Here is a 115,343-nt window from a genome sequence, read left to right as displayed (position 1 = left end):
GGTTTGATCGCCGCAACGCTGAGCGATAAGGTGAGGTGCGCCGGACGTTTGCACGCAGAGGCTGGCGCATGTTGCAGCAAGCCATCCGGCAGAGCGGCCTGCACGCCCGATGGTGCTGTCGAGGTCGAATTCGGGGAGAGAGTCGTTTGCACCGCCGCTTGCGCCGATTTCGCTAAGCGCGGCGTGAAGGGGTCCGACGGACTTGCCGTTTAACCCCGTTAGCCAGACGCCGCCGAGCGATGTCGGGGAAGCGTTTCCCCATTTCAGGGCGTATGTCAGCGCGTGGCGGAGGTCGTGGCTTTCCGATCGCAACGGACGATGCATGGATGCGACGGAAGACATCGAATGCCGGTCCGACATCGCGGGGGACGTCAGGAGAATTGCAACGCCACTTTCCGCCGTGCCATGGGGTGGGTCTTGTTCGACGACCTTACTCAGAGAAACGGACACGAGAAGCACAACGGAGTGATCGAAAGACGGGGAACCGGCTTGCCCGTCGAGCCACGAATCAACCGTCATCAGATCGAGCTTGCCTGCGGCATTCTTAACGGCCACTTCTCTGAAACCACGTTGTTGCCATCGGGCTTGCCAGAGTCCGACGATGTCGGACGTGCCTATGTAGCCCGACACATCCAGCAGGACCTCCAGTCGCGCCTTTTCCGGCACCGCGCGCAGTGACGAGGATAGATCCGACAGTAGCTTGTCATAGAGCCATTCGATAACCAACTTGTGACGCTCGGCTTCGTCAAGGGCAAGATGCGCATCGAGCGGCTGTAGCCATCGAGCAGTCACCGACGTACCTTCGACGTGAGCGGACGGTTTTGCGTCAAGTGTCACAGTTCGGTTGGCGATGCGCTGAACGTCGTTGTCGGCGTCAATCTCGGTCGAACGAAATGCTGCGCCAAGAATTCGTAGCGGTACGCTTTCACGCGAAAATGCATCGCGCGTGAATTTCTTACATGCCTCGTTCCACGCCAACGCGTCCAGACGGCGTCCTTCAGAGACGCTGAATACGCGAGACACGAAAAACATAGCGATCCCCGCGGGATAGATCGCAACGCACAGCCAAAACCACGGGGTCCGCGTCGATTCTCCAGCAGGCCATAACATCAGCACGGCCACAATGCCGACGAGCAAAAGCACCGTGAAGATTCCTATCCAGAGAATGCGTGATGGCGATGCATCGGGAACCTGGACTTCCGGGGGGAGCGTGTCGAAATCCAGCGCCATCGGTTAGCGACGTCCACTATTGGGCAGCGAGGAGATCAACTGGCAACCGCAGTCGCACAGGTCACCGTGCTGAGCAACTTGCACGCCGTCGTCGAAAGCACGGGACGTGGCGGTAGCGATCCGGTTGTCGCCATGTTTAGGGCATGACACGGGGTCGAAAAGTCTCGCAATTGCAGTGCCTAAGAAGAATCGTGTTTGTGAGCCGGCCAAGACGGTTCCGCCGCCGGTGTGCTGGTCGCCCACGCGAATAATGCCTGTCATGTTCACTTTCCTGAGGGGTGACGTTCGACAACGCCTTGAAGGAGGACGCTCGCCATCGAAAGGAGATTAGCGAAGGCTCTTGATAGGCGCGCCGTTTGCATTAGCTCGCCGATTTGCCGGAGGCGCTGCTCTGTTCGCGCTGCGATCTCCACTTCCTTGTCCTCCGCGACGAAGTCGCTCGCGCCAAAGGTGTCGATCTCCCGCGTGCGGAAGTAGAGATTGGATGAGAGCAGATGGTCGTGCCAACTGGTGAGCATCGTGTCGCGTACCAGAAAGTCGAACAGGGCCATGACTTTGGGAGGGAGAGGATCGTTTCCGCTGAGTCCTCGTTTCCATGCCTGCACTAACGGAAATTTTCAAGCTAGTTGTCGCCTCCACGAATAAATTTCAGGCGGCCTTTCTCTCCTGACTACGGCGCTGTGCGGCGACGTCCTGGTGGTCGATGCGATCCGGGTTCAGGTGCACAGCATCGACGCGCTGCCAGTTGCGCGTGCGGCCTTTCCAGCGCAGCGGGTGGCGTTGCCGGGCGGCCTCATAAAGCGCTGCTCGTCGATCCAAAATGGTCTGGTCGAGATTGGCATGGCGCTGCGCCGGCGTCACGAACCGGATCGCGCTGTGACGGTGCTCTTCGTTATACCAGCGCACCAGCGCGCCCACCCAGGTGCGTGCGGCGAGCAGGGTGTCAAATGCCCTCAGCGGGTAAGTCGGCCGGTACTTTAGGGTCTTGAACAACGATTCAGAATAAGGGTTGTCGTTGCTCACGCCCGGGCGGCTGAGCGAGTGCATGACGCCCAGCGTCTGGAGGGTGGCGAGCATCGTCGCACCTTTCATCGGGCCGCCGTTATCCGAATGCAGAATCACCTGGTCGGGTGGTATCGCTTCGCGCGCACACAGGTCCTTGAGCACTTCACTGGCCAGTGCGCTGCTTTCCTGCGCATAGACCTGCCAACCAACGATCTTTCGGCTGAACACGTCCAGAAACAGGTACAGATAAAAATACTGCCCGCGAACCGTGCTCGGCAGATAGGTGATGTCCCAGCTGTACAACTGGTTCGGCGCACGCGCGCACACCGCACGGGGCTTGCTATGGGCCTGGGCCGGCCGTTCGCTGCGCCGGTGGGCGAGTTGCTTCTCGGCCTTCAGGACCCGGTAGAAAGTCGATTCCGAGGCAATATAGCGTTGCTGATCTGCCAAGCGCGGCACGATCTGGCTGGGCGGCAGATGACCCAATTCGGCCGAGTTCGCCACCGCCAGAAGCTCGGCGCGCTCCTCGGCGCTAAGCTTATGGCGCGGCTCGTGGTGTCGTAATGTGCGCCGGTCCACTGCGTCAGGTTCGCCGCGCTGCCAGCGCTGAACGGTGCGGGCACTGAGCCCCAGAATGACGCACGCGCGTGCTTGGCGAGCCCCGGCCCGAGTCGCCTCGGTGATCAGACCAATCAATACTTTGCGCTGCTCAGACGACGTCATTCGGCCTCGTCCCCGAGCAGCGCACGGTACTTTTTTTGCAGCACCAGTAGCGCCGCAGCCTCAGCCAGCGCCTTCTCCTTGCGCTTCAACTCGCGCTGCAGTTCAACATTGGCCTGCTTCAGAACCCGCACCTCTTGGGCGCTTTCGCGCCGGCTATCACCGTTTCTGCCCGCGGCACAGAACTGCGCTCGCCACTGCGCGAGATGATGCGCAAACAAGCCGCGCTCCCGGCACCAGCCATGCAAGGCTTCGTCGACCAGACCATGGCTCTCCTGCAAGGCCATTAGCCGTTCCTCCAGCGACCAATCTTCCGGTCGTTTTGCGTGTGCAGAGCCCGAGCTCCGATTCGCGGCAGCGGCGCCTCTCATCCATTTCCTCAATGTCAGTACGTTCACGTTCAATTCGTCGGCCACCGCGCCAACCGTGCGGCTCCCACGCCGCAGGACCTTCGACAGCGCTTGCTCCTTGAACTCGACAGAATACGTTTGTTTCACTTTCAACTTACACCTCTGACGCTACTTAATAAGGAAGTTCAGAGGCGACAACTAGTATGACGCCGGGGGCTAACGTCTGCTGCTCCGGTGAGAGCATGAATGACCTGATTGTGCGGTGGCGAAACGCGACGTTCAGATCCCCTGCGAGCTCGCCGCGTTGCTCCATTTTCTTTAACCGGGTTTCAGCGGCTTGAAGGCCCACTAGCTCATCGTCACGGTCGATCATCGTTTTCGCTTCTTGCTCGATACGGTCCCAAACGCACTGCGTTGGGCGATTTTTCTCGAGAGCGATGTCGCGTGTTGCTTCCAACAATTGGATCTTCGCGCTCTCCCATCGCGCGAGCGCTTTACCGAGCGTTGCGCCGTCCGGCGCGGGTGACTGTCGCCTAAGGGCGTGGTAGGCGGCTTCCGCGTCCTGACGCTCCTGAAGGAGCCCAGGTTGATTCGCCATAAGCGTTTCGAGTTGATTGGGCAGAGGCGGGTGAGAAGGCTGCGCGCGGTAACGCACCGCCATCCACCGCAGGAAGACTTGCATGTGCTCGGAGAAATTCAATCGCGATACCCGGGGGACAATCTCGCGATAAGCTTCCATCAGTTCGCTCATGCGGTACGTCGACTGGCCGTCGGTGATGGTGTTGGCGAGGGTGAACTTCCCGAAGGTCCGCTGTTTGTAGATACGCAAATCCTCCATCGTGTCGAGCGTCGCTCCGGCCGCTATGGCCTCGTTGAGCATGTCTCGAAGCACTACACGTTGCATCTCTGTCCGGGCGCCAAGTGTGCCCGGTGGTGCACCACCGGTAATGTCCTCGCTCGTGCCGGGGTAGAGATACTGAACTCCCCTGGTCTTCTCAAGACTGTCGAGGCGCTGGTAAAAGCGCAGCTCATGCGCAGCGGCAAAATGCACACATCGCGCGACCGTCCCAGGAACGGAAAGTTGTGCGTCGCTGTAGTCCTGCTTGACCATGTTCAGCACCGGCACGAAGTTCAGCAACTCGTTCTGTTGAACCAGCGAAGACACAGCGTCGAGCAGACCGAGAAACTTGATCCGGATTTCGATAGCCGGCCGATTGGGATTCTGCGTGTCGACAAAGGCGAGCTTAGTCGGACTCGAATGCCGATACCTTTTTGTCAGTTCGTTGGCAAGCGCTCGTGCCAGTACGCCACCGCGGTCGGCACCGAAGATGGAGACCTGTATCCGTTGGATTTTGGACATCGCCAACTTTGTGTCTTCGACGGCTTTCTCAAACTGACTCATAGCAGAAGCTAGTCGGTCGTTAACGCCGGTGCCAAGAAGCATGGCTACTGCGCGGTTATCTCTGAGCCAGGGTATCGAGTCAAAGGCGACGTCGCCAAACAGATGCTTGGCGACGTCATAACCCGATTTGACCGGATTTTTCTTGAGATCGTAGAGGATTGCTCGGCCCGCAGCTTTTCCGCGTCGCAATGCGCGATCCCCTTCACCTTCCACAATACGCAAGACCCTGCGTACGTTTTTCGGCACTGCCTTAATGTCGCTCAACAGATCGTTGTAGGCGTGGACGACCGGACGATATGAGAACTCCTTGAGCCCGTTTTTGAATCCATCGGTCAGGGTGCTCTTCGGGTCAATGAAAAGGCGGTCGGTGCCCGTTGTCTTCTTGACGATGTGTGTTGCTTTTGCGCCCGCCGCGCTCGCGCCTGCCAGGGCGACTTTGGTCAGGGCGGATGTCACCAGACCTCTGCTGGCGTCCTCATTCAATGCTGTGCCGAGGCCCGAATAGTAGAATCGATACCAGAATTGGTTTGGAGTCTTCTCCCTGCGCCTGTCAGCATTTTCCCGATGGGCTTCCCACAAGCGACAGATGTTCGAATAGCGAGACGTCGAAGGATCGTCCTGATCGCGATGACGGCCAAACCCGTCGAAGAAGAACCCGATGTGAATGACGGCGCCGCACGGGATGCAGGCATCCTTGGGGAAGGCGCCTAGTTGCTCCCCTAACGCAGTTAATACATCAAGCGGTGTCTGGTCTTCGGGATGGAGATGAGTCGTCCTCTCAGTCATGCTTCGCGCCTTCCTTCGCGTGGTCAAAATGACCGCTCTTAATTTCAGTGATCACGGACGCTGGGAGCTTTTGCATAGCGATGCCAAAAGCCCCGGGTTGATCCTTGAATCGCCCCGGCTTTCGAGGAGGCCGGTTGGTTTAAGTTAACGCAGGCGCTTCAGCAGTATTTCTGAGTTGCCTGTAGTAGTTTGCCTCAGCCTCGGCTGGCGGGATATAGCCCAGCGGTTCCATCAGCCGATGATGGTTGTACCAGGCTACCCATTCCAGGGTGGCGAGCTCGACGGATTCCTTCGTTTTCCAAGGCGCTCGCCGGTGAATCAGTTCCGTTTTGTATAGACCGTTGATCGTTTCCGCCAGGGCGTTGTCATAGCTGTCGCCGCGGCTGCCGACCGATGGCTCAATGCCCGCTTGGGCAAGTCGCTCGGTGTACCGAATGGAAACATATTGCGATCCCCTGACGCCCTTCTAAAGGTCAAGAGGTAAATTGGGTCTGCGCGATCTGGCGGTAACGTTGCCGGATGGCGTAGAAGACCTCTCGTGCGATATAGCGCTTGAGGCATCGAATCGCTTCAAGCTTTGAGTGGCCCTCGCTGACGCGTTTGGCGACATAGGCTTTTGTGCGATCGTCGGTTCGCAATCGACCGATGGCGATAATGTGCAGGGCGCTGTTGGCCGCGCGATCTCCACCGCGATTCAGTCGATGTCGTGTCACCTTGCCAGAAGACGCCGGGACGGGACTCACTCCACAGAGGGCGGCGAAGCTGGCCTCTGACTGAAGCCGGTCGCTGTTGTCGCCAGCGGTCAGTAGCAGTTGCGAAGCGGACTCATAGCCAATTGAATACCGGGAGACCAGATCGGGGGCGAGTTCATCGACCAGAGCCGCGATCATGACATCGAGGTCGGCGATCTCGTCGTGCAACTCGAGATACCGACGCCCCAGTGATTTTAATGCAATCCGGTTGGCAGAGATCAGGCTCCGATAGTCAGACAGATCGGGACGCCACGCGGCCAATGTTCGAATAAGCTGCATCCGTGTCATCTTGCGCAGCGATTCGCGTAACTCGTCAGGCGCGCTGATGATGGTACTGTGAATTAGTTGCAATGCAACGCGCCTCGCGGAGATGGCGGTCTTCCGGCAGACTTTCAGAACGCGCAGCGATTCAATCATGCCGTCGCGTGTCTTGGGCGTGACTGTACGCACACCAGCAAAGGCAGCATGCGCCGCGTTGCAAGCGTCCAGCGTGTCGTCCTTGCCGCGTTTGCGCCGGTCGCTCCTGTCGGGTGCCGTGACCTCAAGCACCGTTACGTGGGCCAGTTGAAGGTAGCGAAGCAAGCCCGCTCCGTAGGAGCCGGTGCATTCGACGCCAACCCGGGCAAGCTCTCCGAATGAGCGCATCCAGAGCAGCATCTGTTTGTAGCCATGCCGCGTGGTAGGGAAGCATTCACTGCCGAGCAGACGATCGTGTTCGTCAACGACAGCTGCAACATGCACGTCCTTATGGGTATCCACGCCGCCCACAACGTTGCGATATCCAGAAATAGCCGGTTCTTCTTTCATGAGCCTTGCTCCGGTTGCCGATGAGATTGAGGCGATTTCACCGGCATCGAGTACCTGGACAAGACAGTAAAGCGACAGAGCGTCAGGCCCTTCTTGAGTCACACGTATCGACGAGGCGAAACCTCGCCGCTCGGCGGTTCCGGACGATCGACAGGTCAGGGGAAAGACACTACGTCGATCGGAATGTGGGTCAGGTCGCCCGGAACGCTTTACGGCACCAAAAGTCGCCGGACAGCCCTCATTGAAAGCCGCGAGAAGCCCGGAAACATCTGATACCCGTATTCTTACTGTCGGAGTGATGGATCAGCGTCCCGTCGTCGCCCGGTTGGCGGGCATACAGCGCTTGTTCAAGCGCATCGAGTACGAAGTCGGTGCGCATGGTACGACTCACCCGCCAGCCAACGATGCGTCGTGCAAACACGTCGATGACGAACGCCACGTACAGCCAGCCCTGCCACGTCGAAACGTAGGTGAAATCGGAAACCCAGAGCTGATTCGGCCGGTCGGCTTTGAATTGGCGATTGACCCGGTCCAGCGGGCGAGGTGCCGAGACATCGGGAATCGTTGTGCGAACCCGTTTGCCGCGCACCGCGCCTTGCAATCCCAGCCGCTGCATCAGTCGCTCGACCGTGCAGCGGGCCACCCGAATTTGCTCCCGGTTCATCTGCCTCCAGACCTTGTCTGCGCCGTAGACCCGCATGTTGGCGTGCCAGACACGCTGGATTTCCGGGCACAGCACGTCGTCACGCTTGACTCGGGCGCAGCGCTTGGATGGATCGCGAAGCTGGGCAGCATGGCGCCAGTAACCCGACGGGGCAATCCGCAAAACCTTGCAGATCGACTCGACCCCGAAGGTGTCGCGATGCTGATCGATGAAGGCTTTCAGGACTTGATACGGCGGTCGAGCTCCGCCTGGGCGAAAAACGCGCTGGCCAGTTTGAGAATCTCGTTGGTCTTGCGCAATTCCTTGTTCTCGCGCTCCAGCGCCTTCAGGCGATCACGCTCGCTCGCGCTCAGGCCGGCACGTTCGCCGTTATCGATCTCGTCGCGCTTGACCCAATCGTTCAGCGTTTGCGGCGTGCAGCCGATCATCGGCGCAATCGACTCGACCGCCGCCCACAGCGACGGATGCTCGCTACGCTGCTCGCGCACCAGGCGCACTGCGCGCTCCCGGACTTCCGGGGAAAACTTGCTCGATCTCTTGTTCATGGCTCCATTCTCTCAAGAGTTGGAGCCTTGTATCTTCGTCTTCGTGATGGTTAGCTACCGTCACATGAGGTGAAGTGAGCATGTTTGGAGCCTGAAGGCTTGGACCTTGCTGTGGAGATAATGCCCTTCGCCTCGCCCTCACCAGCACAGACACTGAACGGTAGCCAAGGGCGTGGACCCTGTATGTACAAGGCAAGTGGGTGAGTTGGTATTGATTCCTCGATTAAGGATCAAATTGATGTTCTACCTCGGTATTGATGTTGCCAAAGCCAAGCTGGATTGCTGCCTGCTGGACATGACAAACGGCAAGCATAGTACGAAGGTTGTTGCCAATAGCCGCGCCGGCCTAACCGATCTGTTGGGCTGGTTGGGCAAGAGACACACCGAGCCGAGCCACGTACATGTCGCGCTCGAAGGTACCGGCGTCTATCACGAGATGGCCGCGTGTGGCCTGCACGATGCCGGGCTCTCCGTGTCTGTCGTTAATCCTGCGCAGGTGCGTGCTTTTGCGACGGGAATGGGCGTGCGCACGAAGAACGACATGGTAGACAGCCACGTGTTAGCGCGCTTTGCGATGCACGCACAGCCAATGCGCTGGAGTCCTCCAGCGCCCGAGGCTCGCATACTTCAAGCACTGATGGCGCGCCGTGAAGCGCTTGCACAAGATCTTCAGCGTGAGCGCAACCGGCATGAGAAAGCGGAAATCACGGCTCCAACGGCGCTAGTCCTGCATTCGATTCTCGAGACGATCGAGTTTTTGGAGCGCCATTTAGCCAGCCTGCAACGCGAGATCGATGATCACATTGCTGCCCATCCGGGCCTTAAAGCAAACTTGATGCTGCTGCAAAGTATCCCGGCAGTTGGCCCTCAGGTAGGCCGCACGCTGCTTGCCATCATGCACGCGCGCCACTTCGATTCTGCAGAACAACTTGCGGCGTATCTCGGCCTGGTGCCGGTGCAGAGGCAGTCGGGATCGTCGATCCAGGGCCCTTCACGTTTATCGAAGGCCGGGCCGCCCAAGGTACGGGCAACTCTCTACATGGCGGCCGTCGTCGCTAAACGCTATAACCCCCACATCAAGGCATTGTGTGAACGCTTGGCAGCGCGTGGCAAATCCACCATGTCTATACTCGGCGCTGCAATGCGTAAGCTTGTGCATCTGTGTTTCGGCGTTCTGAAGACACGACAGCCTTATCGGGCGAACTACGTCGCAATCGCTTGACGGGCAAGACGGTATCTCCACAAAATCCGGGGCGGTTCATGTCGTTGTCGCGAAACGCTTCGATCGGACGTGCCTCGGACACAGGTTGAAGGTTGATCTTGCTGCACAGTGAAGCGTAGACACTGTTCTGGGTGGCTTGCGACGCGTCATGTGCGTCCAGCACGATGGCCTTCGCAGACCCTTGTTGCGATTCTTTCGACTTCATGTCGGGTTCCGTCAGTGTTCGTGGGATGACAAGGGCGACCTGATCTCGCCTGAGTCATACAAATTCAGGCGTGTCCTTCGGGATGCGTCGCGGCCGTCGCGATCTGGGCAAGTTCGGCACGCAACTTGTCGGACAGGCGTTTGTCCTTGAGTACTTTCTCAAGCTCACGACGGAATCCGGTGTTGTCGAGCAGGTTCGATTTGAGATCGCGCAGCAGATTGCGTGTCGCGAGCAACGCCTGCAGTTCAGGGATCTGACGCGCGACCTGCTCGGGTTCAAAGTCCTTCATCGAACGAAAGGAGAGGTTCACCGGTAGGTCCGAACCGTCACCGGCGAGCGTATTGGTTGCGGCGAATTTCAGATCCGGCGCGTAGTCGGCGAGCACGGCGTCGAAGTTATTTTTCTCGATGCTGACTTTGGCGCGCTCGGCGAGAGGCGCTTGCTCGCGACCGGCGCTGAAGTCGCCAGCCACCAGCAGCTTGAGCGGCAGCTCGACCTTCTTTTGCGCCCCGCCCGTATGAAGATCCAAGGTAATGCTGACTCTGGACTTCGGAATTTCACGTTGAAAGCTGTCCATTAAAACCCCTATCAGATAACACAGTCCGGGTTGTCGCCATGATCGAAGCGACGCGAATGCCGGAAAGCGTGGGTTTTTAGCACGGCGCTTTTTGTGAAGTCAAAAGCCACTTCCGATAGAGGGAAAATTCTAAATGCTGATTTTTGGGATTTGTCTCGTTGAATGATGTGGTGATCGAATTGTTTATTGTTGATGTTAATTATTAATAAGTGTGAATGAAAACAATGATCTGAGAAAAGTTTTATCGGAATTTTCCCAAATCGTCCGTATAGCGGATTTGCGAGGATATAGGTTCGGGAAAAACCTTTTTTTGAAATATTTTTGCGGTCGTTGTGCCTCTGAATTTTTCTTTCGGCATCGCCATTTCCATCGCTAGAATTCACGACCTTTGAATTCCCGGATGGAGCGACACTCGAATGCGGATCGATAAGCCACTGTGGCAGGAAGGGCTGATCCTCTCACCGCAGCACTTCCAGCAGCAGGACCGCTGGGCGGCCTTCTCGCTCCAGCAAATGGCATCCGGGGTCGTGGCAGCGCCTTGGGGAACGCTGGAGGTCGCAGTCGACGAGCAGGCACTGGACGCAGGGCGCCTGAAGCTCAGCCGTCTCAAACTTCGGTTTGCGGATGGCACGCCGATCGACACTACGCTGGCAGACGCACTTCCCCCCGCACGCGATCTCACTCAGGGCCTTTCGTCCGAGGCTCAGTCGCTCACCGTGCTTGCCGCGCTGGCACTGCCCGACGCCAATGGCGCCAATTGCCGGATGGATGAGACCGCCAGTGCCCGACCGCGCAGAACGTTTCGTGAGTACGTGAAGACGGTCGACATGAACGGCACCGAGGCGACGGAAATTGCGACGGAACGGCATGCGGTGCGTCTGCTGTTCGATTTCGAGCCGCACGCCGACGACACCGTATGCGTCGTCGCGCGACTCAAGCGGACCCCTCAAGGGCGCTTTCGCGCAGATCCCGAATTCGTACCGCCTTGTCTGGCGTTGTCGGGACACCCGCGTCACGTGGAACGCGCGGTTCGCATCGCCGATATCCTGCATGCCAAAAGCCTCGCGCTAGGTGCACGCCGCAGCGAGCGCGTCGACCACGTCACCGAGTACGGCGTGGCAGATGTACAGCTCTTCTGGCTGCTGCACTGCATCCATCAAGCCTGGCCGCAACTGCGACATTTCGCTGCCTATCCGAATCGTCCGACCGAATCGCTATATGGCGTGCTCGCGCAACTCATGTGCACGCTGACGACGTTCTCTACACAAACGAATCTCACCGACATCCCCGAGTACGACCACGAACGTGCCGATGAAGTGTTTGCGTCGCTTGAGACGTCGATCAGGAACTTGCTCGACGCCATTATTCCGTCGCGTGTCGTACCCATCGGGCTCGTTCGCAAGTCGGCGAACACGTGGACAGGGCAGATTCTCGACGACCGCCTTATCGACGAAGCGGTGGATTGGTATGTGTCCGTGAGCGCGCCAGTACCGGCTACGGCTTTGGTGGAGCAGTTTCCTCGCCTGTGCAAGATCGGCGCGCCGGACGACGTCGAACGCATCGTCAACTCGGCGCTCTCGGGCATTCCTGTGATGCCTGTGCAACGCGTGCCAGCCGCGATTCCCGTGCGTCTGGGTAACCAATACTTCGCCCTCGACGGTGCCAGTCCTGCACTCGCGCGCATGCTCGCCGCGCGTGCGTGCCAGATTTACTTACCGGCGTCGCTCACTGAGGCGTCGGTCGAACTTTATGCGGTGCTTCGCTCATGAACGCAGTGCTCAAAGAGTCTCGCGATCCGGTCGCCGGTGGCCGCGCGAAGTCGAACGCCGGTATCGACGATGCGGCGTCGGTGTCGTTGCGCGCGCTGCTGTGCGATACCGCGTTGCTTGTCACCACGATATCGGCGGGTGGCGTCGTGACGAATGCAGCGGTGTTGCGCGAGCGATGTGAGGCGTTGCTGGATTCGCTCGACGCAAAACTCGCGACGCACGGCGTCGAAGGGCAACATTACGACGACGTGCGAGTCGCCCAGTGCGCCTTGCTCGACGAGACGGTGCTGCATCACCTCAAAGCGCATGATCGCGAGGCGTGGGAGCTGGCGCCGCTTCAGGTCACCCGCTTCGGCATCCATGATGCAGGAGAGCGCGTCTTCGAGCGGCTGGACGTCTATATGCAGGCCGACGGCACGAGTGCTGGTGTTCTCGAGTTCTATCAGGCATTGCTTCGACTGGGATTCGTTGGGCGCTACGCGTTGCTTGGAGACGCGCGCCGCCGCGACCTGATTAAGTCACTCGACGCCCGCATCGAAGCGCTCGGCCCGACGGTCGAACCGTCGTTCGTCGTCCAGCAATCCGCACGTCGCTTTTCCGACATATGGCATCGCATCTCCCCATGGACGATTGCCGGACTGACCTGCGTCGTTGCTGTTCTCGTATGGGGGGCGTGGGATCGGGCACTGACGCTGGAGCTTCAACGTATCGAGGCGATGAGCGGGATGACGCCACCCGCGTCCGGGACCTCGGTTTCCACTCCCGCCGTTAAGGTGTCGCATCAGTGACGGGTCTTCGCTACGCGCGCCGACGGGTGAATCTACGCGGTGCGACGCTCGCGTTCGCCGCAGTGTTGACATTGGCCGTGCTATGGCTTGTGAGTCCGTTCGAGACGGGGGTGTCGTGGCTGCTCACGACGGTGATCGTCGCGGTGGCCGTCGCGATCTTCGTCGTGACGGGGCGATGGGGCGCTGTCCGGCACGAGGCAGACGACGGCGACCTGAGTGCGCTTCGAGAAGCCCTCGGGAGGATGGCGTCGTATGACAGCGAGAAGCTGCCGCTGGTGCTGGTCGTCGGCGATGGACTGCCTGCGCTCTTCGACCGCTACGACGAGAGACGACTTCTGAATGTGGCGCACGGTGCCATCTGGGTGCGGGTAGACCGAACGGGAGATCTTGCTGTGCTGGCCCTCGTGGTGCAGCGGTGTCGAGGCGGGGTGTTACCCGATGCGGTTCTGGTCAGTGTGGCGCCGTCGATGGCCGAGGACGTTGAGGACTTCAGAGCGCGGCTGGGCGCGCTTCGGCAGTCGGTGGCGGACACATCGCGCGTGATGGGTCTGCGCTTGCCCGTATACGTCGCCATATACCAGCGCCTCACGCGTGGCGAAGCGAGTCCTGTGCCGGATTGGTTCGGTGTTGTCTCGGACGGTGGTCCCATTCGGGACGAGCACTTCTCTTCGGTGATGCGCGCTGCCATGCAGCAGGGGAGGGCGGGTGCGGATGCGCACAGTCCAGAACGGGCGGCCACGCTGAGCGCGCTGATGCCATGGTCACGCCGGTTCATTGACGACGCATTCACGACCGTTAGCCTGCCGAGTGCGCCGGTCGTTGTCACGGGTCTCGCCTGGGTCGACGCTGGACCGGCGGGCGACGCACACGGGCTGTGGGAGCGTGAGGTTGCCCATCGCACGGGCGTGCATCCTGCGAGCGCGACGGCGTTGCCGCAGCCATGGCCGTTTGGGCATCCGTTGATCGGTGGTCTGCGTCGCCGTCGCGGCGTGTCTTCGCTCGTGCGAGCGTTGGTGCATGGGGGGGCGTCGATGGCGTGCGCCTGCGCGCTGGCTTTCTGGGCCGCGGGTCATAACAATGCGGCGCTGCTTGCGCAAGTGGAGCGTCATCTGGCCGCATATGCTGCGGTGGCGCCCGAGAGCGACGCGGCCAAACGAGATGCACTTCAGCGCGTGATCGACGATAGAAACACGCTGGAGCGCCATTTGCGTTTGGGCGTGCCGCTTGAACTCTCGTTCGGCTTGCACCGTGGCGCACTGCTGTTGCCGACGTTGAATCGGGCGATTGCCTCGTACGTTCCGCCTCCGCCCCTTCCGTCCATCGTCTCGCTCGACAGCATGGCGCTCTTCGAAACAGGCAAGGCCACCCTCAAACCGGGTTCGACGCGCGTGATGGTCGAGGCTGTGGAGATGATCAAGTCGCATGCCGGCAAGCGCGTGTTGATCGCAGGCTACACGGACGACGTCGGCAGCCCCGCCTTCAACCTGAAACTCTCGACAGCGCGTGCCGAGGCGGTGCGCGACTGGCTCGTCGAAGCGTCGGGTCTGCCGCGCACGCAGTTCGCAATTCAGGGGTATGGGGAGACTCGCCCGATTGCCGGGAACGACGATGCCGAAGGACGCGCCAAAAACCGCCGCGTGGAAATCACGCTCGTGCCCGACACGGGTTTTCCGTCACCGACCTGAATGGTATGTCCCCGAAGCCGACACTTCGGGATTTCTCGCCCGCTGCCATTAGCGGGCCATTGGTGTAATAGCAATTTAGGAGCAATGCATGGCAATTCCCGGCTATATGTTTCTGTCTGACGACGCGGGTAAGAAGATCGACGGCTCGGTGACCGTCAAGGGCCGCGAGGGTAGCGTAGAGCTCGTGGCTTACGACCACGAAGTCTATATTCCGACGGACGGAAACACGGGCAAGCTGACCGGTACGCGCGTGCACCGGTCGTATCGTCTGACCAAGGCCAAGGACCGCTCCACGCCGGAGCTCTACAAGGCACTGACCTCGGGCAAGACGCTTCAGACCGTGACGATCCGCGAGTACGAGATCGACGGCGCGGGTAAGGAAGAGGAGTATTTCACGACCGTGATGGAGAACGTGAAGGTCGTGAGCATCAAGGCCAAGATGCTCGACATCAAGGACCCCGCATTCGAGAAGCACAATCACCTGGAAGAGGTGGAGCTGCGCTACGAAACCATTCAGTGGAAGTTTGCCAACGGCAACATCCAGCACATGGATTCGTGGAACGAACGCGGCGGCAAGGCCGCCTGACGCACGGCGATTCTCTACCGCAATCGGCACCGGACGCCCGGAAGCGGCCGGTGCCGATTGTCATTCCCGACACCGTCCCCCGGACTGCCTGCTTGCCCGTCATGACCTCTCGCGACACCACTCTCCTTCTGCAACATCTCAATTCCCACTGCGCGGTAGCCCTCGAAGCCGCAGCGAGCCTGTGCGGATCCCGGCTGTCCGACGAGATCACGGTCGAACACTGGATGCTCAAGCTGCTGGAGGCCGGGGATGGTGATATTCCTGCGATCCTGCGTCACTACGGTATCGACGCCAACGCTGTCTGGGATGCCCTGATGTCCGTTATCGACCGGCAGCCCCGTCATCTGCGCGGCAAGCCCGCGCTGTCGCTCCAACTCGCCACGGTCCTCTCGGATGCGTGGGGGCATGCCTGTCAGGACGGTATCCGTCAGCCCGTTCGCTCGGCCAATCTCTTGCAGGCCATCGTGGATGCACCTCACGTTATGCGAACTCGCGACGCATGGCCGCTGCTGAGTCTGAGCAGCGCGCAGATCGGGAGATTGCTTCCCAGACTCGGCGCGCAGTCGTGCGAGACGGAAGACCTACCGGAAGTTTGGCGAGACGTAGCGGCATCGTCGCCAGGCGACGCACCGGCTCGCGAGGGATCGGGAACGTCGATGTCGGGTGCGAGTCCGGAGACTGCAGCGAAGACGCACGCCGAATCGAAGCATCCCACCGCTGCGCGGGTCAACGGCGGACCCGCACAGCAAGACGCACTGGCGCGTTACGCGATCGACCTCACGGACAAGGCACGTCGCGGCGATATCGACCCGGTCTTCGGACGTGACCGCGAGGTCCAGCAAATGGTCGACGTGCTGGCACGCCGACGAAAAAACAACCCGATCCTGGTGGGCGAGCCGGGCGTGGGCAAGACGGCGCTGGTCGAGGGGCTGGCGTTGCGCGTGGTGAGCGGCGACGTGCCGGCAGCCGTGCGCGATGTGCGGGTGCTGACGCTCGACCTCGGCCTGTTGCAAGCAGGTGCGGGGGTGAAGGGCGAATTCGAACAGCGGCTTAAGACCGTCATCCAAGAGGTACAGGCATCGAGCGTTCCGGTGCTGTTGTTCATCGACGAAGCACATACGCTCATCGGCGCGGGTAATGCGGCAGGCGGTGCAGACGCTGCCAATCTCCTCAAGCCCGCGCTGGCGCGCGGAGAGTTGCGCACGATTGCGGCAACCACGTGGGCCGAGTACAAGGAGTACTTCGAACGTGACGCCGCACTTGAGCGGCGCTTTCAACTGATCAAGGTCGATGAACCGGACGATGCCGCTGCATGTTTGATGTTGCGCGGTCTTCAGAAGCGCTATGCATCGTTCCATCGCGTGCACATTCGGGACGAGGCGCTGGTGGCGGCCGTGAAGCTCTCGCGGCGTTATATTCCGGGGCGACAGTTACCGGACAAGGCCGTCGATCTCATCGACACGGCTTGCGCGCGCGTTCGCATGGGACTGGACGCCGCGCCGGTCGAACTGCAGAGAGCCGACGCGGCCATCGTTGCACTGGAGAATGAGCGTGAGACGCTCGATGGTGACGCGCGGCAAGGGATCCCCGGGACGGCGGCGCGACTTGAGGAAATCGCGTCCGAAGTGATGACCGCACGCGCGCATGCCGTTTCGCTACGAACACGCTATGAACATGAGCGAGCACTCGCGACGACCGTGCTGACGCTTCGGCAGGCAGCGGGTGAAACGTGCGACGGCCCGGCGATGTCGCGCGCATGGGCGGCATTGAGCGACGCGCAAGGTTCCGTCCCGCTTGTGAGTGCCGAAGTCGACGCCGGGGCGGTCGCACGTGTCGTGTCGGAGTGGACTGGCGTGCCCGTAGGCAATCTGGTGTCCGATGAGCTGCGCAGCCTGCTTTCATTGGAAACGAAACTGACCTCTCGCGTAGTCGGGCAGGACGACGCGGTGCGCGCATTGACGCGGCGTCTTCGAATGGCGAAGGCGGGGCTGGCGTCCGATCATGCGCCACTGGGCGTATTCCTGCTGGCAGGACCGTCGGGCGTGGGCAAGACCGAGACCGCACTCGCGCTGGCCGACGCGCTCTTTGGTGGCGCGGCGGCGCTGACGACCATCAATATGTCGGAATATCAGGAAGCCCATAGTGTTTCTCAGTTAAAAGGCGCTCCGCCGGGTTACGTGGGGTATGGCCGTGGCGGCGTGCTCACGGAAGCCGTACGGCAACGTCCTTACGGCATTGTGTTGCTCGACGAAGTGGAAAAGGCGCACCGCGACGTTCTCGACATGTTCTATCAGGTGTTTGATCGAGGCGCCATGCGCGACGGGGAAGGGAGGGAGATCGACTTCCGCAATTGCGTGATCTTGATGACGTCCAACCTTGCCAGCGACGAGATCGACGTGCTGACGCAAGAGAACCCGGAGATGTCGCAAGCGGCATTGCTCGATACCGTTCGTCCAGCACTAGTCGCGCATTTTCAACCTGCGCTGTTTGCACGATTCGAGACCTTGTTGTACCGGCCCCTCGGCACCGATGCGTTGCGTTCCATCGTGGCCATGAAGCTGGCTCGCGTCGCGGACCGGCTTGCTGTGCGACATAACGTATCGCTCACGGTCGACGATGCATTGGTCACGATGCTGGCAGACGGATGCCTGAGCCGAGCATCGGGTGCCCGCGGCATCGACGCGTTCATCGATCAGCAGATATTGCCTGCCATTTCGGACGAGTTGCTTGCCTGTCTTGCATCGGACAATTTGCCGGAAGGCGTCGCGCTCTCGGTGACTACCGACGGTCAGCTCGATATCGACTTTCTGAGAAATTGCGGCGGTCACAATGCGCCAGTGGCGCAGTCCGAGGTGAGCGAATGACGGCTGGCCCGTCCCTTTATGACGTCCTGCTAGGCCATATCGACGGAGAATCCATCCATCTGCACGACGATAGGACGCTCGAGATCCTGAGCGTTCAGCGCAACGTGCAGCGCATTCTGAACACTCGCGCAGGCGCGCTCAAGCATCTGCCCGACTACGGACTGCCGGACCTGAGCATGATTTATCGCGCCTTACCCGCATCCGCGAGCGAGCTTCAGGCGCAGTTGGAAAAGACGCTGCTGGTTTATGAGCCGCGCATCGGCAGGGTCGAAGTCGCACCCGTGACCGATGCCGACCCCGGAATACTCATGAGTTTCGAGATGACGGTTCATCTCAGAAAGGCGGGGCTGGTGCGTTTCGGCACCTACTTTGAGCCACGCGGCGTTCGACTGGTGAAGCGGCCCGATGGCCTATGAGGTCTTGGGCACCGGGGGGCGCCCCTCACCCCTGCGCCATCACCTGCTGCGCAATCGCCGTCGTAATCCCAGCGTTATCGTGTCGCGTCCGCTCAAGCAGTCCGATACTTCGTTGTTCCGTTACCCCGGGTAAAGGAATCACGCGCAACGCATCTTCATGCGCCCATGATGCGCTTCTCAGCATCGGCACTACTGCCACACCGACCCGTTGCCGCACCAGCGCCACGATCCCTTCGATGGACGACAACTCCAGAAAGTCGCTGACCTTCACGTGCTGACGTCGCACCGCACGATCGATCAACGCCCCTGTGCGCTGCGTCCGATCAAACCGCAGAAACCGTTCGGTCTCCAGCAGCTTCGCCACCGACGAAGACTTCAACGCCGACGATGCCAGCAGCACCAACGGCTCCCGATACAACGGCGTCCACCGCACCCCTGCCGGACGTCGCCCCGATGGCTCCACCAGCACCGCGCAATCGATCTCCCCGGCGTCGAGCTTCGCGGTCAACTCAATCGACCGTGCCGTCTGAATCAATATCTCCAGATGCGGCTGCGCGTGCTTGATCTGCGACACCGCCCGCGCCAACGCACTCACCGCTGACTCCACCGCGCCAATCGTCACCGGCCCGGCGGTCGATTCGATGCCAGCGGCCAGCGTGCGCATCGTCTGATACTGCGCGAGCAGTTGTTCCGCGTGAGGCAGCAGAAGGCGTCCCATCGCATTGAGGGCGACGGAGCGTCCCACGCGGTCGAACAGCGGATGGTCGAACTCCTCCTCCAGCGCGCGCATTTGCATGCTCACCGCCGATTGGGTCATGGCGAGGTGTTCGGCTGCCGAAGCAAACGAACCGTATCTCGCGACCGCTGCAAACGTCCGCATAAATCGCAGATTGCTCATGTCTGACTCGCACTAAACCTATGAATTGTCGGAAGAAAACCTCGGGATGAACCGATGAAAACGACCGCCGATTCATCAAAAAACTTGCGATGACGAATCACAAATTCTAGCTTTTATTGGTTTTTTGGCACAAGCAGAATGGGGCGAAGCGAGTGCGGTCGGCTTGCCACGAACACACTTCATAGAAGAGGAGTATCCCCATGGAAGTTTCGGTCGGGCGCGACAGCGCCACGAATACCGCTAATACCGCGCCAACCGAGCGATCGGGCAAGCGTATCGACGTCAAGGTCATTGCGGTGTCCACCGTCGGGAATGCGCTCGAATGGTTCGACTTCACCGTCTTTACCTTCTTCGCCGCGAACATCGCGCGCCAGTTCTTCCCCAGCGATAACCCCACCGCCGCACTGCTCGCGGCATGGACGACCTTCGGCGTTGGCTTCCTCACACGTCCGCTCGGTGGCATCGTGCTCGGCGCTTACGCCGATAAGCACGGACGAAAAGCAGCACTACTTCTGACGATCACCGTCATGGCGCTGGGCGTCGCCGTCATCGCCTTCGCGCCGACGTACGCACAAATCGGCATGGCCGCACCAGTGCTCATGCTCATCGGCCGCTTCCTTCAAGGCTTCTCCGCAGGCGGCGAAGTGGGCAGCGCAACGGCATTCCTCGTCGAGCACGCACCGGTCGAGCGCCGTGGCGTGTACGGCAGCTTCCAGATGATCGCGCAGGCCTGCAGCATGCTGCTCGGTGCCATCGTCTCCGTCGGCATCACGCAAACCCTCACGCCGGAACAGATCGACGCGTTCGGCTGGCGCATTCCATTCGTCATCGGTCTGCTGAACGTGCCGGTCGGTCTCTACGTGCGCTCGCGGCTGGACGAGTCGCCGGTCTTCAAGGACGCTCGCAAGCAAGACGTCGAAAAGCGCTCGCCGTTCATCGAATCGGTCACGCAGCATTGGCGGCAGGTGCTGGCGGGCTTCGGCCTCACGGTGTACGGCACCATCGGCACGTACATCTTCTACTACTACATGCCGAGCTACGCGACGAAGTCGCTGGGCATCCCGTTCAAGAGCAGCGTGATCGCGTCGTTGTGCGCAGCCGTCGCCTACATCGTGGGGACGTTCGCCTCGGGGCGCATCTCCGACGCCATCGGCCGCAAAAAGCCGATGACCGCCTCTGCACTCATCAGCCTGATCATCGCGTATCCGCTGTTCCTCGCCGTCAGCCACGTGCCGACGCTCCCGATGCTGATCTTCGTGCAGTGCTGCCTGATGCTCTCGCTCGGGCTGTTCCAGGGATCGTATTGCGCCTTCGTGTGCGAACTGTTCCCGTCGCGCGTGCGTGCCACGTCGATGGCCATCGGCTACAACTTCGCGGTGATGATCTTCGGCGGCTTCGCCGGTGCCATCGCAACGCTGCTCATCGGCTGGACGGGCGACAAGCTTGCCGTCGTCTACTACGGCCTGTTCGGCGCAGCCGTCGGCCTCGTCACGATCCTGATGCTCAAGGACCGCTCGCGGCAACCCCTGCTCTAAGACACCAACGATCACGGTGCCCGGCGCGGCCATTTCGATGGCGCGCTGGCGCACCACCGCACTGCCTCCCCAAATCCCCAAACCTGCCCCTGTCCATTGCGCGCGACCCGTCGACATCGTCGGCGAGCGTCGCGCCTTTCGGGGCACCATCAAGAGACCCATCTCATGTCCATCATTCCGGAAATCGCCGAGCGATCGGCCGAACTGCAAGCTATCCGACGTGACATCCACGCCCACCCCGAACTCCGCTATGAAGAGGCGCGCACGTCGGATATCGTAGCGAAGCTGCTCGAATCGTGGGGGATCGAAGTCACGCGCGGGCTAGGCAAGACGGGCGTCGTCGGCGTGCTGCGCAACGGGACGGGCAAGAAGGTCATCGGCCTGCGCGCGGACATGGACGCGCTGCCGATTCAGGAACTCAACACGTTCGAGCATGCGTCGCAATACGCGGGCAAGATGCACGCCTGCGGTCACGACGGCCACACCGCCATGCTGCTCGGTGCCGCGCAACACCTGGCCGCACATCGCAATTTCGACGGCACCATCGTCTTCATCTTCCAACCGGCGGAAGAGGGTGGCGGCGGCGCGAAGGCGATGCTCGAGGACGGCCTGTTCGAGAAGTTTCCGGTCGATGCGGTGTTCGCTCTGCACAACTGGCCCGGACTCGCGGCGGGCAGCTTCGGCGCGCGTGTAGGCGCGACGCAGGCGTCGAGCAATGAATTCCGCATCGTCGTCAAAGGCACGGGCGCACACGCCGCCATGCCGCACGACGGCATCGATCCCGTCCTCACAGCCATGCAGATCGGCACCGGCCTGCAAAGCATCATGACGCGCAACAAGCGTCCCATCGACGCCGCCGTCCTCTCCATCACGCAGATGCAGGCAGGCGAGGCCATCAACGTCATTCCAAACACCGCGACGCTCGCAGGCACGGTGCGCACCTTCTCGCTCGAAGTGCTCGATCTGGTCGAGACGCGCATGCGCGAGTTCTGCGAATCGACGGCTGCCGCGTACGGTTGCACGGTCGAGTTCTGGTTTATCCGCAATTACCCGCCGACGGTCAACACCGCTGCCGAGACGCAGTTTGCGCTGGGTGTCATGAAGGAGATCGTGGGGCGCGATCACGTTGTCGATCCCATTGATCCGACCATGGGGGCCGAAGACTTCTCGTTCTTCCTGCTGGAGCGTCCGGGTTGCTACGCCTACATCGGCAACGGCACCGGCGACCATCGTGCGCATGGTCACGGTCTCGGTCCGTGCATGCTGCACAACACGAGCTACGATTTCAACGACGATGTCCTCACACTCGGCTCGACCTATTGGGTGCGCCTGACCGAAGCTTTCCTGGCGGAGTGAGACGCGATGACCACGAGCCCGTTTTCCGGCAGCTATCGTCAGGCACGCGAGCGCTTCGCGGCAGCGGCCCGGCAGGCCGGTGTGGAGGTGACGAGCCACGTCATTCCCGACATCGTCGGTCTTGAGGGGGAGACGCTCGCGACGGACGTCGTGCGTCTCGGCTTACCCGAGGCGCGACGCCTGCTCATCCTCACCTCCGGCACGCACGGCGTAGAGGGATTCTGCGGCAGCGCGGCGCAGATCGCCCTGCTGGGCGACGAAGGACTGAAGGCGCGCCTCGCGGCGGCAGATGTCGCCATTCTCGTCGTGCACGCGATCAATCCGTATGGCTTCTCGTGGCTGTCTCGCACCAACGAGGATAACGTCGATCTGAATCGCAACAGCATCGACTTCACGCAGGCGCTGCCCGTCAACGCCGCTTACGCCGATTTGCACGATTTGCTCGTGCCGCCCGAGTGGCCGCCGTCGGACGATAACGTGCGAGCGATTGCTGACTACATCGCGACGCACGGCGAAGCGGCGTATCAGCGCGCGCTCACGATCGGACAGTACGCGTTCGCGGACGGACTGTTCTACGGGGGACGCGAACCCGTGTGGAGCACGCGGCTGATGCGCACGCTGATCGAAACGCATGGCCAGCGTTGCGACGCCATCGGATGGATCGACTTCCACACCGGCCTCGGTCCGCCGGGACATGGCGAGAAGATCTGCGTAGGTGGTCTCGACGCAGCGGAGTTGGCACGTGCCCGCGCGTGGTGGGGTGCCGACCTGGCAAGCCCCATCGACGGCATGACCGTGGCGTCGAACGTCGGTGGTCCGCTGCTCGACACGCTGCGCAACACGGCGAAGCACGCACAGGCGACCGCTATCGCCATCGAATACGGCACAGTGCCGCTCATCGACATGCTGCACATGCTGCGGGCGGATTCGTGGTTGCGGCGGCACCCTGAAGCGACGCAGGCACAAGCGTCGGCCATTCGCGCGTCGGTGCAAGCGGCGTTCTGCTTCGACGACGGCGTATGGCAGGGCCAAATTCTCGGACAGGCCCGCGTGGCCATCTTGCAGGCGGTGACGGGGTTGAGTCGTCAGGGCGCTACCGGTTAGGGCAAAATCGGGCGACAATAGCCCGCCCCAACCTAGCAAACGCTCATGGCACCTCACGTGAAGAAGTCTTTCGTCGGTCGGATTCGCGATCAGCTCGATCAGCTCTCGCCGTCGGAGCGGCGTCTGGCCGAATTCGCACTCGATCTGCCAGGCGATCTGGCGGGGTATTCGGCATCCGAGTTGGCCACACTGGCTCAGGTGTCGAATGCCACCGTCACGCGCTTCGTGCGGCGTCTGGGCTATGAGTCGTTCGACGACGCACGCAAACACGTCCGTTCCGAACAACGCGCGGGTTCCCCGCTCGCGATGGCCGCAAGCACGCATGCGACCGAAGCGGTAGCCGACGTCGTCGTCGGTGCGCATCGTCAGCAAAGCCTCGCCAACATCGACGCGACGTATCGCCGTCTCTCGTCCAACGAAATCGAACAGATCGCCGCTGCCATCCTGTCGGCGCGCAAAGTCTGGGTCGTGGGCTTTCGCTCCAGCCTGCCGCTCGCGATGTATTTCCGCTGGCAGTTGCTGCAAACCGTCCCCACCGCGCAAGTCATTCCCGGCGCAGGCGAGACACTTGGCGAACATCTCGCAGGCATCGGTGCAGACGACATCGTGGTCGTCTTCGCGCTGCGCCGTCGAGTGCGCCAGATGCCGACGGTCGTCGCGCAACTTGCGAAAGCTTGCCCGAATCTCGTCTACATCACCGAGCGCAATGCCGCCACGAAGACACCCGCAAAGTGGTCGTTGCAGTGCGATGTGCAGGGCCCTGGCGTACTCGATAACCACACGGCGGTGATGGGTCTGTGCCACCTGATCGTCACGCAGGTGATGACGCTTGCGGGCAATCCGGGACGCCGTCATCTCGGTCTCGTGGAAGCGTTCCACGACGCACTCGACGAATTCTGACCGGCGCCCTCTCGCGTCCTGGATGCATTTGAGGCATCTGAGGCATCTGAGGCATTTGGACGCATTTCGGCGCAGCGGTTAAGCGCGCCGCTCCCATCCGGCCCTCTACCGCCCGCCGTCCTCCGATGGCCCGCGGCCTCCCACCTGTCCATCATTGGCATCTTCCGCCAAGGCCATCGCTCGCCCGCGTCGTCCGGTAAAACCCTGATATGAAAAATAATTTTCAAAAACAAATAATTTGAAAAAATATTAACCGAACAGGTTCATCAGAGGGCGAGGCAATTCGGTCGCATAGGCGCCAATCGCGGCGCAGGGAGTATTACGATGGGCGCAGAAGTGGTCGTATCGTCGTCGGAACCCAGGTTGCAGCAGCTCGAACGGGCGCTCGACGACATTGGCGTGACGCCGTCACACAAGAAGATCCTCGCACTGATTCTGTTCGGGGTTCTGTTCGATGTCTTCGAACAGAACGCCGTCGGCCTCGTCGGGCCGTTGCTGCGCGAATACTGGGGCATCTCCGCAGCCCAGATCGGCTTTCTCAACACGTTGACGTTCGGTGCCGCCGCCATCGGACGCCTCGGTTCGGGCTACATCGCCGACCGCTTCGGGCGTCGCACGATGCTGAGCATCAATCTGATGCTGTTCACGCTCGGCGCGCTGATCTGCGCACTGGCGACGAACTACACGATGCTCGCCGCCGGACGCTTCATCGTCGGCTTCGGCCTCGGCGGCGAGATCTCGATTGCCGTGACCATGCTCGCGGAATTCTGCTCGTCGCGTTTCCGTGGCGTGGCCGTGGGTGCGATCAACGTCGCAGGCGGCGGACTGGGCAACATGCTCGCACCGGCGTTCGGGCTGGCGGTCTTCGCCTTCTTCCCCGGCCCCGATAGCTGGCGCTGGTTGTTCGGCTGCCTCGTCCTCCCGGCCTTCTTTGTGCTGCTCTATCGCCGCTTTATCCCGGAGACGCCGCGCTTTCTGCTCTCCAAAGGCCGCGTGGAAGAGGCCAACCGGGTGCTCAACATTCTCGCCTCCGGCAAGCTGGGCAAGTCCGCCGGTGGCGACACGAAGCGCTACCTGAGCGAAGCGTCGAACGGCGCGCACCGTGCGGAAAAGGTGCGTCTGAGCGAAGTGTTCGTCGGACCGCTGGCGCGTCGCACGGTGGCCGTCGGTATCGCCGTGTGCATGACGTACGGCGCGCAGATTTCGGTGCTCACGCTGATGCCGACGATTCTGATGGCGCAGGGCTACACGCTGAGCAAGAGCTTCGTGTTCACCATCGTGATGCAGTCGGGCAGTCTTCTTGGCGCGATCACGGCGTCGTACTTCGGCTTCCGTTTCCCGCGCAAACGCGTGCTGACGCTCGGTGCTATCGCCGCGTGCGTGATCGGTCTGTGCTTCGGGTTCTTGTCGAAGTCGCAGCCCCTGATTCTCGCGTTCGGCGCCGCTTTCCAGTTCTGCGTGCTGCTGCTCGATACCTCCATCTGGATCTACGCGCCGGAGCTCTATCCCACGCGAGTGCGCGCCTTCGGCACGGCGTTCATTCTGGCACTGGGCACGCTGGCCGGTGCCGCGATGCCACTCGTGGCAGGCCGCGTGTTCGATCAGTACGGCATCGGTGGCATGTTCGGGATGATGGCCGCGATGTACGCCGTGTTCGCTATCGCACTGACCTTTGCGCCGGAGACGTTCGGCAAGCCCATCGACGGCCCGGACGCGCCGGACGACAGCGACCCGAAAGCGGCCGCCCGTGCGTCCGCTTCTGCATCTTCCGCAGCCGCTTCGCATGCTTCCTGAATACCTGATTCGCCGAGATTGCCATGACTCACATCCTGCTCATTAATCCCAACACGTCGACGGCGACGACGCAAATGATGGTCGATATCGCCCGCTCGTATTTCGCCAGCGTGATGAAGTCGCCGCCGACGGTCGTGGGGCGACGGTGACGCGCGGTGCGCCGATGATTGTCGACGAGCAGGACCTCGCGGTGGCCGCCGACGCCGTGAACGATCCGCAAATCGTTGCACTCGCGGCGCAGGCGGACGGCGTGATCGTCGGCGCGTTCGGCGATCCGGGCATCGAGGCACTGCGCGCGCGTCTGGATGTGCCGGTGGTCGGGATCGGCTCGGCATCGGTGCGTGAGGCGGGCGAGGGCGGACGTCGTTTCGGCATCGCCACCACGACACCGCAACTGGCCGACTCGATTGCGTCGAACGTCCGCAAGCTGGGCCTTGGTGCGGGCTTCACGGGCGCGCGTTTCACCACTGGCGATCCACTTGCGCTTGGGGATGTGCCGTCGCAACTGGAAAGCAGTCTTGCCGGTGCCGTCGACGCGTGCATTCGGCTCGACGGGGCGCAAGCCGTCGTGATCGGTGGCGGGCCGCTGGGCGAGGCGGCGCAGGCGCTCGGCGAGCGCTTCTCGCTGCCGGTGATCGGTCCGGTACCGGCGGCATGCCGCGCGCTGCTTCAGGCAATGCGTCTGGACGAAGCCGCGTGATTAAGCCGTCCCTAGTCGTCGTTCGTCCCAACGTCGACGGTCGATACAAAACAAAGCAGGAGCCGATATGAACCAACAGCCAACGTCGCAAACGAGCGACGGCACAAACGCGTTCGCCAATCCGCACGACCGGATGCTCGATCCCATCTACCGCAAGATCATGTGGCGGATCATTCCGTTCATCTTCGTGCTGTGGATGCTTGCGTGGATCGATCGGGTGAATGTGGGCTTCGCGAAGTTGCAGATGCAGCAGGATCTCGGTTTCAGCGAGACGGTGTACGGCATCGGCGCGGGTATCTTCTTCCTTGGGTACTTCTTCCTGGAAATTCCGAGCAACTGGTTGCTGTTGCGCATCGGCGCGCGACGCACGCTCGCGCGCATCACGTTGGGCTGGGGAACGATCTGCGCGCTGATGATGTTCACACACTCGCCCGCGTACTTCTATGTCATGCGGTTTCTGCTCGGCGCGTTTGAAGCGGGGTTCCAGCCGGGCGTGCTGCTGTATCTGACGTTCTGGTTCCCGGCGCACCGACGCGCGAAGGCGTTTGCATGGTTTATTTCGGCGTCGGCGGTGTCGTCGGTCGTGGGTGCGCCGCTCGCGGGCGCCATCCTGAACGGCATGCATGGCGTGAACGGCTGGGCGGGGTGGCAATGGCTGTTCCTGCTCGAAGGTGTGCCGACGGTCCTCGCGGGCGTGCTGGCCGTGTGGTTCCTCGTCGATAAGCCTGAACAGGCCAGCTGGTTGTCGGCACATGAGAAGCGTCTGCTGCAAGCCGATCTGGACCACGACCGCAAGGGCGCGGGACAGCGCGAGCATAGCTTCATGCTCGCCGTGCGCAGCCCGAAGCTGTGGCTGCTCACGGGCATCTACTTCGGCATCGTGGCGGCCAACGCGACGCTCTCGTTCTTCGCGCCGACCATCGTGCGCGCGTTGGGGCCGACGAATCCGTTGCACATCGGATTGCTCGTCGGTGTGATGTACGTCTTCGGCGCGATCTTCCAGATCGCCATCGGCTACAGCGCGGACACGCGGCGCGAAGCGCGCATGCATTGTGCTATTCCCGTCTTTATCGGCGCGTGTGGACTGGCGGGCGTCGGCGTGTTTGCGGGAAGCAACGGCGTGGCGGCGTTCCTGTGTCTGGTGATCGCCGTGTCCGGCACGATGGGCGCGATCCCGGTGTTCTGGCAGTTGCCGAATGCCTATCTCGCGGGCGGCGCAGCAGCGATGGGCGTGGCGTTCATCAACTCGGTGGCAAACCTTGCCGGGTTCGGCTCCCCGTACCTGTTGGGCATGGTGAAGGACGCGACGGGCAGCTTCAATGGCGGTCTCTGGATCGTCGCGGCACTCGAAGCGTTTGTCGCCATCCTGATCTGGTGGCGGATGAAACGGCGTGAGCGGGTACCGGGGGTGCATGCCGTCGCCTGATCCGACGCGTAGAACGGCGAAGGGCTACGTGAACTCACGTAGCCCTATTCGTCCGACCTGACCGGATGAACAACTGACGCTTAAAACGCTCGCAAGAAAATCGCTTCGATTTCCGCTTGCTCAGCGCGACGCGGGTTGGTGAACCCGCAGGCGTCCTGCATCGCGTTGGCCGCGAGCGTCGGGACGTCTTCCTTCTTCGCCCCGAGTTCGGCCAGCCCGGACGGAATGCCGATGTCCTTCGACAACCGGCGAATCGCGGCGATGGCGACCCTGGCACCTTCTTCGTCGCTCAACCCTTCCACCTTCTCGCCCATCGCCTGCGCGATGTCTCTCAGACGCGCCGCGCTGGTGCTCGCGTTGAATTCTTCCACGTGCGGCAGCAGCACCGCGTTGCACACACCGTGCGGCAGATCGTAGAACCCGCCCAACTGGTGCGCCATCGCGTGCACGTAACCCAGCGACGCGTTGTTGAACGCCATGCCCGCCAAGAACTGTGCATACGCCATGTTCTCGCGCGCCGTCATGTCGTCGCCGTGCGACACCGCACGACGCAGGTTCTGCGAGATCAGCGTGACAGCCTTGAGCGCGCATGCGTCGGTGATCGGCGTGGCAGCGGTCGACACGTAAGCTTCGGTCGCGTGTGTGAGCGCGTCCATGCCGGTCGCGGCCGTCAACCCCTTGGGCATCGCCGCCATCAGGGCCGGGTCGTTGACGGACAACAGCGGTGTGACGTTGCGATCGACGATGGCCATCTTCACATGACGCTTTTCGTCCGTGATGATGCAAAAGCGCGTCATCTCGCTCGCGGTGCCCGCCGTCGTGTTGATCGCGACGAGCGGCAATTGCGGCTTCTTCGACTGATCGACGCCTTCGTATTCGGAGATGTGACCGCCGTTGGTCGCGCACAGCGCAATCCCTTTCGCGCAGTCGTGCGGCGAGCCGCCACCCAGCGAAATTACGAAGTCGCACTGGTTCTGTTTGAGGATTGCCAGGCCCGCTTCAACGTTGCTCACCGTGGGGTTCGGCTTCGCACCGTCGAAGACGACCGATTGAATGTCCTGCTGCGTCAGCAGCTTCGCCACCTTCTCGGCCACGCCCGCCTTCGCCAGACCGGCATCGGTCACGATCAGGGCGCGGCGGAAATGGTATTGGCGCAGGGCGGCAATCGCTTCGTCGAGGCTGCCCACGCCCATCATGTTGACGGCGGGAATGAAGAAAGTCGTGCTCATCGTCATGCTCCTTATCTGTTCTGTGAGGGGCACACGCCGCGCGCAGATGGCGCCGCGGCGGTGTCCAGAATCATCTTTTGCATGCATCAAAGACAGCATCGCACTCGCTGCGCGACGCGTCTTTGATCCAATGCAAGGTCACATACGACTAGAGGGATTACTCAGAAGAAGCCGAGCGGATTGACGTCGTAACTCACCAGCAGATTCTTCGTCTGCTGGTAGTGGCCGAGCATCATCTTGTGCGTCTCGCGGCCGATGCCAGACTTCTTGTATCCACCGAATGCCGCGTGAGCCGGGTAGAGGTGATAGCAGTTCGTCCACACACGCCCCGCCTGAATGCCACGGCCCATGCGATAGGCACGATTGATGTCGCGCGTCCATACGCCAGCGCCCAGACCGAACTCCGTGTCGTTGGCGATGGCGAGGGCGTCGGCTTCGTTCTTGAAGGTCGTGACACCGACCACGGGCCCGAAGATTTCCTCCTGGAACACGCGCATGCGGTTCTCGCCCTTGAGCAGCGTAGGCTGGATGTAGAAGCCCGACGCCAGCGGACCGTCGAGCATCTCGATGCCGCCGCCCGTCAGCACTTGTGCGCCTTCCTTGCGCGCCAGATCGAGGTAGGTGAGGATCTTGTCGAACTGCTGTTGCGACGCCTGCGCACCCACGGCCGTCTCGGTATCGAGCGGATCGCCCCGCTTGATGCGCTCGACCCGCTTCATGACGACTTCCATGAAGGGCTCGTAAATCGACTCCTGGACGAGTGCCCGCGACGGACATGTGCAGACCTCACCCTGATTCAGGAAGCCCAGCACGAGGCCTTCTGCGGCCTTCTCGATGAACTCCGGCTCGCCGTGCATGATGTCGTCGAAGAAGATGTTCGGCGATTTGCCGCCTAGCTCGACCGTGCTCGGGATCAGGTTGGCAGCGGCGCGCGTCAGGATGTGATTGCCGACGGGCGTCGAGCCCGTAAAGGCGATCTTGGCGATGCGCCTGCTCGTCGCCAGCGCTTCACCGGCTTCGCGGCCGTAGCCCTGCACGACGTTGAGGACGCCGGGCGGCAACAGATCGCCGACCAACTCGGCGAACAACGTGATCGTGAGCGGCGTTTGTTCGGCGGGCTTGAGCACCACGCAGTTGCCTGCCGCGAGCGCGGGAGCAAGCTTCCACGCGGCCATCAGCAACGGGAAATTCCACGGGATGATCTGCCCGACCACACCGAGCGGCTCGTGAAAGTGATACGCGGCGGTGTGCTCGTCGATCTCGGCGGCGGTGCCTTCCTGCGCGCGAATGCAACCGGCGAAGTAGCGGAAGTGATCGACGGCCAGCGGCAAATCGGCGGCGAGCGTCTCGCGCACGGGTTTGCCGTTGTCCCACGTCTCCGCCACGGCGAAGCGCTCCAGTTGCGATTCCAGCCGGTCGGCGATCTGCAACAGAATGCGCGAGCGGGCCTGTACGGACGTCTTGCCCCAACTGGCCGCCGCCGCATGCGCAGCGTTGAGCGCCAGCTCGATGTCGGCGCCGTTCGAGCGGGGGAATTCGCCGATGACCGCGCCGGTGACCGGCGACGTGTTGGTGAAGTACTGGCCTTCGACCGGCGGCACGAATTTACCGCCGATGAAGTTCTCGTAACGCGGTTGCAGGGACAGCAGGGCACCGGGCGTGCCGGGCGGGGCGTATTTCATGTTGTGTCTCCGGATATCGTTGTAGCGCGAACGTTGGCTGCGCAGGACGCTACTAAGCAAGTCGCGGGCCAGACGTCCCAATTCGCACAACGGCGCGCCCTGGCGGCCTGCCGGACGGCGCGGTGTGTACCGATTTTGTGACACCTGTGTCCTGCCGTGTGGCACACGGTGTGTCAGGACTGTGACACTGCGTGTCGTCAGCGTCAGAACCTGCGTCAATCGCCTTGCGCTTGCCGATTGACACAGCGCATTGCAATCGCTTCGCGCATGGGAGATGCTTCGGGAACGATACGAGATCATCAGATCATCCGGCACGGGGGAGACGACCAATGCCAGCCAGTACGGAAGCCGCACATGCACGCCGTGTGCTGAACGTCGCGCAGGGCCATTTGCCATCGGGCTCGGTGGCGACCGACCCGAACATCGCCAGTTCGTGGCGGCGCTGTCTCGACACGCACGCGCTCGATCCGGGCGCGCGCATGGCGCCGCGCGTGCTCGAATCCTCGCAATTGCGCGAGCGTCGCAACGCAATGGAGCGCCTGCGCAATGTGTCCATGCCGGTGCTGGAACGTCTGCAACGTCAGTTGATGAACCCGCGTCAGGCCGTGTTGCTCACGGCCCCGGATGGCGTAATCGTCGATTCGCGTCTGCATGACGGCACCCGCGACGACTTCCATCGCGCCGGGCTATGGCCGGGCGCGGACTGGAGCGAATCGTGCGAGGGGACCAACGGTATCGGGACGTGCGCCGTCGAACGCGCGCCCGTCATCATCTGTCAGCAAGACCACTTTCGCGCACTGCATACGCCGCTCACCTGCACGGCGAGTCCGGTGTTCGCGCCGCAGGGCGATTTGCTGGCGGTGATCGATGTGTCGTCCACCAGTACGGATCTCACGCGTCAGAGTCAGTTTCATACGCTGGCGCTGGTCAACCTGTCGGCTAAGGTCGTCGAGAGCGAGTATTTCTTTCAGCACTATCGCGACGAATGGCTGCTGCAATGGCAGGAGCAGGCCGACCATCTTGGCGGGTTCGCACAGGCGTTGCTCGCGTTCGACGATGCCGGGCGAGTGCTCGCCGCCAATCAAAGCGCACTGAATTGTCTTGGGGTGACGCGCGACGCGCTGGTGGGCACTCGCGTCGACCGATGGTTCGTGCAGACGCTCGATACCTTGCTCGCGCAGGCGCATCCGTCGCCGAGTACGTGCTGGCCGTTGCACGCCAACACCGGTGCGAACGCGGGCGAGTCGCTGCTGGCGATGCTGCGCGCGCCCGCGCGCGCACTCCGGCGTGCGCCCGGTGTGTCGCGCACTGTGCCGGAAGTGGTCACGGAACCGTTCTCCGATCGCACGCTGGCGCGCGCGTTTGCACGCGCATGCCGCGTCTTCGCGCACGACGTGCCCGTGCTGATTCGGGGTGAAACGGGAAGCGGCAAAGAAGTGTTCGCGCGCGCGGTGCACGCAGCGAGTGCGCGCTCGGGCGGGCCGTTCGTCGCACTCAATTGCGCGGCAATTCCCGAGTCGTTGATCGAAAGCGAATTGTTCGGCTATGTGGGCGGCAGCTTCACCGGTGCGCGCAAAGAGGGGATGGCGGGCAAGCTGTGGCAGGCGAACGGCGGCACGTTGTTTCTCGACGAGATCGGCGACATGCCGTTCGCGATGCAAACGCGCTTGCTGCGGGTGCTGGAGGACCGGATGGTGTCGCCGCTGGGTGGTGGCGAGCCGGTGCCGCTGGGCATTCGCGTGCTGAGCGCCACGCATCGCGATCTCTCCGAACGTATCGGCGAACGGCTGTTTCGCGAGGATCTGTTCTATCGTCTGAGTGGGCTCGAAGTCACCGTGCCGCCGTTGCGCGAGCGCGAGGACAAGGTCGAGGTGATTCAGCGGCTGTTCGCACAGGCGGAGTCGTCGGGCCGTTGTCCTGCCGTGCATGTGACGCCCGCTGCGCTCGACCGGTTGTGTCATCACGCGTGGCCGGGGAATGTGCGTCAGCTACGCAGCGTCATCCGCACGCTGGTGGCGCTCAGCGAGAACGGCGTCGTCACCGTCGACGATCTGCCGGGCGAACTGCGCGAAGCGGACATCGCGATGGCGGACGCCTCACCGTCTGCGTCATCGTCCAATTCACCGGCCGACGGATTGTCCGAGGCACCTTTGGAAGCAGCGGAGCGTCAGGCGCTGCGAGCGGCGCTCGACGCCTGTCAGGGGCAGGTGAGCGCCGCAGCGCGACGGCTCGGCGTGAGCCGCAACACGCTGTATCGCAAGCTCAGGCGCTTCGGGTTGCTGCGCGGGTGACGTCGCGCAGTCCGGCGTCGACGTCAACGTCCGCCCGTGCGAGCATCACTTCATCGGAATCTGCGTTGCACGATCCACCGGCACGGCGGTGACGCTGTTTTGCGGCGAGCCGTCGATGAGTTTGTCGGAGTAGGTGAGATAGACGAGCGTATTGCGCGTCTTGTCGACCATGCGCACGATGCGCAGCTTTTTGAACAGGGGCGAGAGCCCTTCGGAGAAGACTTCTTCTTCCTTGGGCAGCGGGCCGGTGAAGGAGATCGGACCGACCGGACGGCACGCAATCGATGCTTCGGCCTTGTCTTCGGCGAGCCCGACCATGCCTTTGAGGCCGCCGGTCTTGGCGCGCGAGACATAGCACGTCACGCCCTTTACCTTGGGATCGTCATACGCGTCGACAACGATCTTGTGATCCGGCCCGAGGAACTTGAACGCGGTGCTGACATCGCCGATCTTCTCGGCCTGGGCCCAACTCGCGGCGAGCATCGGCGCGAGCGCGACTACTTTCTTCATGAGCGTGTGTCCCGTCAAAACTGCGGAAGCGGCGACGATCGCCAGCCATGCGCGTTGCGGATTTTACTCGCCTCGCGTGACTGGCCGCCATCGCCGCTTCAGCCCTTACGGGAACCGCTCGTTAGCCGTCGTCGCGGGCCATCACATCGGACGGCTGCGACGGGGATGGCGTCTTACCACTTATCGTCCTGCGCAGGCGCTGCCTGAGCGCCAGCCGATGGCGTGGATTTCTTCTTCGTCGTCGAACCGGCCGAGGCTTTGCCCCGTCTGCAGATCCTTGAACTCGGTGCCCATCGCCACGACCGCGTAACGGCCGCCTTCGCGCAGCGCCTGACCGCCCTGGCTGACGACGACGTTGGTGCCGTCGCGGGCATCGCGTTGCTCAACGGCAACTAACGGACGCGAGAATCGCGGAATACTGGATGACTAACGATTTTCCGTCAATCAAATGCATCGTTATCCTATCTAAAGTAATAGGTATTTCGTCGGGCGTTTTGTATGGGGTATGTAGGTGGATCGTCGGGGGCCGTTACGCAGAGGAGTTGCGGGTTTTTCCCAAATGCGCTATAGTCACGCCTCTTCGCGCGGGGGTATAGCTCAGCTGGGAGAGCGCTTGCATGGCATGCAAGAGGTCAGCGGTTCGATCCCGCTTACCTCCACCACACGAATGACGATTTTTGTCCCCTTCGTCTAGAGGCCTAGGACATCACCCTTTCACGGTGAGTACAGGGGTTCGAATCCCCTAGGGGACGCCATCCAGCGGCAACGGTGTGACATTGACACATCGAAGTCGACCGGCGTCAGATTCGCACGGCGTCGGTAATGCAAAACAGAAAGCCGGGTGTCTTCACGACATCCGGCTTTTTTGCGTACCCTTCTTTTTGCGCACATTTTGGAGTCTCTCTCATGAGCAAACCCGCCCTGACGCTCAAGTTCAAGTGCACCAAGTGCGCCAAACCCGTCACGCTGTACTTGCAGAAGACGACCGCTTGCTCGCATATCACGCCCTACCAGGGCTGGTGCAAGTGCGGCCAGTTGATGCGCCACGCCACGGGCGACAAGGACGCTGTCGCCTCGTTCGTCGACTCGATGGATCCGCTCTGGTCGCATCACCACCATCACCATCATTGAGCGTTGGCGGGCTAACGGGCGGCGTTCGTCGCTGAGCGTCCGCCGATCCACGCCAGACGCCGGCGAAGGAAGGTCTGCGCCGGTGCTTCGAACACGCGGAACACCGTGCGCGCGAGCGAGAACACCACGATCAGATACGCCACCAGGAACCACGGGTTCAGGGCGAGCGTCGCGCTCGACATGCCCAGGCGTTGCAGAACGATCACCGTCGCCAGTTGCAGGGGAAAGTGGATGAGGTAGCTGGCATAGGTCGTATTGCCCAGATTGGCGATGGGCTGCGCCAGCCGCTCGGGAATCCACGGCTCGATCGCGTGCAGCAAAACGATGGAGACCGGTGCGATCACCGTCGCCGCCAGATACTTCGTGCCGCCGAAGACCGCGCAGAACGCGATCAGCGCCACATAGGCCAGACAGCACAGCACGACCGTCCCACCACGGTGTTGCTCGATCACGTCGCGCAACCGCTCGTAGATCAGATGCACCGCGCCGCCAATGAAGAAATAGAAAGCGCAGAAGACGATGTTCGATGCGCTGCCCTTGACCTGCAGATGGATCAGCCATCCGCCCGCAGCCGCCGACGCGCACATCAGCAGCAACGTCCACACCAGCCCGATGCGACAGAAGCGCGCGAGCAGGAAGAACGCCACGTAGATCACGATTTCCGTCGAGACACTCCACACCGGGCCGTTGAAGGGGTCGGTGTACGGCGTGAGCCATCCGGACGCGAAGATTACGTTGACGAAGAAGTCGTACGGCGTGTTGTACGGATAAATGAAGAATGCGGCGTTCTCGCGCACGTAATACGCCTGCAATAGCGCCACGGCGATGAGCATGGCGATATGCAGCGGATACAGCCGCGAGAAGCGATTCAGGAAGAACAGGCCGCCGGAGACCTTGCGCGCGACGATCTTCGACAAATAGCGATTGAAGAAGATGAAGCCGGAGATCGCCCAGAAGACGTTGACGCCGAGCCATCCGAAATCGTAGAACGGATGCAGCAGCGCGTAGAGCGGCTGGGCGCTGCGCGCGAGGTCGATGGACGCCGTTTCCGGGCGGAAGAAGAAATGCTGGTAATGCCAGATCAGTACCGCGAACGCGCTGAAAAAACGCAGCATCTCGATGCCGACCATCCGGCCTTTGGTGCTGCTCGCTGCCGCGTTCGCTGCAACGTCGACGCCATTACCCGTCTTGCGACTGCCCATCAAACTACCCCGGTCACTTGATACCCGTTCCGTTGCCCAGCAGCTTCCGGACCATTTTCAGTCCTTTGCGCACTACGGCGGAGTATAGCTCGGCGCCCTTGAGCACCGGATCGACGTGACGGTCGTACGGCTGAATCGTGATGGGGAAATACGGCGAGAGCTTCGCCACCACCTGATCGAGCGGGATCTTCGTGTTGCTTTGAACCACGGCGAACAGGCCGTCGCTCTCGGGCGCGAAGTAGTGGGCGGCGTCCCACTCCTGCATCTTGTCGGCGAACCACACACTCTCGTCGGCGTGCAGGGTGCGCTGGGGCGGCACGGCCTGCGTGTGGTACCTGTCGAGCAGCCCGGCACGTTCGGCGTTGAGCCAGTACAGCGTGTATTCCGTCCAGTCGATGGCGTAGTTCGCGAGCAGCACGCGCTTCCAATCGGTGCCGTTCACGGCTTCGAGCCGCTCCTGCAACGACACGCACAGCGAGCGCGAGAGCGTCGCGGGCGTCCACCATACACCTTCGCGATCCAGATGCGGATCGACGTCGAGCAGCTTGGCCGACGCTTCCCAGTAGTACGGCTCGACGCTGCGCCCCTTGAGGTGCGTAATCGCGCGCCCGTCGACGATCAGCGAGTCGTAGTCGAAGCTGTGCGTGGCGAAGCAGTCCGGATCGAAGATCAGAAAGTACTCCGTCTCGATCCACTCCGGCGCATTGATCTTGATGATCTGCTGACGGTGCCAGTTGCGAATCTGGTGACGCTGCGAGAACTCGTTGAACGCGCCCATGTACAGCGATTCGTCGATCACTTCGATGGGGAAGTCGGACCATGCTTTCGCGTAGCCGCGCACTTCCTCCACTTCGTCGTGCGGCACGATGATGACGAAACGATGGAACAGCGACGGCGTCGTGAAGTGGCGCAGCGACGAGAACAGGATGTCGCACCGGCCGATGTTGTCGGCGTAGTGTCGTCCTCGTGTCTTGATCGGCAGAATCGCGCTGATTTGTTGCATGTTGGGCTGAACCGACGACTAGAAGAACCGGTAGATGAAGCTCGGAATATAACCGCGACGATGCGTGAGCGCCACGCCGATCAACCGTCCGCCGGCATCTTCGACCTGCGCCTTGAGCCCGGCGATGACCGGCTTGCGCGTGGCTTCGGCGCGCACGACCAGCACGGTAGCGTCGGCCAGCGGTGCGTTTTCGATGCCGGTGAACGACTGGCTCGACGGCGGTGCATGCACCACGATGTAGTCGTGCGACTCACGCAGCGCGTCGAACAGACGCGTGACCAGTTGCCACGACGACGGCACCGCGCCACTGTGAGGCTGTGCCACGACAATATTGTGACCATCGACACGGGTGAACGTGAGATCGGACAGCGCGCCCGATTCGTCTGTGCCGGTCGGCTTGACCGCTTCGACGCTGGCCGTGCCGCTGCCGCCATTCGACGGCCACGCCAGCAGGCCTTGCGCGTTCGGCTTGCCATACATCGGCGCATCCGGCGTGGAGGCAATGTCGAGAATCAGGATCGGCTTGCCGGAGCGATGTTCGAGCTCGCTGGTCAAGCCCTGAATGACGGACGAAAGACCGTCGTTCTTGCCGGTGGACAGGGCCATGACGACCTTGGCGACGCCGTCCGTACTGCTATTGATCGCAGCAATCATGCGGCCGTAAGCCAGATGTGCTGGCCGCGCGTAAGCCGGTTCGACGTTTGCACCGGTACTGGCTGCCGCACCTGCGGCGGCGCCGCGACGATCCCCACCGAGCAACACCGGCGCGTTCACCACCGGCAACAGCAGGGCGCGCTCGACTTGTTCGGGGCTGAGGAACGTCTCGCGCAGACTCGACAGGATCAGCACCGTCAGCGCGGAGATCAGCAAGCCTGCGGCAATCGAGGCGGCGATGAGCAGACTGGCCGAAACACTGCGTTGCGACGGCGGGAACGGCGCCTGAATCACGCGCACGTTGGTGCCGTTGATCTGGCTGACCTGGCCTTGCTGCACGCGCGCGAGTTCGACCTGACGCGAGCGCTCCTTGAAGCTGTCCGCGAGAATGTCGCGGCGCGCCTGCAACTGGCTCAACTGGCTCGACACGTCGCTCATGCCTTGGAGTTTGTCGCGCGTTTCCTTGATCTGGGCTTCGAGCGCGGCCTGTTGTGCGACGCCCCCGGCAATGCTGGCGTTCAGCACGGCCAGACGTTCCTGCACGACGTCGAAGTAGTTGTTATGCCCCATGCGCGTCGCCGTCATCATTTCCTGACGCTGCTTCGCGATGTTCGCGCGCATATCGGCGATCTGCTTGTCGAGCTGCACGACGAACGGCGACGTCGCCATGTAGCGCGACGCGAAGTCCGCACGCTTGTTCTCGAGCTCACTCAGCGAGCCCTGCAGAATGTTGATCGCGCGGCTGGTTTCGGAATCGTCCGTGTAGATCGGAATCGTGTTGCGGACATCCTTCGTCGACGATTGCAGCGACTTCAGTTCGCTGCGGTCCTGCGCGAGCTTCGCATCGGTTTCGAGCTTGCGCTGCACCAGTTGCGATTCGAGCTGCACGGCGCGCGACGTCTGATCGTCGATCTTGACGATGCCGTGTTTCTTTTGGAATGCGAGCAGATCGGCATCGGCCTTGTCGAGTTGCTTGCCTACGTCGTCACGCTGGCTGACCAGCAGATTGACGCGGCCTTGCGTGAAGATCGACGCGCGCTGACGGAAGTACTTGTCGAGCAGGCGCGCCAGCGCATCGGCGGCGGCCTTCGGGTCCGTATCCGAATACGTCAGCGAGATCGTGTTGGCGAGATCGTTCTGCTCGATGTGCAGACGCTTCTCGAAGTTCTGCAATTCGCGATCGATCTCGCTGGCCGTTGCACCCGGTCCGAGCTTCGAGAGAATGACGTCGCGATGCAATTCCGGACTCGACAGGATCTGCGCTTCCACGCCATTGAGCTGTCCCGGCGGCGGTTGCAGCGAGACGCCGCCGTTCGGATTGTTGGTCTGGTCGTAATACCCCGCATTGAGCACGAGCAGCGTGGCTTGTGCGCGATACGGAATCGGCACGAAGAGCGCAACGAGCACACCGAGCGCCACGATGGCGAGGAACACCGTCGTGGCGATTTTGCGGTAGTAGAAAAGTGTGTTGAGGTAGTCCCGGATCGTCACGTCGACGACCGCGGCGTGCCGGTCAGGCCTTGTTCTAGTCGTAATTGCCATAGAGATGCAAGAAGCGGAAAGGTTGCCCGGCCATAGTTGATGGTTTCAAGGCGCATATCTTACGCAAGAAAGTCCCCGTAAAGTCCCCCTAAAACCGCCATTATCCTAAATCGGACGCTGATTTATCGTGCTTGGCGAGACGGCAGAAGTGCACTAGAGTACGGTCCAAACCGTGAAACCACCTCGGCCTCGTGCCATCTGTCCCATGAATATGCTCCGCCCGGCCTGCGTACTGGCGCTGATGACGCTGACGGCCTGCTCCCACACCTGGGTCGACACCAAATACCAACAACCCGAACGCTTCGCGACGTGGGTCGATGCCACGCCGAGTCCGTACAAGTTGTTGCCCGGCGACGACATTTCCGTCGTGCTGCCCTTCAACATCGAACTCAACTACAAGGGCCGTGTGGCGCCCGATGGCACCGTCGCCATGCCATTCGCAGGCAATCTGCCTGCGGCGGGCCAGACGCTCGCGCAGTTCGGCGATACGGTCAACCGAGCGCTTGCGAACAACCACATGACGGCCAACGCGATGGCGATGGTCGCCGTCACGCAAACCGCTGCGCACGTGTTCGTCGGCGGTGAAGTCGGCAAGCCGGGCGAACTCGCACTCACGCCGGGCATGAGCGTGATGCAGGCGATCATCACCGCGCAAGGCCTGCTCGATACCGCACGTACCGGCGAAGTCGTGCTGATTCGCCGCAGCCCGGACGGCCGTCCGATGTTGCGCACCGTCGACATCAAGACGCTCACGCAGCAGGGCGATCCGGCGCAGGACATTGTTCTGCAATCGAACGACACCATCTTTGTGCCGAAGTCGTCCATCGCCGAAGTGGATCTGTGGGTCGACCAGTACATCAACAAGGCACTGCCGTTCAACAAGAACGTCAACTACGACATCAACGGCGCTCGCAGCTTCTGATCGCCCGACGTCAGCCGTCGCGCGATGTTCGCGACGGCTGACGTTCCCGAGTTCGCAGTGCAAACCCGTCAAGTCTACTTACCGATTCCAACCGCTTCGTGATAGCCGCGCAGCCCTCTCTCGAAATGAAGCCCGCCACCTCCGGTGCAGTGTCCGACACGACCCGCACGATCGACATGGTCGATGACGTGCCGGAAGTCTTCTCGGGTGGCTTGCCGCGCACGTTCGTCGTCGGCATTCTCGTGGTGCTGCTCCCGCTGTTCGGTCAGACGTTCCACTACATCACGGCGCTGTATCCGCTGTGGGCGCTCTCCAAAGCCTTCCCGATTCTGACGCTGCCGCTCGTGCTGCGACTCGGCAGTCAGCCGCGTTTTCCGTTCACTCGGCAGGTGTTGCTGAGCTTCGCGTGGCTCGTGATGGTGCCGAGCTTTGCGGCGGTGATCTACTTCCACGAAAGTTTTTTCACCAGCGTGACGGCGCAAGTGAAGTTGTTGCCGATTCTGTATTTCTTTTCCTTTCTCGCGCTGCTGCTCATGCTCAAGCCCACGCTGCATGAGTTGGGACGCAGTTTCGTGATTCTCGGTGCGGTCATCGTCGGCGCATTGATTCTCATGTGGCTGCTGGTGCCCGCGGACTGGTACAAGGAAACCTACGTTTTCGGACAAGCGCCGTTCTTCACGAACGACAGTCGCGGGCATCGTATCCGGATGTCGATGTACTTCCCGTTCATTCTGTTGTTTTTCTGCTATCGCCGCGCATTCTTCGAGCGCAACGTCGGCTACCTGATCAGCGTGTTGATCGGTCTGGCGGTGGCGCTGCTGATCGTGAAATCGCGTGCGCTCGCCATTGGCATCATGGGCGTGCTCGTCCACAACACGTTTGTGTGGGCACGCCCGCGTGCGCGCATCGGGTTGATGCTCGTGGCCCCGATTGTGCTGGTGGGCGTGTTTTCGATGGGGTATCTCGCGACCATCTTCAGCGCCAACGCGGAAACCGGCTTCGATACGCGTCGAATCTCGGCGACGCTGGCCACCCGCTTTCTCGGTAACGATTCGCTGCGCTGGCTCTTCGGCGTGGGCACGATCAGTCCGGCGAGCGGCGATACGCTGACGACTTATTTCCACCACTTCTTCTTCCTGGCCGACATTACGTGGCTCGGGATCGTGTTCGAGTACGGCCTGATCGGCGCGTTCGTCATTCTGTGTTTCCAGTTGCGCGGACTGTTCTTCTATCGGCGCTTGCGTGCGGAAGTCGAGGACGATTTCCTCGGCGCGCTGTACGACTATCTGGTCTTCGTACTGCTGGTGTCCTTCTTCTATCCACCAACGCTCGCCCCGGGCGAGACCGCCGTGATTCTGGCGATCTTCGTCTACGTGTGGCGTGTGGGTGGCTTCGACCGTCGTGCCGTCCCCCGGAGTCTCCATGCGCGTGTTGCCGCGCCGTAGTGCGTCTTCCCAGCCTTCGCCGTTTCGCCGCGTCATGCCCCGTCTGATTCAGCTCGCGGCCGCGGGCGTGATGCTGTCGTGCGCCGCGTGCACCCAGGCGACGCCCGGTGGCCCGCTTTCGGCGGAGATCGCCGTGGACGCGGCGGCGAACCGCCATCCGATCAACCCGCTGATCTACGGCATCAACTTCGGTACGACGGCGATGTTGCAGGATCTGCGCGCGCCGCTGAACCGCTCGGGCGGCAACAGTGCGTCGGCGTACAACTGGCGGCTCGACGCGCGTAACGCCGGTCGCGATTGGTACTACGAGAGCCTGCCCGTCAATCCGGCGGACATCAACGATCAGTTCGGCGACCGCTTCGTGGCGCTCACGCAGGCTGCCGGTGCGCAGCCGATCATCACGATCTCGATGCTTGGCCGCGTGGCTACGCTCTCGCGCTCGCGCGACCGGCTGGCCAGTTTCTCCATCGCCAAGTACGGCCCGCAGCAGAACCACGACGTGGACGGCATGACCGACGCGGGCAACGGCATTCTGCGCGATGGCACGCTCGTCAGGAACGATCCGGACGACGCTACCGTGCCCGACGATCCCGCGAGCCAGCAGGCCCGTGTGACAGCACTGGTGCAGCAGTTCGGCCCGGCGCGCGCGGGCGGTGTGAAGTACTACGCGATGGATAACGAGCCGAGTCTGTGGCAGTTGATCCACAACAACTCGCATCCGACGGGCGCGCACGCCAGCGAGATCGCCGCCAAGGTGATCGCGTATTCGCGCGCGGTGAAGACGGCGGACCCGAGCGCCAAGGTGCTCGCGCCGGAAGAGTGGGGCTGGAACGGCTACCTGTACAGCGGCTTCGATCAGCAGCATTCGGTCACGCATGGCTACGCGCAAGCGCCGGACCGCCTCAACGAGACGGGCGGCATGCCGTACATTCCGTGGCTGCTCACGCAATGGAAGAAAGCTGGTCGTCCGGTCGACATCTTCAGTCTGCACTTTTATCCGCAGAGCAAAGAGTACGAGGAACCGGCGAACGGCACCTCGACCGAGATTGCGCTCATGCGCAACCGCTCCACGCGCAATCTGTGGGATCCGAATTACAAGGATCCGACATGGATCAACAGCGTGGTCGCGCTGATTCCGATGATGCGTCAGTGGGTGGACACGTATTACCACCCCGGCACACCCATCGCGCTGACTGAGTACAACTGGGGCGCGGACACGCGCATGAACGGGGCGACGGCGCAGGCCGACATCCTCGGTATCTTCGGACGTGAGAAGCTGGACATGGCGACGCGCTGGGGCACGCTCGATCCGTCGATGCCGGTCTACAAGGCCATCAAGCTGTATCGCAATTACGACGGCCACGGCGGCGAATTCGGCTCGACCAGCGTATCGGCCACCGTCCCCGATCCCGATACGGTGTCGGCTTTTGCGGCAGTGCGTCCGAAGGACGGCGCGCTGACCGTCGTCGTCATCAACAAGCAACTCGACCGTGCCGCGCAGGCCAACGTCTCGCTCGCCAATTTCGCTGCTTCGGGCACCGGCGAAGTCTGGCAACTGGCGGATAACAAGCTGACGCGCCAGCCGGACATCACCTATTCCGGCAGCGCGTTGCGCGCCGATCTGCCGCCGCAGAGCATTCTGCTGTTCGTGCTTCGCAAGGCGGTGAACTGAGATGTCGGACGCGCCGAACACGTCCGCGCGGTCCGCGAAATCCGGGGCTTCGATGCTGCGCGGCAGTGTGATCAGCCTCGGCGTGCGACTGCTGGATTTGCCGAGCCGCTACGGCTTTCACCTGCTGATTGCGGCGGCGCTGGGCGTTGTCGAGACGGGTAACTTCTACATCGTCTTCAGTACGATGGTCGCGCTCGCGGGTTTCGGGCGTCTCGGGATGGATCAGGCGCTCACGCGTCAACTGGCGATGGACATCGCATCGGGGGAGTCCACCGCCGTGCGCCCGACGATCCGTCGCGCGCTTATGCACGTGTTCATCGCATCGGCGGCCGTCTCGGTGCTGCTCGCTGGCGGGGCGGCGCTCTTTGCCAACGATATCCTGAAGAAGCCGGAGCTTGTCGCGCCGCTCATGCTGGGCGCGTTGTCGTTCATCCCGCAGAACATGGGCGCGGCGCTGGCCGGTGCGCTCGCGGGATTGCAGCGCGTGGGCTTCAGTCAGATGATCTACTCGTGGCTGTGGCCGGCGGTGTTCTGTGTGGCGGCGATTCCGCTGGTGGCGACGGGCAAGCTGACGGTCGTCAACACGCTGATCCTCACGGCCGCAAGCTTTGCGGTGGCGGCGTTGGTGGGCGCGGTGCTGCTTCGCCGCTTCCTGCGCGACGTGCCTGCGGGTGAGCCGCATGGCGCGATTCCCGGTTTGCTCAAGCCGGGTCTGTCACTGTTCTCTCTCGAACTCACCAAACTGCTGATCACGTCGGCGCCGGCCATCGTGCTGGGGATTGTCGCGTCGTCGCGCGAGACGGGTTTGTTCGCGCTGGCGTGGCGTCTGGCGCTGGTCGTCAACATCCTGATCAGCGGCGTGACGGGCATGGCCGCGCCGCGATTCGCCAGCCTTTACGCGCGTCAGGATTTGCCGGGGCTGGAGCGCAGTGCGGCGCAGGCCATCGGGCTGGTATTGTGTCTCGCGCTGCCGGTCACGCTCGGCATGCTGGTCATTCCGCAGTTCCTGCTGGGGCTGTTCGGTCACGGGTTCGACGTTGGCGCGAGCGCTTTGCGCGTGCTCGCGCTCGGACAGATGGCTGCCGCGTGCTTCACCGCGATGCCCGAATTGCTCGGCATGACGGCGCACACGCGTGCGCTGATGCGCATCAACGGGGTGTCGGTCGTGGTGCTGCTCGTGGGGCTGGCGGCGCTCACGCCGATGGGCGGCAGTGTGGGCGCGTCGGTTGCGGCGTCGCTCGCGATTGCCGTGAACGGTGCCGCCGCCGCATGGGCCGCACGTCGGTTGCTCGGCGTGTCGCCGTTCGCGACGCTCTGGCGGTGGGCGGCGGGACGACTGTCGCGTCCTTAAGTCGTCGGTGGGTCACTGGGGCAGCGGTGGAGCGCGGCATTGAGGGCGCACATCGCCGCGCGCCCGTTGCGTTGAAGCGACCGTCTTACCGGTCGCGTGCGGCTTCCGCCCGAACCGCGTCGCGCCAGGGCGTCCAGGACAGATCGAATGTCTTTTCCGCGCGGCTGCCGTCCAGCACAATGTCCTGCTGCCACAGACGCGCGAGCGACGGTGGCAACGGCGCAGGCAATCCCCTCACACCGATCTTTCGTCCCGCGATCTCGGCGATCTTGAGCGCCAGGGCGACGAGCTTCGTTTCGATCTTCAGCCGACGTCCGCCGATGCGCTTCACAGGCGTTGCCCCCAGCGCCATCGCATAAGCGGTGAAGTACTCGTTCCAGCGCGGCGAGTCGCTCATGGCGAGGTTGTAGGCGTGCCCCCCAGAGGCCGGGTTGCGCAGTGCGTTCAGCGCAACCTTTACGACATCGTCCACATGCACGAGGTTGCTGTGCCCATCCCCTGCGGCACCCAGGTCGCCCAGCCGTCCGGCACGCAGCAGTTCGGCAATGCGTGTGGACCATTGCGGGCTGCCGCCGCCATACACACATCCCGGACGCAGCAACGTCACCGTCGACAGACCCGCCAGCGCCTGCTCGGCTTCCACCTTGGCGATGCCGTAGGGACTGGCGCCTGCGAGTGCAGTGGACTCGTCGACGTGTCCCTCGGCGACGCCGTACACCGCCATCGAGCTGAAGTAGACGACAGGCAGCGGCGTGCCGCGTGCGTCCAGTGCCTGCCGCAACGCGCGGGCGTTCGCCACGATCGTTTCCGGCGACCCGGCAACGCAGTTCACCAGACCGTCGACGTCGGCAAGGGCTTCGCCCAGCGAGGCGGCAGACAACGCGTCGACCACGCGCATGCCCGCGCCCGGACGGCGCGACGCGGCGACAGGCGCCGCCCAGTCGCTGGCGGCGAGTGCGTCCACGATGTGACGGCCGATGAACCCGGTCGCGCCGGTGACAAGAATGCGAGCTTTCATAGGGCGGACGGGATCAGAGAGCGGTGGAAGACGTCGAGGTGACGGGAACGGGCAGGGTGCTCAGATTCGCCTGCCGCTGCAAATGGTCTGCAAGGCGCAGCGCGAGCGCCACGATGCTCAGCGTCGGGTTGGCCTGACCCGACGTCGGGAAGACCGCTGCGCCCGCGATAAACACGTTATCGGCCTCGTGCAAACGGCCGTTGGCATCGACCACGCTCGAGCGCGGATCGTCGCCCATGCGGGCGGTGCCGATGTGATGGCCGCCGTAAGCGCCGTAGCGCGTCATCTCGGCTTCGACTTCGGCGGGATCGTAGGCGAAGCTGCCGACACCAGTGCGTTCGATCTCCTGCGCGAGCGCGGCCAGCGAGCGCGTCACGGTTTCAACGTCCTGCCGTGTGTAGCGCCAGTCGATGTGAATGCGCCGCATGCCCAGTGCATCCCGCTCGTCGCCGAGCGTGACGCGGCTGTCCTCGCAGGGTGCTTGCTCGGCGTGGAAGTCGAGACTGAAGCGAAGGTTGGCCGGGCGCACGATCACCGACGGAAACTTGCGTGTGGCGAGCGTGCGATGCGTCAGCCAGTGCGTGAGGAAGCGCACGGTGTTGGGCGCATCCATGATGACGTTGCGCGCGTGGGCCAGCCAGTTGCCGACGCCGCCCGGCGCGTCCCCGTACAGACGCTTCGCATACTCGTACGGCACGATGGGCCGTGCGAGATAGAGCGCCGACAGAATGCCGTTGCCGTGGCCCGCGTCCGGAATGCGCGGGTGATGCAGGCGGGCGATGAAGTTGCCCGCGTGAAGGTCGTGCTGCGCCTGTGGGCGCAATGCGAGACGTCGACGGCAATAAATGCCTTCGTCGGAGACGTCGTAGCCGTGCCACACGGAACTGGCCCCCGACAGATCGAGCGTGCCGATGGTCCCGGCGATGTGGCTCATGTAGTAACGGCCGACGACGTCGTGCGCGTTCCCCAATCCGTTGCCGCTAACACCGGGACTGTTCAGTAGCAGACGCGGCACCTCCAGCCCGCCCGTCGCCAGCACATACGCGCGGGCCGCCACCGTGAAAGCCTTTGCGTCGAGCGTTTTCACCTGCGCGGGGCCGACGAGGCGCGTTGCGCCATGCGTCTGAGGCAGATGACAGAGATTGGCGTGCTGCACGACACGCACGCGACCTTTGGCGAGACGGTTGCGGTAACGCGCGCCGAAGTCTGTCGGACAACTAAACCTCTCCAGCGTGTTCGTCGAGAAGACGTCGCTCTCGAAGTTGCCGATCATCGGGCGCGAGGGAGGGTCGGCGCGCGCAAAGGCCTGCTCGGCGGTATAAGCGAACTCGCCCGCTTCGCATAACGCGTTGGCTTGTCCGTACCACGGCATCAGCGCGTCGAGCCCGATGGGCCAGCCGCTGTGCGGCATGTAGTCGCGCGCTTCGAAGTCGATGGCATCGAGCGGCATGCAGCGTCCGCCCCACAGCGTGGTCGAGCCGCCGAAGCGGCGCACGCGATAGCTGTCGGCGGGCGGATGCAGGCGCGCGTGCGCGACAGTGCCCGTGTACAGCTGCTGCACGGCGGGCTCGGCGGCGTCACCGCCACTCTCGAGCAGGATCACGTCGAGGCCGCTGGCTTCGAGCGCCAATGCGAGCGTGATGCCAGCCGCGCCTGCGCCTGCGATGCACAAGTCGGCTTGCAGTTCGGTACCGGCAGGAATGTCGTTGGCGTCGAGGATCATCGTGTGTTCAAAATACGCGACGTGTTGTGAAAAGTGTCACTGACGTGCGCGAAGTGCGCTGCTACTATCGTGCCTGCTCTCGAATGCGTGCGGACGTCGCACGTCAAAAAAAGCAGGCATACCAGGGGTACGAAACGTCATGAGCCGCGACACCGATCTGCAAGCTGCACCGGCATCTTCCGTACGCGAAGTCTTCGAGCCTAACGTCGCACTGTTCGGTCTGAACATTGCCGCCGTACCGTTCGAGACCGCCGTCGAGGTGCTCACGCAAACCGCCGTGCTTCGCGATGGTCGCTCGCGCATCGTCGTCACCCCGAACGTCGACCACATCGTGCGGCTCGATACGCAGCCGGAATTCAAACGCGAATATCGCACCGCCGACTTTCTCTTTGCCGACGGCATGCCCATCATCTGGGCGAGCCGCCTGTTCGGCAAACCGCTGCCAGGTCGCGTGACCGGTGCAGACCTGCTGCCCGCGCTGTGCGACAACGCACGTGCGTCGGGCCGTAAAGCGGTCTTCGTCGGTGGACGCCCCGGACAGGAAGCCCAACTGACGGAAGGCTTGTCGCGACGTTTTCCCGGACTCGACTTCACGCTGCTGATTCCGTCGATGACGTTCGATCCGACCGGTGCCGAAGGCCAGGACGTCGCACAACGCGTTCGTGCCCTCGCGCCCGATCTCATCTTCGTCTGCCTCGGTATGCCGAAGCAGGAACGCTGGGCGATGGCGTACGCCGACACCATGCCCGGGGGGCTGATGCTCTGTGTCGGCGCCGCCATCGAATTCGCTGCTGGCATACAAAAGCGTGCGCCGAAATGGATGCAGCGCACCGGTTCGGAATGGATGTATCGCATCTTGCAAAACCCCGGCCGTATGTGGCGTCGCTATCTCGTCGACGACCGCCGATTCATCGGCATCTGCTGGCGTCAATGGCGCGAACTCGGACGCGAGTGAGCTTGAATCGGGCCACACGCCCGTTCGACTCAGACCGCCTCAGACAGCCTCAGACAGCATTACGTCCCGTCACCATGACGGGAATCGTCTTGAGCAAAATCTTGATGTCGAGCCACAACGACCAGTGCGTGATGTAGTAACGGTCGTATTCCACGCGCCGCTGCATCTTGTCCGGTGTGTCCGTTTCTCCGCGCAGACCATTTATCTGCGCCCATCCCGTGATCCCCGGTTTGACACTGTGACGCAGCATGTAGCCGGGAATCACGCGCCGGTACATTTCGTTGTGTTCTTCCGCGTGCGGACGCGGCCCCACGAGACTCATCGAACCCGCGAGCACGTCGAAGAGCTGCGGCAATTCATCGAGCGACGTACGACGCAGATGCTTGCCGATCGCGGTAATGCGACTGTCGCCTGCATGCGCCTGGCGTAATCCGCCTGTGGCTGCGGCTGCGGCATCTTCAGGCTGCAACACACGCATCGAACGGAACTTGTGAATGACGATCGGCTCGCCACGTTCGCCGTAGCGACGCTGACGGAAGAGGATCGGGCCGGGTGAGTCGAGTCGTACCGCGATGGCGACGGCGACCATCACCGGGCTGAGCAGCAACAGGATCAGCGATGCGCCGACCAGATCGATGCCGCGTTTGATCATGCGCAGCAGCCCCTGCACAGTGACGTCGTGCAGCGCCAGCAGCGGCACGCCTGCGATGTCGGTGCTCGACATCGGCAGATCGCCGGGGAAGCTGAACTCCGGCAGCAGGTAGATGGCCGCCGTCGAATCGTATAGACGGTTGACGATCTCGCTGGTGAGTTCCTTGTTGTCCTGCTGGCCGATGGCGATAAAGACGATCTCGTACTCGTTGGCCTGAATGCGCGCGGTGGCGTCGGCGTAGCGGCCGAGGTAGGGCGGTAGGACTTCGCCTGCGTCCGGCGTGACCGGGGTGTCGTTGTAGTAGCCCGCGACCTGAATGCCCAGGATCGGCGAGCGTTGCAGACGCAGATTCAGCTTGCGTGCTTCGGCCCCGAGGCCGAAGAACGCTGCGCGGCGCTGATTGCCGGGTGCATTGTTGATGCTGTGCGCCATGCCGCGCAGCACGGCGAGACCGATCATTTGCAACGGCAGCGCGAGCAGCACCCACTGCGCGACCATCATGCGCACGTCTTCGGTGCTCTCGTACGTGAGGAACAGCAACACGATGGCGGTGACCAGGACGCGGCACCAGCGCATGGCGCCGCGTCCGAGCATCCAGCCGAGATTGCGGGCGCTGGCGAGTAGATGAAAGCGGGCGAAGACGATGAACGCCGCTGCGCCCAACGTGCACACGAGCGTGAGTCCGTAAGGGGTATAGGGGTCGTGTCCGTTCAGTCGCAGGACGGTGAAAAAAGCGCCTGCATTGAGCACTGCGCTGAAGCCGCCGACCATCGCCATGAAGAGCCGATGGTGGTAAGTCGTCTGAGTCGACATGACGAAATTCGAAGTTGCGGTAACTGACGGACTCGACAAAGTTCCGGAACGGCGGGGGCCCTCCGATGGTCGCACCGATTGCGCGCGTATCTTAGCAGGTCATATTCGCTTTGCGTGTGACGTGCGAAGACCATGAAATGACGCGCGCTAACCGTGAATTATGGGAGGCCGCCGTCCCCCGGGCGTCCCCCGTTGCCATAAATGTCTGGCCTGAAAACAACAACGCCCGCCGGGCGCAAACCCGGCGGGCGTTGTGGCTTGCTGCGAATGCCGCTCAGTACGGGTACACCGTATCGTTCGACACTGCGGCGCGCTGGCCTTGCTGCACGCGCAGCGGCGGCGTTTGCGTGACGGTGGCGACGCGACCGTCGTCCAGACGCACGGTGATGCGATACAGCACGTTCGGCTCGCCCATGCTGTTCTCGATGCGGTTGCCCGCGATGCCGCCGATGGCTGCGCCGGCAGTGGTCGTGGCGGTACGTCCGCGTCCGCCGCCCATCGTGTTGCCGAGCAGGCCGCCGGCTGCGGCGCCCAGGACCGTGCCGAGAATGTTCGGGCTGTTGTTAGGACCGTTCAGTTGCTCGATGGACTGCACCGTGCCGTAAAGCGCACCCTGTTGTTGCGGAGGCTGCTGGTATCCCTGTTGGTACCCCTGCTGATAGCCCTGCTGGTAGCCCTGTTGCTGATAGCCATATTGCGGGCCCGGAGCCACGCAACCGGCGAGCATGACGGCGGCCAGTGCCGCGCTGATTCCCGTAAGTGCTTTGATCTTCATTTTTCGTCCTCGTGAGCGTGAGGTATTGATGCTTGGTAGGGGCATGTGACCGCCCATTAGTGCCCATTAGTGCCCATTAGTGCCCGGTAGTGCGCATCTGTTCCGACCACGATGCGGAATGTAGGGTTCCGCAGACCTTTTTGCTGTAAGAAAAGGTAAGCGACTGTAAAGACTGTGCATCCGCCGCGAAAGCGGGGGTGGCGGACGCGTTTGCCACCGACTCGTGACCCGTGCGCGACGATTCGAAGTGTTCCTCGATCATATTCCCATCCGGCGAGACGTGGTGTCATGCTCTGCGAACGCTTAACTCGTGAGCGGGAAGCACTCGAAATTTGGGGTGCTTGCGAGTATTTTTGGCGCTAAATGAGCGAATTTTGATGTGCGACGCAGGAATCGTCTAAGCATATAACGAGAAAACACTTGGGTCGCCTCGGTACCAAGCGGTAGCATCGCGACCTTTGGTGTTCCGCCTTCTCTGGTCCAGTCTCATGTCAGTCGACGTTTCCCTGTCTTCCGCCGCGCCTGCGCAGGCGGGTTCTGCGGTGTCTTCCGCCGCGCGTGCCGGTGCCCCGGCGGTTATTCGCTCCGCAGCCGATGTCGCACAGCTCGTCAACGAGGGCGGCGCGCGCGTCTCCAATGCACGCTGGATCGTGGCCATTGCCCTCGGCGGTGTCTTCCTCGACGCCTACGATCTCGGCGCGCTCGCCTTCGGGTTGAAGGACGTGGCCCGCGAATTTCAACTGACGCCTGCGGGCACGGGCATGGTGGCGTCGGCCATTACGTTCGGGGCCATCGTCGGCGCGTTCCTCGGCGGCTACTTCACCGACCGGATCGGCCGTTACCGTGTGTTCATGGCCGACATGCTGTGCTTCGTCATCGCCGCCATCGCCTGTGCGCTGGCGCCGAACGAGTACGTGCTCGCCGGTGCGCGCTTCGTGATGGGGCTGGGCGTCGGCATCGACTTGCCCGTCGCCATGGCGTTCCTGGCCGAGTTCTCGAAACTCAAGGGGCGGGGCAACAAGGCGGCGCGGGTGGCGATGTGGTGTCCCACCTGGTATGCGGCGATTTGCGGATCGTATTTGCTGGTGCTGCTGTGCTACTCCTTGTTGCCCGCGTCGCATAGCGCACTGCTGTGGCGGATCATCCTCGGCTTCGGTGCGATTCCTGCGCTGGCCATCATTGCCGTGCGTAGCCGGTACATGAGCGAATCGCCGGTGTGGGCCGCCAATCAGGGTGACCTCGAAGGCGCGGCGAAGATTCTCAAGCGTTCTTACGGCATCGATGCCGTCGTGGCGAAGGACGCGGCGCGTGTCGCGCCGAAGCGCCCGGCCGCGTGGAGCAACTACGGCAAGCTGCTCAAAGGCGTATACCTGCGCCGTACGACGCTCGCGACCATCATCGCGGTAGCTTCGTCGTTCGCGTATAACGCAGTGGCGTTCGGGCTGCCGGTGATCATCGCCAGCTTCCTCGCGCAGTCGATGCTCACCACGATTCTGATGTCGCTCGCGCTGAATTTGTTGTTCGCGTTCACGGGCGGTCTGCTGGGCGTGCGTCTGGTGCCGAAGGTCGGTGCGTGGAAGCTGACGGTCGTGGGCTATGCGTTCCAGTTGACGGCGCTCGTGGGTCTGGCCCTCGTCGGCAAGCCGGGCAGCGCCGGTGAAGTAGCATGGGCGCTCGGTTTCCTCGCGCTGTTCCTGCTGGGGCAGGGCTTCGGCCCGGGGGCGCATTCGATGACGTTCGCGTCGCTGAGCTACCCGACGTCGCTGCGTGGCGTGGGTGTGGGCTTCAACCAGACGTTGATGCGCGCCAGCTCGACCGTCTCGCTGTTCCTGTTCCCGGTGCTGGCGGCCGCACTTGCCACCAAGGTGTTCTGGGTAATCGCCATTGCCCCGGCGATCGGTTTGCTGGCGTTGCTGGCGATTCGCTGGGAGCCGTCGAACTACGACGTCGACGCAGAAGACTTCTGAGCGCGGTCGGTTTAGCGCGACGAACGGAACGCCACGCTAGCGCAGGCTAGCGTGGCGTTTTTCTTTGTCGTCGACAAAAAAGCGGCGCTTCGTGTGAAGCGCCGTGCCCCTGATTACGCTGTCGGCGTTAATTCTGAAGCGTGCCTGAATCTTGTCCGAAGCGCGGGAGCGGGCGCATGCGGCCTGTGCCTCAACTTGGACGCGATGGCGAGGTGCCGACCAGAGCCGCGCTACCGCCCATGATGTAGTTCTCCAACTGATCGATGGTGAACTGCTGTTCGGTAATGATGGCTTTGACCAGGTCGCCAATGGACAGCAGGCCGACCAACTTGCCGTCTTTCATGACAGGCAGGTGACGGATGCGATGCTGCGTCATGAGCGTCATGCACTCTTCGTTGGTCTGTTCGGGGCTGACGTAGCGTACCGCGGCGGTCATCACGTCGCGCACCGGCGTGTTGACGGAGGTTCGTCCCATCAGCGCGACTTTGCGGGCGTAGTCGCGCTCGGTGAAGATGCCGACGATGGTGCGGTCGTCCTCGCTGACCAGTACCGCGCCGATGCGGGCTTCGGCCATCAGGGTCAGGGCATCGAGGACCGAATCGGACGGCCGCACTTTATATACGGTGTCGACCGATTTGGATTTCAGGATCTGAGCGACTGTTTTCATGGTCATTCTCCTGCGGGCTGCGGGTACTTACAGCATAGTAGAGTGCGCGCTGCGCGTCACATCCGCGTTGACCCCGAGGGAAATCCGGCCGCTGGCGAGCCTGATTGGTGCATTGCGCCACGATTAGGCGACAAAAGCGTTCAAATGGGCCCGTGTGGGCCATTTTTTCCACACGGGCGACGGAGAAAGGCGTATCCTTGCGGGATCGGCGAAAATTCGCCGATCATCGCCTGACGATCGCGTAATGCTTTATCGGCGCCGCTGACAGCCATGTCCTGCGAGCCGGATCACGCGCTGTGCCGATGACGCAGACCGAACCGGTCTTCGCCCTCCCGACACGCACTGCTCGTCTTTGTGGCACTGCCGCAATGTGCCTTGTTCCTTCGAACCACCGCCGCTTTCGGTGCACCGTTTGCCTTCATGGCCGGTCGACCGGGTAGGCTCCTTTTGGCGTTCGATGTGCACCCCCGCTAGTTTTCAGGGTGCGGGGACGGTATTGGCGAACGAACTTACAGTAACACCGGTGCTGCGCCCCTCGCGAGCGGCACCCTCAAGAGGACACGATATTGGCCAAGGAAGAACTGATCGAATTCAGCGGACACGTTTCGGATGTGCTGCCGGATAATCGCTTTCGCGTCACGCTCGAAAACGGCGTGGAAGTGGTGGCATATGCGAGCGGCCGCATGCAGAAGAACCGCATCCGTATTCTCGCGGGTGACCGCGTGACGCTGGAAATGTCGCCCTATGACCTGAGCAAGGGCCGCATCAACTACCGTCACAAGAATTAAGTCAGCGACGACGTCTGGCTTTTGCGCGCCAGTCTCTGCCCATCGCGGGCATAGCCATGGCGCGCATAGAAGCGATGTGCGGCGACCCGATGGTCGCTGCTCGTCACTTCGAATTTCTCGCATCCACGCTTGTCGAACCACGCGTGAGCGGCCGCCATCAGCGCGTGCCCGACGCCCGAGCCTCTCGCACTCTCCTCCACCACCAGCGCCGTAATGCGCCCCAGACGCCCCGCCAGATGGAACATGGTGAGCGCGTGTAATCCGATACATCCCACAATCTGTGCGTTTTCGTCCACGGCGACGAAGGCTGCGTCATCGCCCCCGGCATTCGATAGCGCGATATTGCGACGGACGATATCGAGCGGCGTCTCGTAGCCCAGCTGCGCGAGCAGCGCGACGATGTGGGGTGCGCCTTCGTCGATAGCGCGACGTGTGCTGGGCGTAGGCGTAGGTGCTGGCATCGGGACCGGAGGCAAGGGTGGAACGGACCAGCACTTGCGTGCCGATCTTGGATTAAAGCTGTTCGAACCGGTCGAAACGACGGCCGGTGTACTCCACTTCGCTTTCGAATTCCATGACGCGCGCGCCGGGCGGTCCGCGCCGCATCCATTCGAGCATCTTGTCGACCTGATCGGGCGTGCCTTGCACGACGGCGAGAATGTCACCCTCGGGCAGCGCCTGCACCCATCCGCGAACGCCGATCAGATGCCCTTCGCGCACGGCCGCATGGCGGTATCCCACGCCTTGAATCTTGCCGCGCAGACGCACAGCCACGGTTTCCAGCGAAGCGCTGCCGGACGAAAGAGATTTCATCGCATCAAATCCCGTTAAACCTTGCCCGGCACGAGCCGGATGCGCGTGATTTCCGACGGCGCGCCGAAACGCTTCGGCGGCCCCCAGTAGCCCGTTCCCCGGCTCACATAGATGGCTAGGCGGCCGAGACGATGCAGCCCATGCACGAACGGCTGTTGCAGCGGCACGAAGTACATCCACGGCCAGAATTGTCCGCCGTGCGTATGTCCGGAGAGTTGCAGATCGAAACCGGCGTCCTGAGCGGCGGGGGCGCTGCGCGGTTGATGCGCAAGCAGCACGCGCGGCACGCCTTCGGGCGCGCCCGCGATGGCCGCCTGCGGATCGCTGCGTTTTCCCGGATCGAACTGATGGGCGGTGAAGTCCGTCACGCCGGCGACCGTCAGCGACGCCCCTTCGTGCTCGAGCACCACATGCTCGTTTTCGAGGACGGTCAGACCGATGCGTCGCAATTCCGCGACCCACGCCGGTGCGCCTGAGTAGTACTCGTGGTTGCCCGTGCAGACGTAGGTGCCGTGGCGCGAGGTCAGCTGGCCGAGCGGCGCGATATGGTCGCGTAGCGCGGGCACGCCGCCGTCCACCAGATCGCCGGTGATCGCGACGAGATCCGGCTTGAGCGCGTTCGACGCCTCGACGATCGCTTCGATATAACGGCGTCGAATCGTCGAACTCACGTGAATGTCGCTCAATTGGACGATGGTGAAGCCCTTGAGCTCGGACGGCAGGTTGGCGATCGGAACGTCGACGTCGACCACGCGGGCGAGGCGTCGTGCGTTGTAGAAGCCGAGCACCGTCGACGCTGCCGTCAATATCAGCACGATGACCGCCGAGCGGGTGACGAGCTGCGCGTCGAGTACCGAGAAAGCCATCGCGACACCCAGTACCACATCACGCAGCAGCGTCAGCACGAAGAGCGACGAGAAGATGCCGATGGCCGTCATCCCGGTCCACGTCAGCAGGGTGGCGAGCGGTTCTTTCTGGATGGCGCGGCTCATCAGGCCGAGCGGAATCAGCACGGTCGAGACGGCGAGCCACAAGCCGCCCAGCACCTTCCAGCCTATGGCCACGGGCAGCGGAGTCAGCAGACGCCAGCCGATGTAGGCGTGCAACAACGCGATGATGGCGAGCATCAACCAGCGCGGGCGTGCGGGGAGTGTGCGTTTCGGTGACTTGCCGTGCGTGTGACTCGCGCCGGGTGGCGCGTCTGACGTCTGGGAAGCCTGTGAGGATTGAGACATAGCGTGGTCGGATCGAAATTCGGGGGCGGACCTGGGCGTTATGCGGGCGCAGCGTCCGATTGCAAGAGGCGGGCGCGAAATCTCGGCCATTGGCTTGAAACTTGAATCGCGACGAATCGCAACGAATTGCGTCTGCCAGCCGGTATTCGTGCAAGCCCGCCAGTCTTCACGAATTACGCTTCAGGCGCCGGATACTTCTGCGCGTTCATGACGAGTTTGTCGGTCACCGCGCGGTTCAGGTCGACGCCGAGCACCGTCGACAGCCGCACCAGGTACATCGCGATATCCGCCAGTTCCTGCTCGACATGACGCGCCTCATCGGACTGCATGATGGCATTGGCCTGCGCCTCGGTCTGCCATTGGAAGATCTCTACGAGCTCAGCCACTTCGACCGACAACGCCATCGCGAGGTTCTTGGGCGTATGGAACCGATGCCAGTCGCGGGCAGCGGCGAACGCGTGCAATTCGGCTTCCAGCCCGGCCGTATCGATAAGACGAGCAACGGCAGGCGTAGCGGGCGCGGCGTTCGCGTCGGTCTTACCTGACGCGCGGAGATCCTTGGGAGCAGTGGACATGGGATTCGGAACTCGGAAGTGGGTTATGGTAGCGCGTTGGCGCCAGACGCGCCGCGTAGCGTTTTTTTTTGTTCCGTTTCTCCGTTTCTCCGATTCTCGATTTCTCCCTTCCGAGTCGATCCCCCCGTCCCTTGGCCGCATCAACACCTGTCACATCCTCGTCTTCGGCAGAAGCCGTGCCCACCGTCGCTTCGGAAGACGCACAGAGCGCGAAGCCGCCGCGCGTCACGCTCCTGCCCTCGGGCTGGCAATTCGACGCGCCGCCGGACACACCGATTCTGCTCGCCGCGCAGGCCGCTGGCATCAAGCTGCCGAGCCTGTGTCGCAACGGCACGTGTCGTGCGTGTCTGTGCGAAGCGCGAAGCGGCTTGGCGGGCGATGCGCTGGGCACGAATGCACCGGTGACCTATCGGATCGAGTGGCCCGGTCTGTCGCGCGACGAGAGGATGCAGGGCTGGCTGCTGCCGTGCTGCGCGTACGCGTGCGCCGACCTCGTGATCGACGCGCCCGATGCTGTGCGTGCCGCGCTTTGATAAACTTGCCGCTATCTGGCGCTCGCCTGTGAGCCGTCATAACCGTTTCAGGATCAGGAAAGCCGAATGGCACAGTACGTATTCAGCATGAACCGCGTGGGCAAGATCGTGCCGCCCAAGCGTCACATCCTCAAGGACATCTCCCTGTCGTTCTTCCCGGGCGCCAAGATCGGCGTGCTGGGCCTGAACGGTTCGGGCAAATCGACGCTGCTCAAGATCATGGCCGGCGTCGACAAGGAGATCGAGGGTGAAGCGATCCCGATGGCCAACCTGAACATCGGTTATCTGCCGCAGGAGCCGCAACTCGACCCCGAGCAGACCGTGCGCGAAGCCGTCGAAGGCGGCATGGGCGAGATCATGGAAGCCCGCACGAAGCTCGACGAAATCTACGCCGCGTACGCCGAGCCGGACGCCGACTTCGACGCGCTGGCCGCCGAGCAGGCCAAGTACGAAGCGATCCTCGCCGCGAGCGACGGCAACAACATCGAGCAGACGCTGGAAGTCGCCGCGGATGCGCTGCGTTTGCCGGCATGGGACGCCAAGATCGGCGTGCTCTCCGGCGGTGAGAAGCGTCGCGTGGCGCTGGCGCGTCTGCTGCTCTCGAAGCCGGACATGCTCCTGCTCGACGAACCGACCAACCACCTGGACGCCGAATCCGTCGACTGGCTCGAACAGTTCCTCACGCGTTTCCCGGGCACGGTCGTCGCCGTCACCCACGATCGCTACTTCCTCGACAACGCGGCCGAGTGGATTCTCGAACTCGACCGGGGGCACGGCATTCCCTGGAAGGGCAACTACAGCTCGTGGCTCGATCAGAAAGAGCAACGCCTGAAGCAGGAAGAGTCGAGCGAATCGGCGCGTCAGAAGGCGCTCAAGAAGGAGCTGGAGTGGGTGCGTCAGAACCCGAAGGGCCGTCAGGCGAAGTCGAAGGGGCGTCTTGCCCGTTTCGACGAGCTGAACAGCCAGGAATACCAGAAGCGCAACGAAACCCAGGAAATCTTCATACCGGTGGGTGAGCGTCTGGGTAACGAAGTCGTCGAGTTCAAGAACGTGTCGAAGGCTTTCGGCGACCGTCTGCTGATCGACGATCTGAGCTTCCAGGTGCCGCCGGGCGCCATCGTCGGCATCATCGGCCCGAACGGCGCCGGTAAGTCGACTTTCTTCAAGATGCTCACCGGGCGCGAGCAGCCGGATAGCGGCGAGATCAAGGTCGGTCCGACGGTCAAGATGGCTTACGTCGACCAGAGCCGCGATGCGCTGGACGGCACGAAGACCGTGTTCGAAGAGATTTCGGGCGGTGCCGACGTGCTGACGGTGGGCAAGTACGAAACGCCGTCGCGCGCCTACATCGGCCGCTTCAACTTCAAGGGCTCGGACCAGCAGAAGCAGGTCGGTTCGCTCTCCGGCGGTGAGCGCGGCCGTCTGCACATGGCCAAGACGCTGATCTCCGGCGGCAATGTGCTGCTGCTCGATGAACCGTCGAACGATCTGGACGTCGAAACGCTGCGTGCACTCGAGGACGCGCTGCTCGAGTTCGCCGGTTGTGTGATGGTCATCTCGCACGATCGCTGGTTCCTTGACCGTATCGCCACGCATATTCTGGCCTTCGAAGGCGACTCGCATGTCGAGTTCTTCCCCGGCAACTATCAGGAGTACGAGGCCGACAAGAAGAAGCGCCTCGGCGAGGAGGCAGCAAAACCGAAGCGAATCCGCTACAAGCCGATCGCGCGGTAATGCAGGAAAAGGCGCCGCAAGGCGCCTTTTCTGTTTGTGCGGCGGCCGGACCCGCCCATCGATGCGGGGATGTCCGCCATCAGCCAGTGTTCGACGAGCCATGTTCACGCGTCACATCGTGCCGCGTTGCATGGTCCGCCATTTTGACGAATCGGGAGTGTGCAAATGAGCCAGTCGGTGAATCAGTTGAATGGGAAAGTCGCGGTGGTGACGGGGGCTGCCAGCGGCATCGGGAAAGAGATTGCGCTGACGCTGGCGCGTGCCGGTGCGGCCGTCGCGATTGCGGATCTGAATCAGCAGGGCGCAGACGCCGTCGCCGAAGAAATCAAGGCCGCCGGTGGCCAGGCCATCGGAGTGGCGATGGACGTCACCAACGAAGAGGCGGTGAATAGCGGCATCGACAAGGTCGCGCAGACGTTCGGGTCCGTCGACATCCTGATCTCGAACGCGGGCATTCAGATCGTCAATCCGATCGAGAACTACGCGTTTTCCGATTGGAAGAAGATGCAGGCGATTCACGTCGACGGCGCGTTTCTGACGACCAAGGCGGCGCTCAAGCACATGTACAAGGACGACCGCGGTGGCATTGTCATTTACATGGGTTCCGTGCACTCGCATGAGGCGTCGCCGCTGAAGTCGGCGTACGTGGCGGCCAAGCACGCGTTGCTCGGCCTCGCCCGCGTGCTGGCCAAGGAGGGCGCGCAGCATAACGTGCGCTCGCATGTCATCTGCCCGGGCTTCGTGCGCACGCCGCTCGTCGACAAGCAGATTCCGGAGCAGGCCAAGGAGCTGGGCATTTCGGAAGACGAAGTCATCAAGAAGGTGATGCTCGGCGGCACCGTCGACGGTGTGTTCACCACGGTCGACGACGTCGCCCAGACGGCACTGTTCCTCGCGACATTCCCGAGCGCGGCGTTCACCGGGCAGTCGTTCGTCGTGAGCCACGGCTGGTTCATGCAGTAAGCGCACGTGGCGCTTCGCCGTCCCGGTGGGCAGTCCCGCTGGGACGATGTTTGCGCTTCATCGCTTCGATGCTTCGCTTCACGCGACTCGCCTCGCATCAACATCACGCAGTACGCTTCAGGAGAACGGTCATGACGGCCAATCCGCCCAAAGTCCCCAAACGCGCCATCGATCTGCCGCCGTACGAGACGGTGGCGCTCGTCTTGCAGGGGGGCGGTGCGCTTGGGGCCTATCAGGCGGGCGTGTACGCCGGTCTGTACGAGTCGGGTATCGAACCGAACTGGATCGCTGGCATCTCCATCGGCGCACTGAACACGGCGATCATCGCGGGCAATGCGCCGGAGCGCCGCGTCGAACAACTCGAAGCGTTCTGGCGGACGATTTGCGAGCCCGCGGTCTTCCCGCCGCTCCCCGCACCGTTCGAAGCCGCCATCCTCAACGGCCCGGAGTCCGGACGCATCGCCTACAGCGCCTGGCAGGCGTGGCGCGCGATGGCGGAGGGGCAGAAGGGTTTTTTCACGCCGCGTTGGCCCCAGCCGCTGCCCACGGCCATGGGCGACCCGGCGCATGCGAGTTACTACGACACGTCTGCGTTGCGCGCAACGCTGGAGCGGTTCGCCGATTTCGACCGGATCAATGCGCGCGAGATTCGCGTGTCGGTCGGTGCGGTGAACGTGCATACCGGCAACTTCGTGTATTTCGACAATACGCGCGAGACGTTGCGTGCGGAGCACTTCATGGCGTCGGGTGCGTTGCCGCCGGGATTCCCGGCCGTAGAGATCGATGGGCAGTATTTCTGGGACGGTGGCCTCGTGTCGAACACACCGCTCTCGGAGGTATTGGGTACGTCGCCACGCCGTGACACGCTCGCGTTTCAGGTCGATCTGTGGAGTGCGCGGGGGCCGTTGCCGGACAATCTGAACGACGCGGCGGGACGGCAGAAGGATATCCAGTTCTCGAGCCGTACCCGTCTGGTGACGGACAACTTGCAGCGTGCCCAACACTATCGACGCGTATTGCGCGAGGTGCTGGATCGCGTGCCTGCGGATGTCCGTGCACGGGATCCGTGGTGTCATGCTGCGCAAGAGATTGCGTGCAGCAAGCGTTACAACGTCGTGCAGCTGATTTACCGCAACAAGGAATACGAGGGGCACTACAAGGACTATCAGTTCGGGCTGTCCACGATGCTCGACCACTGGGCCAGCGGCCTCGACGACGTTCGCCGTACGTTGGCGCATCCCGACTGGCTAGCGATGCCGGATGATGCCCGAGGCTTCGTCACGCACGATATTCATCGTCATGAAGTGATCTGAGGCGATGCAAACCACCCCTGCGGCGTGCCCCCCGACACGCCGCAGGGCCCTGCACCGGCGCTCGCGAATCCGCCGGTTTTGCTTCAGTACTGCATCCCGCGCTTGCCGCTTCCTCACCCTTGAACCACCTTGTCGCCCCTATTCATTGCCCCAACGCCGTCTCAAGCCGCATCTTGAGCGGCTGAAGGTCGAGTAGCATCGCCGTGCGGGCGGTGCCATCCGCTGCGGGGAGTTCCACCGCTTCGCGCATGTCGTTGCGCATCTCGTGGGTCGCGCGTCCGAGCAGCATGGCCGGGACCGGAAGCTTGTCCGCTTCGTCCAGCGTGACGATGTTCTCGATGGCGTCCACCAGCAGCCCGAACTTGTCCCTGCCGTGTTCGATGACCAGAATCTTGCGCACCTGTGCGTCGTCCTGTATCGGCATGCCGTAAAGCGCACGCAAATCGACGATGGTCACCAGTTCGCGACGTAAATTGAGCATGCCGCGCACGAACGACGGTGCACCCGGTGCAGGTATTACATCCGGCGAATCGTGAATGATCTCGCGTAACTGGTCGAGGCGCACCGCGAGCATGTGCTGCAATCGGAACGACACGTAAGCGTGACGCGTCCCGCGCGATGACTTCGCGCCGCGCCCCACCGCCTCGCCCGCTTTCGCCCGTTGTGCCGGATCCGTTTCGCGATACAACTCGCGATGCCCGCGCGTAAGTTTGAGCACCTGCGAATGTGTGAAAAGTTCGTCGGCATTGAGCAGTACGATGTCGTTCGACGTGACGCTCGCGCCCCCCGTACTTCCCGCTTCCACCGGCTCGCGCGGGATGCATCCTGCGAAGAGCTGCGCGTGCGATGCGCTGAACGACGGCATCGCCAGCAACTCGTCCGCGTAATAGGTGACGATGCTGTCTACCGCATCGACCAGCAAGCCGAAGTGCACGTCTTCCTGCTTCACGATCAGAATGCGCCGCGGGTCGGACGCCGTTCCCGCGATCTCCGGCTCGGGACGACTCGCGTGCAACCCCAGAAAATGCGCGAAATCGATGACGGGCACGACCGTGCCGCGCAGGTTCAGCATGCCGACGCAGAAGACGCTTGCCAGCGCCGAGTTTTGCAGATCGGGGATGCGGATGATCTCGCGGATCGCGCTCATCGGCAGCGCCAGACGCGAGTGTTCTACGGTAAACGACACGCATTGCAGCCGTTGCCGCTGCTGGCGGCGCTGCGGCGCGCTGAGCGCCTGACGCGCCAACAATTGCGGCATGTTCTCGATGTGGACGAGTGCCCCGGGCGCGAGGATCTGCAAAATGCGGTCGCCGCCATCGAGTTTGATGGCGCCGGACACCACCTGCGGCGCAGCGTGCGAAGGATCGTATTCGAAGCCCGTGCGTTGCGACGCCCGGACTCGCAGAATCTCGCTCGTACTATCGAACAGCAACCCGACGCGAATGCCTTCGACATCGACGATGGCGATCTTCTGCGTCACCGGCGTAGCGTTGCCGGACCCGGCACCCGCCACGGTCGCGGCGTCAGCGATCGCCAGCAACGGCTTCAGATCCACGATGGGAATGAGCGTGCCTCGCAGGTTGAACAACCCCAGCAGAAAGGCAGGCGAGAGGGGCACCGGCGTAATGCGCTCGGGGAAATTCACGACCTCCTGCAACGCCGCAATCGGCAATGCGAATTCGACCTCTCCCAAATGAAACGAGCCGAACACCTCGATATCGTCGGGCGCGGCGTTGCGCGCCTTCGTTGGCGTCGCCGACGTCGTCAGCGTTGCGTCGACAGACGTTGACGATTGCGACGCCACGTCCATCTGCACGTCGTCAATTGACGCTTCCGGCAACGCATGCGCCTCTGGTGACGGCGAGTGCACCGCGTCGCGCACGCGAGTCGTCACGCCCGGGAGCGAACCGTAGCCGCATCCGTAACCCTTAAGACCTTGATACCCCTGATAAGGCGAAACCGTCGGCGGCAGGACGGTCGTGCCAGCGACGGCGTCGCGCTGGAGAAACGCAAATCCCGGTGTCCGTGCATTCATGATTCACGTCCCACGAGTCTGAGAGCGGGGCGACGCGGCATGGCGGCACCCCCGTTCGAGCCAATGGTGCGCACGTGAAACGCGTGACGCGCGCAATCGATCAACAGTTGCCGTCCGACTTCGCCACCGACTTCGACGTGGATGATCGGTATGCCCGTCTCGGCGATCAGCGCCTGTGCCATCTTGGCGTTAGCTTCGCCGATCAGGCCATGCCTGGCCGGTGGCTGGTGAGGCATCATGTTGCCGCCACCCGCGATCACCGCTTCGATCTCGCCGCGGCGCGCCCCGTCCGCCTTCATTAGCGCGAGCAGCGACGGCACCGCCTGCGTGACGTACTTCGCACCGATGGCCAGCGTCGGATTCGGCGCTTCCGGAAGCAGACAGTGTGCGAGGCCATAGAGCCCGCGCGAGCGCCACATCAGTCCGATGCCGACGCACGAACCGAGGGTAGCCCGCAGCACGTCTTCACCGCGCCCGATGCGCACCTCGCCCATCAACACCTGAATGTCATGCGACAGCCCCATTCGACGCCCCCTGGTTGCGGTAAATGAGCGGTTGCTCAAATTGATAGCCGGTGGACAGTCGCGAGAGCGACTCCGATTCGCCGACGATCAGCACGCCCTCGGGGGTCAGCGTGCGACGTACGTTCTCCAACACCCGTTCCTGGTCGCCCGTCTCGAAGTAGATCAGCACATTGCGCAGCATGACGAGGTCGAACGCCTCGCGACGCGCCAGGCGTTGGTAAAGGTTGTGCTCGCCAAATGTGATGTGCGCACGCAACTCGGGGGCGACCGTGAACCCGCCTGCGCTCGGACGGAAGTACTTCGCGAGCATGGCCGGACGCTGTTGCTTCAGCCCGTCGATGCTGCGACCGCCGTAATTGCCAGCCATGGCGAGGGCCAGCACCTGACTCGAAATGTCGGTCGCGTGGATCTGGTACTGAAAACCCGTATGACGCGCCCGAAATTCCTCGCAGATCATGGCGGCGGAATACGACTCCTCGCCGGAGGACGCGGCGGCCGACCACATGTGGAAGGTGCGTCCCGGATTGGCGGCGTGCCAGCGCGGCAGGTAATGCTGAGCGAAGTAATCCCACACGCGCGGGGTGCGGAAGAAGGTGGTTTCGTTCGTCGTGACGAGATTCACGAAGTTGCGAATCTCGTCCGGGGTGTTTTCCAGCAGCGCCAGATAGTCGCGGTAGCAGCGCAGCGAGAGCGTGCGCAGGCGCGGGCGCAAGCGGCCCTGCAACATCGTCCACTTCTTCTCGTTCATCGAGATGCCGGTATGCCGGTGAACAGCACGCAGGAGTGCTTGCTGGGTGACGGCGTCGGCTTCGGCTTCGATTTCCATATCGGGCCCTCTTGGCGGAAGTGGGTCCCGGTGCGGCCAGTCGACCGGCCGTCACCGGAAAAATACCGGCGAGCGTGTTCGCGAGGTGTGAAGCATGTGGGCTCGCCGGGTAAGACCTACACCTTGAACCTCGATACGGTGCGATCCAGTTCCTCTGCGCCCTGATTGAGACCGGTCGTCGCCTGGGCGATGGTTTCGCACGCGCCCGCCGATTTCTCCGTCTCTTCCGCCACGTGCTGAATCGCGAGACTCACTTCGCGCGCGGCGACGAGCTGTTCTTCGGCGGCACACGAAATTTCGGAGATGGCCTGCGTGGTGCGCGACACACCGCTCACGATCTTCTCGAACGCTTCACCCGCCTGACGCGACACGTCGCTGCCCTGCGACACGCGCTTGGTCGACTCGTTGATGAGCTTTGAGATTTCCTTGGTGGCCTGCGACGAGCGCTCGGCGAGCTTGCGGACTTCGTCTGCCACGACCGAGAAGCCGAGGCCGTGTTCGCCCGCGCGCGCCGCTTCGATCGCGGCATTGAAGGCGAGCAGGTTCGTCTGCCCGGCAATCTCGCCGATCACTTTCACGATCTCGCTGATGTCTTCCGACGACTTGTTGATCAGTTCCATCGCTTCGATGGAACGGGCAATGGCGCGTGAGCCGGTTTCGGCTTCCTGCTGCGTCGACTTGGCGAGTTGGTCGGCACCCTTGGTGTTGTCGGCAATCGAGTTGATCGACGCCGTCAGTTCCTCGATGGATGCATTCATCTCTTCGACCGTCGCGCCCAGCGCCTGCGCACCGGTGGCCACCGTATTCGCGCGGTCTGCGATGTCGCGCGATGCACCGGAAAACTCGCCTGCCGAGTTGACGACCTTGCCGATCACGCCACGCAGGTCGTCCATCATGTGGCGAATGCCGTCGGCCAACTGATCGATGGGATCGGTGCCGTTCACCGCAATGGCGCCGGTCAGGTCGCCCGCAGCCGCGCGGTTGACGGTGTCGAGCAGCAGCGCGACTTTGCGCTGATCGTCTTCCGCCCGCCGCTTCACGCTCGCTTCGAGTTCGACCTGCTGGGTGATGTCGGTGGCGAACTTCACGACCTTGTAGGGGCGGCCATTCGCGTCGAGGATCGGGTTGTACGTCGCCTGAATCCAGATTTCGCGCCCGCCACGCCCGAGACGCTTGTAGCGCCCCGCACCGAATTCGCCGCGATTGAGCTTGGCCCAGAAGTCGCGATACTCGTTGCCGGCGACGTAATCGGCCTCACAGAACATGCGGTGATGTTTGCCGCGAACGTCGTCGAGCGAGTAGCCCAGCGTTTTCAGGAAGTTGTCGTTGGCCGTGATGACCGTGCCGTCGAGATTGAACTCGATGACGGCCTGCGCGATGTCCATTGCGCGAACCTTGCCTTCGTATTCGGCCTGACGCGTGCGGTCGGCTGTGACATCGGTGGCGAACTTGATCACCTTGTACGGCACGCCGTTCGGGTCGAAGACCGGGTTGTACGACGCGCGGATCCACACTTCGCGTCCGCCTTTGCCCAGACGCTTGTACTCGCCGGAATCGAAGTCACCGCGACCGAGCTTTGCCCAGAATTCGCGATATGCGTTCGAGGCGGTGTACTCCGGCTCGCAGAACATGCGGTGATGCTGGCCCTGAATCTCATCGAGACGGTAGCCGAGGGTGTGCAGGAAGTTCTCGTTGGCGTGAAGAACGCGCCCCTGCAAATCAAACTCGATGACGGCCTGCACGCGGTTGAGCGCGGCGGTGACGGCCTGTAGTTCCTGTTGTTCCATTTGGAATTCAGGCGTGGCGATTTCCATGACTTTCCCCCTGATACGCTTGCCCCGGCGCGTGTCGTGCGGCCGTCACGAAAGGGATGCTGCGTTCCCCCAATTGAATACGCAGTCCTCTATAGACGCGATTACGACAGCGAAGGAGTCAACTTTAGATCGGTGCGTACCCGCATGTGGTCTATGCCGATATCGATGAGAATCGCTTCGAAAGCCGCGTCCATTAAGGCTTTAAAGATAAAGGAAACAAAAAGGAAGTCGACGCTGTTATAGCGTCGATACATTTCAAACGCACAAATGAAATAAGTAGAGCTAAGTGCCCGCACATGCGCGGTGCAGGAAAATGTCGCGATCGTATGTCGGAGATTGGGCTCCGCAAAGATCGGAAAGATCTGAAAAAAAGCCTCCTCCCATATCTGCAACGGGAGGAGGGTTTGAGTCAAAGCCGCACTCTTCGGGGCAATTGAAAGGGCGACGCTTATCACTATGCAAGCGTCGTGCCAGACAACGGGGCCTCGTGAAACCCGCGTCGTTGCTGGGTTTTCGGAAAGTCACGACATCGATGGCGGTTCGATGTTACGGCCACACGCAGCGTGCGTTACGTAACAAAGTGCGACACTTTCCCGGTTTGGCAACCTTCGCTTACACGGCTTACAGACGCGTGATGGGCTTCCTACAGGGGCGGCGATATAAAGAAAGCGAACGGATTCGCGTTCTTATCTGTGGAGCCAGATCATGAAGTTAGTCGTCGCTGCATTGCTTGCTATCACGCTTGCCGGATGCGTTGTTGTTCCGGAACGGCCCTATTACGGAGGGGGTTATTACGGGCACCGTTGCTGCTATCGCTATTGAAATATAGAAGGCTGACGTTTTTCGTGCGGCATCGAAAGTGCGTTGTCCGATGAGTTACGAAACCATTTGTCGTTTTAATGCGAGGTCGTAAATCACTCGAATGCCGATTCATGCCTGAATGCGCGATGGCGCATGAAGTGTCGATAAGTCGTCGAGGCTTCATGCGCGCATTACATGAGTCGATACAATCCGTTCGCAGCGACCGCAGCGACGTCCGTCACCATGACGTTTTCAACGATGGGCGTGCTGAAAAATTAAAGCCCCGCAGGTCGGCCGAGCTGCGGGGCTTTTCTTCGACATTGTTTCGCCATGAAGGCGGGAAATCCTAGCGATGGCGATGATCGCGACGGTCGCGATGGTCCCATCCACGACGATCCCAGTCGCGATCGTGGTGCCAGTGGCGCGGCGGCGGGCCTCGCCAGTAGCGCGGGGGCGGGCCATAAACAACGGGAGGCGGGGCCACCATCATCGGTGCCGGTGCGGCGTAGACCGGGGGCGGCGCGTAGACCGGCCCCGGGGCAATGATGGCCGGGCCGGGGATGCCGATGTTGACCGACACGTCGGTGCGCGCGAAGGCGCTGCCCGACACGACGACTGCCGTGAGTCCCACGAGGCTGGCGGTGGCCATCCAGAAACGACGTTGCATCTGTTCTCCTTATTAAGCGCTGCGCTGTGTGTGCCGGCGCGCGATCCGTAGTCGAAATTCTACGGACGAGGGGCCGCCGCCGGTGCTACGGCGGCACTACAGATGTAACAAGGCGTAAGGGTGACGAGGTGACGAGGTGACGAGGTGATGAAGGCGAGCAGGCCTATCGGCGTTCGTGATCTCGCGGCGCGAGAAAGCTTGCCGGACGCCGACCGCGTCGTTCGGAGGTCGCGAAGTAGGACGGACGACGCAAATCGCGTGTGTCGTTCGGCGAACGCCAGTACGGTGTACGGGGCGTGCCGAGCAGATCGCCGGGACGGTGCGGGGAGAGCGGGGGTACGGAAGCGGGCCAGGCGACGTTGCGCCAACGTGCGCCAGCAGGCACGACGAGAACCAGCATGACGAATACGAGCGTCACAACGGCGTAGACGACAACAGGCGAGAGGGCGGTCTCCATGACAAACTCCGGTCGCGTACATCTCACACCACTGGGGGGATGCGTGGCGGGCGCGGTTTCCGGGGCAGGCGCATTGATGCGACAGTCCCTGGAAAGACGCAACCATGCGGTCCGGCACGCAAAGTGTGGCGTTTTCACTATAGTCCATGCGGGTCCGGCTGACACTCGGTTGATGCCACGCAGGTTGCAGGACTACACTACAGGCGCAGTTTCCCGAATGCCATCACGACTTTGCCGTCCGGGGGATCGAGATGAACCAGGCGATGCTGGATCCCACTTCTGCCGCCGACGCCACGGCCCACGGGCGGGCTGCGCCCGCTGCACCGGCGCTCGCGCCGGTGGCCATCGATCACGTCGCGTATCCAAGCTACGACGCGACGCTCACGCACCGATTCTACGTCGATGTGATGGGTTTCACACTCGCAGGGGCGCAGACCGGCATGAGCCGGTTGTGGGGCAAGCCCTATCTGCTCGTCAGCTACCAGATCGAACCCGGCCAGGCACTGGCGTTTTTTAATTGCGACGGCCTCGCGCCGGAACCGCACCCCGACACACCCGCCACTCAGATTCATCACGTCGCGCTGCGCGTGCGTGATCTTGAAGCGCTGGAGCGCTGGAAGGCGCGTCTGACGGCTCACGAGGTGCCTTTTGCCGCCGAGCGTCATGGAGACGGAGAACATCTCTATCTGCTCGATCCGAACGAGATCATGCTGGAACTATGCATGCAGACGCCGGAGTCCGCCGCCGGACAATCGCAGGGCGCGCTCGACACACTGCAACGCTGGGTCGATGGCGTGAGATAAACGAGCGGGAGGGGGGCCGTGTGCGCCAGAGTCGGCGCGCGCGGCGCTCAGCCTTCGACGTCCTTGCCCAGACCGTCCCAGCTTGAGGCGACGGGCGGTGCAATCCCGAACAGATCGATCACGCGGGCGACGGTGTCGTCGACCATCGCGTCGAGCGATGCCGGGCGGTTGTAGAACGCAGGCAGCGGCGGGTACACGATGCCGCCCATTTCGGTGACGGCCGTCATGTTGCGCAGATGCGCGAGGTTGAAGGGCGTCTCACGCACCATCAATACCAGACGGCGGCGCTCCTTCAGGGTGACGTCGGCGGCACGGGCGATCAGATTGTCGGATAGCCCGTGGGCGACGCTTGCGAGCGTCTTCATCGAGCAGGGCGCGACGACCATGCCAGCCGTGGCAAACGAACCGCTGGCGATGTTCGCGCCGATCTCCCGCACGCTGTGGTACTGATCGGCGAGCGCCTGCACGTCCGAGCGGTCCAGCCCGAGTTCGTGGCGCAGCGTAAGCCAGCCAGCACTCGAGACCATCAGATGCGTTTCGACGCCGCCCATTGCGCGTAGGCGTTCGAGCAGGCGCACGCCGTACACCGCGCCCGTCGCGCCGGTAATGGCAACGATCAGACGCGAAGGTGCGGACGTTCGGGCGGCACCCGTCGATAAGGTCGATAGGGTCATCGACTTATCGGTCGGAGAGATCCGGCGCTCAGGTGACTCAGACGACTTAGGCCAGTTCGGCGATGATCTGCTTGAGTTCGCCGCTGTTGTACATCTCCATCATGATGTCCGAGCCGCCGATGAATTCGCCCTTGATGTAGAGCTGCGGGATCGTCGGCCAGTTGGCGAATTCCTTCACGCCCTCGCGGATTTCGTTGTCTTCCAGCACGTTGACCGTGAACAGGTCGTTGACTTCGCATGCCTTCAGAATCTGGACGGCACGGCCGGAAAAACCGCACTGCGGGAATTGCGCGTTGCCCTTCATGAAAAGGACGACGGGGTGCTCGGAGACGATTTGCTGGATACGTTGCTGGGTAGTCATGTTCGGAAGCCCGTGGGGATGCCGGAAAGTCGGCGTATCCGGCATTTTAGCGGTTTTCTGCGCCGCCCGTCGGCGTCCGCTCAGGGGCGGCGTCCACCGGTCGTGCGCTCGATGCCCGAGAGGTCGCGCTCGGAGGCCACGTCCGTGAAACCCGCCGCCGTGCAAAGCGAGCGGACATCCGCGGCCTGATGGTAGCCGTGCTCGCACAGCAGCCAGCGATCGGGCAGCAGACGCTGCGGCGCGCCCGCTACGATGACGCGCAGGGCGGCGAGACCGTCGGCGTGGTCGGTCAGGGCGTCGACCGGCTCGAAGCGCAGGTCACCCTGCGAGAGGTGTTCGTCGCCCGACACGATGTAGGGCGGATTGGAGACGATGAGGTCGAAGGGGGGCTCGTCAGCGGGCAGTGCGTCATACCAATCGCTCGCCAGGAACCGGACGCGGCCGTCCAGCCCGAGTTGACGGGCGTTTTCACGGGCGACGTCGAGGGCGTCGGCGGATCGGTCGAGCGCCGTGACGCGCGCGTCGGGGCGGCTATGGGCGATGGCCAGCGCAATCGCCCCGCTGCCGGTGCCAAGATCGAGCACGCGCGGCGTCTGACGTCCTTCGATGCGCGCCAGCGCCAGCTCCACGAGCAGTTCCGTTTCAGGCCGGGGGATGAGGACCGAGGGGCTGACGTTGAGCACCAGTCCGAAGAATTCCCGCGTACCGGTGAGATAGGCGATGGGTTCGCCCGCCACGCGACGCGCATGCAAGGTCCGGTAGACGGCGACCGTCTCGGGCGCGAGCGGCTCGCGGTCGCGGGTAATCAGTTGCGTACGGCTCCAGCCGAGCACGTGCGAGAGCAGAATGCGCGACTCCAGGGGCGGCAGGCCCGGCTCGCGCAACAGCGTCGCGACGGTGGCCACCCCGACGGGCGCTGCGCTGCCGTCCTGCGCGTTCTGCCCATCCGGCGTCATCAGGCCGCCTCGCCCAGCGACGCCAGCAATTCCGCCTGATGCTCGGTCACCAGTGCGTTAATCATCTCGTCGAGATCGCCGTCCATGATGTATTCGAGCTTGTAGAGCGTGAGGTTGATGCGGTGATCCGTCATCCGCCCCTGCGGGAAGTTGTACGTGCGAATGCGCTCGGAGCGGTCGCCCGAGCCGATCAGGCTCTTGCGGGTGGCGGCTTCCTTGGCCTGCTGCGCACGCAGTTGCGCATCTTTGATGCGCGCGGCGAGCACCTTGAGCGCCTTGTCCTTGTTGCGGTGTTGCGAGCGGTCGTCCTGACACTCCACGACGATGCCCGTGGGCAAGTGCGTGATGCGCACGGCCGAATCCGTCTTGTTGACGTGCTGACCGCCCGCGCCTGACGCCCGGAACGTATCGATGCGAATGTCGGCCGGATTGATTTCGACGTCGGCGACATCGTCCGCTTCCGGCATCACGGCCACGGTGCAGGCGGACGTGTGAATGCGACCCTGCGTTTCGGTGGCGGGCACACGCTGCACGCGATGGCCACCCGACTCGAACTTCAGACGCGAGTACGCGCCCTGACCCACGAGCCGGACAATGACTTCCTTGTACCCGCCCAGATCCGATTCGCTCGCCGACATGATTTCGACCTGCCAGCGTTGACGCTCCGCATAGCGCGAGTACATGCGCAGCAGATCGCCCGCGAACAGCGCCGACTCGTCGCCGCCGGTGCCCGCACGGATTTCGAGATAGATGTTGCGGTCGTCGTTGGGATCGCGCGGCAGCAACATGCGTTGCAGCGTGCCTTCCAGATCTTCCATGCGGGCGCGGGCGTTCGCGGCTTCGTCTTCGGCGAACTCGCGCATCTCCGGATCCGACGCCATTTCCTGTGCGGCGGCGACATCCCCCAGCGCCTGGCGATATTGCTGATATTGCGCGACGACAGGCGCGAGCTCGGCATGTTCGCGCGTGAGCTTGCGGTAGTTGTCCAGGTCGCGGGTAACGTCGCCCTGGCTCAATAGGCCATCAAGCTCTACCAGACGTTGCGTCAATTGGTCGAGCTTGGCTTGCATGCTCGCTTTCATCTATTTGTCGGCGGATCCCGAGGTGCGAAACAGTTCGGGAATGAGGTGGATGATTTGCTCGCGCGAATCGCCGCGCGCCGTATTGAGCGCGTGCGTCGGGCCGTGCAGGAATTTCTTGGTGAGGGACTGGGACAGGGCTTCGAGCACGGCGGCAGGGTCGTCGCCACGCGCGAGCATGCGCTGGGCACGCTCGAGTTCGGCCACACGCATGGCCTCGGCAGTGCCGTGGATATCGCGAATGACCGGCACGACGCTGCGCGCGTCGAGCCATTGCATGAAGTTCTGCACGCGCGTCTCGATGATCGCTTCGGCTTGCGCAACGGCTGCCTGACGCAGCGCGTTGCCTTCGCGCACGACCGCGCCGAGATCGTCGACGGTGTACAGGAAAACGTCGGTCAGACGACCGACTTCCGGTTCGATGTCGCGCGGCACGGCCAGATCGACCATGAACATCGGCTTGTGCTTACGTGCCTTGATGGCCCGCTCGACAGCGCCCAGCCCGATCAGCGGCAACGTACTCGCCGTGCAGGACACGACGATGTCGAACTCGTGCAGACGTTGCGGCAACTCCGACAGACGGATCGCCGTGCCGCCCAGACGCTCGGCGAGCTTCTCGCCGCGTTCGGCCGTCCGGTTGGCGATGTACAGGGCTTTCGGATTTTGCGCGGCGAAGTGTGTCGCGCACAGATCGATCATCTCGCCCGCGCCGATGAACAGCACCTTCTGCGTGCTGATGCTCTCGAAAATACGCTGTGCAAGACGCACCGCCGCAGCGGCCATCGACACCGAATGCGCACCGATCTCGGTCTGGCCACGGACTTCCTTGGCTACCGCGAACGTGCGCTGGAAAAGCTGGTTCAGATACGTGCCCAGCGCACCCGCCTCGGCGGCGGTGCGCACGGCGTCCTTCAACTGCCCGAGAATCTGCGTTTCACCCAGCACCATCGAGTCCAGACCGCTGGCCACGCGAAAGGCGTGACGCACGGCGTCGGACTGGGGCAGGGCGTACAAATGGGGGGCGAGGTCGCTGGCGGGAATGTTGTGGAACTGGGACAGCCAGTGCACCGCGCGCTCACGCGCCGCGGCATCGTCCGTCACGCAATAGATCTCGGTGCGGTTGCACGTCGAGAGGATGGCGGCCTCGGGCGCGCTCAACTTGCCGCTGCCGGTCCACAGACTCTTGAGGCCCGCCAGCGCCGGCTCGATCCGCTCGAACGGAAACGCCACCCGTTCGCGCAGCGAGACGGGCGCCGTATGGTGGTTCAGGCCGAGAGCGAGCAGTTGCATGGTGTGGGGGATCCAATAGCTCCTGATTATAGCGCGTCGACGCGATGCCCGTTTCATTGGCCCGGCGTGCCCGCGCATTGGGGCAGCGTGCCGCATCATCGCGCAGCCGTCGGGTTTTGACAAATAGTCATCCCTTATACCCGGCATAGCGAAGGCCTGCCGCAGGAGGGTGGTCGGGCGGAATTCGCTTGATATATCAGATGTCGCAAGCCGTCGGCGGGCGGGCGACGTCCGGTTCACATATTGGGTGTGGGTCTTCGGAAATCGGGTCTATACTGCGTTCGGGTTCCCATCCTTGGAGATTCGTCATGGGCATCATCGGCACTATCGTGGTCGGTCTGGTCGTCGGTCTCATTGCACGCGCCCTGCATCCCGGGCGGGACAGCATGGGCATCATCATGACGATCATCCTCGGCATCGCGGGCGCACTGCTCGCCAAGTATGTCGGTCAGTTTCTCCACCTGTATTCGGAAGGCCAGTCCGCAGGCTGGATCGCTTCGATCATCGGCGCCATCGTGCTGCTGGCGATCTATGGTGTGATCAAGCGCAATCGCGGCACGGCCTGAACGGCATCCGCCCGATGCGCCCGACGCGCCATCGGGCGGAAATTCTCACCTGGCGATAATTCGGGGTGCTTCGCGCTGCGACCCCGGTGCCCCCTGCGACCCCTGCGACGATAGGCCGCAAGTTCACGTCGGATTTCGGGACGGCGCGTGTCGCTCCACGGCAACGAGTCGAAACGTGCCGACGTGAGGGGGAAATGGCGAGCGGCAGCGTTCGCGATTCGCTTCCCGGATCGTCGCCCGGCACCTTCCAAAACCGGAATCCGATCAGGGTCTTGTCTTCGCGCACCGTGTGAATCCGCGGCCAGCATAGGTTGTGCGTCGAGCGCTTGTCCGCGCCGATGCGCGTCGCACGTGTTTTGTCGCATTCGGCTATGCTTGTGGCCATCGCCAGGCCCAAGTCGTCTTGACTACGCGTGCGGCACGACCGCCACGTTCGATCCCCGTCTTCCGCCATCTGGCAGCGGCTGCTGCACCTGACACGGTGTTGCGCCTTTCTCGCAAGTTGTTACGCCGTATCCCCCACTTCATAAAAACACATGTCTGCGACACGCAATTCCGTGCGGCCATTGATTGTGGCATCCGTCATGGCGGCGACCTCTATGGTTGCCATCGAAGCCACGATCATCTCGACGGCTATGCCGCAAATCGTGGCCCAACTCGGTGGCCTGAATCTCTATAGCTGGGTTTTCTCCGCCTTCCTTCTCGCACAGACGGCCATGACCGTGGTGTTCGGCAAACTCGCCGACATTTACGGACGCAAACCGGTCATTCTCGTAGGCATCGCCGTGTTTCTCGTCGCCTCGCTGGGCGGCGGTTTCGCCTGGTCGATGCCTGCGATGATCGCGTTCCGCCTGTTGCAAGGCGTGGGCGCGGCGTGCATTCAGCCGGTCAGTCTGGTGATCATTGCCGATTACTACCCGATCAGCGAGCGCGGCAAGGTGCAGGGCTATCTGGCGAGCGTGTGGGCCATCTCTGCCGTGCTCGGCCCGATGCTGGGCGGTCTGATCATTCGCGATATGTCCTGGTCATGGATCTTCTGGCTCAACATTCCGATCGGTTTGCTGGCTGCGGCAGGTTTCATCGCGTATCTGCATGAAGAGGCACCGCGTCAGCGTCCGAGCATCGATTACATGGGCGCGGTGTTCTTCACGATTGCCGTCGCGGGCCTGATGATCGCGTTGACGGACGCCAATGCCTTCACCGACACACACGTCTGGGGGGGTGTGCTGGTTTGCGTCCTGGCGTCGCTGCTGTTCGTCTGGCAGGAGCGTCGCGCGAAGGATCCGATGATCTCGTTTGCACTGTGGAGTCGTCGTCCAATTGCAGCGGCAAATGCGGCGACGCTGCTTTCGGGCATGGTGTTGATGGGCCTGACGACCTTCCTGCCGATGTACGCGCAGGGCGTCTTGCGTCAGACGCCGGTCGTCGCCGGTATGGCGCTGACGATGATCATGGTCGGCTGGCCGATCGGCTCGACGATTGCCGCCAAGACGTTCACGCGCTTCGGCCTGCGTCGCGTGCTGGTCGGCGGCAGCCTGCTCATGCCGGTCGGCGGCCTTGTCTTCGCATTGCTCGGCCCGAGCAGCTCGCCCGTGCTCGCCGGTGTCGGCTCGCTGATCATGGGCTTCTCGATGGGCACGGGCAGCGTGAGCGCGCTGGTGCTGATTCAGGAACTGGTCGGTCCCTCGGAGCGTGGTAGCGCCACGGCGTCGAACATCTTCTCGCGTAACCTCGGCAGCACGTTGGGCGCGACGCTCTTCGGCGCTGTGCTCAACTTCGGCCTGACGCATTCGAGCGGGCTGGCACCGGTGACGTCGGACCAACTGCGTCACGTGCTGGAAGATCGCGGGGTGTCGTCGCTGGCTGATCAGGCGATTCGCGCGGTGCTGCAACACTCGCTGCACCTGACGTTCCTGTCGATCCTCGCGATCTCGATTGGCGTGATGCTGCTGTTCATGCTGGTGCCGACGAACGCCGTCGACAGCACGCGCGGCACGAAGCGCGACAAGCCGGAGTTCGTGCCCGGCGGTCATTGAGTCGAGCGGCTGAACCCCGTAACGACAGTTCTCGAGACAGCCGGCGGGGCGTACCCACCGGCTGTTTCATTTTCGGCAATACGGCTGGCTTACCTCATCAACGAGACGTCTCCGGCACGAGGTGCAGGCGCGACTCCGTCGCCGCTTCTACGGCCTCGCGGGAGTACGGCAGCTTGAAGTACTCGCCGTCGAGCCACTTCTGCGCCAGATCGCGATAGTGCGGGCTGTCGGGGTTGCCCGATTCACCCGGCAAGTTCATTGCACGCGTGTTGTCCCAGTTCCCTACGTCGACCGCGATCCGGAACGACGGTCCGTTCGTCTGACGGAAATCGCTCACGCGGTACGTCGACTGGTTGGGCGTGAACGGACTACCCCCCTTGGGCAACGGACCGACGTTGAGTTTGGCGCGCATGTCGGCGTCCACGGCGTCGGCGAGTGGATGGGCGTTCAGGTTTGTCTGGAGCTTGCCCCACCGCCAGGCGCCCGGATCGACCCCTTGCAGTTTGACCATCTCGTCCCATGCATCGCCAAGGCTCGCGAGCAGCACGGCATCGCGTTTGGCCGCAGCGTTCTCGCCGAAGCGGGCAGCCGGTTGTTCGAGCGCGTCGAGCATCGATGCCGGGTCGGGCGCATCGAACGTGTCGGCGGCTGCCTTCGGCAGTACCGCGTTCTTGTACGCGCGACCCAGATGACGGCTGAACCAGACCTCTTCCAGTGCGGCCTGCGCCGAGTCGGCACCCATGTGCGCGTCCCATCCCTTCAGGAGCTTAAGGGCCGAAGCCGTGCGCGGTTCGTTGCTCGACAGCGGTGCGAGCAGCGCCATCAGACGCCGCGCCGGGATCGACACGATGTCGTTCTGCAACTGCTCCGAATCTTCGAGCGAGACCTTATCCTTTGCCTTCAGCACTTCGTCGATGCGCGCATGTCGCGAGCCGTTCGTCCACTCGAAGCCGAGCTTGCGCTGCGCGTAGGGATAGCCCGCAGGCATGTTCATTTCGTTGGACGTTGTGAAGTAGCCGCTTGCCGGGTTGTACGCGGACGGCAACTGATCGCGGCGCCAGAAGCCAGCCCACTCATAGCGTCCGTCGCCGGGCACGGGCATGAGGCCGTCCCAGTTCGGGCGAATCGGCGCCATGCCGCTCGGCACCCAGCCGATGTTGCCCGAGGTATCTGCATAGACCTGATTGACGGTCGGTGCGCCCCAAGTGTCGAGCGCTGTCTGGAACTGAGCATAGGTTTTCGCGCGCATATAGCGCATGGCGTCGAAGTACGGCGACATGCCCGGTTCCAGCCATGCAGTACGCACGGCATAAGCGCGGTGCTTCGCGGCATCCACATAAATCACCGGGCCGTGCTTCGTGAACTTGAGGTCGGTCTGGACCGGCGCGCCGTCGCGGACTTCTATCGTCTCGTGCACGGTGCGCATCGGCACCCACTTGCCCTGGTAACGATACTGATCTGGGTTGGCCGGATTGAGTTCGTAGACGTACAGATCTTCCTGATCGATGTTGAAAATCGTGAGGCCGAAGGCGATGGTGCCGTTGTGACCGATGGCGACGCCGGGAATCGCAGGCTCACCCGCGCCGATCAGGTTGAGTGTGGGCGTGCTGACCTGCACGATGTAGCGCAGACTCGGCGCAGCATAGGCGCGGTGCGGATCGTTGGCCATGATGGCGCGTCCCGTGGCCGACTTCTGCGGCGAGACCACCCAGTTGTTGCTGCCTTCCGCCGATTCGGTGGAGACGTCGTAAGGACCGTTCTCGGCGAGTTGGACGATGTCCGCGTTGGCGTGTTGCAGTGAATCCCTGGTGATCTTCACGCCCTGCGTGGCGAGGTCGAAGACCTTGAGCAGATCATCCGGCAGGCAGGGATCGAGGCCGTCGGGCACCTGCGTCTTCCACGCGGGTTGCAGGCCGACGCGCACGCTGTCCGCATCGAGCGATGCGCGACACACGACCTTGGCGCGCGCCACTTCGCTCTTGAGGTTGCGCGTGAGGCCGTGGCTGCGAATGCGCACGATGTCCTCGGCCGACCATTTGGCCGGCCAGTAGCCGACCTTTCGGAATTCGTACGGTATCTGATCGGGGTTCCGCGCGAGCCAGTCGATGTAGGCGTTCACCCCGGCAGCGAACGCTTGCGCCGCCGGTTTCGCGTCGGGTCCGTAGCGACGCCACTCCGTCGCCATATCGCCCCGGTAGACGAAACGTCTCGCCGCGTCGTCCTGCGCCACGTAGGCGCGGCCGAACACTTCGGACAGTTGGCCGAGCCCACGGCGTCGCCAGAGGTCGATCTGGAACAGACGATCGCGCGCGGCATTGAAGCCTTGCACGAAGAAGCCGTCGCGCTCGTTGGCAGCGAAGATGTGCGGCACGCCGTTGCGATCGATCAGAATGTCGGCGGGTTGCGACAGTCCGGTAACGGTCAGCGTTTGCGAGGAAGGTGAGGCGGATGATGCCGTAGCATCGGCAGCATGCAGGGACGCGCTCCACGTCGTGACGGCAAAGGCCAGCGCACCGGCGGCGTGAATGGCATTGGGGCGTTGCATTGTCTTCCTCCTGTGATGGGACGGCTTCTTGTTGTTGCGACATCGACTGCGTAATACCTCGCAATCCTAGACGTCTCGTTCAGGCACGCAACCCAAATTCGGAAGAAATGGCATAAATTCTTAATCGTCCAACCCTGACGGGCGCCTGCGCCGATGTTGCAGTGCAAGCTTTTCGCAACCCGATGCGCGTGTGCCGGTATTGTCAGGCGAACCGATTTCGTCGTCTTCCTCAGCGAGTCAGTCCCGATGCCGGATTTGCGTCAGACATCTTCCGACAGGCAAGCGCCCACCACGCGCGCCCGGCGCTGGCGTGCGTCGCCCCTCATACGCACGCTGCTCGTGCCGCTGATGCGTTTCGGTGTCTCGGGGATGATTTCGACGGCGGTGCACGTGTTCGTGGCGATCACGCTTATCGAAGCGTTCGGCGTAGGTTCGGTGCCCGCGAACGCCGTGGCATTTTGCGTGGCGACGCCGTGCTCCTATCTGCTCAATACGTTATGGAGCTTTTCGGCACGCGTGCATCGCACGAGTCTCGCGCGTTTTCTTCCGGTGTCGCTCTTCGGCCTGCTGCTTACGACATGCGTCGCACGAACGGTCGAGCACCTTGGCGGGAACCACTGGATCGGAATCGCGGCCGTGGTGCTGACTGTGCCACCGACGACTTTCCTGCTTCACCGGTACTGGACGTATCGAGGCGCGTGATCTTGCCGGAGATGTGGCGCACGCCCGTGCGCGCAGGCAAGTGACTGACCTTGACGCTGGATTGATAGCGTCGGCGCACGAGATAGAGCGGTCGTCCCTTCGATTCGTAGTAGATACGTCCCACGTATTCGCCGATGACGCCGATGCCGACCAGCTGAATGCCGCCGAGAAACAAGATGCCGACGAGCAACGACGCGTAGCCCGGCACGTCGATGCCGTGCAACAACGTGCGAATCACGATATAGCTGCCGTACGCGAGCGACATCAGCGCCAGCGAAACGCCGATGTACGTCCAGCATCGCAACGGCACCGTGCTGAAGCTGGTAATGCCTTCGAGCGCGAAATTCCACAGCCGCCATCCGGAGAACTTCGACTCGCCAGCGGCGCGAGGTTCGCGCACGTACTCCACGATTTCCGTGTGAAAACCGACCCACGCGAACAGCCCTTTCATGAAGCGGCGGCGCTCGGGCAGTCGCTTGATGGCAGTCACGACGCGCCGGTCCATCAACCGGAAATCGCCCACGTTCTCCGGCAACTTCACTTCCGACAACCGGTTATGAACGCGGTAATACAACCCCGCCGCCACGCGTTTGGCGACGGTGTCGCTAGCGCGATTGGTCCGCTTGGCGAGGACGACCTCCGCACCGTCGCGCCAGCGTTCGATCATCACCGGGATGAGGGCGGGCGGGTCCTGAAGGTCGGCGTCGATGGGGATGACGGCATCGCCTTGTGCTTCGTCTATGCCTGCGCTCAAGGCCGCTTCCTTACCGAAGTTGCGCGTGAAGTCGATGATGCGGATGCGTGCGTCGGCGCGTCGCAAGGCAAGCAGGCAACTGAGTGTGTCGTCGGTGCTGCCGTCGTTTACGCACACGATCTCGAAGCGCGCGTCGGGGACGCTGTCGAGGGCAGCGGAGACGGCCCGGTAGAACTTGTCGAGCGCAGGGGCTTCGTTGTGGCACGGCACGACGAGCGAGATGAGTGGCGTGCCTGATGAGGCTGCGGTGGCTGATGTGCCCGATGGCCCGCGATGCGCGGTCGGCGAATGGGAGATGTCGTTACGGGGAGCGGCTGCGCGGGGCATGGCGATTACCTCGTGAACGCTGGTGTCGTGTCCGTGCGGAGCGCGCGGGCGGTGGCGGGATGGTCGTCTCCCGACGTTTTCGCGTCGTCGGCCTGATGAACCTCAGGCACATGGGCGAGGCGACGGCGGCGTCGCCACAGCATCGCGAGGGTGCCGAGCGTGATGAACGGCAGGAACTGGAAGCCGATCTGCAACGAGCCGAGCAGGCCGAGCGCGGGCGTGATCCACAACAGCACGAGCCACTCGCGCTCGCCACGCAGCCAGCCGCGCGCAATGCCGTCGCGCACGTACCATGCGATGACAAGCGCGAGCAGCGTGAGGTCGTAGTCGTAGAGGTAAGGACTGACGAGCGTCGTTGCGCACACGAGCGTTGCCGCGCGCAGGGCAAAGACGCCCGGACGCCGCCAGAAGTCGATCAGCACCGCGACCGCGCACAACGCCATGACGCCGTGCACGATAGTCGCCACTTCGACGGACGCGCCGAGCATCCGTGCCGTGATGAAGAACGTCGGCACGCGCGCGATCTGCGCCGTTCCGTTGACGATGCTCTGCCGCGCGAACGCCGAGGCGTGCAGGAAGGTCGTGTAGACATCGATGCCGAAGACCGCCGCAGCCAGCACCGTCGTGCCGATCACCGTCGCAATGCATGCGCCGAGCGCGCGCCACTCGCGGGCGCAGAGGAACGCCAGCGGGAAGAGCAGGGCGACATGCGGCTTGACGAAGAGCAGGCCCGCGAACACACCGGCCCACACCGGGCGTTTGCGCATCATGACCAGCGCGACGCCTGCGAGTGCGGTGGTGTAAAGCGCGATCTGTCCGGCGATGATCACCAGCAGCACGCCGGGGAAGCCGAGAACGGGCAAGCGCGCGCCCGGCCACGGGGCGGTGCGTCGCAATGCGGCGTAGTAGAGCCCGAGGCCGACGCAGGCGTACAACGTGTAAGCGTAGGTGAACGGCAGCAGCGCAATGGGCGCGAGAAACACCATCACGACCGGCGGGTAGAGCCACGGCAGGACGCCGCCGATCTTGTCCGCCCAGGGTTGCTCGGCAATCTGCACCTGCGTCATCAGATCGACGTTGTAGGCATCGAGCGCATGCCCTTGCAACACGAAGTGCGACGCGCCCCAGAACGGCAGGAAGTCGAGCCCGATGGGGCTGATGGTCGGGGTCGCGCTCCATGCATAGCGGTATCCCCAGATGCCGAGCACGGCGAGCGCGAGCACGATGGCCGCCACGCTGTAAAGACGAATGCGCGCCGGGTCTTCCGACCAGTGGCGGCGCGTGCGTGGGGCGCTGCGTGTGACGTTAGCGACGGCGGACGGCTTCGATGTCATGCAAGGTCCTCCCCCTGGCTGCATGAAACGGCGTTGCTCTGTTGCGCTTGTACTCGTTTTACTTCTTCATGACGGCGATGTCGTTCGGTGACGTGGCGCGCACATTGTTTTGAACTTCAAGCGATATCGGCGCGCCAGCAGGAACGATTCCATATTAGACGAGCCGTTCTCCGAAAGAATCAATGCGCACTAACCGCAATAGCGACGACGGCCGCCTTATTCAGCGTACGTCCGATGGTATCTCGGCGGGGATGTCAAAAACTGGCGTTTGAAATATAGCTTCGGAACGTTTGGCGTGCCGAATGCCTTCGGCTCATCAGGGTGCCGCGCGATGCAGCAATCCGGCGATCTGCCACCACAGTGCGGTGAGCGGCACAACGGTGAGCAGCGCGACGGCGGCGCTCGCCAGGCAATAGCGCGTGGCATCTCGAATGCCGACGCCCGCCAGCGCCATCGCCAACACAAGGGGCGGCGCTTGATACGGCAGCGCGATGGTTGAAATGCCGACGGTCTGTGCGAGCAACACGGCCTTCACGCTCAACGGTGCACCCAGCGCGAGCGCCGGGACGAGGGGGGTGTAGAGCGCCGGTGCTGCGTTCGAGGTGACAAGAAAGGTCAGCGCAATCGATAGCGCAACCAGTATCAGAAAGGCGGGCATCGTCGACATCTGCGCCAGATCGAGTCGCGCCAACGCCGGTCGCAAGGCGCTGGCCAGCCCGGCATGATCGACCGCGGCCGTCAGTCCGATGATCGCCGCGACGAACCATAGCGGGGCGAGTTTGACCTGTTCCAGAAAAGCGTCCGGATTCACCAGTCGCAGCGGTCCAAGGCACAGCAGCGCCACGCCAAGGCCCACCCAGCCCGCAGCGATGTGATGCCACGGTTCGGTGAGCCACAGCGTGAGCATCAACGCGAGTGCGCCGAGCAGACGCTTTTCGTCGGGGCGCATCGCGGTGTTCATCGCGGTTGAAGCGTCCGCGCGCTCGCCACCGCGCATTGTCAGACGGTCCGGGAAGAGGCGTCTCGCGACGATCACGAGTACGACGCCTCGCACGATGGCCAGCGTAGGCACCAACGCCACGGCGTATTCGCCATAGCCGAGACGTAGACCGAGCACGGTTTCGGCCGTGCCCGCCATGACGAGGTTGGGCAGGTTGGCCGGAAGGATCGCCGTCGACAACTCGCAACTGGCGAGCGCGGTGGCGAGCATCAGACCGGTGCGTCCCGGGCGGCCTTGCACGAGGCCGACGCGGTCGCAAAAGCTCAGCACGATGGGGGTGAGAATGGCGATGCGCCCGAGCGTCGAGGGCATGCCGATACCGAGCGCGAACGCGATGGCGGCGAACCCCATGAGCGCGAGACCGTACGCATGACCGCAGTGATCGGCAAGCCGGGAGGCGACCCGTTCGCCAAGCCCCGTGACGCTCAGCGCCATGCCGATGACCGCACCGCTGAAGACCAGCCAGAACGCGCTCGACGTGAAACCCGAGAAGACGACCGTCGCGCCGAGCGAGGTGCATGTGGCCAGCAGGAACATCAACAGAAGCGAGACGAGGAAGTCCGGCAACCAGCCCGTCGCCCAGTAGCTCAGACAGAGCAGAACCACGACGGCTACGGCGAGTGTGTCGCCACGCAGCCCGGCGATGTACAGCGCGAACCCGGCGGACGCACTGATCGACGCCAGCAGTCCATGTCGCCAGAGATGGCTGGGGTGGAGGGCATCCGATGCCGAGGCTGCGGCCTTCGAGGGGCCGGTGGGCGGTGCTATCGGGGGCGCGAGGTCGGGCGGGTCGGGTGTTGGGGAGGGCGTGGCAGAAGTCATGGGCGTTACCTGTCGTCAGATAATATATAATTCGTCTTAATTATATATAGTTAACCGAGGGAGCCAATTAATGCGCCAGGAAGCGGGCACGGGAACGGCGGTCGAGCGGACTTACGAGGCGTTGCGGGAACAGATCGGACGCGGCGAGTTGAAGCCAGGCGAGGCGTTGCGTCAGGACCATCTCGCGGCGGCGCTCGGGGTGAGCCACGTGCCGGTGCGCGAGGCGCTGACGATGCTCGCGTCGGACGGGCTGGCCACAAGCCGGACGAATCGCGGCACGACCGTGTCGGCGCTCACGGAAGACGACGCACTTGAATTGGCCGACTTTCGTGCGTTGTTGGAAGGACGTCTGATGGCGCTGGCAATGCCGAATCTGTCGCGCGCGGATCTGGCGCGGGCGCGGGCTGCGCTGGACGCCTTGGAGGCCGCCACCGAACTGACGGACATCGTCACGCGTAACGCGGCCTTCCACGGCATGCTGTACGCGAAAGCGGAGCGTCCGTACTTCCAACGAGCGGTGGCGACGGCACGACTCAATCTCGGTCGCTATCTGTTCCTGACGTGGCAGAAGCAGGACAACGCGACGCGCTCGCACGACGAGCACCGCGAGTTGCTGCGTCTGTGCGAGGCGGGCGACGATGCCGGCGCCGTCGCGCTGGTGCAGGCCCACAACCGCGCGACGGGAGAACAGATCGCGCGCATCATCCGCGAAGGGTGGGATGGATGACGGGTCGCCAGCTTGTCGTTGCGCCGGCAACGCCGAGCGACTTCCGATAATTCTGCGACCATGCGGTGAGGCTTCTCGCAGAAACAGGCCTACATTCAAGGAGCTATAGGACGGCTATGAAGATGCCGAGCAAACCCATCTGACGCTATTGGTTCCTGTCATCCCATACTCCCTCTCGCTAAAGTGTCCCGGCATTGAGATGGGACCATAAAAGGACTATATTCGGTCCTAACTGGGAAAATGGACATATGGACATGCGTTACTCCACACAGGTAAAGCCGATTAGTTACTTGAAAGCCAATGCCGCCGAGGTATTGGCGACGATCGCGGAGCAACGCACCCCGCTGGTGATCACGCAAAACGGTGAGGCCAAGGCTGTGTTGCAAGACGTGGCTTCGTACGAGGAAACGCAGGAGGCTTTGGCTCTGCTGAAATTGCTGGCCCTCGGCAAACAGGATGTGGCGGCGGGCAAAGTCAAACCGGTCGCGGATGTCGTCGCTCGTCTTCGCAAGAAGCGAAAAGCTGGGGAGTGACGAAAATCGTGGTCAAGTACGAAGTGTTGTTGACCGACGGTGCCGAAGGTGATCTTGAAGGGATTTACGACTACATCGCAGAATTCGATTGTCAGCAAAACGTCGACTACGTTTTGGATCAGTTGATGGAGGCTGTGTCAGGCCTGGAGCGATGGCCTGAGCGCGGTAATTACCCCAGAGAACTCAGTTCGCTAGGCATCCGGGAGTACCGACAGGTGGCGTTCAAGCCGTATCGCGTTATCTACCGGGTCCTTGGGAAGCAGGTCATCATCGACCTGATTGCCGATGGCAGGCGCGATATGCAAACCGTTCTTGAAACGCGGCTTTTAACGCGTTAGCGGCTACCCATTCCAACGCCCAAAACAAAACACCCCAGCACATCGGCTGGGGTGTTTGTCGTTTGGCAGACGCTGGCGTCAGACGTTGAACAGGAAGTTCATCACGTCGCCGTCGTGCACGACGTATTCCTTGCCTTCGGCGCGCATCTTGCCCGCTTCCTTCGCGCCTTGTTCGCCCTTGTACTGGATGTAGTCGTCGAAGGCGATGGTCTGTGCGCGGATGAAGCCGCGCTCGAAGTCGGTGTGGATCACGCCGGCCGCTTGCGGCGCGGCGTCGCCCACGTGGATCGTCCAGGCGCGCACTTCCTTCACACCTGCCGTGAAGTACGTTTGCAAGCCCAGCAGCTTGAAGCCCGCGCGAATCACGCGGTCGAGGCCCGGCTCGTCCATGCCCATGTCGGCCAGGAACTCGGCCTTGTCGGCATCGTCCATGTCCCCGATTTCCGCTTCGATGGCAGCGCACACCGCCACGACCGGCGCGTTCTCGGCTTCGGCGTACTTGCGCACCGCTTCCAGATGCGGGTTGTTCTCGAAGCCGTCGTCCTTCACGTTCGCGACGTACATCGTCGGCTTGGCCGTGATCAGGCAGAACGGCTTGATGAGCGCCAGTTCGTCGTCGGAGAGCTTGAGCGAGCGCACCGGACGTGCTTCGTTCAGCACCGGCACGATCTTTTCCAGCACGGCCACCAGCTTTGCCGCTTCCTTGTCATTGCCCGATTTGGCTGCCTTCGTATAGCGTTGCAGCGCCTTCTCGACGGTGCCCAGATCGGCCAGCGCCAGTTCGGTGTTAATGACTTCGATGTCCGAAATCGGATTCACCTTGCCTGCGACGTGAATGACGTTTTCGTCTTCGAAGCAGCGCACGACGTGCGTGATGGCGTCCGTTTCGCGGATGTTGGCGAGGAACTGGTTGCCCAGACCTTCACCCTTCGAGGCACCGGCCACCAGACCGGCGATGTCCACGAATTCGACCGTCGCCGGCATGATGCGCTCGGGCTTCACGATCTCGGCGAGCTTGCCCAGACGCGGGTCCGGCACTTCCACCACGCCGACGTTCGGCTCGATGGTGCAGAACGGGTAGTTTTCGGCCGCAATGCCCGCTTTGGTCAGCGCGTTGAAAAGGGTCGACTTGCCGACGTTGGGCAAACCGACGATGCCGCATTTGAGGCTCATGCTAAATCCTGTCTGGCTTGGTAAGTGCGCGCCGTCGAATGCACTGGGGATGGTGGCCAACTAGCCAATGCGGCCAGCGATTGCGTCGCGGAAAGTCCGCTATTGTACCCGTTCTGCCGCCAAAAGCGCCTGAACAGGACGCTTGCCGCAGCAGAAGCCTTCGCACCTGACGTCGACGTCGCGCCAGCCGGCCCGGTTCAGCTCAGTTGCTTGGCCGAAAACGTGTCGCACTTGCGCATGTCGCCCGTTTGCAGCCCTGACGCAGCCAGTACACCCGCTGAGCGCTCGTGCCGTGGGTGAACGACTCGGGCACCACGCGTCCCTGCGATTGCTGTTGCAGACGGTCGTCGCCAATGGCGGCCGCCGCTTTCAGGCCTTGCTCGACGTCGCCCGGCTCAAGCAACTGGTCGTTCGCCCTGGCCGCATTGGCCGCCCAGACGCCCGCGAAGCAGTCCGCCTGCAATTCCAGCCGCACCGACAGCGCATTGGCTTGCGCCTCGCTGACTCGGCGGCGCGTCTCGTCGAACTTCTGGGAGATGCCGAGCAGATTCTGGATGTGATGGCCGACTTCGTGCGCGATGACGTACGCCTGCGCGAAATCGCCGCCAGCGCCGAAACGTTGCCGCAGTTCGTCGTAGAACTGCAAGTCGATGTACACCTTGCTGTCGCCCGGGCAGTAGAACGGGCCCATCGCGGTCTGGCCGGTGCCGCACGCCGTAGGCGTCGCGCCCGAGAACAGCACCAGCTTCGGCGGCACGTACTGACGGTTAATCTGCTGCGGGAAGACCGTCGTCCAGGTGCGCTCGATGTTGCCGAGCACCTTGCGGGTGAAAACGGCCTTCGGGTCGTTGATCTGCGCCTGCGTGGGCGCGGATTGGGGCTGAGACTGCGTCTGCCCCTGAATCATCTGCGAACCCTGAATGATGACGCGCGGGTCGATCCCGAAGAAGTATGAGGCGGCGAGCGCAACCACGATCGTGCCGATGCCGATGGTGGTACGTCCACCGAATCCGCCACCTCGGCGGTCTTCGACGTTCTGGCTTTCTTGTTCGTTGTCGAGGCGCATCGGAAGCTCCCTATGTAATCTCGTTACCGCTATGCGCGGAAGTATAGCGCCCGCCAACGGAGTGCGACGCTGTGTCCCAGCGGCGTGGGCGAGGCAGGACGTCACGCCTGCGGCGGGCGTGCGACAATACGCCATCTCAATTTCGGAACCAGCCGTCTTGCGCGATTCAGGCGCTGGCGCTGCATTTGCCGCATGTCTCAAACGCATTCCTCCAGCCAGACGCACGATGTCGTCGTCGTCGGTGGCGGTCTGGTCGGAAAGGCCGCCGCCTTGCTTCTTTCGCAGGCGCGCCTGTCCGTCGCGCTGCTCGCGCAACCCGCAGCCCCCGCCCCGACGGGCGGTGACATGTGGGATGCCCGCATCTATTCGCTGTCGTCCAGTTCGCAAGCGCTCTTCGAGCGCATGCGCGTTTGGCAGGCCGTCGATCCGGCACGCGTCAATCCCGTCTATGACATGGAAGTGTTCGGCGACGAGCGCGGCAGTCTGCATTTCTCCGCCTATCAGGCTGCGGTGCCGCAACTCGCCTGGATTGCCGAGTCGTCGAATCTGGAGCGCGCGCTGGACGCGGCCCTGCGTTTCTCCCCGCAAGTGCAATGGCTGGACGCTCGCGCCGAATCGCTCGAAGTCGACGCGGCCGCCGCATCGGTGCGCCTGTCGGACGGCAAGACGCTGCGGGCCTCGCTGGTGGTCGGTGCCGATGGCGCGCACTCGTGGGTGCGCAGCACGGAAGGCCTCGACGGCACGGTGCATCCCTACGAGCAACTGGGCGTCGTGTGCAACTTCCGCGCGGAACGTCCGCATCGCGATACCGCATTCCAGTGGTTCCATGACGGCGAAATCGTCGCGTTGCTGCCGCTGCCCGATCAGCGCGTCTCGCTGGTCTGGTCCGCTGCCGACGATCATGCGAAGCATCTGCTTGCGCTTGATCCCAAAGAACTCGCACAGCGCGTCGGAACGTTCTCGAACGGTGAACTTGGTCAGTTGACGCCTGTCTCAGCGCGCGCTCAGGGTTTTCCGCTTGTACTGGCGCAAGCCAGGCGTCTGATCGCGCAGCGCGTGGCACTGATCGGCGACGCGGCGCATGTGGTGCATCCGCTCGCAGGACAGGGCATGAACCTCGGTTTGCGCGACGTGGCGTCGCTCGGCGATGCGCTCGCCGGGCGCGAATCGTTCCGCGACTGTGGCGACGCTGCGGTGCTACGTCGTTACGAGCGCGCTCGCAAGGAAGACATCGGCAGCATGGCGTTCACGACGGACGGCTTGCATAAGCTGTTCTCGACGAGCAGCCCGCTCGCGAAGTTCGTTCGCAACGCGGGCCTCGACGGCGTGAACATGCTGCCTTTCGTCAAGAAATTCCTGATCGGCCGCGCCCTGGGCTGACCCCTACGGCGCAAGCGCCGGCAACCCTGCTACAGGCAAGGTCAGCCGGTCGCGCCTCCCGCTCGTCACATTTCTGGAGATTTTCGATGTTGCAACGTTATCGCGCCGCGGCGTCCGCCGGATGGGTTCTCGCCGCAGTCTGCGCAGCCACCTTCACGACGTCTGCCGTCGCGCAAAACAAGCCCGACGCAACCCTCGACCGCGTGAAGGCCGCCGTGCAGAAGACGCTCGGCGCCGATGCGCCAGTCAAAGCAGTGGCGCGCACGCCGATTCCCGGCCTCTTCGAAGTATCGGTCGGCGGCGAGATCCTTTATGCGGACGAGAAGGCACAGTACGTGATTCTCGGCGGCAATCTGGTCGACACGAAAACGCGTCAGAACCTGACCGAAGCGCGTCAATCGGAACTCAACAAGGTCGACTTCGCCAAGCTGCCGTTCGATCGCGCGTTCAAGTACGTGAAGGGCAACGGTAGCCGCAAGATCGCGGTCTTCTCCGATCCGAACTGCCCGTACTGCAAGCGCTTCGAAGAAACGCTCAAGAGCTCGAAGATCGACAACATCACCGTCTATACCTTCCTGTACCCGGTGCTCGGCCCGGATTCGGATGCCAAGTCGAAGGCCATCTGGTGCGCGCCCGATCAGCTCAAGGCATGGCACGACTGGATGCTCGACAAGAAGGCCCCGCCGACCCCGACGGCCAAGTGCGACGACAAGCCCGTCAAGGACAACTTCGCGCTGGGTCATCAGCTCAACATCACCGGAACGCCGACGATTATCCTGTCCGATGGACGTCGTCTGCCGGGTGCCGTGCCCGCCGAAGAACTGGAAAAGGCGCTCGCGACGGTCAAGTAAGTTACCGTCCGCTCGCCCCCTCCGAGAACAAGAAGCCGCCCTCTCATGAAAGCCACGTCTGCACCCATCGCCGTTCGGTACGCGATCGTTCCGAAGTCGCCCGCCGCCCATTTGTTCGAAGTGACCGTCACGGTCTCGAATCCTGCGCCCGAAGGCCAGCGTTTCACGCTGCCGGCGTGGATTCCGGGCAGCTACATGGTGCGCGAGTTCGCCCGCAACATCGTGACCATCGGCGCGACGTGCCGGGGTCGCAAGATCGCGCTCGACAAGCTCGACAAGCACACGTGGCAGGCCGCGCCGTGCAAGGGCACGCTGATCGTGACGTATGACGTGTACGCGTGGGATCTGTCGGTGCGCGCCGCGCATCTGGACGACACGCACGGCTTCTTCAACGGCACCAGCGTGTTCCTGCGCGTGCAGGGGCAGGAACACGCCCCGTGCGAGATCGACGTGCTGCGTCCGCGCGGCGCTGCGTTCAAGGCGTGGCGCGTCGCTACTGCGCTGGAACCTGCGCAAGGCACGGCGGCGCTCGATTTCGGGCGCTATCTGGCTGTCGATTACGACGAACTCATCGATTCGCCGGTCGAGATGGGGACGTTCGTGCACGGCACGTTCAAGGCCTGTGGTGTGACGCACGAAGTCGCCATCACCGGGCCGGTGCCGAATCTTGATCTGGATCGTCTGCTGCGCGACATGAAGAAGATCTGCGAGGCGCAGATCCGTTTGTTCGAGCCGGGGGCCAGTTCGCGCTCGCGCGTGCCGATGTCGCGCTACGTCTTCCTGCTCATGACGGTCGGCGACGGCTACGGCGGTCTGGAGCATCGCGCATCGACCGCACTGCTTGCGAGCCGTAACGACCTGCCGGTGCAGGGACAGGCGCGCATGAGCGACGCCTATCGCGGCTTCCTCGGACTGGTGAGCCACGAGTACTTCCACACGTGGAACGTCAAGCGCATCAAGCCTGCGGCGTTCGCGCCGTATACGCTGGATCAGGAGAATTACACGCGCCTGCTGTGGCTGTTCGAGGGCTTCACGTCGTATTACGACGATCTGATGCTCGTGCGCAGCGGCGTGATTGCGCCGAAGGACTATTACGAACTCGTGGCGAAGACGGTAGCGAACGTGCTGCGCGGCAGCGGCCGTCTTAAGCAGACCGTCGCCGAGAGTTCGTTCGACGCGTGGACGAAGTACTACCGTCAGGACGAGAACGCGCCGAACGCCATCGTCAGCTATTACACGAAGGGCTCGCTCGTGGCGCTCGCGCTGGATCTGACGATTCGTGCGCAGACGCGCGGCCAGAAGTCGCTCGACGATGTGATGCGCGCGCTGTGGCAGCGCTACGGTCGCGACTTCTATCGCGGCGCGCCCGAAGGGATTGCGGAAGACGCCGTTCAGCCATTCTTCGAAGCGGTTTCGGGGCTCGACCTGTCGGCGTTTTTCGCGACGGCGATCAATGGCACGCGCGACTTGCCGCTGGCGACGCTGCTCGAGCGTGTCGGTCTGACGCTCGAACCGGTGACGCCGGAGAACGGTCGTCCGGCCATGGGCGTGAAGACCGCCAAGCGCGGCGATGAAGTCACGCTGGCACAGGTGCTCGACGGCGGTGCGGCACAAGCCGCCGGTCTGTCGGCGGGCGACTCGCTGGTCGCCATCGACGGCTTGCGTGTGACCTCGGGCAATCTCGACAAGCTGCTCGAGCGCTATCGTCCGGGCGACCGGGTGACGCTGCACGCCTTCCGCCGCGACGAGCTGCGTGAGACGTCGCTCACGCTCGATGCGCCTGAGGTGTCGCAGTACCGCATTACCGAAACACGCGATCGCGCCGCTGCGCAGCGACGCGAGAAGTGGCTGACGGCCTGAGCGGCCGTCGGTTCGCACTTCACCGTTCCTTCCTTGCGATCATCCCGCGCTCGTTCTGAGCGCGGGATTTCAACGCAGCACTCAGTGCTGCATCAGCTTTGCAACGGCCCCGGCACCGACGGGTCGCGATTCTCCTCCGGACACGTCCGCGCCACCGCGAGCATGTGCTCGATGAACGCTTGCGTCTTGCGCGGCAGGAAGCGGCGTGACGGCGTGACCAGATGGACGGAGCTCTCGGGCAACGACCATTCGGGCAGTACCTTCACGAGGCGTCCGGACTTAAGGGCGTCTTCGGCCAGAATGTCCGTGAGCGCGGCAATGCCGCTGCCTGCGAGCGCCATCTCCTTGACCATCCCCATGCTGTTGGCCTGAATCGCCCCGTGCATGGTGATGTCGACGCGTTGGCGGCCCTTGTGCAGCGTGTCGGAATTGAACAGACGCCGTGCCCCTTGCAGGATGATGAAGCGATGGCCGTCCAGTTCGTCCGGGCTACCCGGCAGCCCCGTTGCGCTGAGATAAAGCGGGCTCGCGTAAAGGCTGCGGGTGAGTTTAAGGAGCGGACGCGCGACCAGGGTGGAGTCGGAAAGCTGACCGGCGCGAATGGCGACGTCGACACGTTCGGCGATCAGATCGACGTGGCGCGAACTCAGGTCCACGTCGACGGTGATTTCGGGAAAGGCCGCGCAGAAGGTCGCGAGCGGCACGGCGAGCCATTGCGTGGCGAAGTCGGCCGGCGCGGTGATGCGCAAACGTCCGCGGGGTTTGCTCGACATTTGCGACGCAAAGTCCCGCGTCTCTTCCACTTCTTCGAGGATCGGCAGGCATCGCTCGTAATATGCCTCGCCGACTTCCGTCAGTTCGAGTCGGCGCGTGGTCTTGTGGAGCAGCTTCGTGCCGAGGCGCGTTTCGAGTCGCGACAGACGCCGACTCACGGTCGCCTTGGGCAGATCGAGCCGCTCGCCGGCCCGCGTGATGCTGCCCGAGCGCACGACCTCCGCGAAGATCAGCATGTCATTCAGATCGTCAATCATCGCGCGCGCTCCCTGTGACGCGGTCATTCGGTATGAGGTCGCGCCATGATGCAGCGAAATCGGCGGTGCTGCCCTCCGATCCTGCGGCGCTTCGTCATTGTTCCAAAATGGGAACAAACAATTCGATTTTAGCGGCTTGTTTCATTTTTGGGGGTAACTAGAATTCATCCCAAGCCGACGCGCAATTCAAGGCGACCCCAGAACGGGCACCTGGCGCGAACGGATTGACGAACTTTCGGGAACACCCCCGGCTCTGGAGCCAGTGACATGACCACCATTCTGCAAATCAATTCCGCCGCCCGCTCGCAAGGCGCCAACTCGACCACGCTCGCTAACGAAGCCGTGGCCCAACTCGTCGCCAAGAATCCCGGCGCGAAGGTCGTTGTGCGTGACCTGCTGGCCGATGGCGTGCCGCACCTCGACGAAGCCGTGATCGGCGCATTCTTCACGCCGGAAGAGCAGCGTTCGGACGAACAAAAGGCCATCATCGCTCGCAGCGACGCGCTGATCGCCGAGATCCAGTCCGCCGACACCATCGTTTTCGGCGTGCCGCTGTACAACTTCCAGGTGCCGACGCAGCTCAAGGCGTACTTCGACTGGATCGCCCGTGCCCGCGTGACCTTCCGTTATCGTGAAGACGGCACCGTGGAAGGCCTGATTCAGGGCAAGAAGGTGATCGTGGCGTTCGCACGCGGCGGCAACTACAAGGACACGCCGGCCGACAGCCAGACCCCGTACATCAAGACGATTCTCGGCTTCCTCGGCATGACGGACGTGACGTTCATCTACGCCGAAGGCCTCGCCCGTGGTCCGGAATCGGCGGCTGCTGCATTCGCCGGTGCTCGCGAAGCCATCGCTGCGCTGTAATCGCCGAATCGCCGTTGCCTCTCCCGCACGCGCAGGTTCCCCCATGGCCCATCCGACGCCCCAGCATCCGCGTCTGACCAAACGTCCGGCCGCCCATGCCGGTGCGAACGCCATCCCGCGCGTGCTTCCCGTCTCCCGTCCCGGCCGATGTGCGGCTGCGGCGGGGGCGGGTGTTTTCGATCAGGTCGAGCACACGGACCCGTTCCTGTCGGTCGACCTCTTCCGTCGTCATGGCGCGTGTATTCCGCCGCATCCGCATGCCGGATGTGTGGTGGCGACGTATCTCTTTCCCGAATCGACGACTTCGCTGCGCAGCCGTCACGCCCACGGTGGCGACGACACGCTGCATCCCGGCGATCTGCTCTGGCTGGAAACGAATTGCGGCACGGTGCATGAAGACGTGCCGGACAACGCATGCGCCTCGGTGCGCGGCGTGCGCATGGTCGTCAGTCGTGCGGGACAGCATCCGCACGGCGCACCGGTACAGACGGTCGTGCGCGCCGGGTCGATGCCGCGCTGGCGCGAGGGTGACGTCGAACTGACATTGGTCTGCGGACGCTGGGCTGAGCATGCGGTGGCGCGCAACGAAGGCGGTTGCACGACATTGCTGCAACTCGACTGGCATGCCGACGCGGTTCGGACCCTCGACATTCCGTGCGACGGCCGCCGTTGGATCGCGTTGATCGCACAGGGTGATGCGGCGCTCGCCGGACACCCGTTGCGCGCCGAAGGCAGCGTTCAGGCATTGTTGTTGCCGCCCGGCACGTGGCAACTGGCGGGACGCAGCGGCGCACGACTGATGCTTGTCGGCGGCGAACCGCTGGACGCCCCAGTGGTCTATCGCGGCAACTTCGCCGCACGCGACGAAGCCGATCTGGTCGCCCTCACGCGCCGCTATCAGCAAGGATCGATGGGCGTGCTCACGCCTGCATGTAACGAGGCGGAGTAGTTACTGCGTTACGTTGGCCTTCAGAAGCGCCTGTCGAATCCGCTGGACTTTGATGGCGTAGTTGGCGATCCCGATCATCGACGATTCGTCGTCGTTACTTTCGCTGTCTCCCCCGAAATGCAGGCCGACGACCTTGCCATCCGATAGGCGTATGACGGGCGAACCGGAGTTGCCTTCCCACGTCGACGCGTCATAGGCGAACTGTGATTCGTCCAGCATCGGTCCGGGAATGACGTAGCCCGGTGCAAATCGCTCGACGGAGAACGGTACGGACTGATCGGGAAGCCCGAAGACGGCCTTGATCTGTTCACTATTCAGGCTCGTGCAGAGCTTGCCGCCGGAGGCCGTGCCGCACATCAAAGGAGGTGCGGGATACCCTATCACCGCGACACGATCCTGTTCTCCCAGATCGTAAGTGTCCGCCAGTGGGGCAGGCGGTGGTAGCGCATTGTCTTCGGTGCGAAGAATTGCGAAGTCGGCGTATTTGTCGTCCAGATTGCCGACATCTTCGATTGCGACGATGCGCACATTGCGCGGGGTCGTACGAGAGAGGCACTTCGAGTATTCCCACGGGAATGACACTCTGAGCACCAGCTTATCCTTCTTCATGTGCCATTTACCAGCACCGTCGATATATGCGTATTCCTGAATGACGTGGCGATTCGTCATGACATGCGATTTTCCGACAACGAAAACGGTCGCTCCCGGCTGACCAACGACCGCCTGTTCGTTCTTGTACGTGAAGATGACGCCGACGCTGCGCGCTACTGCAGCGATCGGGCTCGATACCTGATCGATCGCGTTCTTCCACGCATCCGGATCTTTGAACTGACCATTGAGAATCGGGGCGCCGGAACAAATGCCATATGTCGGGCGCATGGTCTTCAGGATGGTTTCCAGGCCTGTGACGATCTTGTCGGGCGACGTCGGCGGTTTGCCGTCGATCAGCTGATTGGCAGAGGCGATGTTTTCGCGCGTCTGCACAATGATATACAGGCGAGATTTGGCTTCAGCGGACTTCTTGCCGAAGAGCGAAGCTTGTTCTTGCTTCAACAATCGATCCTGCCGATTCAGTATCTTCTTGATACCCGATGCGCGGGCTTCATCGAGCACTTGCGACTTGGCCTCAGGTGAAATGTTGGCAACGGGAGATTGAGCGAGCGCGTGCGGGCCGATCCCAAGCATTAGCACGCAAGCGGCGATCAGGTGGGTAAGTCGGCTCATTGCTTCCACGCTTGCGGAACGGCGCGCACGGCAGCATCTGCGGCGGCATATTGGGTCTTGGCCTTCTCGAAGTCCGCTTTCAGTTCGTTGAAAAGCGCGACGAGATCTGAAATCGGGACGTGCTTATCGTCGACCAGCGTGACGAGCTGAGCCTCCGCATCGATGAGCTTTTGGCGCACGATGACCGGCGACGGGCTGGCGCTGAGCGCGTCGTATTCGGCGAGTTGTTCGTTCGCCAGCAAGCCCAGTTCACGAATGCGAATGTCGTCGGCGGCGGCCGAGATGCCGTCGGGCGTGACGAATATTTTGCGGAAGGTGGCCAACGGGCGTTGCAGCGCGACCATCTGGCGATTGGTCCACGCGTTCTCAAGAGACTTCGCGCGAAAGTCGTTGTTCATCACCTTGTCGAATTCCTTGTGGTAGGCGTGAACATAATCCGCGAAGCGCTCCTTGGCGGCCATGTCGTTGTAAGCCGTCATTCCCGTCTCAACAAGCGCGATGATGGCCTTGTAGGCTTCGACGGCCAGCGGAATGGCGACAAACGGCGTCTCCTGGTCGCCGTCTGTCGTCTTACGGCCTTTCCAGGTGCCGAGTTTCACCGCAAGGTCCTCCGCGCACTTTCGCACCGCGTCTTCCGGTGCGACCGTGTCGGGCAGACTGGCAACCTCAATCGGTTGGCGCGCCTCTTGGAAGCGCTTCCATTGGCCACCGATCGAAGCATCGCCGGGGGCTAGCACCGTCTTGAGACCGGTCGAATACGTAGCCGAAAACCTCATAGCTGCGCGTTCCCGAACGAAGTCATCGGCCCCGGCGCAAACGAAGCGGGCGAACCCGAGTTCATTTTTCGTATTGATGTCCGCGTTCGGTGCGGTTCGGAATGTCCGGACGTAGTACTCGACGGCCTCCGCACGCCGTGCGCGCGGACGTGCCTGACGCTCCGTCTCGAGCGCGCTCGCGGACGCCTTCACTGCGCCATCGAATCCATCGGCAGCGCTTTGCAAGGTTTCTGTTTTTCGGAACTGAATCGCCGAACATCCCGCGAGTGCGGCGATGGCGACAACGATGACGAACGACCGCGCGGCATTGGCACACGCGGTGACAGCGACACCCCGATTTGCCATCTCGAACCCCCGTACGAATAGGCAAACTGCGTTATGAAGAACGTCTTCTGATGGTTTTCACGCGTTGCGGGGACGCTCGAATGGCGTCCCGTCTGCGGCGCGGCGTCATCATGTCACGCAGATCGGGGGCACACAATGAAACGGGCGGTGTGAGTCGGGTGTTTGAAATCAGGATTCGCTGTAACAACGAATCGAGGTGGCGTCAGCCCGATCAGCAACCTGAGCGGACTGACAACGACGCGCTTACTGATGGAAGTTCAGCGTCAGCATGGCGGTACGGCCCGGTGCCCACGTGGCGTAGATCGGGTACGCGCTGGCGTAGTACTTCTTGTCGAAGATGTTCTGCACGTTCAGTTGCAGATCGACCGAGCGCGACACACGGTACGTGGCGACCGCGTCGAAGCGGGCGTAACCCGGCGTCCACTTGCGAACGGTGGACGACACCGATGCGTAGGTCAGGCTCGAGAGCGTCATGCCTGCGCCCAGCGTGAGCTTCGGCATCACCTCGTAGTCGGTCCAAAGCGTCAGGTTGTGCTTGGGCACCATCACCATTGGCAGACCGTTCGAGCCCGGCGCAGCGGCAGGACCGGCGTCGGTCGTGATCGCGTTCAGGTACGAGTAGCCGCCGAACACGCGCCAGTGGTTCGTCAGATTGCCCGCCCAGCCGAGTTCTGCACCGCGCACGCGCTGACTACCGGCGTTGATCGTGCCGCCCAGACCGTCGGAGACGCGAGCGTTCGTCTTGTCCGTCTGGAACAGCGCGGCGGTCAGCGACAGGCGCTGGTCGATCACGTCCCACTTCGCGCCGACTTCGATGTTGCGGCTGCGCTCGGGCGAGAGGTTGTTGTTGGTCGCCGTGATCTGATCGGTACCGCCGCCCAGACCGCTGTTCGCGCCCGGCGGGTTGGCCGACGTGCCGTATGACGCATACAGGCTCAACGACGGCAATACCTTGTAGACCACACCCAACTGGAAGCTGAACAGATTCGAGGTGTTGTTAAGGTCCGGTGCGCCCGCTTGCACGGCGCTCACGTCGAAGCGGTCGAAGCGCGCACCGGCATTGAGCAGCCAGCGCTCCGAGAGCTTCACGCTGTCGAACAGATAGGCCGATGCGGTGTTCGTGCGCGTGTTGGTGGCAGCGCCCGGGAAACCCTTGTCGCCATTGAGCGTGAGACTACCGGTCCACGGATTGTCCGGGTTCCAGTTGCCGATGGTCGTGCAGTTGTAGGCGACCGAGCACGGACCGCCCGAGCGGATGTTGTTGCCCGCGCTGTCCGCGACGAGATAGCCCTCGTAACGGCTTTGCTCGTTGCTGAACTCCAGACCCGTCGTGAGCGTGTGCTCGAAGCCGAACAGCGTGGCCTTGCCGGTCAGTTCCGTCTGATTGGCGATGCTGTTGGTGGCGTACTTACCGCTCTTGGCTTGCAGCGAGATGATGTTCGACGTGGCCGACTGGAACTGCGGGTTCGTGGCGACGTAATCGAGCGTCGAGCGCCCGACCATCGTGGTGTTCTTGAACTTCCATGTGTCGTTGATGCGATGTTCGACCTTGATTTCGCCTGTGTCCGTCTGACCACGACGGTAATCGCGATTGTTCAGACCATAGAACTGATTGCGCTGGAAGCCGCCGTCCGGCGTGCCGCCCGCCGAGCGGAACGGCGCGCTGAAGTCCGGCATGTCGTACGAATTCAGGTGGTAGTAGCTGATCGTGACGGTCGTTGGGCTGTTCAGGCCGAACGCTACCGACGGTGCGATACCCCAGCGCTTGCTGTAGATGTTGTTGCGACCGGCCTGATCGGCGTCGTGACCCATCACGTTCAGGCGCACGGCGGTCTGGTCGTTCACCTGACGGTTCACGTCCATCGTCAGACGCTTGTAGCTGTTGGTCCCGAGACCGAAGCTCGCGTTGGTGAAGTCTTCCAGTCGCGGTGTCTTCGTGGTGATATCGATGCTGCCACCCACGGCGCCACGTCCGGCGTAGACCGAGTCCGGACCCTTGATGACGCTGATGTTCTCGATGTCGAACGTCTCGCGATTCTGCACGCCCGAGTCGCGCATGCCGTCCACAAAGATCGAGTTACGCGATTCGAAGCCGCGAATCACAGGACGGTCGGCCGACGGGTTTGCCGCAGCGTCGCCACCGAGGAACGTGATGCCGGGCACGGTCTTGAGCGCGTCGGCGAAGGTCGTGGCGTTCGTCTGCTTGATCAGCTCTTCGGGAATGACCGTGATCGAGCGCGGCGTGTCGCGCAGCGGGGCGACGAACTTGTACGACGGCAGTGTCTTGGTCTGCATGGCCGACGGCACGGCGCTGTCGTTGACCTGCGTCGTGGGCAGCGCGACGGTCGGGGCGTTGGTCGAGCCAGCGGCTTGCGGCGCGGCGTCGCCGGGGTTCGTGGGGTTGGCGGGCGTTTGAGCGTGAGCGGACTGGGCGGCGAAGCTGCCAGCGACGACCAGGGCGCAGGCGACGGCGAGCAGACGCTCGCGCGTCTGAAAGGCGGTAGACATACGTGTGTTCCAGCTGCGGCGCCACCTTCGGACACTTCGCAGGCCAGGTAACGCACGGTTTAGTAGTTTTTGTTAATGAGACTGATATAGATTCTCATTACGGGAAGGGAGTGTAATGGCATCGCTTTTGTATGTAAATGCTTACAAGTGTATGTCGGATCGTATACGGTGAGCTAAGTCAATCCAGCGCAGTCTGCGTGATTCATTTTTGTATGTTATAGCGATCTTTTTATGTGTTAATTACAAAAATGATCGTTATGGCATACATAACTCGTTTTCGTTTTTGTCGGCGTTGGCTATCATGGGAAGTGAATTTCCCGAAAGTGATCGCCATGACCGACTTTTCCATCGATGTGCTGCCAAGCCAGTTCGGGGCCAGTTTTCAGCGGGCCCGCAAGGCTCGCAAGCGTTCGCAACTCTGGGTTGCCGAGCATGCTGGCCTGAGTCGCATGACGATCGTTCAGCTGGAAAAGGGCGAGAATGTCGGCCTTCATGCGGTGATGAAGGCGCTGGGTGCGCTGGATCTCGGACTTCGTCTCGATACCGCGCGACTGAACTACGACGACATACGTCGCATGGACGACGACGATGGATGATGCCAAGCTCACATCCCTGATCATCGGTACCCCGCAGGGCGATGCCGGTTCTCTCACGAAAGAATCGCGCTACGTCTTCAATTACGCCACTTCGGAACGTTCGCGCGAAGTGTCGCTCGTCATGCCGTATCGCGCCGAGAGTTACGCCGACACCGCCTTACCCAGTGTCTTCGCCATGAATCGGCCCGAAGGCTATCTGCTCGACAAGCTTCGGGAGCGTTTCGGCAAATTCATGCGCCTTGACGACATGCGGCTGCTCGCGATCACCGGGGCCAATCAAATTGGTCGACTGCGATACTTCGTGCCGGAGACGCCGCGCGAGTCGTTGCGGGCAGAAGTGGGACTGTCGACGCTGCTGACCTCTGGGGCAAGCGACGAGTTGTTCGACCATCTCGTCGGCCTCTACCTGTCGTCGGGCATTTCCGGATTCCAGCCCAAGGTCATGATGCCGGACGCCGATGCGATCACACCCCTCGTAGAAAAAAGCACGGCGGTCACGCCGGACCTGATCGTCAAGGCTGCCGGAGAAGACTATGCGCATCTTGCGCAAAACGAGTTCCTTTGCATGGCCGCCGCCCGTGAAGCCGGGATGACCGTGCCGGATTTCTGGCTCTCCGACGACGGATCGTTGTTCGTCATGCGACGTTTTGACCTCGAGGGCGACGCGCGGCGACAACTCGGATTCGAGGACATGGCGGTGTTGCTGGGGCGCTCAGCCGAACAGAAGTACCTCGGCTCCTACGAAAGGATTGCCGAGATGATTGGCTATTTATGCGCCGAGAACCGCGCTGAGAGTCTCGCGCGATTCTTCGACTATGTGACGTTGTCCGTGATGGTGCATAACGGCGATGCGCATCTCAAGAACTTCGGCCTGATCTACGACCATCCCGGCGGACGCGCGCCATCGCTGGCACCTTTGTTCGACGTCGTGACGACGTCGGCATATTCACACTTCGATCCTCAGTCGGGACGGACACTGACGGATCGGACCCTGGCGCTCAAGCTAAACAAGCAGCGAACGTACCCCGACCGGAAGGCGCTGATGGCATTCGGCAGAACCGTATGTGGTGTCGCTCAGCCTGAGCGGGTTGTCGAGCGTATCGAGACCGCGATGCGGGCGACGCTCGACGAACACGCACCTCGCATCGACCCCGAATTCCTCGACGTCATGCGCCGTGAGTGGGCGCAAGGCTGCTCCGCAGTGGGCCCCGCGAAGCGCTTCGCCGTGCGCGCGTGACTACGCCGGTACCCGCCAATCGACGGGCGTCTTACCGTGTTTTTCGAGAAACGCGTTGGCGGCGCTGAAGTGACCGCAGCCGAGAAAGCCGCGATGGGCCGATAGCGGGGAGGGGTGCGGCGCTTCGAGCAGCAGGTGGCCGTGACCAGTGAGCAGAGGGGCTTTTGCCTGTGCATGACTGCCCCACAGCAGGAACACCAGCGGGCCTTGCTGTTCTGCGAGGCCGCAGAGCAAGGTGTCCGTGCACGCTTGCCATCCGCCCTTCTTGAACGGCTTCGCGTGGCTCGCGGCATTGCCAGCTTCGACGGTGAGCGTGGTGTTCAGCAGCAGCACGCCCTGTTTCGCCCACGCGTCGAGGTTGCCATGCGACGGTGGCGCGATGCCCAGATCCCGCTCGATCTCTTTGTAGATATTGCGCAACGACGGCGGCACGCGCACGCCACGCTGCACCGAAAACGCCATGCCGTGCGCCTGGGCAATGCCGTGGTCGTCGCCGTGATAGGGGTCCTGTCCGAGGATGACCACTTTCACGTCCTTCGGCGACGTCATGCGCAGCGCATGGAAAATGTCCGCCGGATAGACGGTCTTGCCCGCTGCGACTTCGGCGTCGACGTATTGGCACAGCGGGGTGTATGCGTCGCTCTGCACGAACGGCGCGACCAGTGTTTTCCACGCTGGCGGCAGCGCGGCGAACTGATCTTCGACGCGGCCCTTCAACGGACCCGCCACAGTGTCGGCCCTCCCGGTACGGTCGCTCGGATGAGCGGAGGCGGCACGATCGACGCTCCGGGTGTCACCCGTGTCGTTCGTCCCGTGCGACCCGTCGAAGAGAACGCCTTGTCGCGCCTTGTCGGTGTTCGGGGCGGTTGCGGTTCGTGAGCGTGATGCCATGCGTGATGTCTGCTGAATTAACGGTTCGTCGAAGTGCGAGGTCGAAGCGTGTTCAACCGCCCAGTACCTTTTGACGCAGACGATAGCCGCGCTGCGCCTTGCTGACGTTGTCGCTGTGCAATTCCGGCAAGACCGCGCGCAGGTCTTGCGCGAGCGCCTGGAGAATGCGTTCGCCCTGAGCGTCGCGGTCGTCGTCGGGCGCATCCAGCAATTCCAGTTCCACTTCAATGAGCGGTTCCGTGTGACGCTGACCATCGGCCTGCACGGCGACTTCGCCACGATCGAACGCGATCTCCACGACGGTGCCGTCACCCGCGACATAGCGCGACAGGCGTCGCACGAAGTTCGTCTCGAACTGCGCCACGACCTTTGCACCTTCGTCTCGCAACAGCGCGGCTGTTGCAGGCACATCGCAGGCGGCGATGAGCGGCGCGAGTTCAAGTGCCTCGCCGTGCACGGCCTGCTCCCACTCGTGACGCACATGCAGCCCGTCACGCGCTTCGCCCACCGACTTGAGCGTTTGCAGCCATTGCCCGGCATGACCGTCTCGGGCGACGTAGCGCAGTCGCAGCGCAGCCTTGGCGCCTGCGAGCGCGAGGTACGGCGTATCGAAATAACGATTGACGAGGTGACGTTCGCCGCGCGCATCGCTGCCGGGCAACCGGTCGAGATGGGCGATCAGCGCGTCGGCGCGTGCTGCGGGAAGGTCGCCCGGGAGGGCCAGTTTGAGTTCGCGTTCGATGGCCATCGGGGCCGCTCCTGTGTGCGGGATGGCGGGCGAGCCGGGCATCGCAACACCGTGCCGGAGCGACGCGTCTTGCCGGAAGTCGGGCGGTGCCCCATCACAGGACACCGCGCCATCGACCGCTTGCGTGACTCGCGAAGACGCGCGTCAGCGGGGCATGTCGAACAGGGTAGCGAGTGCGTCGCCCGGCTCGGGCGCGCGCATGAAGGCTTCGCCGACGAGAAAGGCATTGACGTTGGCCGCGCGCATGCGCGTTACGTCGTCACGCGAAAGGATACCCGACTCCGTCACGACCAGACGATCTTGCGGGATATGTTTCAGCAGGCCGAGCGTAATGTCGAGCGAGACTTCGAAGTTATGGAGGTTGCGGTTGTTGATGCCCAGCAGCGGGGTGCGCAGTTCCAGTCCGGCGTCCAGCTCCTGAGCGTTATGCACTTCGACGAGCACGGCCATGCCCAGCTCGTTCGCCTGCGCTTCGAGATCGCGCATGTGCGAGAGTTCCAGCGCAGAAGCGATGAGCAGAATACAGTCGGCACCCATGTCGCGGGCCTCATATACCTGATACGCGTCGATCATGAAGTCCTTGCGCAGGACCGGCAGATCGCACGCGGCACGCGCGGCCTTGAGGTACGCGGGCGCACCCTGGAAGAATTGCGCGTCGGTGAGTACCGACAGGCACGCTGCGCCGCCCTGCTGATACGACTCGGCGATCTGCGGCGGCACGAAATTCTCGCGAATCACTCCCTTCGACGGGCTGGCCTTCTTGATTTCGGCGATGACACCGGGCAGACCGGCGTCGATCTTCGTGCGCAGTGCGCCCACGAAATCGCGGGTGCGCAGCGCGCTGTCGCCAACGGTCGCTTCTGCGTCGCGGCGCAGGCTCGCGAGGTCACGCACACGCTTGGCGGCGGCGACTTCTTCGGCCTTCACGGCCAGGATCTTGTCGAGAACGGTAGACATATCGGTAGTAAATGACTCTTCGGCTACTGAAGGTTACGCCTTGAAGCGTTGCGTGTATGTGACGAATTCGTGGAGCTTTTCGCGGGCCGCGCCGCTGGCGATGGACTCGCGCGCCATCTCGATGCCATCGGCAATCGCCGGCGCGCGATTGGCCGCATAAAGTGCGGTCCCGGCATTGAGCGTCACGATCTCGCGGGCAGTGCCCTCGGCGTTGTTGAGCGCTTCGATCAGCATCGTCTTCGATTCCTCGGCGCTGCCGACCTTCAGGCTGCGATTGCTCACCATCTGCAAACCGAAGTCTTCCGGGTGAATTTCGTACTCGGTGACCTTGCCGTCCTTCAACTCGCCGACGAGCGTGGCGGCGCCGAGCGAGACTTCGTCCATACCGTCCTTGCCGTAGACGACAAGCACGTGCTCCGCGCCCAGACGTTCCATCACGCGTACCTGAATGCCGACCAGATCCGGGTGGAACACGCCCATCAGCTGATTCGGTGCGCCGGCCGGATTCGTGAGCGGGCCGAGAATGTTGAAGATCGTGCGCACGCCCATTTCCTTGCGAATGGCGGCGACGTTCTTCATCGCAGGATGATGGTTCGGGGCGAACATGAAGCCGATGCCGACCTCGCGCAGGCACTCGGCCACTTGCTCGGGCGAGAGCATGATGTTCACGCCGAGCGCTTCGAGCACGTCGGCGCTGCCCGACTTCGAACTGACGCCACGGTTGCCGTGCTTGGCGACCTTCGCGCCCGCGCCGGCGGCGACGAACATCGAGGCCGTCGAGATGTTGAACGTATGCGATACATCGCCACCGGTGCCCACGATGTCGACGAAATGCTCATCGGCGGGGGCGTCCACGTGATTGGCGAATTCGCGCATGACCTGCGCGGCAGCGGCGATCTCGCCGATGGTTTCCTTCTTCACGCGCAGACCGGTGATGATCGCAGCCGACATGACCGGCGAGATCTCGCCCTTCATGATGAGACGCATCAGATGCAGCATCTCGTCGTGGAAGATCTCGCGGTGTTCGATCGTGCGCTGAAGCGCTTCTTGTGGAGTAATCATGGATTGTCCTCTCCTGTGTCGGTTTTTGTCGGGGGCACAGCGCGCGTGGGCTGACTCTGGCGCGCCTCGGGATATCTCAGGCGGCCATGGCCGCACGCGGCGCAGCTTGCACAAAGTTGCGCAGCACGGCGTGGCCATGCTCCGACAAAATCGATTCGGGGTGGAATTGCACGCCTTCGACGTCGAGCGTCTTGTGGCGCACGCCCATGATCTCGCCATCGTCCGTCCATGCGGTGATCTCGAGACATTCCGGCAGCGAGGCGCGCTCGATGGCGAGCGAGTGGTAGCGGGTGACGGTAAAGCGCTTGGGCAGATTCGCGAAGACGCCTTGTTGCGTGGTTTCGATCTCGCTCACTTTGCCGTGCATGATCTGTTGCGCGCGAATGACCTTGCCGCCGAACGCTTCGCCAATGGCCTGATGGCCGAGGCAGACGCCGAGGATCGGAATTTCACCGGCGAAGCGCTTGAGTACGTCGAGCGTGATGCCTGCGTTGGCCGGGCAACTCGGGCCGGGCGAGAGGCAAATGCGGTCGGGGGCAAGCGCGGCAATGGCGTCGAGCGAGATTTGGTCGTTGCGGAAGACTCGGACGTCTTCGCCCAGTTCACCGAAGTACTGGACGATGTTGTAGGTAAACGAGTCGTAGTTGTCGATCATTAGCAGCATGATGGTCCCTGTTCGTCTGGTGACAAAGGATTGTCGAGCGCATGGAATTTGCGAGTGTCCCCTGAGCGTGCCCCCACATTGACTTTGCGATCCGCGGGGGAGGGCGCTATGGGGATGAGATAGACGTGGCGGGTTACCGCCACCAGCGCAGGGCGGCGGTCAGGGGCGACCAGAGGAGGGAGGAAGACTGATGCGACTTCATGGTGATGCCGATTGTAGCAGCAACTCCGGCGAGCCGTGAACGGGTGTCGCAAAAAGCGGCCATTCGACGAAATTCGGGCGTCTTATGGCCGATTCCCGCAAGAATGTGCGTCTGATGGCGGCCCGTTTTCGACGATTCTGCGACACGGGCCGCGGCGCAGACCCGGGCGACCCACGGTCGTCGGCCGCCTTGTCCGCGCGCGAAAGACCGTTGCGAACCGGCTTGAATCACTTCCCGGACGCAAGAGCCGCCGGGGTTTGCCGAAGATGGCGATGCAGCGTGTCGCGCAAACGCGCGGCTGTGAGCTCGCCGAGATGGGCCTCGACGAGGCGGCCGTTCGTATCGAAATACAGCGTGGTGGGTAGGGCGCGGGCCCCGGCCGCGCGCATGGCCTCCGACTGGGGATCGAGCAGCAGGTGGTCGAACGTCAGTCCCTGCGATTGCACGAACTCGGCCACCGTCTGTGCCGACTCGCCCTGATTGATCATCAGGAAGCGCACGTCGGGGTAGTCCGTCTGCGCCTGCGCGAGCACCGGCATTTCGCGTCGGCACGGCGGGCACCAAGTGGCCCAGAGATTCATCACGATGGGCTGGCCGCGATGACTGTCCAGTGCAATAGCACGGCCGTCGAGGCTGGAGAGCGTGAGCGATGGCAGCGGCGGCGCATCGCGTAGCGCGACGCTCAGGCCGGTGAGCATCACGCCCCAGAGCGCCAGACCCGCGGCCATGCCCGCGAGCATCGGCCGTCGCTGCGTTCGATGACGGCGCGTGCGCCAGAGACCCCATGCCAGCGCGGCGACGGTACCGGCCCAGACGTTGAAGCCGCCGTCGCCAATCGCAACGAACGACCACGGCCGCGCGGCGTATTCGGGCCACCAGCGAATGACGTAGGCCGCGCGCGCGGCGAACAGACCGACGAAGAGGGCGTCGAGCAGCACGCTGGCGGCGACGCGTCGCGATGGCGCATCCGTCTTTCGCAGCAGATAGCGCGCGACCAGCCACGCGAGGATGGCTGCCGCCGCGAGGGCCGCCGTCTTCGCGGAGAACGGGCCGAGTCCGATCATGAAGCCTCCGTGTCTTGTGCCGCATCGAGCCGTTGCAGGAACGTCTGTGCGGTCATTTCGCCGACCATGCGATGTGCACGCACCTCCTTGCCCGTTGCATCGACGAGGATGAGCGTAGGCGGTCCCATCACGCCCCAGCGCTTCATCAGCGCCTGATCGACATCGTCGTTCTTCGTGACGTCGGGGCGCAGCACCTGCATGCGTGCCAGACGTGCGGCCACTGCCGGATCCCCGAAAACGTTGCGCTCGATCACGTGGCAACTCACGCACCAGTCGGCGTAGAAATCGATGAGCGTCCATTGCCCGTTGGCGGCGGCTTGTGCGATGCGCGCGTCTACGTCCTGTTGGGATTTGACGCTGACGTAATCCACCGGTTTTCCCATACGTTGGCCCGTGCCGTCGTTTCCGGCGAGCGCCACGTTAGCCGGTCGTTCCAGCGGGCGCAACAGCGACTCACCGCCTGAGGCCGCGCCGACCAGCAGCAGTATCGACCAGAGGGCGGCGAGCGTCGAGGTGAACACGAGCGTCCAGCACGCCGGTTTGCCGCGAAGCGCCCACGCCCAGCCCGCGATGCCGACGGCAAGACCGACGCCGAGCGCGCCCCATAGCGCGAGGGTGACATGGCCGGGCAGGAAGCGGCTCAGCATCTCGATGGCCATTCCGGCCATCACATAGCCGAAGGCGATACGCACGCGTACCATCCACGGTCCCGGGCGCGGCAGCACACGTGCACCGAACAGCGAAATCGCCAGCAACGGCATGCCCATGCCGAGGCCCATCGCGAACAGCGCGCCGCCACCCATCCATGCGTTGCCCGTCTGGCTGATGTAGAGAAGCGCCCCTGCCAGTGGTGCCGTCATGCAAGGGCCGACGAGCAGGGCGGAGAGGAAACCGAGTGCGGCCGCGCCCGCGAGACTGCCGCCCGTGCGGTTGCGACCGGCGGCGTCCAGACGATCCATGACGAAGGCGGGCAGGCGCAGTTCGAACAGTCCGAACAACGACGCCGCCAGTACCAGAAAGAGCGCGGCGAACGCGCTCAGGAGCCATGGCGATTGAAGCGTCGCCTGGAGATTGGCACCGGCCAATGCGGCCGCGACACCGACGCTCGCGTAAGTGAGCGCCATCGCGACGACATACGCCGACGAGAGCGCCAACGCGCGCCACGGCGACGGGCGGTTCCCGACGATCATCGTGGAGACGATAGGCACCATCGGCAGCACGCATGGCGTGAACGCCAGTAGCAGGCCGAAGCCGAAGAAAAGTAATTTTGCGGCGATGGGGTCGAGTGCTGCGAGTTGGGCGGCCGCGGCCTGATCGGCGGCCAGCGGCGGGGTGTCGCCCGCCGTTTCAGGTGCAGCCGACGTGAGCGCTGAGTCGGCGGCGATGGCGTTCGCCGTCCCCCCTGAACTTGCCGACGCCGAGGTCTCGACTGGGGCAGTGAGGGCCGCCAGCATCGACGATGCGTCCTTCGCTGCCACGCGCGGAACATCACCGGACAGCGAAATTTTCATCTTCTGTGGCGGGTAGCAGATGCCAGCCTTTGCACAGCCTTGCCAATGAAACGTGACGAAGTCCGACGTCGATGCAGGCAACTTCGGTTGCAGATCGTCGTCATAGTAGATCTCGCTTTCTCCGAAGAACTCGTCGACGTGCCGGGTGCCATCGGGAATCGAGAACGAGACCGGTTTGCCGTTGGCATTCTCCACGCGAATCGAATGACGATAAACATAGTGATCCTTAGCAATCCTGCTGCCGATGACAATGTCGTCGCCTTCGCGACGGGGTGTGTCGAGACGCAGCACTTGGGAGACGTCGAGCACCTGGTCGCCGGACTGCCACGGTAGCGCGGCGGCGGCGGGCGTCACGAGGGCGACGCGAAGCGCGCCGAGCGCGCTGAGAAAAATCACAAAGATGAAAACTAGTCGACGAAGCAATCTGTCCTCCTCGGGTCGGTCGAAGCGAGACAGAGCGTGGCGCAGGACGATTAACTGAGCGTTAATACCTCATCTCACCGTCCACCTTGCGTCAACGCGATGCGCGATATACGTAACATGTCACGAGGCGCGAAAGCGGTGTCGGAGACGCTTGGGAGAGGCGTAAATCAATGCGAGTACTGCTGGTAGAGGACGATCCGCTGATCGCGAGCGGCATCGTTGCGGGGCTTTCGACTTTGGGAATACACGTCGAGGCGACTGCGTGCGGCGAGGCGGCCATGGCGGCGCATGCCGAGAACCGCTTCGACGCGCTGGTGCTCGATCTCGGGCTGCCCGACGGCGACGGTCTGAACCTGATCGCCAGCGTACGCGCCGTCGAACCGGACGTTCCCGTGTTGATCCTCACGGCGCGCGACGGCGTCGAACACCGGATCTCGGGGTTGAATGCCGGGGCCGACGACTACATGAGCAAGCCCTTCGACCTGCGGGAACTGGCGGCGCGCTTGCATGCGCTGGTGCGACGCACGCATGGACGCGCCGCGCAGATCATCGAGGCGGGTCCCTTGCGGCTCGATCCGGCGAGCGGGCTGGCGTGGCTCGACGGTGCACCGGTCGAACTGTCGCGTCGCGAGGTCGATTTGCTTGCGTATCTGGCGAGCAGCCGGGGGCGCTGGTTGTCGCCCGACATGCTGCACGTGCGGCTTTACGGCATGACGGAGCGCGTCAACAGCAATGTGTTGAACGTTCACATACATAACGTGCGTCGCAAGCTGGGTTGCGACGTCATCCAGACTGCGCGCGGCCTGGGATATCGGTTGGGATGGGCCTTGTCATGAGCCTTCGACTTAGGGCGGTGCTGATTGCTGGCGTGGCGCTGATCGTCCTGTGGATGGCGGCGGCGGGATGGATGATGCGCGGTGTACGCGCGAGCCTTGACGAAGCGCTCGACGAGCGTCTGGCGATGTCGGCCAGCATGGTGGCGGGCCTGATGGCGCGCGCGGCATTTTCGCCGCATCCCGAGCCGAGAGATTGGGGCGAGGTCATTCGCGCGAGCGGTAGCGACGGGATCGCCTGCGAAATCCGTTCGTTGCAGGGGGCGGTGCTGGCGCAGACCGACGGCAGTCCCAGGACGTCGGCGATGACGTTGCCGACGGGCTTCAGCAAGAGGGAGATCGACGGCCGCAAGTGGCGCATCTATGTGTTGCAGGACGCGGGCGGATATCAGGTGATGACGGCGGATCTCGTCCAGCGACGGGCTGTGTTGACGAATGGCATGTTGCGCGCGGCGGGCATTCCGTTCCTGATTGCGGTCATCGGGGGCTTGATTGCGTTGTGGATCGGCATCGGAAGGGGGCTGAAGCCACTGGAGACGTTACGCGCAACGTTGCGCGCCAAGCGCACTGACGACACCATGCCGGTGGACATCGGAAGCGCACCGAAGGAACTGAAGCCAGTGTTAGTGGCATTGAATGGCTGGCTGGACAGATTGGCGCAGACATTGGCGGGTCAGAGGGCGTTCACGGATGGCGCGGCGCACGAGTTGCGTACGCCGTTGACGGCAATCGACACGCATTTGCAGGTGGCGGCGTTGACGCAGGGGAGTGCATCGAAGCGGGCGTTGCAGCAGGCGAGCGCGGGCGTAAAACGACTGGGTCACACGTTGGATCAGTTGATGACATTGGCGAGGACGGAGGCGCCGATCCACGAGCACGACATATGCGAGTCGGTGACGGAGGTGATCGAGGAGGTCTTGACTGCAATGGGAGAGACGGATCGGGGCCCCTTTTCAATGCGAGTTGGGTCTATGTCTGAGCAGGGGAAAGGGGCGCCGGTCCGTCGTCGAAGTGGCAGGATCTTCGTTAGCATGTCAGCGACAGACACGGGATCGGTGTTGCCGCGTTCGATGCTGGCAACGGCGTTAAGAAACTTGCTGGACAACGCAACGCGCTACTCCCCGGAGGGCAGCGAAATCACGTTGTCGGTGATGGCGGATGCGCTGAACCGGAGATATTGCGTGGAGGTCAGCGACCGAGGCCCGGGCCTTGCTGCTGCGCAAGCGGCGCGACTGGGCCAGCGATTCTGGCGCGGCGATCAGGGGCGGCAGCGCGGTGAGGGTGCCGGGTTGGGCATTTCTATCGTGCAGGCGATTGCGAGGCGTTTCGACGCAACGCTTGAGTTCGCGCCGCGCGAGGGTGGGGGATTGGTGGCGCGATTGTTCGTGCCTGCGGGCGACGGTATGCATGGCGGCGATGCGTCTCGCGTCACCGCCATGCCGACGCTCAGCCAGTCTTCTTCGCTCGCGACGTCCGGGTAGTTTTGGCGGCCGCCGTCGTGGCGGTCTTGGTGGCGGCCTTCTTCGCGGCAGTCGTCCGTTTGCGAGGCGTGGTTGCCGGTGAGTTCGCCTTCCGACTCGTCGCGCGGGGCTTGGCCGCTACGCTCGTCTTGTCTGCCCCGCGCCCGTCGGCCTCTCGCTTTTGCGCGGCCCGTTCGAAGACGGCGAGCACGCGCTCCAGATCGTTTTGTTCGCCATCTTCCAGCGGCACCGCGAAACTCAGTTCCTTCACGGCCTTCGCCAGCAGCCGGATCGACGTTGGCGAAGCATGCGCGAGCATGCCCGGAATGGCCTCCATCGCGGCATTCGGGGCCATGCGCAGCAAACCCGCCTGACGTCGAATGATCTCGCGAAAGCGCTCGATCGAAATCTCGGCGTCGCCGCGCGGCAACGAGCGCGCAAGATTGAACTGCCGCTCGTCCGCTTCGCCGTGCAGACGGTGCACCCAGAGCAACGCGCGAATCCCCGCTTCCAGCACACCGCCCTCACGCACTTCGTGGCGGCGCAGTTCCAGCGCTTCCTGCACGAACGCCACATGCTCGGGCGACGTGCCCGGATGCACCCGCACGGCCGAACCGTCGCTGCCATGCAGCCCGGCGAGCGCCTGCACCCACGGCTGGCCGTAGATCGTCTCGAACGCCTTCTCGTAACCGTCGTCGCGCATGTCGCGGTAAAAGTTCAGCGACTCCTCAATGGCCGTCGACACTGCTGTTTCGAACGCGAGGAACGGATTGTCGGGCGACACCGTCTGACGCGTCTGCCGCACGCGTTCCGCCTTCTCGGCGAACGGCGCCGCAAAGGGATTGCGATCTGACCACAGCTCGTAGCTCACACGCAGGGGATGCAGCAGCCGCATCCAGTACGCCGACGTCGGCGTCACCATCGCGCGCACCCACGGCTGCACGAGACTGCGATACAACCCCAGATGAATGTCGGACAGATGCGCCACCGCTGCGAAACGCCGGTCGCTTTGCGCATCCGGTTGCACGATGGCGCGCACGTCCTCCACGCTGCGACGCTGAATCGACATCACGTAATCGCCTTCGGCAAGCTCGCCGTGCAGCGTGTCGTCGGTCTTGTCGGCGATCTGCGCCTGATAGATGCCCGCGGGCAACACGTCGATCAGATCGATGTTGTTGACGAACTTGCGATGCTCCTTACGCCCGGTGCTGCCCGACACGAAGATGCCGAGATGGCCAATGCTGTCGTGCGTGGCGTAGACGATGGTCTGATCGTGACTGAGCACCTCCGCGTCGTCGCGATACATGTCAGTTACGAAGCCGAGCGCCTGCGGTGGCGGCGTGATGTTATCGCCGTACGAACAGAACACCACGATGGGCGAACGGATGTTGCGCAGGTCGAGCCGAATGCCGTCGCTCGTGATCAGCTCCGCGCTCGTGAGCCGGTTGCCGACGAACAGGTTGTCGACGATGTATTGCATCTCCTGCGCGTTCAGGAAAACGTGCCCGCCCCAGTACTTCTCGAAGCCAAGATAGCGCGGTGCTTCGGTATCGACGTTGGCGTACAGGTGGTACTTCTTACGCCAGAGTGTGTTCGCCGGATCGAGATTTTCGAAGTTCTGCACCAGCCACGCGCCGTCGAAGCGGCCGTCGCCGAGATCGCTCGTGAGTGCCGTGAGCCAACTGCCGCCGAGCAGACCGCCGGAGTAGCGCATCGGATTGCGTCCGCGCCACCCGGCCCAATAGGACACCGGTGCGCCCGCCACGATGATCGGCCCGAACAGCTCGGGGCGCATCGCAGCGGTCATCAGAATCTGCCATCCGGCCTGACAGTTGCCGATGACCGCAGGCTTGCCCGCGCTTTCCGGATGCATCGAAATGACCTTCTCGAGAAACGCCGCTTCGGCGCGCATCACGTCCTCGACCGTTTGTCCGGGAACGGGGTCGGGCAGGAAGCCGACGAAATAGCACGGATGCCCCGCGCGCAACGCCGCACCGATCTCGCTGTCGGGCTTGAAGCCGCCGATACCGGGGCCGTGCCCCGCACGCGGATCGACGACGACGAACGGGCGCGCATTGGGCAGCGTGGGCGTGTCCTTCGGCGGCACGATGCGCATCAGGCAATAGTTGCAGGGACGCGGCAGCGCGTGGGCGTCGAGGATCACCTCGGCGTCGAAGTCGAGCACGTTGGGGGCCGATTCGGCCAGATGCTCCTGGTACTGATTGCCGCGCTGACGCATGACGTCGGCAAACAGCACGCTGCGCTGCCACGCGTCGACAGCGTACTCGGCGGCGGCCGACATCCACGGCAGATTGGCGAGCCACGGATTGGCGGCCAGCCACGGCGCGTCGCCGGGAGCGGCAGACGATGTGGCGCGAGCCCGTCGGGAGGGCTGAGACGAGCGGCGTTCCAGTGCGGCAGACGACTTGGCGGGCATGGCAATGACCTCACAAATCCGGCATGACGGGGTTCGGGAAGCGCCGCGTCCGAGACCGGCGGCGGGCCCTCGCGGTCCGCGTTATGCCATCGAACTGAGCGTGCGACGAAAACGTCGCAGCGAGAAGGCGAAGAACACCGCGCCGATGACCGCGAGCGCTGCGAACTGCACCCACACGACGCCGATCCCGGCGCCACGGAACAGAATGGCTTGACCCAGTTCGACGAAGTGCGTCGTGGGCGCGGCCAGCATCACGTCCTGCACCAGCTTCGGCATGCTTTCGCGCGGCGTGTTCCCGCCCGAGAGCATTTGCAGCGGCAGCAGCACCAGAATCAGCAACATGCCGAACTGCGGCATCGAGCGCGCGAGCGTCGCGAGAAAGATACCCATCGATGTCGTGGCGAACAGGTGCAGTGTCGCCCCCAGCAGGAACAACGCCACCGACCCGCCAATCGGCACGTGCAGCGCGCCGCTCACGATCAGCCACAGCGACATGGCCGCCGCGATCAGCACGACCAGACCCATCGACCATACTTTCGCCAGCATGATCTCGGTCGGTGTCACCGGCATGACGAGCAAATGCTCGATGGTGCCGTGCTCGCGCTCCCGGATCAGCGCCGCACCCGTCAGAATGATCGAGAGCATCGTGATGTTGTTGATGATCTGCATCAGCGCGCCGAACCACGCCCGCTCCAGCGTCGGATTGAAGCGCACGCGCAACGCCAGGTCGACGGGCAGTTCCGGCGTAGATCGGTATCGCTGGAGGAACTCGCGCACTTCCGCCGACACGATCTGCTGCACGTAGCCGCTCCCCGAGAACGCCTGACTCATGCGCGTGGCGTCGACGTTGAGCTGCACTTCGGCGGCGCGCCCCGCCAGCACGTCGCGCTGGAAGTTCGGCGGAATGTTCAGCGCAAACGTGTACGCGCCCTCGTCCATGCCCCGGTCGACGGCGTCTGCCGTAATCATCCGGGGCATGGTGAACTGCGGTGGGTAGAACGCCGCGACGATGCGCTGCGAAAGCGGCGAGGCGTCTTCGTCCACGATGGCGATGGGGGCCATGTGCAACGTCTCGGGTTGCGCCGTGGCCGACGAATAGACCGACGCCGTGAACGTGTAGATGATGAGCACCAGCATCATCGGGTCGCGCACGAGACTCCAGAGCTCCTTCACGCCGAGCCGGTAGATGTTTGCGATGTGCCGCATCCACCGATGCTTGCGACGCGGCGGCGTGGCGCTGGTGTCGTGCGCGGTGGAGGGAGAGGCTTGCGGTGCGTTCGGGCTAGCCATCACTTGTCCTGTTTCTTGAGCAGCATGACCGTGGCGCCCAGAATCACGGGCACCGCGATGAGCATCGGCCAGAAGGCGTTGCCAAGCTCACCGAAGCCGAGCGCCTTGTTGAAGACGCCGCGACTGATGATCAGCATGTAGGTCGCCGGATAGATTTCGCCGATGAACCGGCCCGAGCCTTCCATCGATGGCACCGGCGTAAGCATGCCGGAGAACTGAATCGCCGGAATCATCGTGCCGATCATCGTGAAGAACAGGGCCGCGATCTGACTGCGGGTAAAGGTGGACGCGAGCAGGCCGATACCCGTGGCGACCACGTTGAAAATGAAGACCGCCGTCATCAGCGTCAGGAAGCTGCCTTTGATGGGCACGCCGAAGAGTGTCACGGCGATGAGCGCCATGAGCAGGAAGTTCAGCATGGCGAGCGCCACATACGGAATCTGCTTGCCGATCAGGAATTCGGTGCGCGTGACGGGCGTCACGTACAGATTCAGGATCGAGCCGAGTTCCTTCTCGCGCACTACGGATAGCGCGGTGAGCATCGCAGGGAGCATCAGCAACAGCAGCGGAATCACCGCGGGGACCATCGCCGGAAGACTTTTGACGTCGGGGTTGTAGCGAAAGCGCGTCTCGATGTCGAGCGACGCCGTCGGTTTGACGCCGAGCCGTCGCAAGGACTGATCGGCCAGCCAGTTCTGATGCATGCCCTGCACGTAGCCCTGC

Annotated in this window: 99 protein-coding genes, 2 tRNA genes, 5 pseudogenes and 1 other annotated feature (2 of these 107 cut by a window edge); of the genes and pseudogenes, 47 read left to right on the top strand and 59 right to left on the bottom strand. The window is 62.9% G+C overall.

Annotated features, from left to right (window positions below):
- The 8 genes and pseudogenes from MB84_RS22550 to MB84_RS29150 all read right to left on the bottom strand — a co-directional run.
- Nucleotides 1-1,230, bottom strand: the 5' portion of a protein-coding gene (locus MB84_RS22550; protein ID WP_046289967.1) for a hypothetical protein. Its footprint begins 36 nt before the window's first position; 1,230 of the gene's 1,266 nt are visible here — the first part of the coding sequence; it begins with the start codon at nt 1,228-1,230; the stop codon falls past the left edge of the window.
- A 3-nt stretch (nt 1,231-1,233) separates the two neighbouring features.
- On the bottom strand, nt 1,234-1,491 hold the full coding sequence (locus MB84_RS29160; RefSeq protein ID WP_084009935.1) for a PAAR domain-containing protein: 258 nt from the start codon (nt 1,489-1,491) through the stop codon (nt 1,234-1,236).
- 2 nt (nt 1,492-1,493) lie between these two features.
- Nucleotides 1,494-1,781 carry a hypothetical protein gene (locus MB84_RS22545; protein WP_046289966.1) on the bottom strand — a complete coding sequence of 96 codons (288 nt, stop codon included), beginning with the start codon at nt 1,779-1,781 and terminating at the stop codon, nt 1,494-1,496.
- A 97-nt stretch (nt 1,782-1,878) separates the two neighbouring features.
- A protein-coding gene (locus MB84_RS22540; protein ID WP_425415910.1) for an IS3 family transposase occupies nt 1,879-3,452 on the bottom strand; the annotation gives its coding sequence in 2 pieces (ribosomal slippage) (nt 1,879-2,987 and nt 2,987-3,452; 1,575 coding nt in all).
- A 25-nt stretch (nt 3,453-3,477) separates the two neighbouring features.
- Nucleotides 3,478-5,493, bottom strand: a complete 2,016-nt coding sequence (locus MB84_RS22530) for a DUF2235 domain-containing protein (protein ID WP_052652696.1) — start codon at nt 5,491-5,493, stop codon at nt 3,478-3,480.
- 139 nt (nt 5,494-5,632) lie between these two features.
- Nucleotides 5,633-5,950 (bottom strand): annotated as a pseudogene (locus MB84_RS29155) (integrase core domain-containing protein); the annotation flags it as partial.
- Nucleotides 5,951-5,966: 16 nt separating this feature from the next.
- Nucleotides 5,967-7,052 (bottom strand): IS110 family RNA-guided transposase, encoded by a 1,086-nt coding sequence (locus tag MB84_RS22525; protein WP_046289963.1) that lies wholly within the window; start codon nt 7,050-7,052, stop codon nt 5,967-5,969.
- A 289-nt stretch (nt 7,053-7,341) separates the two neighbouring features.
- A pseudogene (locus MB84_RS29150) lies at nt 7,342-8,261 on the bottom strand (IS3 family transposase); the annotation flags it as partial.
- Nucleotides 7,864-7,980 (bottom strand) — a sequence feature (AL1L pseudoknot). It overlaps the preceding pseudogene by 117 nt.
- Before the next feature lie 238 nt (nt 8,262-8,499).
- Between MB84_RS29150 and MB84_RS22510 the strand changes: the two are divergent.
- Nucleotides 8,500-9,483: an IS110 family transposase gene (locus MB84_RS22510; protein ID WP_046289961.1), complete on the top strand. Its 984-nt coding sequence runs from the start codon at nt 8,500-8,502 to the stop codon at nt 9,481-9,483.
- A 37-nt stretch (nt 9,484-9,520) separates the two neighbouring features.
- On the opposite strand, the pseudogene MB84_RS31080 reads toward MB84_RS22510, so the two are convergent.
- The 3 genes and pseudogenes from MB84_RS31080 to MB84_RS30065 all read right to left on the bottom strand — a co-directional run.
- A pseudogene (locus MB84_RS31080) lies at nt 9,521-9,688 on the bottom strand (type VI secretion system contractile sheath large subunit); the annotation flags it as partial.
- A gap of 64 nt (nt 9,689-9,752) precedes the next feature.
- A complete protein-coding gene (tssB, locus tag MB84_RS22505) occupies nt 9,753-10,265 on the bottom strand; it encodes a type VI secretion system contractile sheath small subunit (protein WP_046289960.1) in 513 nt (170 codons plus the stop codon).
- An 11-nt stretch (nt 10,266-10,276) separates the two neighbouring features.
- On the bottom strand, nt 10,277-10,648 hold the full coding sequence (locus MB84_RS30065; protein WP_157122819.1) for a hypothetical protein: 372 nt from the start codon (nt 10,646-10,648) through the stop codon (nt 10,277-10,279).
- Between the two features lie 33 nt (nt 10,649-10,681).
- Here MB84_RS30065 and tssK point away from each other — a divergent pair, with 33 nt between their 5' ends.
- From tssK to tssE, 6 genes are all read left to right on the top strand, one after another.
- The gene (gene tssK / locus MB84_RS22500; RefSeq protein ID WP_046289959.1) at nt 10,682-12,034 is read left to right on the top strand and encodes a type VI secretion system baseplate subunit TssK; all 1,353 of its coding nucleotides are present in this window, start codon (nt 10,682-10,684) and stop codon (nt 12,032-12,034) included.
- Complete coding sequence (locus MB84_RS22495; protein WP_052652694.1) at nt 12,031-12,822, top strand: DotU family type IV/VI secretion system protein; 792 nt, start codon at nt 12,031-12,033, stop codon at nt 12,820-12,822. Before tssK ends, MB84_RS22495 begins: the two co-directional genes overlap by 4 nt.
- Nucleotides 12,819-14,507 (top strand): OmpA family protein, encoded by a 1,689-nt coding sequence (locus MB84_RS22490; protein WP_046289958.1) that lies wholly within the window; start codon nt 12,819-12,821, stop codon nt 14,505-14,507. The genes MB84_RS22495 and MB84_RS22490 overlap by 4 nt, the downstream gene beginning before the upstream one ends.
- An 88-nt stretch (nt 14,508-14,595) precedes the next feature.
- A complete protein-coding gene (gene tssD, locus MB84_RS22485) occupies nt 14,596-15,093 on the top strand; it encodes a type VI secretion system tube protein TssD (protein WP_046289957.1) in 498 nt (165 codons plus the stop codon).
- Between the two features lie 101 nt (nt 15,094-15,194).
- Nucleotides 15,195-17,957: a type VI secretion system ATPase TssH gene (gene tssH, locus MB84_RS22480; protein ID WP_046289956.1), complete on the top strand. Its 2,763-nt coding sequence runs from the start codon at nt 15,195-15,197 to the stop codon at nt 17,955-17,957.
- Entirely contained in the window at nt 17,954-18,373 is a 420-nt protein-coding gene (tssE, locus tag MB84_RS22475; RefSeq protein ID WP_046289955.1) for a type VI secretion system baseplate subunit TssE, read from the top strand. Before tssH ends, tssE begins: the two co-directional genes overlap by 4 nt.
- A 25-nt stretch (nt 18,374-18,398) precedes the next feature.
- Here tssE and MB84_RS22470 read toward each other — a convergent pair whose 3' ends face one another.
- The gene (locus MB84_RS22470) at nt 18,399-19,271 is read right to left on the bottom strand and encodes a LysR family transcriptional regulator (RefSeq protein ID WP_046289954.1); all 873 of its coding nucleotides are present in this window, start codon (nt 19,269-19,271) and stop codon (nt 18,399-18,401) included.
- 200 nt (nt 19,272-19,471) lie between these two features.
- On the opposite strand from MB84_RS22470, the gene MB84_RS22465 reads away from it, so the two are divergent.
- The 8 genes from MB84_RS22465 (at nt 19,472) to MB84_RS22435 (ending at nt 28,086) form a co-directional block, all read left to right on the top strand.
- Nucleotides 19,472-20,806 carry an MFS transporter gene (locus tag MB84_RS22465; RefSeq protein WP_046289953.1) on the top strand — a complete coding sequence of 445 codons (1,335 nt, stop codon included), beginning with the start codon at nt 19,472-19,474 and terminating at the stop codon, nt 20,804-20,806.
- 165 nt (nt 20,807-20,971) lie between these two features.
- Nucleotides 20,972-22,162: a M20 aminoacylase family protein gene (locus MB84_RS22460; RefSeq protein ID WP_046289952.1), complete on the top strand. Its 1,191-nt coding sequence runs from the start codon at nt 20,972-20,974 to the stop codon at nt 22,160-22,162.
- A 6-nt stretch (nt 22,163-22,168) separates the two neighbouring features.
- The gene (locus MB84_RS22455; protein WP_046289951.1) at nt 22,169-23,266 is read left to right on the top strand and encodes a M14 family metallopeptidase; all 1,098 of its coding nucleotides are present in this window, start codon (nt 22,169-22,171) and stop codon (nt 23,264-23,266) included.
- A 57-nt stretch (nt 23,267-23,323) separates the two neighbouring features.
- Nucleotides 23,324-24,166, top strand: a complete 843-nt coding sequence (locus MB84_RS22450; protein ID WP_245725434.1) for a MurR/RpiR family transcriptional regulator — start codon at nt 23,324-23,326, stop codon at nt 24,164-24,166.
- Nucleotides 24,167-24,490: 324 nt separating this feature from the next.
- On the top strand, nt 24,491-25,960 hold the full coding sequence (locus MB84_RS22445; protein ID WP_046289949.1) for an MFS transporter: 1,470 nt from the start codon (nt 24,491-24,493) through the stop codon (nt 25,958-25,960).
- A gap of 23 nt (nt 25,961-25,983) precedes the next feature.
- Nucleotides 25,984-26,109, top strand: coding sequence for a hypothetical protein (locus tag MB84_RS31490; RefSeq protein WP_281192311.1), 126 nt, complete (start codon nt 25,984-25,986; stop codon nt 26,107-26,109).
- Between the two features lie 14 nt (nt 26,110-26,123).
- On the top strand, nt 26,124-26,660 hold the full coding sequence (locus MB84_RS22440; RefSeq protein ID WP_245725433.1) for an aspartate/glutamate racemase family protein: 537 nt from the start codon (nt 26,124-26,126) through the stop codon (nt 26,658-26,660).
- A gap of 67 nt (nt 26,661-26,727) precedes the next feature.
- A complete protein-coding gene (locus MB84_RS22435) occupies nt 26,728-28,086 on the top strand; it encodes an MFS transporter (RefSeq protein ID WP_084009934.1) in 1,359 nt (452 codons plus the stop codon).
- A gap of 80 nt (nt 28,087-28,166) precedes the next feature.
- Here MB84_RS22435 and yiaY read toward each other — a convergent pair whose 3' ends face one another.
- The gene (gene yiaY / locus MB84_RS22430) at nt 28,167-29,315 is read right to left on the bottom strand and encodes an L-threonine dehydrogenase (protein ID WP_046293161.1); all 1,149 of its coding nucleotides are present in this window, start codon (nt 29,313-29,315) and stop codon (nt 28,167-28,169) included.
- Nucleotides 29,316-29,476: 161 nt separating this feature from the next.
- The gene (gene exaC / locus MB84_RS22425) at nt 29,477-30,997 is read right to left on the bottom strand and encodes an acetaldehyde dehydrogenase ExaC (RefSeq protein ID WP_046289948.1); all 1,521 of its coding nucleotides are present in this window, start codon (nt 30,995-30,997) and stop codon (nt 29,477-29,479) included.
- A 329-nt stretch (nt 30,998-31,326) separates the two neighbouring features.
- Here exaC and MB84_RS22420 point away from each other — a divergent pair, with 329 nt between their 5' ends.
- The gene (locus MB84_RS22420) at nt 31,327-33,288 is read left to right on the top strand and encodes a sigma-54-dependent Fis family transcriptional regulator (protein WP_046289947.1); all 1,962 of its coding nucleotides are present in this window, start codon (nt 31,327-31,329) and stop codon (nt 33,286-33,288) included.
- Between the two features lie 45 nt (nt 33,289-33,333).
- On the opposite strand, the gene MB84_RS22415 is transcribed toward MB84_RS22420, so the two are convergent.
- The gene (locus tag MB84_RS22415) at nt 33,334-33,798 is read right to left on the bottom strand and encodes a CreA family protein (protein WP_046289946.1); all 465 of its coding nucleotides are present in this window, start codon (nt 33,796-33,798) and stop codon (nt 33,334-33,336) included.
- A gap of 222 nt (nt 33,799-34,020) precedes the next feature.
- Here MB84_RS22415 and MB84_RS30060 point away from each other — a divergent pair, with 222 nt between their 5' ends.
- The 4 genes from MB84_RS30060 (at nt 34,021) to MB84_RS22400 (ending at nt 34,929) form a co-directional block, all read left to right on the top strand.
- Nucleotides 34,021-34,194, top strand: coding sequence for a hypothetical protein (locus tag MB84_RS30060; protein ID WP_157122818.1), 174 nt, complete (start codon nt 34,021-34,023; stop codon nt 34,192-34,194).
- A gap of 190 nt (nt 34,195-34,384) precedes the next feature.
- A tRNA-Ala gene (locus MB84_RS22410) sits at nt 34,385-34,460 on the top strand.
- Between the two features lie 17 nt (nt 34,461-34,477).
- Nucleotides 34,478-34,553: transfer RNA gene (locus MB84_RS22405), tRNA-Glu, on the top strand.
- A gap of 151 nt (nt 34,554-34,704) precedes the next feature.
- Nucleotides 34,705-34,929 (top strand): hypothetical protein, encoded by a 225-nt coding sequence (locus MB84_RS22400; protein WP_039393487.1) that lies wholly within the window; start codon nt 34,705-34,707, stop codon nt 34,927-34,929.
- A gap of 11 nt (nt 34,930-34,940) precedes the next feature.
- Here the strand turns inward: MB84_RS22400 and MB84_RS22395 are convergent, their stop codons facing one another.
- Genes MB84_RS22395 through MB84_RS22385 form a run of 3 tightly spaced genes read right to left on the bottom strand, consistent with a single transcriptional unit; the run spans nt 34,941 to nt 39,279 of the window.
- Nucleotides 34,941-36,131 (bottom strand): acyltransferase family protein, encoded by a 1,191-nt coding sequence (locus tag MB84_RS22395; protein ID WP_046289945.1) that lies wholly within the window; start codon nt 36,129-36,131, stop codon nt 34,941-34,943.
- A 13-nt stretch (nt 36,132-36,144) separates the two neighbouring features.
- On the bottom strand, nt 36,145-37,134 hold the full coding sequence (locus MB84_RS22390; protein WP_046289944.1) for a DUF6492 family protein: 990 nt from the start codon (nt 37,132-37,134) through the stop codon (nt 36,145-36,147).
- Nucleotides 37,135-37,152: 18 nt separating this feature from the next.
- The gene (locus tag MB84_RS22385; protein ID WP_052652691.1) at nt 37,153-39,279 is read right to left on the bottom strand and encodes a GumC family protein; all 2,127 of its coding nucleotides are present in this window, start codon (nt 39,277-39,279) and stop codon (nt 37,153-37,155) included.
- Between the two features lie 256 nt (nt 39,280-39,535).
- Here MB84_RS22385 and MB84_RS22380 point away from each other — a divergent pair, with 256 nt between their 5' ends.
- From MB84_RS22380 to MB84_RS22365, 4 genes are all read left to right on the top strand, one after another.
- On the top strand, nt 39,536-40,252 hold the full coding sequence (locus MB84_RS22380; protein WP_052652689.1) for a polysaccharide biosynthesis/export family protein: 717 nt from the start codon (nt 39,536-39,538) through the stop codon (nt 40,250-40,252).
- Between the two features lie 125 nt (nt 40,253-40,377).
- Nucleotides 40,378-41,697 (top strand): hypothetical protein, encoded by a 1,320-nt coding sequence (locus tag MB84_RS22375; protein ID WP_052652688.1) that lies wholly within the window; start codon nt 40,378-40,380, stop codon nt 41,695-41,697.
- Between the two features lie 34 nt (nt 41,698-41,731).
- Nucleotides 41,732-43,369, top strand: coding sequence for a glycoside hydrolase family 44 protein (locus MB84_RS22370; RefSeq protein ID WP_052653516.1), 1,638 nt, complete (start codon nt 41,732-41,734; stop codon nt 43,367-43,369).
- 52 nt (nt 43,370-43,421) lie between these two features.
- The gene (locus MB84_RS22365; protein WP_052653514.1) at nt 43,422-44,720 is read left to right on the top strand and encodes a lipopolysaccharide biosynthesis protein; all 1,299 of its coding nucleotides are present in this window, start codon (nt 43,422-43,424) and stop codon (nt 44,718-44,720) included.
- A gap of 85 nt (nt 44,721-44,805) precedes the next feature.
- Here MB84_RS22365 and MB84_RS22360 read toward each other — a convergent pair whose 3' ends face one another.
- Nucleotides 44,806-45,738: an NAD-dependent epimerase/dehydratase family protein gene (locus MB84_RS22360; RefSeq protein WP_046289941.1), complete on the bottom strand. Its 933-nt coding sequence runs from the start codon at nt 45,736-45,738 to the stop codon at nt 44,806-44,808.
- Nucleotides 45,739-45,751: 13 nt separating this feature from the next.
- The gene (locus MB84_RS22355; protein ID WP_046289940.1) at nt 45,752-47,461 is read right to left on the bottom strand and encodes an FAD-dependent oxidoreductase; all 1,710 of its coding nucleotides are present in this window, start codon (nt 47,459-47,461) and stop codon (nt 45,752-45,754) included.
- A gap of 139 nt (nt 47,462-47,600) precedes the next feature.
- Here MB84_RS22355 and MB84_RS22350 point away from each other — a divergent pair, with 139 nt between their 5' ends.
- On the top strand, nt 47,601-48,416 hold the full coding sequence (locus tag MB84_RS22350; RefSeq protein ID WP_084009933.1) for a WecB/TagA/CpsF family glycosyltransferase: 816 nt from the start codon (nt 47,601-47,603) through the stop codon (nt 48,414-48,416).
- Between the two features lie 49 nt (nt 48,417-48,465).
- Here MB84_RS22350 and MB84_RS22345 read toward each other — a convergent pair whose 3' ends face one another.
- Both MB84_RS22345 and MB84_RS22340 read right to left on the bottom strand, forming a co-directional pair.
- Complete coding sequence (locus tag MB84_RS22345) at nt 48,466-49,881, bottom strand: undecaprenyl-phosphate glucose phosphotransferase (RefSeq protein ID WP_245725432.1); 1,416 nt, start codon at nt 49,879-49,881, stop codon at nt 48,466-48,468.
- Nucleotides 49,882-50,155: 274 nt separating this feature from the next.
- The gene (locus MB84_RS22340; protein ID WP_046289939.1) at nt 50,156-50,656 is read right to left on the bottom strand and encodes a glycine zipper 2TM domain-containing protein; all 501 of its coding nucleotides are present in this window, start codon (nt 50,654-50,656) and stop codon (nt 50,156-50,158) included.
- A gap of 488 nt (nt 50,657-51,144) precedes the next feature.
- Between MB84_RS22340 and MB84_RS22335 the strand changes: the two genes are divergently transcribed.
- Entirely contained in the window at nt 51,145-52,623 is a 1,479-nt protein-coding gene (locus tag MB84_RS22335) for an MFS transporter (protein ID WP_157122817.1), read from the top strand.
- Between the two features lie 190 nt (nt 52,624-52,813).
- Here the strand turns inward: MB84_RS22335 and MB84_RS22330 are convergent, their stop codons facing one another.
- Nucleotides 52,814-53,290 carry a CBS domain-containing protein gene (locus MB84_RS22330; protein WP_046289938.1) on the bottom strand — a complete coding sequence of 159 codons (477 nt, stop codon included), beginning with the start codon at nt 53,288-53,290 and terminating at the stop codon, nt 52,814-52,816.
- A 566-nt stretch (nt 53,291-53,856) separates the two neighbouring features.
- On the opposite strand from MB84_RS22330, the gene infA reads away from it, so the two are divergent.
- On the top strand, nt 53,857-54,078 hold the full coding sequence (gene infA, locus MB84_RS22325) for a translation initiation factor IF-1 (RefSeq protein WP_039393473.1): 222 nt from the start codon (nt 53,857-53,859) through the stop codon (nt 54,076-54,078).
- On the opposite strand, the gene MB84_RS22320 is transcribed toward infA, so the two are convergent.
- The 4 genes from MB84_RS22320 to MB84_RS22305 all read right to left on the bottom strand — a co-directional run bounded on the left by MB84_RS22320 (nt 54,075) and on the right by MB84_RS22305 (nt 56,701).
- The gene (locus tag MB84_RS22320; protein WP_065225818.1) at nt 54,075-54,539 is read right to left on the bottom strand and encodes a GNAT family N-acetyltransferase; all 465 of its coding nucleotides are present in this window, start codon (nt 54,537-54,539) and stop codon (nt 54,075-54,077) included. The two genes, infA and MB84_RS22320, sit on opposite strands and share 4 nt — an antisense overlap.
- A 52-nt stretch (nt 54,540-54,591) precedes the next feature.
- The gene (locus tag MB84_RS22315; RefSeq protein WP_039393469.1) at nt 54,592-54,891 is read right to left on the bottom strand and encodes an acylphosphatase; all 300 of its coding nucleotides are present in this window, start codon (nt 54,889-54,891) and stop codon (nt 54,592-54,594) included.
- A gap of 14 nt (nt 54,892-54,905) precedes the next feature.
- A complete protein-coding gene (locus tag MB84_RS22310) occupies nt 54,906-56,018 on the bottom strand; it encodes a metallophosphoesterase (RefSeq protein ID WP_046289937.1) in 1,113 nt (370 codons plus the stop codon).
- A 281-nt stretch (nt 56,019-56,299) separates the two neighbouring features.
- Nucleotides 56,300-56,701: a nucleotide pyrophosphohydrolase gene (locus MB84_RS22305; RefSeq protein WP_084009932.1), complete on the bottom strand. Its 402-nt coding sequence runs from the start codon at nt 56,699-56,701 to the stop codon at nt 56,300-56,302.
- A gap of 176 nt (nt 56,702-56,877) precedes the next feature.
- On the opposite strand from MB84_RS22305, the gene MB84_RS22300 reads away from it, so the two are divergent.
- From MB84_RS22300 to MB84_RS22285, 4 genes are all read left to right on the top strand, one after another.
- Nucleotides 56,878-57,234 carry a 2Fe-2S iron-sulfur cluster-binding protein gene (locus MB84_RS22300; RefSeq protein ID WP_046289936.1) on the top strand — a complete coding sequence of 119 codons (357 nt, stop codon included), beginning with the start codon at nt 56,878-56,880 and terminating at the stop codon, nt 57,232-57,234.
- A 66-nt stretch (nt 57,235-57,300) separates the two neighbouring features.
- Complete coding sequence (gene ettA, locus MB84_RS22295; protein ID WP_046289935.1) at nt 57,301-58,968, top strand: energy-dependent translational throttle protein EttA; 1,668 nt, start codon at nt 57,301-57,303, stop codon at nt 58,966-58,968.
- 177 nt (nt 58,969-59,145) lie between these two features.
- On the top strand, nt 59,146-59,931 hold the full coding sequence (locus tag MB84_RS22290; protein ID WP_046293153.1) for a 3-hydroxybutyrate dehydrogenase: 786 nt from the start codon (nt 59,146-59,148) through the stop codon (nt 59,929-59,931).
- 131 nt (nt 59,932-60,062) lie between these two features.
- Nucleotides 60,063-61,244: a DUF3734 domain-containing protein gene (locus tag MB84_RS22285; protein WP_157122816.1), complete on the top strand. Its 1,182-nt coding sequence runs from the start codon at nt 60,063-60,065 to the stop codon at nt 61,242-61,244.
- 142 nt (nt 61,245-61,386) lie between these two features.
- Here the strand turns inward: MB84_RS22285 and MB84_RS22280 are convergent, their stop codons facing one another.
- The 7 genes from MB84_RS22280 to MB84_RS22250 form a co-directional block, all read right to left on the bottom strand.
- Nucleotides 61,387-63,279, bottom strand: a complete 1,893-nt coding sequence (locus tag MB84_RS22280) for a chemotaxis protein CheW (RefSeq protein WP_052652686.1) — start codon at nt 63,277-63,279, stop codon at nt 61,387-61,389.
- On the bottom strand, nt 63,276-63,803 hold the full coding sequence (locus MB84_RS22275; protein ID WP_046289934.1) for a chemotaxis protein CheD: 528 nt from the start codon (nt 63,801-63,803) through the stop codon (nt 63,276-63,278). The genes MB84_RS22280 and MB84_RS22275 overlap by 4 nt, the downstream gene beginning before the upstream one ends.
- Nucleotides 63,787-64,629 (bottom strand): CheR family methyltransferase, encoded by an 843-nt coding sequence (locus MB84_RS22270; RefSeq protein WP_046289933.1) that lies wholly within the window; start codon nt 64,627-64,629, stop codon nt 63,787-63,789. Before MB84_RS22270 ends, MB84_RS22275 begins: the two co-directional genes overlap by 17 nt.
- 116 nt (nt 64,630-64,745) lie before the next feature.
- On the bottom strand, nt 64,746-66,416 hold the full coding sequence (locus MB84_RS22265; protein ID WP_245725431.1) for a methyl-accepting chemotaxis protein: 1,671 nt from the start codon (nt 66,414-66,416) through the stop codon (nt 64,746-64,748).
- Nucleotides 66,417-66,544: 128 nt separating this feature from the next.
- Nucleotides 66,545-66,856: a hypothetical protein gene (locus MB84_RS22260; protein WP_052652683.1), complete on the bottom strand. Its 312-nt coding sequence runs from the start codon at nt 66,854-66,856 to the stop codon at nt 66,545-66,547.
- 734 nt (nt 66,857-67,590) lie between these two features.
- Nucleotides 67,591-67,911: a hypothetical protein gene (locus MB84_RS22255; protein WP_157122815.1), complete on the bottom strand. Its 321-nt coding sequence runs from the start codon at nt 67,909-67,911 to the stop codon at nt 67,591-67,593.
- Between the two features lie 163 nt (nt 67,912-68,074).
- Nucleotides 68,075-68,368, bottom strand: a complete 294-nt coding sequence (locus tag MB84_RS22250; RefSeq protein WP_046289930.1) for a hypothetical protein — start codon at nt 68,366-68,368, stop codon at nt 68,075-68,077.
- A gap of 263 nt (nt 68,369-68,631) precedes the next feature.
- On the opposite strand from MB84_RS22250, the gene MB84_RS22245 reads away from it, so the two are divergent.
- Nucleotides 68,632-69,171, top strand: coding sequence for a VOC family protein (locus tag MB84_RS22245; protein ID WP_169835036.1), 540 nt, complete (start codon nt 68,632-68,634; stop codon nt 69,169-69,171).
- Between the two features lie 47 nt (nt 69,172-69,218).
- On the opposite strand, the gene MB84_RS22240 is transcribed toward MB84_RS22245, so the two are convergent.
- From MB84_RS22240 to hemA, 5 genes are all read right to left on the bottom strand, one after another.
- Nucleotides 69,219-69,845 carry a UbiX family flavin prenyltransferase gene (locus MB84_RS22240; RefSeq protein WP_046289928.1) on the bottom strand — a complete coding sequence of 209 codons (627 nt, stop codon included), beginning with the start codon at nt 69,843-69,845 and terminating at the stop codon, nt 69,219-69,221.
- Between the two features lie 46 nt (nt 69,846-69,891).
- On the bottom strand, nt 69,892-70,206 hold the full coding sequence (gene grxD / locus MB84_RS22235) for a Grx4 family monothiol glutaredoxin (protein ID WP_046289927.1): 315 nt from the start codon (nt 70,204-70,206) through the stop codon (nt 69,892-69,894).
- 80 nt (nt 70,207-70,286) lie between these two features.
- Nucleotides 70,287-71,162, bottom strand: a complete 876-nt coding sequence (gene prmC / locus MB84_RS22230; protein WP_046289926.1) for a peptide chain release factor N(5)-glutamine methyltransferase — start codon at nt 71,160-71,162, stop codon at nt 70,287-70,289.
- Nucleotides 71,162-72,244 carry a peptide chain release factor 1 gene (prfA, locus tag MB84_RS22225; RefSeq protein ID WP_046289925.1) on the bottom strand — a complete coding sequence of 361 codons (1,083 nt, stop codon included), beginning with the start codon at nt 72,242-72,244 and terminating at the stop codon, nt 71,162-71,164. The genes prmC and prfA overlap by 1 nt, the downstream gene beginning before the upstream one ends.
- Entirely contained in the window at nt 72,245-73,531 is a 1,287-nt protein-coding gene (gene hemA / locus MB84_RS22220) for a glutamyl-tRNA reductase (protein ID WP_046289924.1), read from the bottom strand. It abuts the gene before it with no gap.
- A gap of 308 nt (nt 73,532-73,839) precedes the next feature.
- Here hemA and MB84_RS22215 point away from each other — a divergent pair, with 308 nt between their 5' ends.
- Together MB84_RS22215 and MB84_RS22210 are read left to right on the top strand one after the other, a co-directional pair.
- Nucleotides 73,840-74,097: a GlsB/YeaQ/YmgE family stress response membrane protein gene (locus MB84_RS22215; RefSeq protein ID WP_039393436.1), complete on the top strand. Its 258-nt coding sequence runs from the start codon at nt 73,840-73,842 to the stop codon at nt 74,095-74,097.
- Nucleotides 74,098-74,633: 536 nt separating this feature from the next.
- Nucleotides 74,634-76,133, top strand: coding sequence for an MDR family MFS transporter (locus tag MB84_RS22210; protein WP_046289923.1), 1,500 nt, complete (start codon nt 74,634-74,636; stop codon nt 76,131-76,133).
- Between the two features lie 97 nt (nt 76,134-76,230).
- Here MB84_RS22210 and MB84_RS22205 read toward each other — a convergent pair whose 3' ends face one another.
- Nucleotides 76,231-78,678 carry a penicillin acylase family protein gene (locus MB84_RS22205; protein ID WP_046289922.1) on the bottom strand — a complete coding sequence of 816 codons (2,448 nt, stop codon included), beginning with the start codon at nt 78,676-78,678 and terminating at the stop codon, nt 76,231-76,233.
- A gap of 153 nt (nt 78,679-78,831) precedes the next feature.
- Between MB84_RS22205 and MB84_RS31625 the strand changes: the two are divergent.
- A pseudogene (locus MB84_RS31625) lies at nt 78,832-79,305 on the top strand (GtrA family protein); the annotation flags it as partial.
- Here the strand turns inward: MB84_RS31625 and MB84_RS22200 are convergent.
- From MB84_RS22200 to MB84_RS22190, 3 genes are all read right to left on the bottom strand, one after another.
- The gene (locus tag MB84_RS22200; RefSeq protein WP_084009930.1) at nt 79,250-80,461 is read right to left on the bottom strand and encodes a glycosyltransferase family 2 protein; all 1,212 of its coding nucleotides are present in this window, start codon (nt 80,459-80,461) and stop codon (nt 79,250-79,252) included. The pseudogene MB84_RS31625 and the gene MB84_RS22200 overlap by 56 nt on opposite strands.
- 5 nt (nt 80,462-80,466) lie before the next feature.
- On the bottom strand, nt 80,467-81,795 hold the full coding sequence (locus MB84_RS22195) for a glycosyltransferase family 87 protein (protein WP_046289921.1): 1,329 nt from the start codon (nt 81,793-81,795) through the stop codon (nt 80,467-80,469).
- A gap of 316 nt (nt 81,796-82,111) precedes the next feature.
- Entirely contained in the window at nt 82,112-83,617 is a 1,506-nt protein-coding gene (locus MB84_RS22190; RefSeq protein WP_052652680.1) for an SLC13 family permease, read from the bottom strand.
- 70 nt (nt 83,618-83,687) lie between these two features.
- On the opposite strand from MB84_RS22190, the gene MB84_RS22185 reads away from it, so the two are divergent.
- The 3 genes from MB84_RS22185 (at nt 83,688) to MB84_RS22175 (ending at nt 85,215) form a co-directional block, all read left to right on the top strand.
- A complete protein-coding gene (locus tag MB84_RS22185; RefSeq protein WP_046289920.1) occupies nt 83,688-84,344 on the top strand; it encodes a GntR family transcriptional regulator in 657 nt (218 codons plus the stop codon).
- A gap of 254 nt (nt 84,345-84,598) precedes the next feature.
- Complete coding sequence (locus tag MB84_RS22180; protein ID WP_046293147.1) at nt 84,599-84,877, top strand: type II toxin-antitoxin system Phd/YefM family antitoxin; 279 nt, start codon at nt 84,599-84,601, stop codon at nt 84,875-84,877.
- A complete protein-coding gene (locus MB84_RS22175) occupies nt 84,874-85,215 on the top strand; it encodes a type II toxin-antitoxin system RelE/ParE family toxin (protein WP_046289919.1) in 342 nt (113 codons plus the stop codon). Before MB84_RS22180 ends, MB84_RS22175 begins: the two co-directional genes overlap by 4 nt.
- Before the next feature lie 78 nt (nt 85,216-85,293).
- Here the strand turns inward: MB84_RS22175 and ychF are convergent, their stop codons facing one another.
- Nucleotides 85,294-86,388 (bottom strand): redox-regulated ATPase YchF, encoded by a 1,095-nt coding sequence (gene ychF / locus MB84_RS22170; RefSeq protein ID WP_046289918.1) that lies wholly within the window; start codon nt 86,386-86,388, stop codon nt 85,294-85,296.
- A gap of 197 nt (nt 86,389-86,585) precedes the next feature.
- Nucleotides 86,586-87,454 (bottom strand): annotated as a pseudogene (gene ypfJ / locus MB84_RS22165) (KPN_02809 family neutral zinc metallopeptidase).
- Between the two features lie 192 nt (nt 87,455-87,646).
- Between ypfJ and MB84_RS22160 the strand changes: the two are divergent.
- The 3 genes from MB84_RS22160 (at nt 87,647) to MB84_RS22150 (ending at nt 91,545) form a co-directional block, all read left to right on the top strand.
- Nucleotides 87,647-88,834 carry a UbiH/UbiF family hydroxylase gene (locus MB84_RS22160; RefSeq protein WP_046289917.1) on the top strand — a complete coding sequence of 396 codons (1,188 nt, stop codon included), beginning with the start codon at nt 87,647-87,649 and terminating at the stop codon, nt 88,832-88,834.
- Between the two features lie 86 nt (nt 88,835-88,920).
- Nucleotides 88,921-89,685 (top strand): DsbC family protein, encoded by a 765-nt coding sequence (locus tag MB84_RS22155; RefSeq protein WP_046289916.1) that lies wholly within the window; start codon nt 88,921-88,923, stop codon nt 89,683-89,685.
- A 45-nt stretch (nt 89,686-89,730) separates the two neighbouring features.
- Nucleotides 89,731-91,545, top strand: coding sequence for a M61 family metallopeptidase (locus MB84_RS22150; RefSeq protein ID WP_046289915.1), 1,815 nt, complete (start codon nt 89,731-89,733; stop codon nt 91,543-91,545).
- A 92-nt stretch (nt 91,546-91,637) separates the two neighbouring features.
- Here the strand turns inward: MB84_RS22150 and MB84_RS22145 are convergent, their stop codons facing one another.
- Nucleotides 91,638-92,576, bottom strand: a complete 939-nt coding sequence (locus tag MB84_RS22145) for a LysR family transcriptional regulator (RefSeq protein WP_046293146.1) — start codon at nt 92,574-92,576, stop codon at nt 91,638-91,640.
- A 267-nt stretch (nt 92,577-92,843) separates the two neighbouring features.
- Here MB84_RS22145 and MB84_RS22140 point away from each other — a divergent pair, with 267 nt between their 5' ends.
- Nucleotides 92,844-93,443, top strand: coding sequence for an FMN-dependent NADH-azoreductase (locus MB84_RS22140; RefSeq protein WP_046289914.1), 600 nt, complete (start codon nt 92,844-92,846; stop codon nt 93,441-93,443).
- Nucleotides 93,444-93,486: 43 nt separating this feature from the next.
- Nucleotides 93,487-94,392, top strand: coding sequence for a pirin-like C-terminal cupin domain-containing protein (locus tag MB84_RS22135; protein ID WP_046289913.1), 906 nt, complete (start codon nt 93,487-93,489; stop codon nt 94,390-94,392).
- On the opposite strand, the gene MB84_RS22130 is transcribed toward MB84_RS22135, so the two are convergent.
- The 3 genes from MB84_RS22130 to MB84_RS22120 form a co-directional block, all read right to left on the bottom strand.
- Nucleotides 94,393-95,616 carry a trypsin-like serine peptidase gene (locus MB84_RS22130; RefSeq protein WP_084009929.1) on the bottom strand — a complete coding sequence of 408 codons (1,224 nt, stop codon included), beginning with the start codon at nt 95,614-95,616 and terminating at the stop codon, nt 94,393-94,395.
- Entirely contained in the window at nt 95,613-96,737 is a 1,125-nt protein-coding gene (locus MB84_RS22125; protein WP_046289911.1) for a hypothetical protein, read from the bottom strand. Before MB84_RS22125 ends, MB84_RS22130 begins: the two co-directional genes overlap by 4 nt.
- Before the next feature lie 243 nt (nt 96,738-96,980).
- Nucleotides 96,981-99,245, bottom strand: a complete 2,265-nt coding sequence (locus tag MB84_RS22120) for a TonB-dependent receptor (RefSeq protein WP_046289910.1) — start codon at nt 99,243-99,245, stop codon at nt 96,981-96,983.
- Between the two features lie 332 nt (nt 99,246-99,577).
- On the opposite strand from MB84_RS22120, the gene MB84_RS22115 reads away from it, so the two are divergent.
- Both MB84_RS22115 and MB84_RS22110 read left to right on the top strand, forming a co-directional pair.
- Entirely contained in the window at nt 99,578-99,841 is a 264-nt protein-coding gene (locus MB84_RS22115) for a helix-turn-helix domain-containing protein (protein ID WP_052652677.1), read from the top strand.
- Entirely contained in the window at nt 99,834-101,078 is a 1,245-nt protein-coding gene (locus MB84_RS22110; RefSeq protein ID WP_046289908.1) for a type II toxin-antitoxin system HipA family toxin, read from the top strand. Before MB84_RS22115 ends, MB84_RS22110 begins: the two co-directional genes overlap by 8 nt.
- On the opposite strand, the gene MB84_RS22105 is transcribed toward MB84_RS22110, so the two are convergent.
- From MB84_RS22105 to dsbD, 7 genes are all read right to left on the bottom strand, one after another.
- Nucleotides 101,079-101,969, bottom strand: a complete 891-nt coding sequence (locus MB84_RS22105; RefSeq protein ID WP_046289907.1) for a uracil-DNA glycosylase — start codon at nt 101,967-101,969, stop codon at nt 101,079-101,081.
- Nucleotides 101,970-102,021: 52 nt separating this feature from the next.
- Nucleotides 102,022-102,717 (bottom strand): CYTH domain-containing protein, encoded by a 696-nt coding sequence (locus tag MB84_RS22100; protein WP_046293145.1) that lies wholly within the window; start codon nt 102,715-102,717, stop codon nt 102,022-102,024.
- 144 nt (nt 102,718-102,861) lie between these two features.
- On the bottom strand, nt 102,862-103,674 hold the full coding sequence (gene trpC, locus MB84_RS22095) for an indole-3-glycerol phosphate synthase TrpC (protein ID WP_046289906.1): 813 nt from the start codon (nt 103,672-103,674) through the stop codon (nt 102,862-102,864).
- 33 nt (nt 103,675-103,707) lie between these two features.
- Nucleotides 103,708-104,736 carry an anthranilate phosphoribosyltransferase gene (gene trpD, locus MB84_RS22090; RefSeq protein ID WP_046289905.1) on the bottom strand — a complete coding sequence of 343 codons (1,029 nt, stop codon included), beginning with the start codon at nt 104,734-104,736 and terminating at the stop codon, nt 103,708-103,710.
- A 76-nt stretch (nt 104,737-104,812) separates the two neighbouring features.
- Entirely contained in the window at nt 104,813-105,400 is a 588-nt protein-coding gene (locus tag MB84_RS22085; RefSeq protein WP_046289904.1) for an anthranilate synthase component II, read from the bottom strand.
- Nucleotides 105,401-105,829: 429 nt separating this feature from the next.
- Nucleotides 105,830-106,666, bottom strand: coding sequence for a TlpA disulfide reductase family protein (locus MB84_RS22080; RefSeq protein ID WP_046289903.1), 837 nt, complete (start codon nt 106,664-106,666; stop codon nt 105,830-105,832).
- Nucleotides 106,663-108,600 (bottom strand): protein-disulfide reductase DsbD, encoded by a 1,938-nt coding sequence (dsbD, locus tag MB84_RS22075; RefSeq protein WP_046289902.1) that lies wholly within the window; start codon nt 108,598-108,600, stop codon nt 106,663-106,665. The genes MB84_RS22080 and dsbD overlap by 4 nt, the downstream gene beginning before the upstream one ends.
- Nucleotides 108,601-108,770: 170 nt before the next feature.
- On the opposite strand from dsbD, the gene MB84_RS22070 reads away from it, so the two are divergent.
- Together MB84_RS22070 and MB84_RS22065 are read left to right on the top strand one after the other, a co-directional pair.
- Nucleotides 108,771-109,436, top strand: a complete 666-nt coding sequence (locus MB84_RS22070; RefSeq protein WP_046289901.1) for a response regulator transcription factor — start codon at nt 108,771-108,773, stop codon at nt 109,434-109,436.
- On the top strand, nt 109,433-110,914 hold the full coding sequence (locus MB84_RS22065) for an ATP-binding protein (protein ID WP_084010083.1): 1,482 nt from the start codon (nt 109,433-109,435) through the stop codon (nt 110,912-110,914). Before MB84_RS22070 ends, MB84_RS22065 begins: the two co-directional genes overlap by 4 nt.
- On the opposite strand, the gene MB84_RS22060 is transcribed toward MB84_RS22065, so the two are convergent.
- The 3 genes from MB84_RS22060 to rbbA form a co-directional block, all read right to left on the bottom strand.
- Nucleotides 110,880-113,195, bottom strand: coding sequence for a DUF3141 domain-containing protein (locus MB84_RS22060; protein WP_084010082.1), 2,316 nt, complete (start codon nt 113,193-113,195; stop codon nt 110,880-110,882). The genes MB84_RS22065 and MB84_RS22060 overlap by 35 nt on opposite strands.
- A gap of 216 nt (nt 113,196-113,411) precedes the next feature.
- A complete protein-coding gene (locus MB84_RS22055; protein ID WP_046293142.1) occupies nt 113,412-114,536 on the bottom strand; it encodes an ABC transporter permease in 1,125 nt (374 codons plus the stop codon).
- Nucleotides 114,537-114,619: 83 nt separating this feature from the next.
- Nucleotides 114,620-115,343, bottom strand: the end of a protein-coding gene (gene rbbA / locus MB84_RS22050; RefSeq protein WP_084009928.1) for a ribosome-associated ATPase/putative transporter RbbA. The gene runs 2,057 nt beyond the window's last position; the window shows 724 of its 2,781 coding nt (coding positions 2,058-2,781); the start codon falls outside the window, past its right edge — the gene reads right to left on this strand; it ends in the stop codon at nt 114,620-114,622.

Origin of the sequence: Pandoraea oxalativorans, assembly GCF_000972785.3 — a bacterium.
Lineage (GTDB): Bacteria > Pseudomonadota > Gammaproteobacteria > Burkholderiales > Burkholderiaceae > Pandoraea > Pandoraea oxalativorans.
This window is presented reverse-complemented; position numbering and strand designations above follow the sequence as displayed.

Excerpts from the sequence above, each read along its gene's own strand:
- MB84_RS22130 (WP_084009929.1), bottom strand. The coding sequence starts at position 95,616 with ATGAGCCGACTTACCCACCTGATCGCCGCTTGCGTGCTAATGCTTGGG.
- MB84_RS22060 (WP_084010082.1), bottom strand. The coding sequence starts at position 113,195 with ATGTCGGCCGCCGCCGAGTACGCTGTCGACGCGTGGCAGCGCAGCGTG.
- MB84_RS22145 (WP_046293146.1), bottom strand. The coding sequence starts at position 92,576 with ATGATTGACGATCTGAATGACATGCTGATCTTCGCGGAGGTCGTGCGC.
- trpC (WP_046289906.1), bottom strand. The coding sequence starts at position 103,674 with ATGTCTACCGTTCTCGACAAGATCCTGGCCGTGAAGGCCGAAGAAGTC.
- MB84_RS22395 (WP_046289945.1), bottom strand. The coding sequence starts at position 36,131 with ATGGGCAGTCGCAAGACGGGTAATGGCGTCGACGTTGCAGCGAACGCG.
- MB84_RS22415 (WP_046289946.1), bottom strand. The coding sequence starts at position 33,798 with ATGAAGAAAGTAGTCGCGCTCGCGCCGATGCTCGCCGCGAGTTGGGCC.
- MB84_RS22215 (WP_039393436.1), top strand. The coding sequence starts at position 73,840 with ATGGGCATCATCGGCACTATCGTGGTCGGTCTGGTCGTCGGTCTCATT.
- MB84_RS22440 (WP_245725433.1), top strand. The coding sequence starts at position 26,124 with ATGATTGTCGACGAGCAGGACCTCGCGGTGGCCGCCGACGCCGTGAAC.
- MB84_RS22340 (WP_046289939.1), bottom strand. The coding sequence starts at position 50,656 with ATGAAGATCAAAGCACTTACGGGAATCAGCGCGGCACTGGCCGCCGTC.
- MB84_RS22330 (WP_046289938.1), bottom strand. The coding sequence starts at position 53,290 with ATGAAAACAGTCGCTCAGATCCTGAAATCCAAATCGGTCGACACCGTA.
- MB84_RS22445 (WP_046289949.1), top strand. The coding sequence starts at position 24,491 with ATGGGCGCAGAAGTGGTCGTATCGTCGTCGGAACCCAGGTTGCAGCAG.
- MB84_RS22375 (WP_052652688.1), top strand. The coding sequence starts at position 40,378 with ATGAAGCCCGCCACCTCCGGTGCAGTGTCCGACACGACCCGCACGATC.
- MB84_RS22320 (WP_065225818.1), bottom strand. The coding sequence starts at position 54,539 with ATGCCAGCACCTACGCCTACGCCCAGCACACGTCGCGCTATCGACGAA.
- MB84_RS22065 (WP_084010083.1), top strand. The coding sequence starts at position 109,433 with ATGAGCCTTCGACTTAGGGCGGTGCTGATTGCTGGCGTGGCGCTGATC.
- MB84_RS22160 (WP_046289917.1), top strand. The coding sequence starts at position 87,647 with ATGTCTCAAACGCATTCCTCCAGCCAGACGCACGATGTCGTCGTCGTC.
- MB84_RS22365 (WP_052653514.1), top strand. The coding sequence starts at position 43,422 with ATGCTGCGCGGCAGTGTGATCAGCCTCGGCGTGCGACTGCTGGATTTG.
- MB84_RS22345 (WP_245725432.1), bottom strand. The coding sequence starts at position 49,881 with ATGTCGACTCAGACGACTTACCACCATCGGCTCTTCATGGCGATGGTC.
- MB84_RS22140 (WP_046289914.1), top strand. The coding sequence starts at position 92,844 with ATGACCACCATTCTGCAAATCAATTCCGCCGCCCGCTCGCAAGGCGCC.
- MB84_RS22510 (WP_046289961.1), top strand. The coding sequence starts at position 8,500 with ATGTTCTACCTCGGTATTGATGTTGCCAAAGCCAAGCTGGATTGCTGC.
- trpD (WP_046289905.1), bottom strand. The coding sequence starts at position 104,736 with ATGATTACTCCACAAGAAGCGCTTCAGCGCACGATCGAACACCGCGAG.
- prfA (WP_046289925.1), bottom strand. The coding sequence starts at position 72,244 with ATGAAAGCGAGCATGCAAGCCAAGCTCGACCAATTGACGCAACGTCTG.
- tssE (WP_046289955.1), top strand. The coding sequence starts at position 17,954 with ATGACGGCTGGCCCGTCCCTTTATGACGTCCTGCTAGGCCATATCGAC.
- MB84_RS22255 (WP_157122815.1), bottom strand. The coding sequence starts at position 67,911 with ATGCAACGTCGTTTCTGGATGGCCACCGCCAGCCTCGTGGGACTCACG.
- MB84_RS22085 (WP_046289904.1), bottom strand. The coding sequence starts at position 105,400 with ATGCTGCTAATGATCGACAACTACGACTCGTTTACCTACAACATCGTC.
- tssH (WP_046289956.1), top strand. The coding sequence starts at position 15,195 with ATGACCTCTCGCGACACCACTCTCCTTCTGCAACATCTCAATTCCCAC.
- MB84_RS22115 (WP_052652677.1), top strand. The coding sequence starts at position 99,578 with ATGACCGACTTTTCCATCGATGTGCTGCCAAGCCAGTTCGGGGCCAGT.
- MB84_RS29160 (WP_084009935.1), bottom strand. The coding sequence starts at position 1,491 with ATGACAGGCATTATTCGCGTGGGCGACCAGCACACCGGCGGCGGAACC.
- MB84_RS22400 (WP_039393487.1), top strand. The coding sequence starts at position 34,705 with ATGAGCAAACCCGCCCTGACGCTCAAGTTCAAGTGCACCAAGTGCGCC.
- ychF (WP_046289918.1), bottom strand. The coding sequence starts at position 86,388 with ATGAGCCTCAAATGCGGCATCGTCGGTTTGCCCAACGTCGGCAAGTCG.
- MB84_RS22245 (WP_169835036.1), top strand. The coding sequence starts at position 68,632 with ATGCTGGATCCCACTTCTGCCGCCGACGCCACGGCCCACGGGCGGGCT.
- MB84_RS22055 (WP_046293142.1), bottom strand. The coding sequence starts at position 114,536 with ATGCGGCACATCGCAAACATCTACCGGCTCGGCGTGAAGGAGCTCTGG.
- MB84_RS22190 (WP_052652680.1), bottom strand. The coding sequence starts at position 83,617 with ATGACTTCTGCCACGCCCTCCCCAACACCCGACCCGCCCGACCTCGCG.
- tssK (WP_046289959.1), top strand. The coding sequence starts at position 10,682 with ATGCGGATCGATAAGCCACTGTGGCAGGAAGGGCTGATCCTCTCACCG.
- yiaY (WP_046293161.1), bottom strand. The coding sequence starts at position 29,315 with ATGAGCACGACTTTCTTCATTCCCGCCGTCAACATGATGGGCGTGGGC.
- MB84_RS22080 (WP_046289903.1), bottom strand. The coding sequence starts at position 106,666 with ATGATCGGACTCGGCCCGTTCTCCGCGAAGACGGCGGCCCTCGCGGCG.
- MB84_RS22360 (WP_046289941.1), bottom strand. The coding sequence starts at position 45,738 with ATGAAAGCTCGCATTCTTGTCACCGGCGCGACCGGGTTCATCGGCCGT.
- MB84_RS22390 (WP_046289944.1), bottom strand. The coding sequence starts at position 37,134 with ATGCAACAAATCAGCGCGATTCTGCCGATCAAGACACGAGGACGACAC.
- MB84_RS22460 (WP_046289952.1), top strand. The coding sequence starts at position 20,972 with ATGTCCATCATTCCGGAAATCGCCGAGCGATCGGCCGAACTGCAAGCT.
- tssD (WP_046289957.1), top strand. The coding sequence starts at position 14,596 with ATGGCAATTCCCGGCTATATGTTTCTGTCTGACGACGCGGGTAAGAAG.
- MB84_RS22495 (WP_052652694.1), top strand. The coding sequence starts at position 12,031 with ATGAACGCAGTGCTCAAAGAGTCTCGCGATCCGGTCGCCGGTGGCCGC.
- MB84_RS22275 (WP_046289934.1), bottom strand. The coding sequence starts at position 63,803 with ATGGGGCTGTCGCATGACATTCAGGTGTTGATGGGCGAGGTGCGCATC.
- MB84_RS22545 (WP_046289966.1), bottom strand. The coding sequence starts at position 1,781 with ATGGCCCTGTTCGACTTTCTGGTACGCGACACGATGCTCACCAGTTGG.
- MB84_RS22285 (WP_157122816.1), top strand. The coding sequence starts at position 60,063 with ATGACGGCCAATCCGCCCAAAGTCCCCAAACGCGCCATCGATCTGCCG.
- MB84_RS22070 (WP_046289901.1), top strand. The coding sequence starts at position 108,771 with ATGCGAGTACTGCTGGTAGAGGACGATCCGCTGATCGCGAGCGGCATC.
- MB84_RS22155 (WP_046289916.1), top strand. The coding sequence starts at position 88,921 with ATGTTGCAACGTTATCGCGCCGCGGCGTCCGCCGGATGGGTTCTCGCC.
- MB84_RS22150 (WP_046289915.1), top strand. The coding sequence starts at position 89,731 with ATGAAAGCCACGTCTGCACCCATCGCCGTTCGGTACGCGATCGTTCCG.
- tssB (WP_046289960.1), bottom strand. The coding sequence starts at position 10,265 with ATGGACAGCTTTCAACGTGAAATTCCGAAGTCCAGAGTCAGCATTACC.
- MB84_RS22135 (WP_046289913.1), top strand. The coding sequence starts at position 93,487 with ATGGCCCATCCGACGCCCCAGCATCCGCGTCTGACCAAACGTCCGGCC.
- MB84_RS22100 (WP_046293145.1), bottom strand. The coding sequence starts at position 102,717 with ATGGCCATCGAACGCGAACTCAAACTGGCCCTCCCGGGCGACCTTCCC.
- MB84_RS22185 (WP_046289920.1), top strand. The coding sequence starts at position 83,688 with ATGCGCCAGGAAGCGGGCACGGGAACGGCGGTCGAGCGGACTTACGAG.
- prmC (WP_046289926.1), bottom strand. The coding sequence starts at position 71,162 with ATGACGCCGGATGGGCAGAACGCGCAGGACGGCAGCGCAGCGCCCGTC.
- MB84_RS22265 (WP_245725431.1), bottom strand. The coding sequence starts at position 66,416 with ATGGAACAACAGGAACTACAGGCCGTCACCGCCGCGCTCAACCGCGTG.
- MB84_RS22280 (WP_052652686.1), bottom strand. The coding sequence starts at position 63,279 with ATGAATGCACGGACACCGGGATTTGCGTTTCTCCAGCGCGACGCCGTC.
- MB84_RS22125 (WP_046289911.1), bottom strand. The coding sequence starts at position 96,737 with ATGGCAAATCGGGGTGTCGCTGTCACCGCGTGTGCCAATGCCGCGCGG.
- MB84_RS22525 (WP_046289963.1), bottom strand. The coding sequence starts at position 7,052 with ATGAAAGAAGAACCGGCTATTTCTGGATATCGCAACGTTGTGGGCGGC.
- ettA (WP_046289935.1), top strand. The coding sequence starts at position 57,301 with ATGGCACAGTACGTATTCAGCATGAACCGCGTGGGCAAGATCGTGCCG.
- MB84_RS22210 (WP_046289923.1), top strand. The coding sequence starts at position 74,634 with ATGTCTGCGACACGCAATTCCGTGCGGCCATTGATTGTGGCATCCGTC.
- MB84_RS31490 (WP_281192311.1), top strand. The coding sequence starts at position 25,984 with ATGACTCACATCCTGCTCATTAATCCCAACACGTCGACGGCGACGACG.
- MB84_RS22110 (WP_046289908.1), top strand. The coding sequence starts at position 99,834 with ATGGATGATGCCAAGCTCACATCCCTGATCATCGGTACCCCGCAGGGC.
- MB84_RS22315 (WP_039393469.1), bottom strand. The coding sequence starts at position 54,891 with ATGAAATCTCTTTCGTCCGGCAGCGCTTCGCTGGAAACCGTGGCTGTG.
- exaC (WP_046289948.1), bottom strand. The coding sequence starts at position 30,997 with ATGAAATACGCCCCGCCCGGCACGCCCGGTGCCCTGCTGTCCCTGCAA.
- MB84_RS22205 (WP_046289922.1), bottom strand. The coding sequence starts at position 78,678 with ATGCAACGCCCCAATGCCATTCACGCCGCCGGTGCGCTGGCCTTTGCC.
- MB84_RS22200 (WP_084009930.1), bottom strand. The coding sequence starts at position 80,461 with ATGCCCCGCGCAGCCGCTCCCCGTAACGACATCTCCCATTCGCCGACC.
- MB84_RS22350 (WP_084009933.1), top strand. The coding sequence starts at position 47,601 with ATGAGCCGCGACACCGATCTGCAAGCTGCACCGGCATCTTCCGTACGC.
- MB84_RS22355 (WP_046289940.1), bottom strand. The coding sequence starts at position 47,461 with ATGATCCTCGACGCCAACGACATTCCTGCCGGTACCGAACTGCAAGCC.
- MB84_RS22380 (WP_052652689.1), top strand. The coding sequence starts at position 39,536 with ATGAATATGCTCCGCCCGGCCTGCGTACTGGCGCTGATGACGCTGACG.
- MB84_RS22470 (WP_046289954.1), bottom strand. The coding sequence starts at position 19,271 with ATGAGCAATCTGCGATTTATGCGGACGTTTGCAGCGGTCGCGAGATAC.
- MB84_RS22455 (WP_046289951.1), top strand. The coding sequence starts at position 22,169 with ATGACCACGAGCCCGTTTTCCGGCAGCTATCGTCAGGCACGCGAGCGC.
- MB84_RS22465 (WP_046289953.1), top strand. The coding sequence starts at position 19,472 with ATGGAAGTTTCGGTCGGGCGCGACAGCGCCACGAATACCGCTAATACC.
- MB84_RS22250 (WP_046289930.1), bottom strand. The coding sequence starts at position 68,368 with ATGGAGACCGCCCTCTCGCCTGTTGTCGTCTACGCCGTTGTGACGCTC.
- MB84_RS22240 (WP_046289928.1), bottom strand. The coding sequence starts at position 69,845 with ATGACCCTATCGACCTTATCGACGGGTGCCGCCCGAACGTCCGCACCT.
- hemA (WP_046289924.1), bottom strand. The coding sequence starts at position 73,531 with ATGCAACTGCTCGCTCTCGGCCTGAACCACCATACGGCGCCCGTCTCG.
- MB84_RS22335 (WP_157122817.1), top strand. The coding sequence starts at position 51,145 with ATGTCAGTCGACGTTTCCCTGTCTTCCGCCGCGCCTGCGCAGGCGGGT.
- MB84_RS22270 (WP_046289933.1), bottom strand. The coding sequence starts at position 64,629 with ATGGAAATCGAAGCCGAAGCCGACGCCGTCACCCAGCAAGCACTCCTG.
- grxD (WP_046289927.1), bottom strand. The coding sequence starts at position 70,206 with ATGACTACCCAGCAACGTATCCAGCAAATCGTCTCCGAGCACCCCGTC.
- MB84_RS22530 (WP_052652696.1), bottom strand. The coding sequence starts at position 5,493 with ATGACTGAGAGGACGACTCATCTCCATCCCGAAGACCAGACACCGCTT.
- MB84_RS22105 (WP_046289907.1), bottom strand. The coding sequence starts at position 101,969 with ATGGCATCACGCTCACGAACCGCAACCGCCCCGAACACCGACAAGGCG.
- MB84_RS22305 (WP_084009932.1), bottom strand. The coding sequence starts at position 56,701 with ATGTCCACTGCTCCCAAGGATCTCCGCGCGTCAGGTAAGACCGACGCG.
- MB84_RS22180 (WP_046293147.1), top strand. The coding sequence starts at position 84,599 with ATGCGTTACTCCACACAGGTAAAGCCGATTAGTTACTTGAAAGCCAAT.
- MB84_RS22310 (WP_046289937.1), bottom strand. The coding sequence starts at position 56,018 with ATGCTCGCCATCATCGCGTTGTTGCACGCCTACATCGGCTGGCGTCTG.
- MB84_RS22370 (WP_052653516.1), top strand. The coding sequence starts at position 41,732 with ATGCCCCGTCTGATTCAGCTCGCGGCCGCGGGCGTGATGCTGTCGTGC.
- MB84_RS22120 (WP_046289910.1), bottom strand. The coding sequence starts at position 99,245 with ATGTCTACCGCCTTTCAGACGCGCGAGCGTCTGCTCGCCGTCGCCTGC.
- MB84_RS22195 (WP_046289921.1), bottom strand. The coding sequence starts at position 81,795 with ATGACATCGAAGCCGTCCGCCGTCGCTAACGTCACACGCAGCGCCCCA.
- MB84_RS22420 (WP_046289947.1), top strand. The coding sequence starts at position 31,327 with ATGCCAGCCAGTACGGAAGCCGCACATGCACGCCGTGTGCTGAACGTC.
- MB84_RS22435 (WP_084009934.1), top strand. The coding sequence starts at position 26,728 with ATGAACCAACAGCCAACGTCGCAAACGAGCGACGGCACAAACGCGTTC.